The 115343-nt window shown below is 69.6% G+C and carries 84 protein-coding genes, 7 pseudogenes and 1 riboswitch; of the genes and pseudogenes, 38 read left to right on the top strand and 53 right to left on the bottom strand.

Annotation, left to right across the window (positions count from 1 at the left end):
* Positions 1-9: 9 nt before the first annotated feature.
* From AB0915_RS04300 to AB0915_RS04280, 5 genes are all read right to left on the bottom strand, one after another.
* Entirely contained in the window at positions 10-1125 is a 1116-nt protein-coding gene (locus tag AB0915_RS04300; protein WP_366689625.1) for an RNA polymerase sigma factor, read from the bottom strand.
* 196 nt (positions 1126-1321) lie between these two features.
* Entirely contained in the window at positions 1322-3226 is a 1905-nt protein-coding gene (gene dnaG / locus AB0915_RS04295) for a DNA primase (protein WP_366689624.1), read from the bottom strand.
* 114 nt (positions 3227-3340) lie between these two features.
* A complete protein-coding gene (locus tag AB0915_RS04290; RefSeq protein ID WP_366689623.1) occupies positions 3341-4600 on the bottom strand; it encodes an FAD-dependent oxidoreductase in 1260 nt (419 codons plus the stop codon).
* Between the two features lie 565 nt (positions 4601-5165).
* On the bottom strand, positions 5166-6491 hold the full coding sequence (locus tag AB0915_RS04285) for a deoxyguanosinetriphosphate triphosphohydrolase (protein WP_366689622.1): 1326 nt from the start codon (positions 6489-6491) through the stop codon (positions 5166-5168).
* 137 nt (positions 6492-6628) lie between these two features.
* Positions 6629-7450 (bottom strand): Cof-type HAD-IIB family hydrolase, encoded by an 822-nt coding sequence (locus AB0915_RS04280; RefSeq protein WP_366689640.1) that lies wholly within the window; start codon positions 7448-7450, stop codon positions 6629-6631.
* Between the two features lie 591 nt (positions 7451-8041).
* Between AB0915_RS04280 and AB0915_RS04275 the strand changes: the two genes are divergently transcribed.
* Complete coding sequence (locus tag AB0915_RS04275) at positions 8042-8746, top strand: ElyC/SanA/YdcF family protein (protein WP_366689621.1); 705 nt, start codon at positions 8042-8044, stop codon at positions 8744-8746.
* A 29-nt stretch (positions 8747-8775) separates the two neighbouring features.
* A pseudogene (locus AB0915_RS04270) lies at positions 8776-8964 on the top strand (molybdopterin dinucleotide binding domain-containing protein); the annotation flags it as partial.
* Here the strand turns inward: AB0915_RS04270 and AB0915_RS04265 are convergent.
* The gene (locus tag AB0915_RS04265; protein WP_366689620.1) at positions 8924-9391 is read right to left on the bottom strand and encodes a gamma-glutamylcyclotransferase family protein; all 468 of its coding nucleotides are present in this window, start codon (positions 9389-9391) and stop codon (positions 8924-8926) included. The pseudogene AB0915_RS04270 and the gene AB0915_RS04265 sit on opposite strands and share 41 nt — an antisense overlap.
* A 2-nt stretch (positions 9392-9393) precedes the next feature.
* Positions 9394-9732, bottom strand: coding sequence for a divalent-cation tolerance protein CutA (gene cutA, locus AB0915_RS04260; RefSeq protein ID WP_366134771.1), 339 nt, complete (start codon positions 9730-9732; stop codon positions 9394-9396).
* Positions 9733-9964: 232 nt separating this feature from the next.
* Between cutA and AB0915_RS04255 the strand changes: the two are divergent.
* Positions 9965-10269 (top strand): annotated as a pseudogene (locus AB0915_RS04255) (peptidase M4 family protein); the annotation flags it as partial.
* 68 nt (positions 10270-10337) lie between these two features.
* Here AB0915_RS04255 and AB0915_RS04250 read toward each other — a convergent pair.
* Positions 10338-10928 carry an NAD(P)H-dependent oxidoreductase gene (locus AB0915_RS04250; RefSeq protein ID WP_366689619.1) on the bottom strand — a complete coding sequence of 197 codons (591 nt, stop codon included), beginning with the start codon at positions 10926-10928 and terminating at the stop codon, positions 10338-10340.
* Positions 10929-11002: 74 nt separating this feature from the next.
* Here AB0915_RS04250 and AB0915_RS04245 point away from each other — a divergent pair, with 74 nt between their 5' ends.
* The 3 genes from AB0915_RS04245 (at position 11003) to AB0915_RS04235 (ending at position 13955) form a co-directional block, all read left to right on the top strand.
* Positions 11003-11794 (top strand): aminotransferase class IV family protein, encoded by a 792-nt coding sequence (locus AB0915_RS04245; protein WP_366689618.1) that lies wholly within the window; start codon positions 11003-11005, stop codon positions 11792-11794.
* A gap of 524 nt (positions 11795-12318) precedes the next feature.
* On the top strand, positions 12319-13203 hold the full coding sequence (locus AB0915_RS04240) for a hypothetical protein (protein ID WP_366689643.1): 885 nt from the start codon (positions 12319-12321) through the stop codon (positions 13201-13203).
* Positions 13204-13331: 128 nt separating this feature from the next.
* Positions 13332-13955, top strand: a complete 624-nt coding sequence (locus AB0915_RS04235) for a class F sortase (protein ID WP_366689617.1) — start codon at positions 13332-13334, stop codon at positions 13953-13955.
* 39 nt (positions 13956-13994) lie between these two features.
* On the opposite strand, the gene AB0915_RS04230 is transcribed toward AB0915_RS04235, so the two are convergent.
* Positions 13995-14780 carry a TSUP family transporter gene (locus AB0915_RS04230; RefSeq protein WP_366689616.1) on the bottom strand — a complete coding sequence of 262 codons (786 nt, stop codon included), beginning with the start codon at positions 14778-14780 and terminating at the stop codon, positions 13995-13997.
* A gap of 211 nt (positions 14781-14991) precedes the next feature.
* Between AB0915_RS04230 and AB0915_RS04225 the strand changes: the two are divergent.
* Together AB0915_RS04225 and AB0915_RS04220 are read left to right on the top strand one after the other, a co-directional pair.
* Positions 14992-15093 (top strand): annotated as a pseudogene (locus AB0915_RS04225) (nitrite reductase (NAD(P)H) small subunit); the annotation flags it as partial.
* Between the two features lie 116 nt (positions 15094-15209).
* Positions 15210-15530: pseudogene (locus AB0915_RS04220) on the top strand (SDR family NAD(P)-dependent oxidoreductase); the annotation flags it as partial.
* Positions 15531-15671: 141 nt separating this feature from the next.
* Here the strand turns inward: AB0915_RS04220 and AB0915_RS04215 are convergent.
* From AB0915_RS04215 to AB0915_RS04200, 4 genes and pseudogenes are all read right to left on the bottom strand, one after another.
* Positions 15672-16082: a VOC family protein gene (locus tag AB0915_RS04215; protein WP_366689615.1), complete on the bottom strand. Its 411-nt coding sequence runs from the start codon at positions 16080-16082 to the stop codon at positions 15672-15674.
* A gap of 359 nt (positions 16083-16441) precedes the next feature.
* The gene (ppdK, locus tag AB0915_RS04210) at positions 16442-19273 is read right to left on the bottom strand and encodes a pyruvate, phosphate dikinase (RefSeq protein ID WP_366689614.1); all 2832 of its coding nucleotides are present in this window, start codon (positions 19271-19273) and stop codon (positions 16442-16444) included.
* 462 nt (positions 19274-19735) lie between these two features.
* Entirely contained in the window at positions 19736-20884 is a 1149-nt protein-coding gene (gene dusB, locus AB0915_RS04205) for a tRNA dihydrouridine synthase DusB (protein ID WP_366689639.1), read from the bottom strand.
* Positions 20885-21085: 201 nt separating this feature from the next.
* A pseudogene (locus tag AB0915_RS04200) lies at positions 21086-21283 on the bottom strand (XRE family transcriptional regulator); the annotation flags it as partial.
* Between AB0915_RS04200 and AB0915_RS04195 the strand changes: the two are divergent.
* Positions 21258-21419: pseudogene (locus tag AB0915_RS04195) on the top strand (MFS transporter); the annotation flags it as partial. The pseudogenes AB0915_RS04200 and AB0915_RS04195 sit on opposite strands and share 26 nt — an antisense overlap.
* 91 nt (positions 21420-21510) lie before the next feature.
* Here AB0915_RS04195 and AB0915_RS04190 read toward each other — a convergent pair.
* The 3 genes from AB0915_RS04190 to AB0915_RS04180 form a co-directional block, all read right to left on the bottom strand.
* Positions 21511-21759, bottom strand: a complete 249-nt coding sequence (locus AB0915_RS04190; protein WP_366689613.1) for a DUF6243 family protein — start codon at positions 21757-21759, stop codon at positions 21511-21513.
* A gap of 246 nt (positions 21760-22005) precedes the next feature.
* Entirely contained in the window at positions 22006-22209 is a 204-nt protein-coding gene (locus AB0915_RS04185) for a hypothetical protein (protein ID WP_366689612.1), read from the bottom strand.
* 101 nt (positions 22210-22310) lie between these two features.
* Positions 22311-23693 (bottom strand): glycine--tRNA ligase, encoded by a 1383-nt coding sequence (locus tag AB0915_RS04180; protein ID WP_366689611.1) that lies wholly within the window; start codon positions 23691-23693, stop codon positions 22311-22313.
* Positions 23694-23901: 208 nt separating this feature from the next.
* Between AB0915_RS04180 and AB0915_RS04175 the strand changes: the two genes are divergently transcribed.
* The 4 genes from AB0915_RS04175 (at position 23902) to AB0915_RS04160 (ending at position 27090) form a co-directional block, all read left to right on the top strand.
* Entirely contained in the window at positions 23902-24855 is a 954-nt protein-coding gene (locus AB0915_RS04175) for a metal ABC transporter substrate-binding protein (protein ID WP_366689610.1), read from the top strand.
* Positions 24856-24893: 38 nt separating this feature from the next.
* Positions 24894-25676 carry a metal ABC transporter ATP-binding protein gene (locus tag AB0915_RS04170; protein ID WP_366689609.1) on the top strand — a complete coding sequence of 261 codons (783 nt, stop codon included), beginning with the start codon at positions 24894-24896 and terminating at the stop codon, positions 25674-25676.
* 2 nt (positions 25677-25678) lie between these two features.
* Entirely contained in the window at positions 25679-26587 is a 909-nt protein-coding gene (locus AB0915_RS04165) for a metal ABC transporter permease (RefSeq protein WP_366689608.1), read from the top strand.
* Positions 26588-26652: 65 nt separating this feature from the next.
* Positions 26653-27090 carry a transcriptional repressor gene (locus AB0915_RS04160; RefSeq protein ID WP_366689607.1) on the top strand — a complete coding sequence of 146 codons (438 nt, stop codon included), beginning with the start codon at positions 26653-26655 and terminating at the stop codon, positions 27088-27090.
* Between the two features lie 107 nt (positions 27091-27197).
* Here AB0915_RS04160 and AB0915_RS04155 read toward each other — a convergent pair whose 3' ends face one another.
* The 4 genes from AB0915_RS04155 to AB0915_RS04140 all read right to left on the bottom strand — a co-directional run bounded on the left by AB0915_RS04155 (position 27198) and on the right by AB0915_RS04140 (position 33111).
* On the bottom strand, positions 27198-28466 hold the full coding sequence (locus AB0915_RS04155) for a beta-ketoacyl-[acyl-carrier-protein] synthase family protein (RefSeq protein ID WP_366689606.1): 1269 nt from the start codon (positions 28464-28466) through the stop codon (positions 27198-27200).
* A 95-nt stretch (positions 28467-28561) separates the two neighbouring features.
* Positions 28562-29521, bottom strand: a complete 960-nt coding sequence (locus tag AB0915_RS04150) for an IclR family transcriptional regulator (protein WP_366689605.1) — start codon at positions 29519-29521, stop codon at positions 28562-28564.
* Between the two features lie 294 nt (positions 29522-29815).
* The gene (locus AB0915_RS04145) at positions 29816-30826 is read right to left on the bottom strand and encodes a hypothetical protein (RefSeq protein WP_366689604.1); all 1011 of its coding nucleotides are present in this window, start codon (positions 30824-30826) and stop codon (positions 29816-29818) included.
* Complete coding sequence (locus tag AB0915_RS04140) at positions 30823-33111, bottom strand: MMPL family transporter (protein ID WP_366689603.1); 2289 nt, start codon at positions 33109-33111, stop codon at positions 30823-30825. Before AB0915_RS04140 ends, AB0915_RS04145 begins: the two co-directional genes overlap by 4 nt.
* A gap of 645 nt (positions 33112-33756) precedes the next feature.
* On the opposite strand from AB0915_RS04140, the gene AB0915_RS04135 reads away from it, so the two are divergent.
* Complete coding sequence (locus AB0915_RS04135; RefSeq protein ID WP_366689602.1) at positions 33757-38499, top strand: aminotransferase class I/II-fold pyridoxal phosphate-dependent enzyme; 4743 nt, start codon at positions 33757-33759, stop codon at positions 38497-38499.
* 172 nt (positions 38500-38671) lie between these two features.
* Here AB0915_RS04135 and AB0915_RS04130 read toward each other — a convergent pair whose 3' ends face one another.
* From AB0915_RS04130 to AB0915_RS04120, 3 genes are all read right to left on the bottom strand, one after another.
* Positions 38672-39526: an isoprenyl transferase gene (locus tag AB0915_RS04130; protein ID WP_366689601.1), complete on the bottom strand. Its 855-nt coding sequence runs from the start codon at positions 39524-39526 to the stop codon at positions 38672-38674.
* Between the two features lie 36 nt (positions 39527-39562).
* A complete protein-coding gene (gene recO, locus AB0915_RS04125; RefSeq protein ID WP_366689600.1) occupies positions 39563-40309 on the bottom strand; it encodes a DNA repair protein RecO in 747 nt (248 codons plus the stop codon).
* A gap of 277 nt (positions 40310-40586) precedes the next feature.
* Positions 40587-41216 carry a TetR/AcrR family transcriptional regulator gene (locus tag AB0915_RS04120; RefSeq protein ID WP_366689599.1) on the bottom strand — a complete coding sequence of 210 codons (630 nt, stop codon included), beginning with the start codon at positions 41214-41216 and terminating at the stop codon, positions 40587-40589.
* A 333-nt stretch (positions 41217-41549) separates the two neighbouring features.
* Here AB0915_RS04120 and AB0915_RS04115 point away from each other — a divergent pair, with 333 nt between their 5' ends.
* The 4 genes from AB0915_RS04115 to AB0915_RS04100 all read left to right on the top strand — a co-directional run bounded on the left by AB0915_RS04115 (position 41550) and on the right by AB0915_RS04100 (position 45735).
* Positions 41550-42515: a tetratricopeptide repeat protein gene (locus AB0915_RS04115; protein WP_366689638.1), complete on the top strand. Its 966-nt coding sequence runs from the start codon at positions 41550-41552 to the stop codon at positions 42513-42515.
* A 599-nt stretch (positions 42516-43114) separates the two neighbouring features.
* Positions 43115-43768 (top strand): DUF6230 family protein, encoded by a 654-nt coding sequence (locus AB0915_RS04110; protein ID WP_366689598.1) that lies wholly within the window; start codon positions 43115-43117, stop codon positions 43766-43768.
* A gap of 97 nt (positions 43769-43865) precedes the next feature.
* Positions 43866-44444: a DUF6114 domain-containing protein gene (locus AB0915_RS04105; RefSeq protein ID WP_366689597.1), complete on the top strand. Its 579-nt coding sequence runs from the start codon at positions 43866-43868 to the stop codon at positions 44442-44444.
* Positions 44434-45735 carry a hypothetical protein gene (locus AB0915_RS04100; protein WP_366689596.1) on the top strand — a complete coding sequence of 434 codons (1302 nt, stop codon included), beginning with the start codon at positions 44434-44436 and terminating at the stop codon, positions 45733-45735. Before AB0915_RS04105 ends, AB0915_RS04100 begins: the two co-directional genes overlap by 11 nt.
* Positions 45736-45999: 264 nt before the next feature.
* Here AB0915_RS04100 and pyk read toward each other — a convergent pair whose 3' ends face one another.
* The 3 genes from pyk to pta all read right to left on the bottom strand — a co-directional run bounded on the left by pyk (position 46000) and on the right by pta (position 50866).
* Positions 46000-47430 carry a pyruvate kinase gene (pyk, locus tag AB0915_RS04095; protein ID WP_266981363.1) on the bottom strand — a complete coding sequence of 477 codons (1431 nt, stop codon included), beginning with the start codon at positions 47428-47430 and terminating at the stop codon, positions 46000-46002.
* Between the two features lie 74 nt (positions 47431-47504).
* Positions 47505-48788 (bottom strand): acetate kinase, encoded by a 1284-nt coding sequence (locus AB0915_RS04090; RefSeq protein WP_366689595.1) that lies wholly within the window; start codon positions 48786-48788, stop codon positions 47505-47507.
* A gap of 5 nt (positions 48789-48793) precedes the next feature.
* Entirely contained in the window at positions 48794-50866 is a 2073-nt protein-coding gene (pta, locus tag AB0915_RS04085; protein ID WP_366689594.1) for a phosphate acetyltransferase, read from the bottom strand.
* A 259-nt stretch (positions 50867-51125) separates the two neighbouring features.
* On the opposite strand from pta, the gene AB0915_RS04080 reads away from it, so the two are divergent.
* The gene (locus AB0915_RS04080) at positions 51126-52151 is read left to right on the top strand and encodes an ATP-dependent 6-phosphofructokinase (RefSeq protein WP_366689593.1); all 1026 of its coding nucleotides are present in this window, start codon (positions 51126-51128) and stop codon (positions 52149-52151) included.
* Between the two features lie 260 nt (positions 52152-52411).
* Here the strand turns inward: AB0915_RS04080 and AB0915_RS04075 are convergent, their stop codons facing one another.
* Together AB0915_RS04075 and AB0915_RS04070 are read right to left on the bottom strand one after the other, a co-directional pair.
* Positions 52412-53086 carry a response regulator gene (locus AB0915_RS04075; protein WP_366689592.1) on the bottom strand — a complete coding sequence of 225 codons (675 nt, stop codon included), beginning with the start codon at positions 53084-53086 and terminating at the stop codon, positions 52412-52414.
* Entirely contained in the window at positions 53083-54777 is a 1695-nt protein-coding gene (locus AB0915_RS04070) for a sensor histidine kinase (RefSeq protein WP_366689591.1), read from the bottom strand. Before AB0915_RS04070 ends, AB0915_RS04075 begins: the two co-directional genes overlap by 4 nt.
* Positions 54778-54907: 130 nt before the next feature.
* On the opposite strand from AB0915_RS04070, the gene AB0915_RS04065 reads away from it, so the two are divergent.
* From AB0915_RS04065 to trxA, 3 genes are all read left to right on the top strand, one after another.
* Positions 54908-56260, top strand: a complete 1353-nt coding sequence (locus AB0915_RS04065) for a cation:dicarboxylase symporter family transporter (protein ID WP_366689590.1) — start codon at positions 54908-54910, stop codon at positions 56258-56260.
* Between the two features lie 239 nt (positions 56261-56499).
* Positions 56500-56904, top strand: a complete 405-nt coding sequence (locus AB0915_RS04060; protein WP_366689589.1) for a MerR family transcriptional regulator — start codon at positions 56500-56502, stop codon at positions 56902-56904.
* Positions 56905-56907: 3 nt separating this feature from the next.
* Positions 56908-57249 carry a thioredoxin gene (gene trxA / locus AB0915_RS04055; protein WP_366689588.1) on the top strand — a complete coding sequence of 114 codons (342 nt, stop codon included), beginning with the start codon at positions 56908-56910 and terminating at the stop codon, positions 57247-57249.
* Positions 57250-57419: 170 nt separating this feature from the next.
* Here trxA and AB0915_RS04050 read toward each other — a convergent pair whose 3' ends face one another.
* The 4 genes from AB0915_RS04050 to AB0915_RS04035 form a co-directional block, all read right to left on the bottom strand.
* Complete coding sequence (locus AB0915_RS04050; RefSeq protein ID WP_366689587.1) at positions 57420-57803, bottom strand: VOC family protein; 384 nt, start codon at positions 57801-57803, stop codon at positions 57420-57422.
* Between the two features lie 76 nt (positions 57804-57879).
* The gene (locus tag AB0915_RS04045; protein WP_366689586.1) at positions 57880-58188 is read right to left on the bottom strand and encodes a hypothetical protein; all 309 of its coding nucleotides are present in this window, start codon (positions 58186-58188) and stop codon (positions 57880-57882) included.
* Positions 58189-58298: 110 nt separating this feature from the next.
* Positions 58299-59300 (bottom strand): MarR family transcriptional regulator, encoded by a 1002-nt coding sequence (locus tag AB0915_RS04040; RefSeq protein ID WP_366689585.1) that lies wholly within the window; start codon positions 59298-59300, stop codon positions 58299-58301.
* Positions 59301-59674: 374 nt separating this feature from the next.
* Positions 59675-60619, bottom strand: a complete 945-nt coding sequence (locus AB0915_RS04035) for a TIGR04222 domain-containing membrane protein (RefSeq protein WP_366689584.1) — start codon at positions 60617-60619, stop codon at positions 59675-59677.
* A gap of 436 nt (positions 60620-61055) precedes the next feature.
* Here AB0915_RS04035 and AB0915_RS04030 point away from each other — a divergent pair, with 436 nt between their 5' ends.
* Complete coding sequence (locus tag AB0915_RS04030) at positions 61056-63266, top strand: UvrD-helicase domain-containing protein (protein WP_366689637.1); 2211 nt, start codon at positions 61056-61058, stop codon at positions 63264-63266.
* Here AB0915_RS04030 and glgB read toward each other — a convergent pair.
* The 4 genes from glgB to AB0915_RS04010 form a co-directional block, all read right to left on the bottom strand.
* Positions 63223-65721: a 1,4-alpha-glucan branching enzyme gene (glgB, locus tag AB0915_RS04025; RefSeq protein WP_366689583.1), complete on the bottom strand. Its 2499-nt coding sequence runs from the start codon at positions 65719-65721 to the stop codon at positions 63223-63225. The genes AB0915_RS04030 and glgB overlap by 44 nt on opposite strands.
* 97 nt (positions 65722-65818) lie before the next feature.
* Positions 65819-67222, bottom strand: coding sequence for a maltokinase (locus AB0915_RS04020; RefSeq protein WP_366689582.1), 1404 nt, complete (start codon positions 67220-67222; stop codon positions 65819-65821).
* 292 nt (positions 67223-67514) lie between these two features.
* On the bottom strand, positions 67515-69221 hold the full coding sequence (gene treS, locus AB0915_RS04015) for a maltose alpha-D-glucosyltransferase (protein WP_366689581.1): 1707 nt from the start codon (positions 69219-69221) through the stop codon (positions 67515-67517).
* Positions 69218-71269, bottom strand: a complete 2052-nt coding sequence (locus tag AB0915_RS04010; RefSeq protein WP_366689580.1) for an alpha-1,4-glucan--maltose-1-phosphate maltosyltransferase — start codon at positions 71267-71269, stop codon at positions 69218-69220. Before AB0915_RS04010 ends, treS begins: the two co-directional genes overlap by 4 nt.
* An 896-nt stretch (positions 71270-72165) precedes the next feature.
* Here AB0915_RS04010 and glgP point away from each other — a divergent pair.
* Positions 72166-74769 (top strand): alpha-glucan family phosphorylase, encoded by a 2604-nt coding sequence (glgP, locus tag AB0915_RS04005; RefSeq protein WP_366689579.1) that lies wholly within the window; start codon positions 72166-72168, stop codon positions 74767-74769.
* Between the two features lie 300 nt (positions 74770-75069).
* Here glgP and AB0915_RS04000 read toward each other — a convergent pair whose 3' ends face one another.
* Positions 75070-76317 (bottom strand): serine hydrolase domain-containing protein, encoded by a 1248-nt coding sequence (locus AB0915_RS04000; RefSeq protein ID WP_366689578.1) that lies wholly within the window; start codon positions 76315-76317, stop codon positions 75070-75072.
* Positions 76318-76473: 156 nt separating this feature from the next.
* On the opposite strand from AB0915_RS04000, the gene AB0915_RS03995 reads away from it, so the two are divergent.
* Positions 76474-77628: a histidine kinase gene (locus AB0915_RS03995; RefSeq protein WP_366689577.1), complete on the top strand. Its 1155-nt coding sequence runs from the start codon at positions 76474-76476 to the stop codon at positions 77626-77628.
* Entirely contained in the window at positions 77619-78284 is a 666-nt protein-coding gene (locus AB0915_RS03990) for a response regulator transcription factor (protein ID WP_366689576.1), read from the top strand. Before AB0915_RS03995 ends, AB0915_RS03990 begins: the two co-directional genes overlap by 10 nt.
* Positions 78285-78702: 418 nt before the next feature.
* Here AB0915_RS03990 and AB0915_RS03985 read toward each other — a convergent pair whose 3' ends face one another.
* From AB0915_RS03985 to AB0915_RS03975, 3 genes are all read right to left on the bottom strand, one after another.
* Positions 78703-80730 (bottom strand): M4 family metallopeptidase, encoded by a 2028-nt coding sequence (locus AB0915_RS03985; protein WP_366689575.1) that lies wholly within the window; start codon positions 80728-80730, stop codon positions 78703-78705.
* A gap of 529 nt (positions 80731-81259) precedes the next feature.
* Positions 81260-83257, bottom strand: coding sequence for an ABC transporter ATP-binding protein (locus tag AB0915_RS03980; RefSeq protein ID WP_366689574.1), 1998 nt, complete (start codon positions 83255-83257; stop codon positions 81260-81262).
* Positions 83254-85098: an ABC transporter ATP-binding protein gene (locus AB0915_RS03975; RefSeq protein WP_366689573.1), complete on the bottom strand. Its 1845-nt coding sequence runs from the start codon at positions 85096-85098 to the stop codon at positions 83254-83256. The genes AB0915_RS03980 and AB0915_RS03975 overlap by 4 nt, the downstream gene beginning before the upstream one ends.
* 182 nt (positions 85099-85280) lie before the next feature.
* Here AB0915_RS03975 and AB0915_RS03970 point away from each other — a divergent pair, with 182 nt between their 5' ends.
* From AB0915_RS03970 to AB0915_RS03955, 4 genes are read left to right on the top strand one after another with little or no spacing between them, the layout of a single operon-like run.
* Positions 85281-86183, top strand: coding sequence for an ABC transporter ATP-binding protein (locus tag AB0915_RS03970; protein WP_366689572.1), 903 nt, complete (start codon positions 85281-85283; stop codon positions 86181-86183).
* Position 86184: 1 nt separating this feature from the next.
* Positions 86185-86961: an ABC transporter permease gene (locus AB0915_RS03965; RefSeq protein ID WP_366689571.1), complete on the top strand. Its 777-nt coding sequence runs from the start codon at positions 86185-86187 to the stop codon at positions 86959-86961.
* A gap of 24 nt (positions 86962-86985) precedes the next feature.
* Positions 86986-88272: a sensor histidine kinase gene (locus AB0915_RS03960; protein WP_366689570.1), complete on the top strand. Its 1287-nt coding sequence runs from the start codon at positions 86986-86988 to the stop codon at positions 88270-88272.
* A 19-nt stretch (positions 88273-88291) separates the two neighbouring features.
* Positions 88292-88942: a response regulator transcription factor gene (locus tag AB0915_RS03955; RefSeq protein WP_366689569.1), complete on the top strand. Its 651-nt coding sequence runs from the start codon at positions 88292-88294 to the stop codon at positions 88940-88942.
* Positions 88943-88967: 25 nt separating this feature from the next.
* On the opposite strand, the gene glgX is transcribed toward AB0915_RS03955, so the two are convergent.
* Positions 88968-91247: a glycogen debranching protein GlgX gene (gene glgX, locus AB0915_RS03950; protein ID WP_366689568.1), complete on the bottom strand. Its 2280-nt coding sequence runs from the start codon at positions 91245-91247 to the stop codon at positions 88968-88970.
* A gap of 639 nt (positions 91248-91886) precedes the next feature.
* Between glgX and AB0915_RS03945 the strand changes: the two genes are divergently transcribed.
* From AB0915_RS03945 to AB0915_RS03925, 5 genes are all read left to right on the top strand, one after another.
* Entirely contained in the window at positions 91887-93140 is a 1254-nt protein-coding gene (locus tag AB0915_RS03945; protein ID WP_366689567.1) for an Ig-like domain-containing protein, read from the top strand.
* Positions 93141-93227: 87 nt separating this feature from the next.
* Positions 93228-93995: an enoyl-CoA hydratase-related protein gene (locus AB0915_RS03940; RefSeq protein WP_366689566.1), complete on the top strand. Its 768-nt coding sequence runs from the start codon at positions 93228-93230 to the stop codon at positions 93993-93995.
* Positions 93996-94246: 251 nt separating this feature from the next.
* Positions 94247-94762, top strand: a complete 516-nt coding sequence (locus tag AB0915_RS03935; protein WP_366689565.1) for an ATP-binding protein — start codon at positions 94247-94249, stop codon at positions 94760-94762.
* Positions 94763-95186: 424 nt separating this feature from the next.
* The gene (locus tag AB0915_RS03930) at positions 95187-95999 is read left to right on the top strand and encodes a polysaccharide deacetylase family protein (RefSeq protein ID WP_366689564.1); all 813 of its coding nucleotides are present in this window, start codon (positions 95187-95189) and stop codon (positions 95997-95999) included.
* Positions 95999-97195 carry a YncE family protein gene (locus AB0915_RS03925; RefSeq protein ID WP_366689563.1) on the top strand — a complete coding sequence of 399 codons (1197 nt, stop codon included), beginning with the start codon at positions 95999-96001 and terminating at the stop codon, positions 97193-97195. Before AB0915_RS03930 ends, AB0915_RS03925 begins: the two co-directional genes overlap by 1 nt.
* A gap of 121 nt (positions 97196-97316) precedes the next feature.
* Here the strand turns inward: AB0915_RS03925 and AB0915_RS03920 are convergent, their stop codons facing one another.
* Positions 97317-97955, bottom strand: a complete 639-nt coding sequence (locus AB0915_RS03920; protein ID WP_366689562.1) for a GNAT family N-acetyltransferase — start codon at positions 97953-97955, stop codon at positions 97317-97319.
* Positions 97956-98098: 143 nt separating this feature from the next.
* On the opposite strand from AB0915_RS03920, the gene AB0915_RS03915 reads away from it, so the two are divergent.
* Positions 98099-98314, top strand: coding sequence for an EF-hand domain-containing protein (locus tag AB0915_RS03915; RefSeq protein WP_037690105.1), 216 nt, complete (start codon positions 98099-98101; stop codon positions 98312-98314).
* Between the two features lie 144 nt (positions 98315-98458).
* On the opposite strand, the gene AB0915_RS03910 is transcribed toward AB0915_RS03915, so the two are convergent.
* From AB0915_RS03910 to gcvT, 11 genes and pseudogenes are all read right to left on the bottom strand, one after another.
* A complete protein-coding gene (locus AB0915_RS03910; protein ID WP_366689636.1) occupies positions 98459-99439 on the bottom strand; it encodes a terpene synthase family protein in 981 nt (326 codons plus the stop codon).
* A 385-nt stretch (positions 99440-99824) separates the two neighbouring features.
* A pseudogene (locus AB0915_RS03905) lies at positions 99825-100286 on the bottom strand (DUF6445 family protein); the annotation flags it as partial.
* A gap of 783 nt (positions 100287-101069) precedes the next feature.
* Complete coding sequence (locus AB0915_RS03900) at positions 101070-101486, bottom strand: hypothetical protein (RefSeq protein ID WP_366689561.1); 417 nt, start codon at positions 101484-101486, stop codon at positions 101070-101072.
* Between the two features lie 391 nt (positions 101487-101877).
* Positions 101878-103449 (bottom strand): IS1380 family transposase, encoded by a 1572-nt coding sequence (locus AB0915_RS03895; RefSeq protein WP_366689560.1) that lies wholly within the window; start codon positions 103447-103449, stop codon positions 101878-101880.
* Positions 103424-106537 (bottom strand): tetratricopeptide repeat protein, encoded by a 3114-nt coding sequence (locus AB0915_RS03890; RefSeq protein WP_366689559.1) that lies wholly within the window; start codon positions 106535-106537, stop codon positions 103424-103426. The genes AB0915_RS03895 and AB0915_RS03890 overlap by 26 nt, the downstream gene beginning before the upstream one ends.
* Positions 106538-107098: 561 nt before the next feature.
* A complete protein-coding gene (locus AB0915_RS03885; protein ID WP_366689558.1) occupies positions 107099-107998 on the bottom strand; it encodes a nucleotidyl transferase AbiEii/AbiGii toxin family protein in 900 nt (299 codons plus the stop codon).
* On the bottom strand, positions 107998-108612 hold the full coding sequence (locus tag AB0915_RS03880) for a type IV toxin-antitoxin system AbiEi family antitoxin domain-containing protein (protein ID WP_030351863.1): 615 nt from the start codon (positions 108610-108612) through the stop codon (positions 107998-108000). Before AB0915_RS03880 ends, AB0915_RS03885 begins: the two co-directional genes overlap by 1 nt.
* A gap of 253 nt (positions 108613-108865) precedes the next feature.
* Positions 108866-110248: an L-serine ammonia-lyase gene (locus AB0915_RS03875; RefSeq protein ID WP_366689557.1), complete on the bottom strand. Its 1383-nt coding sequence runs from the start codon at positions 110246-110248 to the stop codon at positions 108866-108868.
* A gap of 156 nt (positions 110249-110404) precedes the next feature.
* Entirely contained in the window at positions 110405-111664 is a 1260-nt protein-coding gene (gene glyA / locus AB0915_RS03870) for a serine hydroxymethyltransferase (RefSeq protein WP_366689556.1), read from the bottom strand.
* A 20-nt stretch (positions 111665-111684) separates the two neighbouring features.
* Positions 111685-112062 carry a glycine cleavage system protein GcvH gene (gcvH, locus tag AB0915_RS03865; protein WP_037690095.1) on the bottom strand — a complete coding sequence of 126 codons (378 nt, stop codon included), beginning with the start codon at positions 112060-112062 and terminating at the stop codon, positions 111685-111687.
* Positions 112063-112131: 69 nt separating this feature from the next.
* Positions 112132-113247 carry a glycine cleavage system aminomethyltransferase GcvT gene (gene gcvT / locus AB0915_RS03860; RefSeq protein ID WP_366689555.1) on the bottom strand — a complete coding sequence of 372 codons (1116 nt, stop codon included), beginning with the start codon at positions 113245-113247 and terminating at the stop codon, positions 112132-112134.
* A 141-nt stretch (positions 113248-113388) separates the two neighbouring features.
* Positions 113389-113486, bottom strand: a riboswitch (glycine riboswitch).
* A gap of 159 nt (positions 113487-113645) precedes the next feature.
* Between gcvT and AB0915_RS03855 the strand changes: the two genes are divergently transcribed.
* Together AB0915_RS03855 and AB0915_RS03850 are read left to right on the top strand one after the other, a co-directional pair.
* Positions 113646-114338, top strand: coding sequence for an AAA family ATPase (locus AB0915_RS03855; protein ID WP_366689554.1), 693 nt, complete (start codon positions 113646-113648; stop codon positions 114336-114338).
* A 145-nt stretch (positions 114339-114483) separates the two neighbouring features.
* On the top strand, positions 114484-115254 hold the full coding sequence (locus tag AB0915_RS03850) for an enhanced serine sensitivity protein SseB (protein ID WP_366689553.1): 771 nt from the start codon (positions 114484-114486) through the stop codon (positions 115252-115254).
* Positions 115255-115343 lie beyond the last annotated feature (89 nt).

Here is a 115343-nt window from a genome sequence, read left to right as displayed (position 1 = left end):
AAACACGTCCTAGTCGAGGTAGCCGCGGAGCTGGTCGGCGAAGGCGTGGTCCCGCAGCTTGTTGAGGGTCTTGGATTCGATCTGGCGGATGCGCTCGCGCGTCACGCCGAAGATCCGGCCTATCTCCTCAAGCGTGCGGGGCCGGCCGTCGTCCAGCCCGTAGCGCAGCTGGACGACCTTCCGCTCCCGCTCGTTCAGGGTGGAGAGCACCGCTTCGAGGTGCTCTCGCAGCAGCAGGAACGCGGCGGACTCCACGGGGGACGCCGCGTCGCCGTCCTCGATCAGGTCGCCGAGCGCGACGTCGTCCTCCTCGCCGACCGGTGCGTGCAGCGAGACGGGTTCCTGGGCGAGCCGCAGCACTTCGCCGACCCGTTCCGGCGTCAGGTCGAGCTGGGCGGCGACCTCTTCGGGCGTCGGCTCGTAGCCGCGCTCCTGAAGCACCCGGCGCTGGACCCGTACGACGCGGTTGATCAGCTCGACGACATGGACGGGAACCCTTATGGTCCGCGCCTGGTCGGCGAGGGCACGGGACATGGCCTGCCGGATCCACCAGGTCGCGTACGTCGAGAACTTGTAGCCCCGGGCGTAGTCGAACTTCTCGACCGCCCTGATCAGTCCGAGGTTCCCCTCCTGGACCAGATCGAGCATCGTCAGCCCGCGGCCGATGTAGCGTTTGGCGACGGAGACGACGAGCCGCAGGTTCGCCTCGATCAGACGGCGCTTCGCCATCCGCCCCATGACCACCAACCGGTCCAGATCGACGGCGAGTTGGGAGTCCGGGTCCGGGGTGCCCGCCAGCCGCTCCTCGGCGAACAGACCGGCTTCGACGCGGCGGGCGAGTTCCACCTCGTCGGCGGCGGTGAGCAGCGGGATGCGTCCGATCTCCCGCAGATACTGACGGAAGAGGTCGGAGGACGGACCGCCGGGGTCGGGGCGCCCGCGCGGCTCCGGCGGTTCGGGCAGCTCCGCCTGCTCCTTTATGACGCCGGCTGCCACGGGTATGTCCGACAGCTCGGGCGGTTCGGGTGTCGGCGGGTCCACCGCGGCCTCCGGATGATGCATCGCCCGGTTCTGCGCGGGGACGGCCGAGACACGCTCGGTTGTGGTCACGGTCCGGGTCTGCACGGGGGCGACCTCCAGGTGATCGCTGCCGGATCGCGGGGGATGGGGCCCACCGTGCAGTGGGCGGACCGCGCTCCGATGACTCAGGCACCGCCATCCAGTGTGGAGGAAGACACATCACTGCCACGAGGGGCGTGCGCGGACTTTCTGAGTCCGGTCCGTAACCGGTCGGTTACCGGAGGGAGCCCTCGGCGGGCGGTCAGAGTGCGTCGGCGCCGTGATTGCGCAGGGACTGGGCGTACTGCTGCAGCACCCAGACCTCGTTCTGCGCGGCCGCCAGGTGATCCGGGGCGACATTGCTGCCCAGGCGGGTGAGGCTGCCCTGGACGTCGTTGATCCGGCGGTCCACGGCGCGCAGCCGGACCTTGACCAGATGCTCGCCCGCGTACGCCTCGTCGATGGACTTGCCGTGGAAGACCTCGACGGCAAGCTCGGTGACCAGCTTGCGCACGGTGTCGTTGGGGGCGGCGTCGAGGACGCCGACCAGATACTCGCGGTTGTCGGCGAGGCCCTGTTCGGCGCCGCCCGCCTCCGCGATGCACTGGCGCACCGCGGCGTACGGCGGGGCGGTGAACTCGTCGATCCCGTAGGCGTCGAAAGCCGGGGAGACCAGGGCGGGTTTCTGCAGGGCGAGCTTGAGAAGCTCCCGCTCGGTGCGGTGGGCGGGGCTGCGGAGGTTGAGCGCGGGGCCCGAGGGGCCGGCAGGGGCCTGGACCTGCTGGTGCGGGGTGCCGCCGCGAGAGGGTGCGGGTGCGGGACCCCGGTCGCCGCGGTCGCGGGCCCAGCGGGCGAGCTGGGCGACGCGCTTGACGACGAACTGGGTGTCGAGAATGCCGAGCATCCCGGCCAGCTGGACGGCGACCTCGTGCTGGGAGGAGCTGTTCTTGATCCGGGCGACGACGGGCGCGGCCTCGTCCAGCGCGGCGCCGCGGCCCGCCGGGGTCTCCAGGTCGTAGCGCCCGACGATCTGGCGGAGCGCGAATTCGAAGAGCGGGGTGCGGGGTTCGACCAGATCGCGGACGGCCTCGTCGCCCTTGACAAGGCGCAGATCGCACGGGTCCATGTTGTCCGGGGCGATCGCGATGTACGTCTCCGCGGCGAACTTCTGGTCGTCCTCGAAAGCGCGCAGGGCGGCCTTCTGACCCGCCGCGTCACCGTCGAACGTGAAGATCACGCGGGCGCTGCCGTTGTCCATCAGGAGCCGACGGAGGATCTTGATGTGGTCGCCGCCGAACGCCGTGCCGCAGGTGGCGATGGCGGTGGTGATCCCTGCGAGGTGGCAGGCCATGACGTCGGTGTAGCCCTCGACGACGACGGCCCGGCTGGACTTCGCGATGTCCTTCTTCGCGAGGTCGATCCCGTACAGCACCTGCGACTTCTTGTAGATCGCGGTCTCGGGGGTGTTGAGGTACTTGGGGCCGTTGTCGTCGTCGCGGAGCTTGCGGGCACCGAAGCCGACGACCTCGCCCGACGTGTCGCTGATCGGCCACATCAGCCGGCCGCGGAAACGGTCGATGGGGCCGCGGCGGCCGTCCTGGGAGAGGCCGGAGGTGATCAGCTCCCGGTCGCTGAACCCCTTGCCGCGGAGGTAGCGCGTGAGGTGGTCCCAGCCGGCCGGGCTGTAGCCGACGCCGAAATGGGCGGCGGCCGCCTGGTCGAAGCCGCGCTCGGCGAGGAACTTCCGGCCGATCTCCGCCTCGGGACCATCCAGCTGCTCGACGTAGAACTGGGCGGCGATCTTGTGCGCCTCGACCAGCCGGATGCGCTCGCCACGCTGGTGGGAGGGGTTGTAGCCGCCCTCCTCGTACCGCAGGGTGATGCCCGCCTTGGCGGCGAGGCGCTCGACCGTCTCGGAGAAGGAAAGATGGTCGATCTTCATCACGAAGGCGATCGTGTCGCCGCCCTCCTGGCAGCCGAAGCAGTGGAAGAGACCCTTGCTCGGGCTGACCTGGAAGGAGGGGGACTTCTCGTCGTGGAACGGGCAGAGCCCCTTGAGGTTGCCTCCGCCCGCGTTCCTCAGCTGCAGGTACTCGGAAACGACGGCGTCGATCGGGACCGCGTCCCGGACCGCCTTCACATCGTCGTCATTGATCCTGCCTGCCACGGGTGAAGTCTACGGGTGGGCTCGGACAGGACGGGTCCGTGATCGGTGTCGCGGGCGCCGGGTGGGACCGTGAGCACACCCGCCCGGCACGGAACAGCAGCTTCCGCACAGGGCTCAGACCAGGGATTCCAGCGGTACCGACGGGTCCGCGAGCGCGTCCGTGTCGACCGGCCGGCCGGCCTTGATCAGCTCCTGCACGGTCTCGGTGACGTCCCACACATTGACGTTCATCCCGGCCAGCACCCTGCGGTCCTTCAGCCAGAACGCGATGAACTCCCGCTTGCCCGCGTCCCCGCGGATCACGACCTGGTCGTACGAGCCCGGCGGCGCCCAGCCCGAGTATTCGAGCCCGAGGTCGTACTGGTCGGAGAAGAAATACGGCACCCGGTCGTAGCTGACGTCCTGGCCGAGCATGGCGCGGGCCGCGGCAGGGCCGCTGTTCAGCGCGTTCGCCCAGTGGTCCACGCGCAGCCGGGTGCCGAGCAGCGGGTGCAGCGCGTTGGCGACGTCCCCGGCCGCGTAGATGTGCGGGTCGGAGGTGCGCAGCGAGGCGTCGACGGCGATGCCGCCGCCGTCGCTGCGGGCCGCGATGTCGAGACCGGCGGCCTCGGCGAGGGCGGTGCGCGGGGCGGCGCCGATCGCGGCGAGCACGTCGTGGGCGGGGTGTTCCTCACCGTCGTCGGTGCGGGCGGCGAGAACCATCCCGTCCTGGCCGATGATCTCGGTGAGCTTGCGGCCGAAGTGGAAGCGGACGCCGTGGTCGCTGTGGAGCTCGGTGAAGATCTGGCCGAGCTCCGGGCCGATGACCCGGAACAGCGGGGTGGCCTCCGATTGGACGATGGTGACCTCCGCGCCGTATCCGCGGGCCGCCGCCGCGACCTCCAGGCCGATCCAGCCGGCTCCGGCGATCACCAGATGGCCGTTGTCGCGGCCGAGCGCGGACAGCACGTTCTTCAGCCGGTCGGCGTGCGCGAGGCGGCGCAGATGGTGGACGCCCGCCAGGTCCGTACCGGGAATGTCGAGGCGGCGCGGTTCGGCGCCGGTGGCGAGCAGCAGCTTGTCGTAGTGGATGACCGTGCCGTCCCCGAGCTCCACGGAGCAGGCGTCGCGGTCGAGGGCGACGACGGGCGTGCCGAGGTGCAGCTCCACATCGGCACCCGCGTACCAGGCGGTCTCGTGGACGAATACGCTCTCGCGTGCCTCCTTGCCGGCCAGATAGCCCTTGGAGAGGGGAGGCCGTTCGTACGGATGGTCACGCTCATCGCCGACCAGGATCACCCGGCCGCTGAACCCCTCCGACCGGAGTGTCTCTGCCGCCTTCGCTCCTGCCAGTCCTCCGCCGACGATGACGAACGTGCGATGTGCGTCGACCACTTGATGCCTCCTCGGTGCTTGCTGCGCGGCGCCGCCAACTGCGAGCGTCCCGCACACAGCGTGATGGCGAAAGAGGGTGTACCCCGATCAGGTCACACCCAGTGGTCACAGGCCAGTCTGCCAACCGGGACCGGCACCACGCGGAGCAGGGTCCCCCGGACGGAGCCGGCGACACCTGGTACACGGGGCCGGAGTGGGCCGGTGGCGTGGGGTGTGCTGTGCGACAGCTGCTCTCACGGCGGCCCGGCTCCCTCGCGCAGTGCGGTATGTGCTCCCAGCACATCACCTGCGGCATCGCTGTGCGTCGTCGCCGCGCCCCACTGCCGCAGGACATGCCCGAGGGAGCCGGCTGCGAGGGCGCCGGGTGCGTGCCGGCGAAGACGCCCGCTGCGGACGGCCCCGCCTCCCGCCCCCGTGGGACACGCGGGGACCGCCGCCCGCCGCGGAGTCCCCCGGACGGCGGCCCGCGGAACGGGCCCGCCCGCGGTGTCACAGCTGATCGGTCACTCCCGCGCGGCCGTGGGGCGGGCGCGCTCCCGGGACCGGGAACCGGCAGGGCGGGCTCTCAGCCCTCCCGCGACCACCGCCCCCGCGGGGTGAGCGAGGTGTTCAGGGAACGGGCCGACGCATCGGTGAGGGCGGCGATCTGGTCGACCAGGACCCGCTTGCTCGCGCGATCGTCGGGCGCGTGCTCGTACAGCGCGCGGAACTGCGGTTCCAGGCCCTCCGGGGCGCGCGCGGTCAGCGCCGCCGCCAGTTCGGCGATGATGATCCGCTGGTCGGCACGGATCGCCTCCTGTTCGGAGCGCTGCATCACATAGCGGTCGGCCACCGCCTTCAGGACCGCGCATTCGCTGCGCGCCTCGCGGGGGACGACGAGTTCGGCGGCGTACCGTCCGAGGCGGCCGTGCCCGTAAGCCTGCCGGGTGGCGGTCTCGGCCGCGAGGCAGAACCTGCCGATCAGCTGGCTCGTCGCGTCCTTCAGGCGGGCCTGGGCGACGGCCGATCCGTCGTAGCCGTGCGGCCACCACTCCTGGGCCATGAGCCGGTCGAGGGCGTCGGCCAGCTCCTGCGGGTCGGTGTCGGCCGGGACGTACCGTCCGATCGCGACGTCCCAGATCTCGCGGCGCTCCGGCTCGGCGAAGAGGCAGTTGGGGTCGATGTGACCGGCGTGCAGTCCGTCCTCGAAGTCGTGCACGGAGTACGCGACGTCGTCGGACCAGTCCATCACCTGGGCCTCGAAGCACTTGCGGTGCCGCGGGGCGCCCTCGCGGGCCCAGCGGAAGACCGGCAGGTCGTCCTCGTAGACCCCGAATTTCGGCGAGCCGGGGTCGGTGGGGTGGGCGCCGCGCGGCCACGGGTACTTGGTGGCGGCGTCGAGCGCGGCCCGGGTCAGATTGAGCCCGACACTGACCAGCTCGCCGGTCCGCACATCGCGCACGAACCGCTTCGGTTCGAGGCGGGTCAGCAGCCGCAGCGACTGGGCGTTGCCCTCGAAGCCCCCGCAGTCCGAGGCGAAGTCGTTGAGCGCCTGCTCGCCGTTGTGCCCGAACGGCGGGTGCCCCAGGTCGTGCGCCAGGCACGCCGTCTCGACCAGGTCGGGGTCGCAGCCGAGTGCGGCCCCGAGCTCCCGGCCGACCTGGGCGCACTCCAGGGAGTGGGTGAGTCTGGTCCGGGGGCTGGCGTCCCAGGCGAGGCTGCGGGTGCCGGGCGTGACGACCTGGGTCTTCCCGGCGAGTCTGCGCAGCGCGGCGGAGTGCAGCACGCGGGCGCGGTCCCGCTGGAAGGCGGTGCGACCGGGCCGTTTGTCGGGCTCGGTGTCCCAGCGCTCGGCGTCGGCAGCACCATAGGGCGCGGTGCCGTGGTCCTGTGTGCCCTGCGTACCGTCCATGGTTCCGACAGTAATCGGCCGGACCGACAAGACGGCTCAGGCGGACGTCGGAAGAGGCCCGTTCGCTGCGGATTCATGCGCCTCACGTGTGCCGGAACGTGCCCGGCCGGCCGGCGCCCGGTCGTACCGGTGCAGGATCAGCCGCGCCATCGCGCGGGCGGCGGCCCGAAGAGGCCCTCCAGAATGTGCGCGACCCCGTCCTCCTCGTTGGACACCGTGTGCGTGGGTACGGCGGCGAGCACGGCCGGGTGGGCGTTGCCCATGGCGTAGCCGATGCCCGCCCAGTCGAGGACGGTCAGGTCGTTGGGCATGTCACCGAAGGCGATGACCTCCGTGGCGTCGATACCGCGCCCGGCGCAGAGTTCGGCGAGGGTACCCGCCTTGGTGACTCCGGACGCGCTGATCTCCAGGAGTCCGCGTCCACCGGAGTGGGTGAACTGCACCTCGCGGCCCGCCGCGCCCGCCCCTTCGCGCGCGGCGGCCAGCAGGGTGTCCGCGTCGAGCCGGGCGGACCAGGCGAGGAGTTTGGTGACAGGCACGTCGGTGAGCCACAGGTCGGCGAGGGACGGTACGGGCAGTTCGGCGTCGATGTCCTCGGAGAGCCGCAGCCGGTACGCCGGTTCGTACAGCACCCGGCTGCCGGTCTCCAGGGCGAATCCCACCTCCGGCACGGCGGCGGCGACCGCCGTGGCCACGCGCCGGGCGACGGCGACGGACAGGGCGCGGGAGGAGACGACCGTACGCGTCCCCATGTCGTAGACGAGCGCGCCGTTGCTGCACACCGCCGTCCCCGCCAGCCCGGTCGCGTCGGCGAGCCGGTCGACGAACCTGGGCGGTCTGGCGGTGACGAGGACGACCTCCGCACCGGCGCTCTCGGCCGTGCGCAGGGCCCGGAGGGTGCGGGGCGAGAGGGTCCCGTCGCCCCGCAGGAGAGTGCCGTCGAGGTCGGAGGCGATCATCCGGGGAAGCAGCATCGCACGATGCTACTGCCGTGACCGGCAATGTTTGCCGCGACGGGGCAAAGCTTGCCGGGAGGGGCACTACGGGGCGGAATCCGGGCGGGGCGGGCGTACGGCACGCTCCGCCGCCGCATGCCACCAGCGCGGCGGCGAGGGCAAGTTGGGCCGCGACCAGGGCTGATGCGGGTGAAGGCCGAGTGGGAGAAGGGCTGTTGCGCGGATGCGGACGGTAAGCCAGCCATGCCAGTGCCCGTCGGGGCCGGGACCGCAGGCCAGGTCGCACCGCACGTCGTCGAGCGGGAACGGCATCCAGTCGATGCCTCGGTCACGCAGTCAGGCGCGGACGGCGGCCGCCGGGTGCGGGCGGCCCTTCACGTTCTCGTACGCGGCGATGGTCACCCAGTCGTCGGAGTGTGTGCGGGCGCTCGGGAGGTTCATGGCCGCCATGATGCCCGGCGTGTCGACGGCTCGTCAGTGGTTCACCGGGAGCGCGTCGACGGCTCGTCGGCGAAGAAGTCCGCGGGGTGGAGAACCCTTGTGTCCTGATACTCGTCCGACCAGGTGACACACCGACACTGACAAGGGGCTCCGATGCGAGGGAAGCGGCCGCAATGGCTGGGGCGGCTGTGGCCGCGCACGCGGCGTGGGCAGCGCCGGGCCGTGCAAGGGGCCATGATCGCCTGTGTGCTGGGGCTGGCACCCTCCACGTGGATGTACTCCGTGGCCGACGCCCGTGTCCGGACGACCGCGGACGCGCCCGCGCAGCAGGTCGCCGTGGTGTTCGGGGCCGGGCTGTGGGACGGGAAGCCGTCGCCGTATCTCGCGAACCGGCTGCGGGCCGCCGCCGAGCTGTACCGCGACGGCAAGGTGAAGGTGGTGCTCGTCACCGGGGACAACAGCCGGAAGGAGTACGACGAGCCGGACGCTATGCGGACGTTTCTCGTCGCGCACGGGGTGCCGGACCAGCAGATCGTCAGCGACTTCGCCGGGTTCGACACCTGGGACTCCTGCGTGCGGGCCAAGAAGATCTTCGGTGTCGACCGGGCCGTGCTGGTGAGTCAGGGGTTCCATATCCGGCGGGCGATCGCGCTGTGCCGCGTCGCCGGGATCGATGCGTACGGCGTCGGGGTCGACGCCAAGCACGATGCGACCTGGTACTACGGCGGGACGCGGGAGGTGTTCGCGGCGGGGAAGGCGGCGCTGGACGCGCTGTTCAAGCCGGACCCGCGCTTTCTGGGGCCGAAGGAGCCCGGGGTCGGGGAGGCTCTGACGGCCAGGACACCCCCTCAGGGGTAACGGCCGACCTCACGGTCCTGGTGGAGGCCTCGCGGCGCGGGCGGGCGGTGGCGCCTGCCCTGATCACCGGGGCCATCCGGCAGGACACCGTCTTCATGCCGTTCCACTGGGCGGGTGAGGGCCGGGCCGACACGCTGACGAACCCGGCGCTGGACCCGGTGTCGCGGATGCCGGAGTTCAAGGTGTCCGCGGTGCGTGGGGAGGCTGCCGGCGGGTGAGCCAGCTGCCTCCGGGGATGAGGGTGCCGTTGGAGCGGAGGGAGCGGGCGACGGGAGCGGCGGCGAGGTAGACCCAGGCGCGGGCGGTTCCGGTGCCGAGTGGCTTCCCGGCCGGGAGGCGGACTTCTCGGGCGACCCTCTCGTACAGGTTGCCCGGGTGTCCGGGACCGACGTACTCCTCCAGCCGGTCGAGCTGGACGAGCAGCTCGGCGTAGCTCGCGGGCGCGGCGGTCACCATCGTGCCGTGCACGGTGCCGTGGCCCTCGATCGCGTACGGGTAGCCGGGGCCGTCGTAGAGGAGGGCGCCCGGCAGCAGGGCGGGCTGTTCCGCGATCGCCCGGCCGCGGAGGAACAGGTCGTGGTTGGGTTCGCCGGGGAGCAGCGTTCCGTAGACGAAGAAGGGCAGTTCGGGGGCGGTCTGCGGCATGGTCAGAGGGCCGTGACCGGGCCGGTCTGGGATGTCAGCCAGTTGAGGTAGCCGGCGCTTCCGCGTACCACCGGCACGGCGATGATCTCCGGGGTCTCGTAGTCGTGCGCCGCCCGGAGGTGCTCCTCCAGTTCGTCGTAGCGCTCGGCCGTCGTCTTGAACAGAACCTGCCATTCCTCGGTGGTCTCGATGGCGTTCTGCCACCGGTAGACGGAGGTGACGGGCGCGGAGATCTGCGCGCACGCGGCGAGCCGTGCCTCCACCGCACCCTGGGCCAGGGCGTGGGCCTTCTCCTCGCTGTCCGTGGTGGTCAGTACGGTCAGCCATGCCGGTGATGTCACCGTCGGTCTCCTCGGTTCTTCTCGGTTCTTCTGCCTGTCGGGCTTCCTTCTTCGTCGATTGTCCGGGTGCTCCGGCCCGCTGTCCTCCCCTCGGTCCTCCGAGACGGTATGGACACGACATGTCATGAACCCTTAAATCTGATGCCAGCTCAGATCCATCGTCATCGCCCCGCGCACACCGAGGAGTCCGATGAGAACGATCCGGCACGCATCGCACCTCACCCCGGTCGCCATGGCCGCGGCCGCCGTGACCCTGCTGGCCTCCACCCTCACCGCCACCGCGGGCGCAGCCGCGGCCGACCACCCCACCCCGAGCCGCGCCACAGCCGTCCGCCACGCCGAGGCAGCCCTCATCGGGCACGCCGCCGGGCCGGTCTCACCGGCGCCCAGGACGCGATCGTGCGCGACGTGATCGTCGACAACGACGGCAGTCAGCATGTGCGCTACGACCGCACCTACCACCAACTTCCTGTACTGGGTGGCGACTTCATCGTCCACCTGGCACCCGACGGCACCTACCGGAGCGCCGACCGGGCCGTACGCGGCGATCAGGGAGCAGGTCCCGGAAGCACTCGCTCCGGGACCTGCGTCCAGCCGAGAAAGGCTCAGCCTCCGTACGCACGGACCGCCTTGGCGTCCCGCAGCGCACTCCCCCACCAGGTCAGCTGGTCGAGCAGAGTCTTCGCCGCCGCGTCGACGGCCACGGGGTCCTTGTGCCGGCCCTCGTCGTCGAAGAGAGCGCCCGCGTTGTGGAACGACACGGTGTCGCGGAGGGAGACGGCGTGCAGCTCGGCGAAGACCTGGCGAAGATGTTCGACGGCCCGCAGACCGCCGGACACTCCCCCGTACGAGACGAAGGCGACGGGCTTGGCCTGCCATTCGGCGTGATGCCAGTCGATGAGGTTCTTCAGCGGGGCGGGGTACGAGTGGTTGTACTCGGGCGTGACCACGACGAAGGCATCGGCGGCGGCCAACCTGGCTGACACTCTCGCCAGTCGGGCCTGCACGTCCGGCCCCGGGCGGTAGGTGAGCGCGAACGGGAGGTCGAGTTCGGCGACATCGATCAGGTCGGTCTCGATGCCCGGGTGACCGGCGGTACGGGAGAGGAACCAGTCGGCGACGACCGGGGCGAAGCGGCCCTCGCGGTTACTGGCAAGGATGACCGCGACCTTCAGAGGTGATGTGGTGAGTTCCATGCGGCGAGACTCGTATGTCAACCATGGTTGAGGTCAAGCGCCGCCGCTCACCGCCCTGGCGTACGGTGAAACACATGACGACCGCCGCGCCCCTGTACGTCGAGTTCAACGGACACGCAGCAACGGAGGCGGATCTCCGGATCCCCGCCTTCTCCAACTACGGTCACTTCACCGCCATGCAGATCAGGGATGGGAAGGTACGCGGCCTCGCGCTCCACCTGGCCCGGCTGGACGCCGCCAACCGGGAACTCTTCGGCCACGGGCTCGACGGCGGCCGGGTGCGCGAGCTGATCCGGCACGCGCTGGACGGCGCCGGGGTACGGGACGCCTCGACTCGGGTGCACGCCTTCCTGCCGCCGGGCGACACCGGGACGACCGTCATGGTCACCGTCCGCGGACCGGCGCGGAAGTCCACCGAACCGCACTGCCTGATGTCCGTTCCCTATGTCCGCACCGTCCCGCACATCAAGCGCCCCGGCGAGTTCGGTCAGACCTATTACGGGCAGCTCGCCGAACGCTCCGGCTTCGACGAGGCGCTGCTGATCGCACCGGACGGGACGGTGACGGAAGGGGCGATCACCAACGTCGCCTTCTGGGACGGCACTTCGGTCGTCTGGCCCGACGCGCCCGCACTGCTCGGCATCACCATGGCCCTGCTGGAGCAGGAACTGCCGGGCGCCGGGCTGGAGTCCGTGCGGCGCCCGGTGATGCTGGACGGGATCGGCGTCTACCGGTCGGCATTCCTCACCAACTCGCAGGGCATCGCTCCGATCCGGCGGATCGACGACACGGAGTTCGTGGTCGACGAGGAACTCATGAAGCGGGTGGAGTCGGCGTACGAGGCTGCGCCCTGGGACACCGTCTGAGAGGGGAGCCTGGGGACCCTGCAGACCCACATCGAGGGATCGGACCTCCCAGGCCGCACCTGCGAGCCCGGCAGCGACTTCCCCGGCACCGAGGGTGCAGTCTCTCCGCGCCCGTGTCCAGCCCCCGGCTGCCACCTGGACCGCCCTCGCCCCCGAGTGACGGGACGGGACCGCCCCCATCGGGCCCAGGGGGGGTGGGTCCGATGAGGGCGGCGGCCTGGGGCGGCAAGGGAAAGGCCGGCCCGTGGGGGGTGTCCTGCGTGTGCCCGAGGCCGGCGAGCTCATGCGTGTGACGTACACCACTCATTCCTCGTAGCTCGTCACCCGATCGGCACGGTGTGTCGCGGGGCCGGCCACCTGCCCTCCCATCCCCGCTGTGACCTGCACACTTACCTCGCAGCAAGGAGCCCGGCCCGGACCGGTCGAGTGAAAGCTGACCTGGTGTCAGCATGCATGGGTGGCGCGCCGCCCGTTAGCTCAGCACCAGGAGATACTCGCCAGCGCCTCTGCTCGGAGGAACCCCCATGCGCAGTCCTGCCCGCCTCGTGACCGGCACCGCCGCCGCAGCACTCACCGCTGCCACGCTCGGCCTGTCCACCGCCGCGCCGTCCGCGTATGCAGGAGATGTCGGTCAGCTGGAGATTTCCCCGGCGGAAGCGGCTCCGGGCACCACGGTCACGTTGAGCACCACCGCTTGCGGGAACGACACGAAGGCCGCCGGGAATGCGAACCCCCTGAAAGCGGGCGACGTCACGCTGGCGTCCACCACCCGCGAGGAGGAGGTGGTCGGCACGTTCACAGTACCGAAGGAGGCCCATGCCGGTCCGTACCGCATCGAGGTGACCTGCAAGAACGGCAAAATGGCCACGGGCACGCTGCGGGTGAAGGCGGCGAACAGCGCGAAGTACGTCGCCGCGGGTTCCCCCGCCGGCGCCGTGGAAGACAACGGCTACGGCAACAACACGGGCAGCGGCAACTCGGTGCCTTCCCTCAACGGCCTGGCAGCCAGGGGCGAGAGCCTGCTCGGGAACCAGAACCCCTTCGGCATCGGCAACTCCACCGGGAACGGGACCGGGCGCGACAACGGGAACGGGACCGGGCGCAACACCGGTCGTGACACCGGAAACGGCCAAGGCCGCGACAACGGCAACGGCAACGGGACCGGGACCGGGACCGGGACCGGCCGCACCACCGGAAACACCCAAGGCGGTGACACCGGGAACGACTACGGCCGCGACAGCTCCACCGTGCCCATCTCTCCCACCGGGCACGTCAAAACTGGTGTAGGCGGCAGCGTCCGCCCGGACACCTCCCAGATCGCGGCGGGTGTCGGCGTTCTCGCCGTGTCCGCCGTCGGCGGAGCCTGGCTCCTGCGTCGTCGGGCGAGCGGCACGCAGGCGGACAGCTGACGGGGACGTACCCACGTCCCCGTACCGCCACGATTCCGTCCCGGTGGCCTCGCGTCACCGGGACGGGACCCCCACTTCCTTCCTCACGTCCTTCCCTGTCCCGGAGGACGACACCCCGGAGGACGACCGTGTTCCAGAAGGCCAAGGGCTTGCTGGTCGCCGTCGCAGCGCTGGTCGGCGTCTGGCTGATCCAGAACGGCGCCGGCACCGTACTGGTACCGCCGCAGCCGACCACCGCCCAGGCCTTCGCCGCCGGTCCCGGAGTGCAGCCCGGCTCGCCCGTCGCCGCCCCGTTGCGGCCCTCGACGCCCGTCCGTCTCCGTATCCCCAGCATCAAGGTGGACGCCCCGATGATCCGGCTCGGGCTCGGGTCCGACGGCAGCCTCGACGTGCCGCCGGCCGAGAACCGCAACGTCGTCGGCTGGTACAAGGACGGCACCCCGCCCGGCGCCAAGGGCACCGCGCTCGTCGCCGGCCATGTCGACAACGCAAAGGGACGGTCCGTCTTCTACGACCTGGGGACCCTCACCAAGGGCAGCACCGTCGAGGTGGTCCGGCAGGACGGGAGCACCGCCGTCTTCTCGCTCGACGCCATCGAGGTGTACAAGAACAAGAACTTCCCCGACCGGCGGGTGTACGGCGCCTCGCCGTTCGCCGCGCTGCGGCTGATCACCTGCGGCGGCGGCTTCTCACGGGACACCGGCTACCAGGGCAACGTGGTCGCGTACGCGCACCTCACCGGAGTGCGCTGACCCCGGTCGCCGATCCGCTCGCTGTCGTGGGGGAGGCCGTCAGGCCCACTGGTCGAACGCCAGCTTCGCGACGAGTGAGAACACCACGACCAGCAGCACACCACGGACGAACTCGCTGCCCTTGCGCAGCGCCATCCGCGCACCGAGGAGCCCACCCGCCAGGTTGAACACCGCCATCAGCGCGGCCAGTTGCCACAGCACGCTGCCCTGGTAGGCGAACATCATGAGGGCGCCGGCGTTGGTGCAGACGTTGACGATCTTGGCAGTCGCGGATGCCGTCACCAGGTCGAGGTGGAGCACGGCGGTCAGCGCGAGCACCAGGAACGTGCCGGTGCCGGGCCCGAACAGCCCGTCGTAGAGGCCGATGCCGCCGCCGACCAGCACGATCGCGGTGACGGTACGGGCCCGGGTGACCTTCCGGTCCGTGCCCTCGCCCGCCTCCTTGCCGAACTGCGGCCGCAGCATCACGAACGCCGCCACCGCCAGCAGCACCACCATGATCACCGGACGGAGCACGTCACTGCTGATCCCGGCGGCGAAGAAGGCACCGGTCATCGATCCGGCCAGCGCCATCAGCCCGATCCGCACCGCCGTCCCGACCTTCACCGGCGCCTTGCGCACGTACGTCACGGCGGCGCCCGAGGTACCGACGATGGCCACCGCCTTGTTGGTGCCGAGGACATGCGCGGCCGGGACGTGCGGCAGACCGAGCAGCAGCGCGGGCAGCAGGAGCAGCCCGCCGCCGCCCACCACGGCGTCGATCCAGCCCGCGGCAGCAGCGGCGAGGCACAGGACAACGAGGGTGGTCAGGGTGATGTCGGGCATGCTCGCGACCCTATGGACGCAATGCATGTCCCGTCCAACTGCTTCTGCGGGATTGCCGGAAAGTTGAGCCAACTCTGAGCTTTCGGGTCTCCGCAGCCCTCACAGACCCTCTTCGGAGGTGCTGAGCGCAAGGTTCCTCCCGGGCGGGGATCCGGTCGGGCAACACCCGCCGCGCACGCTTCTCACCATGAGGACACAGACGGAGAACGCGGGGCGGCTGTTCGTCGCCTCGCCACCGCTGAAGCAGCGCTTCGACCTGGCGACGGGTGCCTGCCTGGACGACGACGAGGTGTCGGTCCCGGTCCACGCGGTACACGCCGCCCGACGGCGAACGATGGGGTCGCCGCTGCTCCGACGGCATCACGTGCGAGGTGAAGGGGCCGTTCCGCAGCTGATTCCGGCCGTGGGCTCCGGTCGTACGCTTGATCCATGACCCAGGGCTGGAACGCGAGCGACATCCCCGACCAGAGCGGCCGCACGGCCGTGGTCACCGGAGCCAACAGCGGTATCGGTCTCGTCACGGCACGCGAACTGGCGCGCAGCGGTGCGCGGGTGCTGCTCGCGTGCCGTGACGAGACCCGTGGCAAGGAGGCCGAGTCACGCCTCCGGGCGGCCGTGCCGGGCGCGGAGGTGGAGTTCGCACCGCTGGATCCGGCCGATCTCTCCTCCGTACGGGAGTTCGCCGCTTCGTACCGGTCCGACCGGCTGGATCTGCTGATCAACAACGCCGGTGTGATGGCCCTGCCGTGGCGGGGTGCGCCCGCCCCGTCCTGGCGGACGGGCTGGACGCGCAACGATGTGGCGAGCGAACGCCTGTGGGTGGCGTCCGAGCAGCTCACCGGGGTGACCTGGCCGGGCCTCACCCCCTGAGGCCCGGGGCGTTCCGATGCGTCAGCCCTGCCCCTGGACGGCGGCCGGGTCCATCCACATGACCTCCCAGATGTGGTGGTCCGGGTCCTGGAAGGACCGGCCGTACATGAACCCGTGGTCGATGGGCTCGTTGGCGGGCGAACCGCCGGAGGCGAGCGCCGTGTCGACCAGCTCGTCGACCTTCTCGCGGCTCTCGGCGCTCAGCGCGATGATCACCTCGGTGGACTTCGACGCGTCCGCGACGTCCTTCTTGGTGAACTCCTTGAAGCGGGGCTCGGTGAGGAGCATGGCGAAGATCGTGTCACTGATGACGAGACACGCGGTGTTCTCGTCAGTGAACTGCGGGTTGCAGGAGAAGCCGAGCTTGGCGAAGAAGCCCTTCGCCGTCTCAAGGTCCTTGACCGGCAGGTTCACGAAGATCATCTGGTTCATGTCCACTCTTCTTTGCTCATCGGCGGCGCTCCCTTCGAGCGCTTCGAAGGGGTAGACGTCCGGCCGCCGCCGAACTCATCGCCGACGGCGAAGAAATCTTCCGGAGTTCCTGTCGTCGGAGCCACGAAGGTATCGAAGGACGGAGCGGGCAGTGGATCGACCGGCCGACGGGCCACCGAGAAGCTGTCGGCCGACGCGCTCCGGGAACAGACCGGCCGGGACCGGGATGACTGGTTCTCCGTACTCGATGCCGAAAGCGCTTGCGCGCTCCTTTTGTCTCCGCCCGGGATCCGGACATGACGAAGCGGCGGCACCCCCGCACAGGGTGCCGCCGCTTCAGGGTTGTCCGGGTGATCAGGTCAGCGGCTGTCGCTGCCCTTCGCCTCTGCCGCTGCCCGGCCCGCCTCCAGGCGCGCGACCGGGATCCGGAACGGCGAGCAGGAGACGTAGTCGAGGCCCACCTCGTGGAAGAAGTGCACCGACTCCGGGTCGCCGCCGTGCTCGCCGCAGACACCGAGCTTCAGGTCCGGGCGGGTGGCCCGGCCGGCCGCGACGGCGCTGCGGACCAGCGAGCCGACGCCGTCCTTGTCGATCGTCTCGAACGGCGACACCCCGAAGATGCCCTTCTCCAGGTACGCGGTGAAGAACGAGGCCTCCACGTCGTCACGGGAGAAGCCCCACACCGTCTGGGTCAGGTCGTTCGTGCCGAAGGAGAAGAACTGCGCGGCCTCGGCGATCTGACCTGCGGTCAGCGCGGCGCGCGGCAGCTCGATCATCGTGCCGATCGTCAGCTTCAGCTCGGTGCCGGTGGCCGCCTCGACCTCGGCGATGACCTGGTCGGCCTCCTCGCGGACGATCTCCAGCTCCTGGACCGTGCCGACGAGCGGAATCATGATCTCGGCGCGCGGGTCGCCCTTGGCGTTCTTGCGGTGGGCGGCCGCCTCGGCGATCGCCCGCACCTGCATCGCGAACAGACCGGGGATGACCAGACCGAGCCGGACGCCACGCAGACCGAGCATCGGGTTCTGCTCGTGCAGCTTGTGCACGGCCTGGAGCAGCCGCAGGTCGTTCTCGTTCGCGTCCTTGCGGGACTCGGCGAGCGCGACCCGTACCGACAGCTCGGTGATGTCGGGCAGGAACTCGTGCAGCGGCGGGTCGAGCAGCCGCACGGTGACGGGCAACCCGTCCATCGACTCGAACAGCTCGATGAAGTCGGCCTTCTGGAGCGGCAGCAGCGCGGCAAGCGCGGCCTCGCGCTCCTCGTCGGTGTCCGCGAGGATCAGCTTCTCGACCATCTCGCGGCGCTCGCCGAGGAACATGTGCTCGGTGCGGCACAGGCCGATGCCCTGGGCGCCGAAGCGCCGCGCCCGCAGCGCGTCCTCGGCGTTGTCCGCGTTGGCCCGCACCCGCAGCCGGCGCACCCGGTCCGCGTACGCCATGATCCGGTGCACGGCGGCGACCAGCTCGTCGGCGTCGTCGGCGCCCGCGTGCATCCGGCCCTCGAAGTACTCGACGACCGGGGACGGCACGACGGGGACCTCACCGAGGTACACCTTGCCGGTGGAGCCGTCGACCGAGACGATGTCGCCCTCCTCGACGACGGTCCCGCCGACGGTCAGCCGACGCCGCTTGGTGTCGACCTCGATCTCCTCGGCGCCGCAGACACAGGTCTTGCCCATGCCACGGGCGACGACGGCGGCGTGCGAGGTCTTGCCGCCGCGCGAGGTCAGGATGCCCTCGGCGGCGATCATGCCGTCGAGGTCGTCGGGGTTGGTCTCGCGGCGGATCAGGATGACCTTTTCGCCCGACCGGGACCACTTGACCGCGGTGTACGAGTCGAAGACCGCCTTGCCGACCGCGGCGCCCGGCGACGCGGCGATGCCACGGCCGAGCAGCACCGTCTTCGCGTCCTCGTCGAAGCGCGGGAACATCAGCTGCGCCAGCTGTGCCCCGTTGACGCGCTGGAGCGCCTCCGCCTCGTCGATGAGCCCCTGGTCGACGAGCTGCGTCGCGATCCGGAACGCGGCACCGGCGGTGCGCTTGCCGACCCGGGTCTGGAGCATCCACAGCTGGCCGCGCTCGATGGTGAACTCGATGTCGCACAGGTCCTTGTAGTGCGTTTCGAGGGTCTCCATGATCTGCATGAGCTGGTCGTACGACTTCTTGTCGATCGACTCCAGATCGGCGAGCGGCACGGTGTTGCGGATACCCGAGACGACGTCCTCGCCCTGCGCGTTCTGCAGGTAGTCGCCGTACACGCCCGCGTGGCCGCTGGCCGGGTCGCGGGTGAAGGCGACGCCCGTACCGGAGTCGGGACCGAGGTTGCCGAAGACCATCGAACAGATGTTGACGGCCGTGCCGAGGTCGCCGGGGATGCGCTCCTGGCGGCGGTAGAGCTTGGCGCGGTCGGTGTTCCACGAGTCGAAGACGGCCTTTATGGCCAGGTCCATCTGCTCGCGCGGGTCCTGCGGGAAGTCACGCCCGGCGTCGCGCGTGACGATCTTCTTGAACTGCTTGACCAGCTTCTTCAGGTCGGCCGCGTCGAGATCCACGTCGACGGTGACGCCCTTGGCCTCCTTCGCGGCCTCCAGCGCCTCCTCGAAGAGATCGCCGTCGACCCCGAGGACGGTCTTGCCGAACATCTGGATCAGGCGGCGGTACGAGTCCCACGCGAACCGCTCGTCGCCGGCCTGGGCGGCGAGACCGACGACGGACTCGTCGGAGAGGCCGATGTTGAGAACCGTGTCCATCATGCCGGGCATCGAGAACTTCGCGCCGGAGCGGACGGAGACCAGCAACGGGTCGTCGGCCTGGCCGAGCTTCTTGCCCATCTGCTTCTCCAGGGCGTCGAGGTGCGCACTCACCTCGTCGCGGAGCGCCGTCGGCTCCTCGCCACTCTCGAGGTAGACCTTGCACGCCTCGGTGGTGATCGTGAAGCCCGGAGGGACGGGCAACCCGAGGTTCGTCATCTCGGCGAGGTTGGCACCCTTGCCGCCGAGAAGGTCCTTCAGATCCTTGTTGCCCTCGGTGAAGTCATAAACGAACTTCTGACCCTGGAGCTCCGGGGTGGATACGTGGAGATCTTTGTTTTCCGACACGGGTCTCGACTCCTCGAGGACGCGGGTGGCTGCCCTGACGGCGAGGAACATACCCAGATCGAAGGTGTCTGGGTACGTCCACTTGCGCGTCATGCGGCCTTAACCACTCGTCCGCCAGCAGATCGAAAGTTTCTTTCCAGACACACGCATCAGTTCATTCATTCACTTCTTGAATGCACCACTACCCAAAGTCCCCATCAAGGGAGAATTGCACACACTGTGTAGCTGATGCGTTGATTGATCAAAGCGAAGCCCAGGTGGCACCGAGTGCCATCATTTGAGAAGTGCAGTTCGCGAAATCCCGCTCATCTGAGCAATGCGCCCCTCAAGGGTGGCGAGAATCACGCCCCGGCAGGCGCTCAGATGTCACTATCCGGACGCCCTCGAGGCCACGCACGGTCATGCGCCGACCGCAAAGCGCGAAAGAAATGCGGATGGGGCACCCCCCTCGCACGCCACGGCGCCCCACACCATCCGGTCCATCCTCGATTCACTCTCGATTCGCTCCGGATTTATGCTCAGATGAGCGGGAGTGAATCAAGGGCACCCGGTGCCTCAGCCGCCCGAGGTGTCGAGCTCGGCTTCCGCACTCACGCCCGAGCAGTCGTAGGGGTCCTTCAGCCAGCCGTCCGGCAGCACCACACGGTTGTTGCCGGAGGTACGCCCGCGCGGCCCGTCCGCCCCGTCCGGCCAGGCCTGGTCCAGGTCGAGCTCGTGCAGCTGCGCACCCAGCTCGTCCAGCGACGAGGTGATCGCCAGCTTCTTGCGCATCTCCGAGCCGACCGAGAAGCCCTTGAGATACCAGGCCACATGCTTACGGAAGTCGATCACGCCACGGGTCTCGTCGCCGATCCACTCCCCCAGCAGCGTCGCGTGCCGCAGCATCACCGTCGCGACCTCCCGGAGCGTCGGCGCCTGCCTGGCCTCCGTACCCTCGAAGGCACTCACCAGGTCTCCGAAGAGCCACGGGCGCCCCAGGCAGCCGCGGCCCACGACCACGCCGTCGCAGCCGGTCTCGCCCATCATCCGGCGGGCGTCGTCCGCACACCAGATGTCGCCGTTGCCGAGGACCGGAATCTCCGGGACGTGCTCCTTGAGGCGGGCGATCGCGTCCCAGTCGGCGGTGCCGCCGTAGTGCTGGGCGGCGGTCCTGCCGTGCAGGGCGACAGCCGTGACGCCCTCCTCCACCGCGATCCGGCCCGCGTCGAGGTAGGTGAGATGGTCGTCGTTGATGCCCTTGCGCATCTTGATGGTGACCGGCAGGTCGCCCGCGTTGGATACGGCCTCGTTGAGGATCGCGCGCAGCAGCGGCCGCTTGAACGGGAGCGCGGAGCCGCCGCCCTTGCGGGTCACCTTGGGGACCGGGCAGCCGAAGTTCAGGTCGATGTGGTCGGCGAGGTTCTCGTCGACGATCATGCGGACGGCCTTGCCGACGGTGACCGGGTCCACTCCGTACAGCTGGATCGAGCGCGGGGTCTCGCTCGCGTCGAAGTGGATGAGCTGCATGGTCTTCTCGTTGCGCTCGACCAGCGCCCGCGTCGTGATCATCTCGCTGACGAACAGCCCCTTGCCGCCGGAGAACTCCCGGCACAGGGTGCGGAACGGAGCGTTGGTGATACCGGCCATGGGCGCGAGCACCACCGGCGGCTGCACCGCGTGCGGGCCGATCCGGAGCTGCGGGAGCGAGGGGGCGAGCGTGGTCATTGCTCCATTGTCGCGTACGGCGGAAACTGCTTCGGCGGGCCCAGGGGCGAGAAGCGGGCAACTGCACGGGCGAAGGTCGTTAGTTAACCGTACTATCCATGTATGCCCGAGCTCAGCCACCGCCGACGGCAACTCGTACTGCTGCAGCCGCTTCCTGGTCTCGTCGTCGGCGGGGGTGTACGTCACCATGCGCGGCCCGGACGACGGGCCGAGCCACAGGTCGGTGTGGTCGAGGCGGAGCAGCCCGACACGGGCGTTGCGGAAGAGTTTGGTCCGGCCGCCGGGGCCGAGCACCTCGTGCCGCGCCCAGACCTCCCGGAACTCCGGCGAGGGCGCCTCAAGCCGCCCGAGGAGTGCCTTCCAGGCGGGCTCGGCCGCGTTGGCGCTGGGCGTGGCCACGCTCGGAACGCTGTTCCTCTCCCTAGTCCCGGGCTCGGGGATGCGGAACGCGCTGGCCGTGACGCTACTGGTGCAGCTGGCCGCGGTGGCGCTGACGACGCTGCTGAGTCTGCGGCTGCCCCGCAGGGTGGCGTGAGCACGGGGCGGCAACGGGGCACCGACAAGGGCGTGGGCCCGGATCACTCGAGGTGATCCGGGCCCACGGTCGTACGGGTGGTGAGGAGGTGTCAGCTCTGTGCCGACGTGTCCTGCTCGGGAGCGCCCGGCTGCGAGGAGTCGTCCGACGACGGCTCGGTCTGCGCGGCGGCCGGTCCCGTCTGCGCACGCTCACGCATCTTGCGGAGCAGCTCCTGCTTCTGGTCGGCCGCCGCCTTGCGGTCGGCATTGCGCGCGGGGCCCGCGTCTTGCTGATCGGCGCGGGACAGCTTCTTGCGCTGTCCGCCGACACCGAGAAGGTTGTTGCGGCTCTTGGCCACGGGGTTCTCCCATTCGTGGTGAGACGTCCTGAGACATGAGGTCGTGAGCGACCTGGAATCGATCCGGTGGGCGGCGGGCGATCGAACCCGCCGCGCTCTCACTCGTAGATCTGGAAGAACGAAGACATGCGGGAACCGTACCCCGGCCGGACCGGGCGCAGCACCCGAATTTCGGTCGGTGCCGTTTTCGGCCGGTGTCGTTTTCAGCCGATGCCGTTTTTTGCCCCGCCGCCCGCACCGAAGGCCTCAGGCCGTCGGGTCGATCGTCGCCTGGTGGGCCCGCGTCAGGTGTTCCTCGGCCTTGAGCCAGGGCAGGAACTGCACGCCCTTGCGCCAGTCGCACGTGTCGCAGCTCGGTTGCCGCTGTATCCCCGACTTCCGTACATGGACGACATGTTCGCGGCCGTGCTGATCCCATCGGCTGACCTTGCTCGTGGTCATGGACGGCATCCGAGCCTCCCGTTGACGCATGGTCGCGTGGTGCCCAGTGTGCAACGAAGCCCCCGGTTCCGTACGGGGAACCGGGGGCTTCGCGGTGGAACCGTGATGCGTCAGCAGCCGAGCAGACGGGCGCCGAGGTACGCCTGGATCTGGTCCAGCGAGACGCGCTCCTGCTTCATGGTGTCGCGCTCGCGCACCGTGACCGCGTTGTCGTCGAGGGTGTCGAAGTCGACGGTGACGCAGAACGGCGTACCGATCTCGTCCTGGCGGCGGTAGCGGCGGCCGATGGCGCCCGCGTCGTCGAACTCGATGTTCCAGTTCTTCCGCAGGTCGGTGGCGAGGCCCTTGGCCTTCGGCGACAGCTGCGGGTTGCGGGAGAGCGGCAGCACCGCGACCTTGACCGGCGCGAGGCGCGGGTCGAGGCGCATCACGGTGCGCTTCTCCATGACGCCCTTGGCGTTGGGCGCCTCGTCCTCGATGTAGGCGTCGAGGAGGAAGGCGAGCATCGAACGGCCGACACCGGCCGCGGGCTCGATGACGTACGGAGTCCAGCGCTCGCCGGCCTCCTGGTCGAAGAACGACAGGTCCGTGCCGGAAGCGGCGGAGTGGGCCTTGAGGTCGTAGTCCGTGCGGTTGGCGACGCCCTCCAGCTCGCCCCACTCGCTGCCGCCGAAGCGGAAGCGGTACTCGATGTCAGCGGTGCGCTTGGAGTAGTGGGAGAGCTTCTCCCTCGGGTGCTCGAACCACCGCATGTTCTCCTCGCGCAGGCCCAGGTCCGTGTACCAGTTCCAGCGCTGCTCCATCCAGTACTCGTGCCACTGCTCGTCCTCGCCCGGCTTGACGAAGAACTCCATCTCCATCTGCTCGAACTCGCGGGTGCGGAAGATGAAGTTGCCCGGAGTGATCTCGTTCCGGAAGGACTTGCCCATCTGCGCGATGCCGAACGGTGGCTTCTTGCGCGAGGTCTGCTGTACCTGGCCGAAGTTGGTGAAGATGCCCTGCGCGGTCTCGGGGCGCAGGTAGGCGACCGAGCCGGAGTCCTGGGTCGGGCCGAGGTGCGTGGAGAGCAGGCCCGAGAACTGCTTGGGCTCGGTGAAGGTGCCCTTGTTGCCGCAGTTCGGGCAGTTGAGATCGGCGAGCCCGTTGACCGGCGGCTTGCCGTGCTTCTCCTCGTACGCCTCCTCCAGGTGGTCCGCGCGGAAGCGCTTGTGACAGGAGGTGCACTCGGTCAGCGGGTCGGTGAACGTGGCGACGTGGCCGGAGGCGCTCCAGACCTCGGGGGCGAGGATGACCGACGAGTCGAGACCGACCACGTCCTCGCGCGAAGTGACCATGTAGCGCCACCACTGGCGCTTGAGGTTCTCCTTCAGCTCGACGCCCAGCGGCCCGTAGTCCCAGGCGGCGCGCTGGCCACCGTAGATCTCACTGCAGGGATAGACGAAGCCACGGCGCTTGCTCAGGCTGACGATGGAGTCGATCTTGTCGGCGGCCACGGTGCTCTCTTCATTACGACGACGAAATTGGACAGGGGTGGCGCGAAGCGCCTCGGTGGGGGGTGGTGGTCGGGAGACGGGCGGGCGAATGCTTCAGATTACCGGCGGGCACGCCCTCCGGATCAAATCGATGCGCGGACGGCTCACCCGGTGGGCGTCCCACCTGGCTTGTTGACAATCGTTTCCAGTTTTGTTGAAAATGACTGTCATGAACATACGCCGCCTCATACCTACCGCTGCCGTCGCCGGAGCAGTCGTCCTCGGGCTCACGGCCCTCTCCGCCTGCTCCCCGTCGGACGCCGCCGACCGCAAGGCCGGCGACAAGCTGAATGTGGTGGCGTCGTTCTATCCCATGCAGTTCCTTGCCGAGGAGATCGGCGGGACCCACGTCTCGGTCAGCACGCTGACCAAGCCGGGCGTCGAGCCGCATGACCTGGAGCTCAGTCCGCGGCAGATCGGCGGACTCGGCGACGCCGACTACGTCCTCTACCTCAAGGGTATCCAGCCCGCCGTCGATGACGCGATCAAGTTGTCCGGGTCGACCCACAGCGTCGACGCGGCGAAGCTGACCACGCTGGAGGACCACGGCACCGAGACCGGCGGCGACGAGCACGGCCACGACCACAAGGGCGAGGGCGCCGGGGCCGACCCGCACATCTGGCTGGACCCGGTGAAGTACGCCGAGGTCGCCAAGGGCGTCGGCGCATCCCTGGAGAAGACCGACCCCGGCCACGCAGCGGACTACCGCAAGAACACGGACGCCCTGGTCAAGAGGCTCGACGCGCTGAACACGGCGTACGAGACGGGCTTGAAGAACACCGCCACCAAGACGTTCATCACCACGCACTCGGCCTTCGGCTACCTCGCCGAGCGCTACGGCCTGGTCCAGGAGGGCATCGCCGGCATCGACCCCGAGGCCGAGCCCAGCCCCGCCCGGATCCAGGAGATCCACACCATCGCGAAGAAGACCAAGGCCACCACGGTCTTCTTCGAGACCCTCGCCAGCGACAAGACCGCGAAGACCGTCGCGGCGGACACCGGCCTGAGGACCGACGTCCTCGACCCGCTCGAGGGAATCACGGACAAGTCCAAGGGCGCTGACTACTTCGAGGTCATGCAGTCCAACCTCGCCGCCCTCCAGAAGGCGCTCGGCGCGAAGTGACCCTCGTAACACCCGCCACAGCAGCATCGGAGGCGCTCATGCCCGAGCCCGAGAGCACCCAGCCCGACCCCGTGATAGCCCTGCGCGGAGCCACCGCGACCCTCGGCGCGCGCCCAGTGCTGCGTGGCATCGACCTCACCCTGCACCGCGGTGAGGTCGCCGCGCTGCTCGGCGCCAACGGCTCCGGCAAGTCCACGGCCGTCCGGTCCGTCATCGGCCAGGTCCCGCTCACCGGCGGCTCGGTCGAGCTGTTCGGCACCCCCCTGCGCCGCTTCCGCAGCTGGGCGCGGATCGGCTACGTACCGCAGCGCACCACGGCGGCCAGCGGGGTTCCCGCCACCATCCGTGAGGTCGTCTCCGCCGGGCGGCTGTCCCGTACGAAGCTGGGGCTGCTCCGCAAGGCGGACCGGGCCGCCGTCGACCGCGCCATCGCGCTCGTCGGCCTGGCCGACCGGGCCGGGGACTCGGTGAGCGCGCTCTCCGGCGGTCAGCACCAGCGGGTGCTGATCGCGCGGGCACTCGCCGCCGAGCCCGAGCTGCTGATCATGGACGAGCCCATGGCCGGCGTCGACCTGGCCAGCCAGGAGATCCTCGCCGAGACGCTGCGCGAGCAGGTGGCGGCCGGCACCACCGTGCTGCTCGTCCTGCACGAGCTGGGCCCGCTGGAACCCCTCATCGACCGCGCGATCGTCCTCCGCGACGGCTGTGTGATGCATGACGGGCCGCCCCCGAAGGCCGTCGGCCAGCACGCGCTGCCCGGCCACGACCATGTACACCCCCATGCGGCTTCCGAGCCCGTCCGGACGGGACTGCTGACCTGATCATGGAATTTCTCCAGCCCCCCTTCATGCAGCGGGCCCTGCTCGCCGCCGTACTGGTCGGCGTCATCGCCCCCGCCGTCGGCATCTACCTCGTGCAGCGCCGCCAGGCCCTGATGGGCGACGGCATCGGCCACATCGCGATGACCGGTGTCGGTCTCGGCTTCCTGCTCTCCACCAGCCCGGTCTGGATGGCCACGGCCGTCGCCGTCGTCGGCTCGATCATCATGGAACTGGTCCGCTGGTACGGACGCACGCGCGGCGACATCGCGCTGGCCATGCTCTTCTACGGCGGTATGGCGGGCGGTGTGCTGCTGATCAATCTCTCCGACACCGGCTCCAACGCCAACCTCACCTCGTACCTCTTCGGCTCCCTCTCCACGGTCTCGTCCGAGGACATCACCGCGATCTGCCTGCTCGCCGCCTTCGTACTGCTGGTGACGCTGGGCCTGCGGCGACAGCTGTTCGCGGTCAGTCAGGACGAGGAGTTCGCGCGGGTCACCGGACTGCCGGTGCGCGCACTCAATCTGCTGATCGCGGTCACGGCGGCGGTAACCGTCACCGTGGCGATGCGGGTCGTCGGTCTGCTGCTGGTCAGCGCGCTGATGGTGGTCCCGGTCGCCGCGGCGCAGCAGATCTCGAAGTCCTTCAAGGTGACGTTCGTGCTGTCCGTCGTCATCGGTACGACGGTGACCCTGGCCGGCACCGTGACCTCCTACTACCAGGACGTACCGCCCGGCGCGACCATCGTGCTGCTGGCCATCGGCGTCTTCGTCGCACTGACCCTGCTCGCCACGCCGCTGGCCAGAAGGCGCGCCCGCAGCAGCGACGCAGTCTCGGCGGAGTGCACCCTGGAAGGGGAGACTCCGGAAGTACCGGCTGCCCGCCCGGCCACGAACGGCGTCCGGGTCTGACCCCGGCACACGGGCGGGCTGGCACAATGGCCCGACACATGTACGGGCGACATGAGGAGGCACCTGTGGCGACGGCGCCGATCAGTGGAACGAACGCAGCCCCGGTACGCGGCCGGTCGACCCGGCAGCGGGCCGCGGTGGCGGCGGCGCTCGACGAGGTGGACGAGTTCCGCAGCGCCCAGGAGCTGCACGATGTACTCAAGCACCGCGGTGACTCGGTCGGACTGACCACCGTCTACCGCACCCTGCAGTCCCTCGCCGACGCGGGCGAGGTGGACGTCCTGCGCACGACGGACGGTGAGTCCGTCTACCGGCGCTGCTCGACCGGCGAGCACCACCACCATCTGGTGTGCCGGGTCTGCGGCAAGGCGGTCGAGGTCGAGGGTCCCGCGGTGGAACAGTGGGCGGAGACGATCGCTTCGCAGCACGGGTATGTGAACGTGGCCCACACGGTGGAAATCTTCGGGACGTGCGCGGAGTGCGCGGCACCGCCGGAGAGCTGAGCGGGGCCGGCGGTACGCGGGACCGGCGGGCGGTGCTCGAAGGAGCGCCGCCCGCCGGTGCGTCCTGGTGACGGGCGCCGGTGCGTCAGGCGGTGGCCGCCGGTGCGTCACACGGTACGGAACGCCAGCACCACGTTGTGGCCGCCGAAGCCGAAGGAGTTGTTGAGCGCCGCGATCCGTCCGTCGGGCAGGGGGCGGGGCTCGTCACGGACGATGTCGGCGTCCGCGGCGATCGCCGGGTCGGGGTCGTCGACGTTGATGGTCGGCGGGGCGAGCCTGTGGTGCAGGGCGAGCACGGTGGCGATCGTCTCCACGCCGCCCGCACCGCCGATCAGGTGTCCGGTCATGGACTTGGTGGCCGATATCGCGAAGTGGTCGGTGTGGTCGCCGAAGACCTGGCGCAGCGCCCTGATCTCGGCGACGTCGCCGAGCGGGGTCGAGGTGGCGTGCGCGTTGATGTGCGCGATCTCGGCGGGTTCGAGGCCGGTGGAGTCCGTCAGGGACCGCAGCGCGGCGGATATGCCGCGGCCCGTCGGCTCCGGCTGGGTGATGTGGTGGCCGTCGAAGGAGACGCCTTCGCCGAGGGCCTCGGCGTAGACCCTGGCACCGCGCCGGGCGGCGTGGTCGGCGGACTCCAGGACGACGAGGCCCGCGCCCTCGCCCAGGACGAAACCGTCGCGCCCGGTGTCGAAGGGGCGCGAGGCTCCGGTCGGATCACCGTTGTTCTTGGACATCGCCATCATGTTGCCGAACGCGGCGAAGTTCAGCGGGTGCACCGCCGCCTCGGTGCCGCCGGCGACAACGACATCGGCGCGGCCGCTGCGGATCATGGTGATGGCGTAGCCGATGGCCTCGGCACCGGAGGCGCAGGCGCTCGCGAAGGTGTGGACCCCGGCGCGGGCACCGACTTCGAGGCTGATGTGGGCCGACGCGGTGTTGGGCATCATCATCGGGATCGTGTGCGGGGAGACCTTGCGGGCTCCCCGCGTCTTGAGGATGTCGTACTGCTGGAGCGTGGACGTCACCCCGCCCACCGCGGTGGCGACCACGACGCCGAGGCGGTCGGGGTCGACCGGCTCGTCGTCTCCCGCCCGGCCCTTGAAACCGGCGTCCTCCCACGCCTCGCGGGCCGCGACGAGGGCGAACTGGGCGGCGCGGTCGAGCCTGCGCGCCTGCGCGGGCGGGAAGTTCCCCGCGGGCTCCACCGCGATCTCGGCGGCAATGCGCACCGGGAGTTCCTCGGCCCATGCGTGCGGGAGCCGTCGGACGCCGGAGCGCCCGGCGAGCAGGGCGTCCCAGGTCGCGGTGGTGTCGCCACCGAGCGGCGTGGTCGCGCCCATGCCGGTGACCACTACAGTGCGGTTCTTCTTATCCACAGAAATCTGTCTCCAACGTCTGAACTGGAATTGCGCGGCCTCGGGTCCGCTCCGGCTCGCTCTGTTTCTCACTGCGTCCTGGGGCGATCGAACCGTCAGGGATGGCGGATGAGCGTGGTTTCCATATCCCCTTCCACGACTGCTCCGACGGCAGATACCACGGCGCTTTCCACGGCCGATTCAACGGTCGATTCCATGGCTGATTCCGTGGCCGATTCCGTGGCTCTGAACGTGTGGAGCGGAAGGGGACGTCCCGCCTGGGGGTGTGCCCGTTGGTGCGGAATTCCGCCGTCCCGGTCCTGGGCGGTGGCGATTTTCCGGGATATGCGTACGGCCGTCGCCAGCAAGTGGCTGACGCATTGCGGTCCGCCGGCCCCGGCGAGATCCGTCACCAGGGACAGGGACGCGACGACGGCTCCGGCGCGGTCCCGCAGCGGCGCGGCGGCCGCGAAGGTGCACCGCTCCGTCCGGAAGTCGCCCGCGGCGTAACCCGACCGCCTGACCTGGCTGACGATCCTGCGCAGGACCAGGGGGTCGGGCACTGTCCCTGCCGGGTGCCGGGTCAGCGTGCGGGCCAGGATGTCCTCCTGCGCGTCGGGGCTCGCGTAGGCGAGCAGGACATTTCCCGGGGCCGTGGTGTGCAGGGGGAACCGGTCGCCGACGGTCATCGGTGCCACACGCACCGGACCGCCCCAGCCGAGACTCTCCAGCCAGATCCCCTCGGCGCCGTCGCGGACCGAGAGATTCACCGTTGCTTTCGTCTTCTCGTGGAGTCGCAGCATGTGCGGCAGCGCCGCGGCGCGCAGCGCGCGGTGCCGCGGCGCGTGCGCGGCCAGTTCCCACAGCCTCAGCCCGATGGTGTATTTACCCCCTTCCCCCCGCTCCAGCACCCCCAGGGAGACGAGCTTGGTCGCCATGCGGTGTGCCGTCGCCACGGGAAGGCCGGACAGGCGGCTGATATCGCTCACCGACAGCGAGTGGTCCCGACCGCTGAAGACGCCGAGAACACTGAAGGCGCGCTCCACAACCGAGCGGTTTTCCGTGGTGTTGCGCATTTCCATCCGTAGGCCTCGCTTTCGCCTGGTGCATCTTTGTGCACTGCGATCCCCCGATGAGACGGGCAAGATCCTCACAGGTATGGAGCAATGGTGAAGGTCGCTTCGATGACACAGAGGAAGCCAGTGCCCTAACAAGCACGTCACCCGCCCGTCGGCGGCGACGGCATGAGCGCCGTCGCGCGACGGGCGGGTGATCGCCAGGGGCCGGCCGTCTCCGGACCGGCCGTCACCCCGGTTGCCGCACGGGCCGCGTGACGGGGCGTCGGAGCCCGGCCACACGGCCGTGCCAGGTCACTGCGGCGGCAGGTCGCGGCGCGGGTGCCGGGGGCGCAGGGACGGGTCGACCGCGGGGATGCCCACTCTGAAGAAGACCAGCGGGCGTTCGCCGTCCTCGGCCCCGCACAGGGCGGCCAGGTCCCCGACCGTGTGCGGGCAGTCGATGACGTGGCTCTGGGGGTGGACGTAGATCCCCTGCCGGAAGAGGTCCAGCCAGAGGCGGGTGACCAGGCGTCCGGCCGTCACCTCCTGAGCCGGGTCCTCGCCCTTGCCCAGGATCACCAGGACGACGCCGTCACCGGCGGTCGCGCCGGAGGAGAGCGGGGTGAGGAGGCGCGGCAGCCCCAGCGGGCGCAGCGCCCGGTAGACGGCCGGGAAGAAGAGCAGTCCCATGAGGAAGCGCTCCACCCGGTTCAGTACCAGCATGACGTCGTTCAGACCGTCGCGGTGGTATTTGGGGTGACGGGGGCTCAGCCGGGTCCATGCCATGAGTTCGGCGGCGATTCCGGGGTCGCCGAAGAACCAGTGGTAGGCGCGGACGAGCAGCGGTCTGGCCGCGGCCGTGCTGATCGCGGCCACCCGGAAGCCAGCCGTGCGGGCGGTTTCCCGCGCGGCCTCGATCGCCTCCGGGTCGATCTGCTGCGGGGTCCAGGCGCCGCGCCAGACCCGGCGCCCGGCGATGTCGGACGCCCGGAAGCCGGTGTCGTAGGGGCGCTCGGCCGGCCGCAGCCGGCCCACGCGCCGGGCCGTGATGTCGAGGTCGAGGTCGAAGCCGACGGCGATGCCCTTCTCGGCCGCGGCGATGAGCAGGCTCTCCACGTACGTGCCCAGCGACAGCCGCAGGTCGCGGTGGGCCGGGTCGCTCGGCCCCAGCGCGTCCTCGGCGCGCCAGCCGACCTCGATGTGGTCGGTGCCGTGGCGGAGTTCCCAGGGCTGGGTGTTGTGCGCGTTCGCTGCCCGGGAGGCCTCGGTGGCGACCTCGCTCAGCCGGTCCAGGAACGTGGTCGTCTTCTCGGGACTCGTCATGCTCTGGCTCCGTCCTTGTGACGCCGCTCCTCGGCCACGGCGGTGTACGCCCCGGTAGTCGGGCCGGCGGTCGGGCCGGTGATGGCCGGAGCCGTTTCCCCGGCCGACTCCCGGATACCGAACCGGCCGTGGACGCTCCGCAGCCAGGAAGGGGCCCACCAGCTGATGCGGCCGGTGGCCCGCAGCGATGCCGGTACGAGCGCGCCGCGCACCAGGACGGCGTCGATGAGGATCGCCAGGCCGGTAGCGGCGCCGTACAGCTTGATCAGGGACACGCCGGAGGTGAGCATCGCGAAGAAGGAGACCGCGAGGATGGCCGCGGCCGCGGTGATCACCGGCCCGCTCGCGCCGAGGCCGTCGCGGACGGCGGTGGCCAGGTCTCCGGTGCGCTCGTAGTGCTCCTTGATCCGGGAGATCAGGAAGACTTCGTAGTCCATCGACAGTCCGAAGGCGATGCAGAAGACCAGGACCGGCATGGAAACCGCCAGCGGCGAGGGGGTGAAGCCGAGGGCGTCGGAGAGGTTGCCGTCCTGGAAGATCCAGACCGTCACGCCGAGGATCGAGACCAGGCTGAGCAGGTTGAGCAGCAGTGCCCTGATCGGCTGGACCACGCTGCCGGTGAGCAGGAACAGGAACAGGAGGCTGAAAACCACGATCAGGACGAGGGCGATCGGCAGCTTGTCGGCGATGGACTGGTTGATGTCGGTGACCTGAGCCGCCTGACCGCCGACGAGCACGCGGTTGCCGGCCGGAGGGTCGATGTCCCGTACGTCGTGAGCGAGTTGGGATCCCTCGGAGGAGTACGGGGCCACGTCCGTCTGGACCTGGAGCCAGGTCGCGGTGCCGTTGTCGTAACGGGCCGCCTGGGCCGCCGGCATGGGAGCGGCCTTGGCGCCCTTCTCGAAGACGCCCGCGGCGCTGACGACCTTGGTCACCTCGTCCGTCCGGGACAGGGCGGTGGCGTACGTCGCGAGGTCCGCGTCGGTGCCCTTCCAGTTCCGGGCGACCACATTGAGCGCGTGCTCGTCGCCGGTACCGAAGTCCTTGCGCAGCGCCTCGGCCACGACCCGGCTCTCGCTGCTCTTCGGCAGCACCCGCTCGTCGGGGACGCCGAACTGCGAGTGGCCGAAGGGCAGTGCGATGCCGATCAGCAGGATGACGACGGGCGTGGCGAGCAGCAGCGGCCGGCGGAACGCGAGACCGGCGATGCGGCCCCAGGTGGTGTTCGCGGCGGGGCGGGGCGCGGTCCGCCGGGCCCAGCCCAGGGCGTCGATCCTGTCGCCGAGCAGGATGAGGGCCGGGGGCAGCAGCAGGAGGGCGCCACCGACGGACAGCAGGACCACCGAGATACCGGCAAAGGCGAAGGAGCGCAGGAAGTACTGGTCGAAGACCAGCAGCGTGGCGAGGGCGGCACCAACGACGCCGCCGCTGACGAACACGGTGCGGCCCGCGGTCGCACGGGTGACGCGGAGGGCGTCGGCGTTGCTGCGGCCGGCGGCGCGTTCCTCGCGGTAGCGGGTGACGATCAGCAGGCTGTAGTCGACCGCGAGCCCGAGGCCGAGCGCGGTGACGAGGTTCACCCCGAAGACCGAGACGTCGGTGAACCGGGAGAGGACGTTGAGAATGCCTATGGAGCCGACCACGGTGAGCAGCGCGAGCAGCAGCGGGAGCAGCGCCGCGATCACGCCGCGGAACACGAGAACGAGCAGCAGCAGCGTCAGCGGGATCGCGATGGTCTCCGCGGCGACGATGTCCTTCTCGATCTGTGTGTTCATGTCGTTGTTGACGGCGTTGATGCCGCCGAAGGACACCGCCACGTCGCCGCCCGGGTCGGACAGGTCCTCGTGGAGCTTCTTGGTGGTCTGGAGGCTTTCGTTCTCGTCACCGTTGACCCGGACCAGGACCAGTCCCGCGTCGTCGGTGCGCAGCGACGGGTCGGGGGTGGCGAAGTACGAGGAGACGATCCGGGCTCCGGAGCTCTCGCCGATCGTCGTGGTGACCCGGTGGGCGGCGGCGCGCGCTTCGGCGCTGTCGACCCCGCCCTTGGCGTCCTTGATTATGACCACCAGGTTGGGCTGGCTCTCCGGGAAGGAGTGCTCCAGCGCCGAGGCGGCGGCCACGGAGTCGGAGTCGGGGTTGTCGAACCCGCCGGACTTGAGGTTTTCAAGTACTCCTGCGCCGGCCGCGCCGGTGATGATCAGGAACAGCAGCCCTGCGAGCAGTGTGAACCACGGGCCGCGTCGGCTCTGCCGACCGCTTTGGGGTGGCACCGAAGTGGTCACCATGGGAGGTCCTTTCGTTCTTCTCTGACGGTTCGTCCGATGCCTGTCCGGGCTCTGCCGGGCACTGTCGGGCCTCATCGGTACTGGGCGTTGCGTCGAGGAGCACGGCTCGTCCTCTGCAGGACACGCCTGTCGATGGACCGACCCGAGTCAGAATGATGCTCCCATTTGAGAGCACCGATCTGGATATGAATCAGTGTGGCCATTCAGTGAACACTGCTCCAAGAGCAATGATCTGATCGTGGACCAGCGATCCAATCAGTGACCACGAGGCAAACTTGAGGCCATGAGGGTGATCCGAGGAGCCTGAGAAAGGGCCCGCACCGAGGCCGGCAGGGGCGGCGGCGGGCCGGGTCGCCGGGCGGCGATACCGTACGGACATCCGCGGGACACGCGCGACGGCAGATCGATACCCGCCCTTGAAGTCATGTTCATTCCGCTGAGTGAAAAGGCGCGCCGCCGGCCCTCCCCCCTTGCATAACTCTGAGTGCGCGGCGCGAAGTTGACGCACAGCCAGGTCAGGACGCTCCATCACCACGACCTTCAGGGAACCTCGTTGCCCGAATGTCCTGGCACGACCTGTCATTTCGTCCACTTCTGACGCCGCGTCACGCAATCCGTCACTATCGGATCGGGGTATCAGCAGCTGTGACTGGTATAGCCATCGTCGGCATGTCGTGCCGCTTTCCCGGCGCCGGGAACCTCAACGAGTTCTGGCAGATGACCATCAACGCCGAGCCGCAGTTCGCAGGGGTGCCCGAATCGCGCTGGGATCACTCCAAGTACCACAGACCGGGCGATTTCCGGGAATCGCACAGTACGTACACCGACCGGGTGGCCTTCCTCCCCGCCATCGACCAGTTCGCCCCGTCCCACTACGGCGTGCCACCGCGCCGGGCGAGGGCCATGGACCCCCAGCAACGCCTCTTCGTCGACCTCGCCCGGGAGGCCCTGCAGGACGCCGGCTGGGAGCGGGGCTCCTTCGACCGCGCGACGACAGGCGTGTTCGCCGGGGTGTCCTCGATCGACTACCGCGACGCGACCTTCGCACGGACCAACGCCAGGCTCCTCGCGGATGGTTCGTTTCACCTCGGCGAGGACGACCCCGAGCTCCTGGCCGGCCTGGAAAAGGCCGCCGGGTCGGCGGTCATGCCCGTGGGGCCGTTCTCCATCGCCGGTGTCATCGGCAACATGGTGCCGGCCGCCGCGAGCGAGGTGTTCGACCTCGGCGGTCCCTCGTACGCCGTCGACGCGGCCTGCTCGTCGGCGCTGGTGGCACTGGACACGGCGGTACGGAGCCTGCGGTCGGGCGGGTGCTCGGCGGCTCTCGTCGGCGGGGTCTTCCTCAACCTCACGCCCAACGCGCTGATCGGCTTCTCCCGGGCCGGCGCGCTCTCCCGGGACGGCGTGTGCCGGCCGTTCGACGAGCGGGCGGACGGCTTCGTGCTCGGCGAGGGCGGCGGTGTGCTGGTGCTCCGTCCGCTGGCGGACGCCCTGGCGGCCGGCGACCGCGTCTACGCCGTCGTGAGCGGCGTCGGCACCGCCAACGACGGGCGCGGCGGCGGCCCGATGACGCCGCAGGCCCAGGGGCAGCTGGCCGCGCTGCGCGCCGCCTACCGGGACGCCGGAGTGGCCCCGGGGGCGATCGGCCTGCTGGAGGCCCACGGCACCGGCACGCCGGTCGGCGACCGCACCGAGATGGAGGCGATGCGCCTGCTGCGCGAAGAGGCGGGCCAGACCCGGCCCTGCTACGTCTCCTCGTCCAAGGCCCTCATCGGCCACACCCTCTCCGCGGCGGGCGCGGCGGGCCTCGTACGGGCCGCCCTGGCCCTGCACCACGGTGTCGTACCGCCGCAGCCCGCCGAGCACCGCGCCGGCCCCGAGCTGCGGCTCGACGAGTCGGGGCTGCGCCTGGCCACCGCGCCGCAGGAGTGGCCGCGGGACGAGCCGCGCAGGGCCGGGGTCAGCTCGTTCGGCTTCGGCGGCACGAACGTCCACGCCGTCCTCGAAGGCGCGCCGCTCCCGGAGTCCGGGGCCGATCCCGCCCCGGAGCGGCCCGAACGGGAGGACGAGCCGTGGCTGTTCCTCCTGTCCGCCGGCTCGATACCTCAACTGGCCCGGCACGCCCGGAAGATCCGGGACGCCGTCACCACGTCCGCCGCGCAGCCCGCCGCGGTGGCCCGCACCCTGGCCGGCCGCGAGCTGCTCACCGCCCGCCTGTCGTTCGCCGCCGCCACGCGCCAGGAGCTCCTCGACCGGCTCGACCTGGCCGCCCGGCGCCTGGACGAGGGCGCCATCGGCGAGCTGGCCCCCGGCGTCCACGCCGCGGCCAAGCCGCTGCCCGAGGCGGAGCGGAAGATCGCCTTCGCCTTCCCCGGGCAGGGGGCGCAGCAGCCGGGGATGCTCGCCGACCTGGTCCGGCGCTTCCCGGCGTCGGCCCGGCGCGCCGAGGAACTGACCGCCCTGACCGCCGAGGAGTCGGCAGAGCTCCCCGCGCGACTGCCCGACCTGCTCTGGGCGCAGCACGGGCCCGACGACGCCGAGGCGATGGCGGCCCTCACGCTCACCGACCTGTGCCAGCCCGCGCTCGGCATCACCGCAGTCGCCACCACCGAGCTGCTGGCCGCCTGCGGCGTCGTCCCCTCCCTCACCGTCGGGCACAGCGTCGGCGAGTTCCCGGCGGCGGCCGCGGCCGGCGCGATCGCGGCGGACGAGACGGTCCGGTTCATGGCCCGGCGGGGCGCAGCACTCGCCGCCGCCGTACCGGCCGGAACCGGCGTGATGCTCGCCGTCCAGGCGACGCACGAGAAGGCGGAGAAGCTCGCCGCCGACGTGGACGGGGTCTGGCCCGCCTGCTACAACCACGAGCACCAGCTGGTGTTCAGTGGCGGCGAGGCGGCCGTGGAGCGGCTGCGAGAGCGCTGCGCGGAGCGCGGCGTGGCCGCGGTGCGGCTGCGGGTGTCGCACGCCTTCCACTCGCCGCTGGTGGCCGCGGCCGACGAGGCGGTGACCCATCGCATCGCGGCCCTGCCGCTCGTGGCGCCCGCCCGTACCTTCGTCTCCGGCGTCGGCGGCCGGGTGTGCGACCGGCCGCAGGAGATCCGGGACCTGTGGAGCCGGCACAACAGCGTCCCCGTGCGCTTCAGTGAGGCCGTCACGTCGGTGGCGGACGCCGGGGCCCGTTTCCTGGTGCAGATCCACGGCGGCGACTCGCTGCTTCGGATGGCTCGGCGCACCCCTGGTGCCAAGATGCTGGACGTCGTACCGCTCACCACGAGCCGGCCGGACGGCGCGCGGGCCTTCCTGACGGCGCTGGGCAGGCTCGCGGTGGCGGGTGTGCCGGTGGATCCCGCCCCGCTCTTCCCGGCCGACGCCCCGCCGCTGCTGTCGCTTCCGGCGTCACCCCTGGAGACCTCGTCCTTCACGGTCCTCAAGGGAACGGGCCGGAAGCGGACCACCGACGCCCCGCGCCCCGACACTCCCGCCCCTGCCGCCCTGGCCTCCGCTGTCGCCCCTGCCGCCTCAGTGGCCTCTGCGGCCGTCGTCACGGCCCCGGCTCCGGTCGTCGTCGCGCCCACGGCCGCCGTGCCGTACCGCTCCACGACCGACCACACGTCCGCCGTCTCCACCCACTCGAACGGTGAATCGAGCATGAGCAGCCTTATTTCGTTCCTCCACGCCCAGGTCGATCTGCTGCAGTCGGTCGGCGCCGTCGCGGTCGACGGCCCGGTACCGAACGGTGCGCCGGCGAGCGTGACCGCAGCTGCGCGTCCGGTCCCCGTCCCGGTGCCCCCTGCCGACGTCCTCACGACCCACACCCCGGCGGTCGGGACCGCTGACCCGGCGGACGTGGTGACGTCCCGTGTGCTCTCCGCGACAGCCAAGGTCAGCGCGTACTCCGAGGACTTCCTGCAGCCGGAGCACGTGTTCGCCACCGACCTCGGCTTCGACTCGATCATGCTCGCCGAGCTCGCCGCGGGCCTGCGCAGGCAGTGGCCGGACATCGAGGTACGGGCCTCGGACATGGTGAGGATCAGCACCGTCGGCGAGCTGATCACGACGGTCCAGGAGCTCCTCGGTACCGCCCCCACCACCACCCCCGCCTCGGTGCCGGTACCCACCGAGGTCCCCGCCGTACCCTCCGTGCCCGCGCCCCGCACCGAGGCTGTCCCCGCGCCGGACCGCACCGCGACCGGTGATGTCAGGGCCCTGCCCGAAGTCGTCGCCACGCTCGAACGCACACGCATGTACGAGCGCTTCGGCGTCCGCAACCCCTACTACCTTCCGCACGAGGGCACGATCCGGGACGTCACCCGGGTCGAGGGCACCGAGCTGATCTCGTTCTCCAGCTACAACTACCTGGGCCTGTCCGGCCACCCGACCGTCGTCAAGGCCGTGACCAAGGCGGTCAAGCAGTACGGCAGCTCGGTCTCGGCCGCCCGCATCCTGTCCGGCAACCGTCCGCTGCACGAGGAACTCGACCGGGGCCTCGCCCGCCTCGTCGGCGCCCAGGACGCGGTCACGCTGGTCAGCGGCCATGCCACCAACGTCACGGTCATCGGCCACCTGGTGGGCCCCGAGGACCTGATCCTGCACGACGCGCTCGCGCACGACAGCATCATCCAGGGCTGCCGTCTGTCGGGGGCGAGCCGCCAGCCGTTCCCGCACAACGACATCGCCGCCCTGGACCGGATCCTGCACCAGGTGCGCGACCGCTACCGCCGGGTGCTGATCGTGGTCGAGGGCGTGTACAGCATGGACGGCGACATCGCCGACCTGCCCGCCCTGATCGCCGTCAAGCAGCGGCACGCGGCGCTGTTGATGGTGGACGAAGCCCACAGCATCGGCGTGCTGGGCAAGACCGGCGGCGGCATCGGTCAGCACTGGGGCGTCGACGCCGACGACGTCGACGTGTGGATGGGCACCCTGTCCAAGTCACTGGCGAGCTGCGGCGGTTACGTGGCCGGCCGGCACGAGTTGATCGAGCACTTCCGCTACACCCTCCCCGGCTTCATCTACAGCGCCGGCCTCACCCCGCCGAACACCGCCGCCTCCCTGGCCGCGCTGCGGGTGATCCAGGAGGAGCCCGAGCGGCTCGACCGGCTCCACCAGCGCTCGGCCCTGTTCCTGCGGCTCTCCGCGGCGGCCGGGATCGACGTCGGTACCAGCGAGGGCACGCCGGTCGTGCCGTGCATCACCGGCGACTCGGAGATGGCCCTCAAGCTCGCCGACCGGCTCTACCGGCGTGGCATCAGCGCCAACCCGATCCTGCACCCGGCGGTCGAGGAGCGGCTGGCCCGGCTCCGGTTCTTCATCACCTCCGAACACACCGAGGAGCAGATCGAGTACACGGTGAAGGTCATGGCCGAGGAGCTGGCGAAGCCGGCCTGACCCGTCGGCGTCCCGAACCGCCGGCGTCCTCGTCGGCGCACGGAGCGGGTGGACCGAGGCACCCGGGTGCCTCGGGCGTGTTTCGAAAGTCCCGCCTGCCAGGCGGCGTCCGGCCCGCCCTACGGGCGGACGACGCTACTTTCGAAACACGCCCTCGGTCCGCCTCCCCGGATCAGACCGCCGTGTCGGGGCCCGTGTCCGTGCCCCGCACGGCGAGGCCTTCCTCGTTCGGGACGGCACCACCGAAGCGGCGGTCCCGCTGGGCGTACTCCAGGCAGGCCCGCCACAGGTCACGGCGGTCGAAGTCCGGCCACAACACATCCTGGAAGACCATCTCGGCGTACGCGCTCTGCCAGATCAGGTAGTTGGAGGTGCGCTGCTCGCCGCTGGGGCGCAGGAAGAGGTCCACGTCCGGCATGTCCGGGTAGTAGATGTACTTCGCGAAGGTCTTCTCGTTGACCTTCGCGGGGTCCAGCTTTCCGGCCGCGACGTCCTCCGCGATGCGCTGCGCGGCGTCGGCGATCTCGGCCCGGCCGCCGTAGTTGACGCAGAAGTACAGCGTCATCCTGTCGTTGTCCTTGGTCTGCTCCTGGGCGACCTGGAGCTCCTGGACGACGGACTTCCACAGCTTCGGCATCCGGCCCACCCAGCGGATGCGGATGCCCAGTTCGTCCATCTCGTCGCGGCGGCGGCGGATGACGTCCCGGTTGAAGTTCATCAGGAACTTCACTTCTTCCGGGGAGCGCTTCCAGTTCTCGGTGGAGAAGGCGTACAGGGAGAGGTTCTTGACGCCCATCTCGATGCAGCCCTTGAGGACGTCCATGACGACACCCTCGCCGACCTTGTGGCCCTCGGTGCGCGGGAGACCCCGTTCCTTGGCCCAGCGGCCGTTCCCGTCCATGACGACGGCGACGTGCTTGGGCACCAGCTCGCCGGGAATCTTCGGGGGCGTGGCCCCGGAGGGGTGCGGCTCGGGGGTCTTGTATGTACGCCTGTTACGGCCACCGAGGATCCCGCGTACTGCCATGAGCTGTCTCGTCTCCCTGTGCCTGCTGTGCCTGTGTTACTTCTCTACGTATCGCAGCGAGCGCAGTCCGCGCTCCAGATGCCAGTGCAGATAGGCGGACACCAGTCCGCTCCCCTCCCTGACATGCCGCGCCTCGCACGCGTCGGCCGTCTCCCAGTCACCGGTGAGCAGCGCGCTCAGCAGGGCGACGGCCTCAGCTGAGGGTACGACGCTGCCGGGCACCCGGCAGTCGCCGCATATGACGCCGCCCGCCGCGACGGAGAAAAACCGGTTCGGACCGGGCATTCCGCACCTCGCGCAGTCCTCGAAGCTGGGTGCGTAGCCGTTGACCGCGAGGGAACGCAGCAGGAAGGCGTCGAGGATCAGGTTCGGGGCGTGCTCCCCGCGGGCGAGGGTGCGGAGCCCTCCGATGAGCAGCAGGTACTGCTGGACCGCGGGCTCGCCCTCGTGGTCGGTGAAGCGCTCGGCGGTCTCCAGCATCGCGGTGCCCGCGGTGTACCGGGCGTAGTCGGTGACGATGCCGCCCCCGTACGGTGCGATGGTCTCGCTCTGGGTGCAGAGCGGCAGTCCGCGGCCGATCAGCTCGCTGCCGCGGGCGAAGAACTGCACGTCCACATGGGAGAACGGTTCGAGGCGGGCGCCGAACTTGGACTTCGTACGCCGCACCCCGCGCGCGACGGCCCGCACCCGGCCGTGGCCGCGGGTCAGGATCGTGATGATCCGGTCGGCCTCGCCCAGTTTCTGCGTGCGCAGCACCACGCCGTCGTCCCGGAACAAGCTCATGCGCCCATTGTCCTGTACCGGGCCGGCAGAGCGGGCCCGCCCCGGAAGACCGCCCGCGGCGGGCGCCCCGGTTCAGACCGACCGCCGCATGGGAGGCGGCGTCGCGGGGCTGGGCACGCACATCTGCGGCGTTGTCGTCAGTCAACAACGCTCCGCGTTGCCTCCCTCCTCCGCCTTGCAGCTGCACGCACCCAGCCCCGCTCCTTCTTCCACCTCCCATTTGCCGGTCGGTCTTACGGCCTCCCCCGCGACAGGGGAGGCCGTTGGGGGCCGCCCGCTACGTGGCGGCTGCCGCGCCCAGCCCCGCAAGCAGCAGAACGGTGAAGCGCCGGGCCCAGTCCTCGTCGACGGGCTCGGCGCTCACCAGCGTCCGGTGCACGACCGCACCGGCGATCACATCGAAGATCAGGTCGGCGGTCGAGGCCGCCGACGCCTCGTCCGGTTCGACGGGCAGCTCGCCGCGCTGCTGCGCCCGTTGCCGTCCCAGCAGCACGAGCCGCTTCTGCCGGTCCACGATCGAATCGCGGATCCGGGCCCGCAGCGCGTCGTCACGGGTCGACTCGGCGACCACGGCCATCAGCGCCGTCCTGGTCTCCGGGCGGTCCAGCAGCGCCGCGAACTGCAGCACCACGTTCTGCACATCGGCCGACAGGCTGCCCAGGTCCGGCAGTTCCAGCTCGTCGAAGAGGGCCGCGACGGCGTCCACGACCAGTTCGTTCTTGCCCGCCCAGCGCCGGTAGAGCGTCGTCTTGGCGACCCCGGCCCGTGTCGCCACATCGCCCATCGTCAGCTTCGACCAGCCGAGGTCGACCAGGGACGCGCGGCAGGCCTCCAGGATCGCCTCATCGGCCGCGGCGCTGCGCGGTCGTCCCGTTCGCCCAGGTTTGGGGTGGCCGTGGCTCAGCATGCCGTGACCATACCCGCCAGTAAGGAGGGTCGGCCGGTCGCGTTCGCCGTGAGACAGATCACTGGACACACCTGCGCGCGAGGGGTGCGGGACAGTTACGCTACGGGTCGTAGCGTAAGGACGACGGCCAGGCCGTTGTCACGCCACGAGCGAACGACAGCCACATGTGCCGGGTGGGGACCCGGCGCCGAGAACAGGCCCTTCGAGGGTCACGGGACCGCGGAGGTCCGCGCGTCCCGCACACCGGCGGGTACATCGGACGGATGCGGTTCCCGGATCGCTTTCCGGAACAGTGTGCCGAGGGGGGAGGATGTACGTATGCAGCCTAGGAACATGTCCATGAGCGGCGTCGTCGACCTCGCCGCGGTGAAGGCGGCCGGCGAGGCCAAGGTGAAGGCGGAGCAGGCCCGTGCCGAGGCCGCCCGGCAGGGTGGCGGCGGCGCCGTCCCCCCGTCCTCCCTGGTGATCGATGTCGATGAGGCGGGCTTCGAGAGCGATGTCCTCCAGCGCTCCGTCGAGGTCCCCGTCGTCATCGACTTCTGGGCCGAGTGGTGCGAGCCGTGCAAGCAGCTGGGCCCCCTTCTGGAGCGCCTGGCCCACGAGTACAACGGCCGCTTCGTGCTGGCCAAGGTCGATGTCGACGCCAACCAGATGCTGATGCAGCAGTTCGGTATCCAGGGCATCCCGGCGGTCTTCGCCGTTGTTGCCGGGCAGGCCCTCCCGCTCTTCCAGGGTGCGGCCCCCGAGACCCAGATCCGGCAGACGCTGGACCAGCTGATCCAGGTCGGCGAGGAGCGGTTCGGGCTCACCGGGATCGCGGTCGACCAGGAGGCCGCCGGCCCGGAGGGTGCCGGACAGGCTCCGGCCGAGGTGCCCGCGGGACCGTACGACGCACTGCTCGAAGCGGCCGTGCGAGCGCTGGACGCCAATGACTTCGGTGGCGCCGTCCAGGCGTACAAGAACGTGCTCGCCGACGACCCGGCCAACACCGAGGCCAAGCTCGGCCTCGCCCAGGCCGAACTGCTCGCCCGGGTGCGGGACATGGACCCGCAGCAGGTCCGCAACGACGCCGCCGAGAAGCCGACCGATGTGGCGGCGCAGATCGCCGCCGCCGACCTGGATCTGGTCGGCGGCCATGTCGAGGATGCCTTCGGCCGCCTCGTCGAGACCGTCCGCCGGAATTTCGGTGAGGACCGGGACGTGGCGCGGCTGCGGCTGCTGGAGCTTTTCGAGGTCATCGGCCCCGACGATCCACGTGTCGTCGCGGCCCGCACGGCGCTGGCGCGCGTCTTGTTCTGATGTGACAACGCGGCCGTGGCGTCCCTGGGGCGTCACGGCCGTTTTCGTGATCTGGCGACCAGAGCCGCCCTCGCTTTACCAAATCTTGATAAAAGCACGGACTGTTACTGCCAGTAAATCGTGCGTGGGATTCTGTCCGCTTAAGAACCCCAATTCTCCCTTTCCTCCTTGCGAGAGATGCCACCCTGTGTGGCCGGGCGGCGCCGCCCTGTCGCGCCTTGGTTATCGGGCCGTTACTAGCGAGTAACGAACCCCCTTGTGCCGCGGGCGCTAATGCACCACGATCGGCCACGCTCGGTCCGACGACGCCAGCCCGACCGCCAGTCGGCGCGGCGACCGATTCGGGTCCCTACCGAGTGGGTCGGCGGCAGTCGCGCCGACCGCGGACAGGGGGGTTCCTGCCGTCCGGCAGGGCCTGTCCGAACAGGTTGCGCGAACGCGTGGCCAGTGGTTGTCGCTCGGGGGTGATCGCCAGTGATTCGGACGCGGTTCCTGCCTCCGTGCGCGGGCGCTCTCCTTCCCGAGGACGTAGCACTTCTCCCATCCCAGTACGGGCCCAGGCCCGGACCGGAGATGTACGTCCGAGAAGGAGGAAAATAATGAGTTCCCAGGTTCGTGGCGGCACCAGATGGAAGCGCTTCGCTCTGGTCATGGTGCCGAGCGTCGCCGCGACCGCCGCGGTGGGCATCGGTCTCGCCCAGGGCGCCCTCGCGGCGTCGTTCAGCGTGTCCGGCCAGAGCTTCAAGGTGACCGCGGACAGTCTCGTCGGCCACAACTTCGTGCAGTACGGCAGCGTGGCCACCGGCATGGACCCCCAGGGCGAGAACGGGGCACACGCCGTGGCCGTGTCCGGCTTCAGCGATGCCACGATCACCAAAATGTGCCAGTCGGTGGTCACTCCGAACCTTCCGTTCGGTCTCGGCACCGTCACGCTGCGGCTGACGGCGGGTACGAACCCGGACAAGCCGGTCGAGGCGACCAATCTGTACCTGGACATCGCCGAGCTCAACGCGGACGCCGAGTTCGAGCACATCGACATCGGTGTCGCGGCGGGTTCCCTCAAGAACCCGAACGACCCTAAGTCGATAGGCATCCAGCCTCGCACCCAGGCGAACCCGAACGGCTTCGCACAGCGCGCCGAAACGGCCAAGCTGACCAACGTGCAGCAGACGGCGTGGGCGACCACCGCCGGCACCTTCAAGCTCAGCAACCTGAGCCTGCGGCTGAAGTCCGGCAACAAGCCCTGCTACTAGGGCACTTGCCCAGGGTGGCCGGGGCGCCCGCCACGGACCTCCGGCCGCCCGCCCCTTCTCTTCTCACGGCAGTACCGGTTCCAGGGAGCTGTTTTCCATGAGCCCCGAGTCCACAGGGCAGAACGAGCACTACCTCCGCGCCTTCCGGCGGGGATTCCGCACCTGGCGGGGTAACCGGCCGTTCTGGGCGGGCCTGTTCACCATGGTGGGTGGTCTACCCATCGCGTACTTCCCGTACGCCAACATGCATCTCGGCAACGTCACGCTGGCGATGTCCACGACCGCCGGTGCGGGATCGCTGATCATTGGGATCCTGCTGATCACGCTGGGCCTCACCATGTGGTTCCACCACATCGTGAGAGTGTTCGCCGGAGTCGCCGCGATCCTGCTGGCGCTGATCTCCATACCGGTCGCCAACATCGGCGGATTCCTGATCGGATTCCTGTTCGCCCTGCTCGGTGGAGCGCTCTCCATCTCCTGGGCGCCGGGCGAGCCGAAGCCGGCCGCCGCACATGGCGGTGCTCAGGGCGAGGCGTTCAAGGACGCCGGGTCCGGTACGCAGGAGCCCGAGCCCGAGTTCCAGAGCGCGGCATCGGTGCCCCAGCAGCAGCAGCAGCAGCCGCAGCAGTACGACACGACAGTCGAGGTCGAGGGCGGGAGGCATCGTGGGGAGTGACGAGACGCAGCTGAACTCGGCCGGTGAGGACCTCCCGACGAGAAGCGGTCCGCGTCACGCGGCCCCCAGGAAGTCTCTGCTGACGAAGCTTCACATACCCGCGGGCAAGGCGTTCGCTCTCGCCGCGATGCCGACGGCCGTCTTCGTCGGGATGGGGCTCACCCCCAAGCTTGCGCTCGCCGACGACGCGACGGACATCCCCTTCGCGCCGGGCCCCTGCGTGACCCGCTCCGACGAGCCGAGCCATTCGCCGGAGCCCTCGGCGTCCGCGTCGGAGACAAAGACGCCGTCCCCGTCCGCCAGTGCGTCCACCGGTGCCGGCCGCAGCGGTGCGGACCAGAACCCCGAGACGACGCCGAAGCCGTCGGCGACCCCGTCGGCGAACGGAGCGGCGAACGGAGCGGCGGACCAGCAGAGCGTGGCGTCCGCCGCGACGCCGAGCGCCTCGCCGTCGCCCAGCGCGACGAACAACCCGCTCGATCCGCTGGGCGTCGGCGACGCGCTGGGGGAACTCCTCGGCGGACCGGACCAGGAGACGGCGAGCGCGTCCCCGAGCGCCACCACCGCGTCCCCGAAGCCGTCGGCCTCCGCGACGAGCGAGCCCACCGAGAAGCTCGTGGTCACCGAGAAGCCCGTGGTCAAGGTGACGGACGCGGCGAAGGGCACGGCCAGCAAGACCGCCGACGCCATCCGCGACGCGGCCGACAAGGCGGGCGCATCGGTCAAGGAGCTCGACGAGAGCGCCAAGGGACTCGACCCCAAGAAGGACGACGACATCCCGGACGGCGCCAAGCAGCCGTTCCCGTGCCCCACGGCCGACCCCGAGGCGCTGGCCGCGGCGGACCTGGAGCAGGGCATCCCCAGGCTTCCGAACCAGCCGTGGATCCTGGAGAGTTCGCTGCTCACCCTGAACGGGCTCGACTACAAGGGCATCGTCGAGGTGGAGAAGGGCGACGGCACCACGAAGAAGGTGCTGAAGTTCACCGCGTCGTCCATCGACATCAAGGACCTGCACCAGCTGACCGAGGGTCCGATCGGCACCACCGCCCACGTCCAGGCCCGGAAGGGCTCGACGTCCACCATCCGCAACGGCACGGTGACGATGTACACGGAGGAGCTGAAGGGCAACCTCTTCGGCCTCATCCCGATCACGTTCAGCCCCGAGACACCGCCCCCGCTGAACGTGCCGTTCGCGTTCTTCACCAAGGTCAAGGTGACCCAGGCCGGCCAGTTCGGCGGCTCGCTCACGGTGCCCGGACTGCACAACTACTTCACCGGCGGCACCAGCTGACGAAGTGACTTAGAGTGCCCGGCAGTAGGCAGCGCGGGTGAAGGAGCGGGGCTGGGGTGCGTGCTTCGCAAGGCGGAGGATTGAGCCAACGCGGAGCGTTGGCGATTGACGACAACGCCGCGAGGTGCGTGCCCCAGCCCCGCGACGCCGCGAAGCCTACTGCCGGGCACTCTTAAGGACCCGTCAGGGAGCCGCACAAGGCTGTGGCCCGCACCCCCGTCGAAGGGGGTGCGGGCCACAGCCGTATGTCGGCGCGCCGGCTCGTCAGCCGCGGTCGCTGCCGCCCACGTGGTGCACCCGGACCATGTTGGTCGTGCCCGGGACGCCGGGGGGCGAACCGGCCGTGATGACCATCGTGTCGCCCGCGTTGTAGCGGCTCAGCTTCAGCAGCTCCGCGTCGACCAGGTCCACCATGGCGTCGGTGTTGTCCACGTGCGGCACGACGTGGGCCTCGACGCCCCAGCTCAGCGCGAGCTGGTTACGGGTGGACTCGTCGGTGGTGAAGGCCAGGATGGGCTGCGCGGCGCGGTAGCGGGAGAGCCGGCGGGCCGTGTCACCGGACTTGGTGAAGGCGACCAGCGCCTTGCCGTTCAGGAAGTCCGCGATCTCGCAGGCCGCGCGGGCCACCGAACCACCCTGGGTACGGGGCTTCTTGCCCGGGACCAGCGGCTGCAGGCCCTTGGAGAGCAGTTCCTCCTCGGCGGCGACGACGATCTTCGACATCGTCTTGACCGTCTCGATCGGGTACGCGCCCACGCTGGACTCGGCCGACAGCATGACCGCGTCCGCACCGTCCAGGATCGCGTTGGCGACGTCGGACGCCTCAGCGCGGGTCGGCCGCGAGTTGGTGATCATCGACTCCATCATCTGGGTCGCCACGATCACCGGCTTGGCGTTTCGCCGGCAGAGCTCCACGAGGCGCTTCTGCACCATCGGGACCTTCTCCAGGGGGTACTCGACGGCCAGGTCGCCACGGGCGACCATCACACCGTCGAACGCCATGACGACGCCCTCCATGTGCTCGACGGCCTGCGGCTTCTCGACCTTGGCGATGACGGGGACCCGGCGGCCCTCCTCGTCCATGATCTTGTGGACGTCCTTGACGTCGTCAGCGTCGCGCACGAAGGAGAGGGCGACCAGGTCGCAGCCCATCCGCAGGGCGAAGCGGAGGTCCTCGACGTCCTTCTCGGACAGGGCCGGGACGTTGACCGCCGCACCCGGCAGGTTGATCCCCTTGTGGTCGGAGATCACCCCGCCCTCGATGACGATGGTCTTGACCCGGGAACCCTCGACCTCGACGACCTTCAGCTCGACGTTGCCGTCGTTGATCAGGATCGGGTCGCCCTTGTCGACGTCGCCCGGCAGTCCCTTGTAGGTCGTACCGCAGATCGACTTGTCACCGGGGACGTCCTCGGTGGTGATCGTGAACTCGTCCCCGCGGACCAGTTCGACGGGGCCCTCGGCAAACTTCGCCAGGCGGATCTTCGGGCCCTGGAGGTCGGCCAGCACACCGACCGCCCGGCCGGTCTCGGCGGCGGCCCGGCGGACGCGGTCGTAACGGCCCTGGTGTTCCTCGTGGGAGCCGTGGCTGAAGTTGAATCGGGCCACGCTCATGCCGGCCTCGATCAGAGCGACGAGCTGCTCGTGCGAGTCGACGGCGGGACCGAGGGTGCAGACGATTTTGGAACGGCGCATGAGGCGGATCCTATCGGTTTGTTTCGCTGCGGAATATTCCGGCTGGTGGAAGATACAAAGGGGCGCGGGGGTGCTCACTTGTTGATCTGTCCGAGCGGTTCGGCCTGCCCGGGCACGGTCCGTCCGAGCCGTTCGACCAGCGCAAAGGTCTGGCCGGCGATCTCCAGCTCCTCGTCCGTCGGCACCACGGCGACCGCGACCCGCGCGTAGTCCGGCGAGATCAGCCTCGGTTCACCGGACCGCACGGCGTTGAGACCGGCGTCCACCGCGAGGCCGAACCCTTCGAGACCGGCGATCGCAGCCTCCCGTACGGGCGCCGAGTTCTCCCCGACCCCCGCCGTGAACACCACGGCATCCACCCGCCCGAGGACCGCCGAATAGGCGCCGATGTACTTCTTCAGCCGGTGCACATAGATGTCGAACGCCAGCGCCGCCCGCTCGTCGCCCTCGTCGATCCGCCGCCGGATCTCCCGCATGTCGTTGTCCCCGCAGAGCCCGACCAGGCCGCTCCTCTTGTTGAGCAGGACATCGATCTCGTCGACCGACATCCCCGCCACCCGCTTCAGATGGAAGGTGACCGCCGGGTCGATGTCCCCGGACCGGGTCCCCATCACCAGCCCCTCCAGCGGGGTCAGGCCCATCGACGTCTCCACGCACCGGCCGCCCGCCACCGCTGATGCCGAGGCGCCGTTGCCCAGGTGCAGCACGATGACATTGACCTCCTCGGGGGTACGTCCCAGCAGCTCGGCGGCCTTGCGGGAGACGTACGCGTGCGAGGTGCCGTGGAAGCCGTAGCGGCGGATGCGGTGGGCGTCCGCTGTCCCCACGTCGATCGCGTAGCGCGCGGCGTATTCCGGCATCGTCGTGTGGAACGCGGTGTCGAAGACGGCGACCTGGGGCAGGTCGGGGCGGAGCGCCTGAGCGGTGCGGATCCCGATGATGTTCGCCGGGTTGTGCAGCGGCGCCACCGGGACGAGCCGCTCGATCTCCGCCAGCACCTCGTCGGTGATCACGGTCGGCTCGGTGAAACGCAGGCCGCCGTGCACCACCCGGTGGCCGATCGCCGCCAGCTCGGGCGAGTCCAGCCCCAGCCCGTCCGCGGCCAGCTCCTCGGCCGCCGCCTTCAGCGCCGCCTCGTGGTCCGCGATCCTGCCCGTGCGCTCGCGTGTCCCGCCGCCGCCGGTCAGCGGGGTGTGCAGCAGACGGGAGGTGCCCTCGCCGATCCGCTCGACCAGGCCGATCGCGAGCCGGGAGCGGTCGTCCATGTCGAGGAGCTGGTACTTCACCGATGAGGAGCCGGAGTTGAGGACGAGGACGCGACGGGCCTGCACGGCGGCGAAACCTTTCTTCGTGGTCATGCGGATCACTCCTCGCCCTGCGCCTGGATCGCCGTGATCGCCACGGTATTGACGATGTCCTGGACGAGCGCACCGCGGGAGAGGTCGTTGACGGGCTTGCGCAGCCCCTGGAGCACCGGGCCGACGGCGACCGCGCCGGCCGAGCGCTGCACGGCCTTGTACGTGTTGTTGCCGGTGTTCAGGTCCGGGAAGATCAGCACGGTGGCCTGCCCCGCCACCTCCGACCCGGGCAGCTTGGTCGCGGCGACGCTCGGCTCGACCGCCGCGTCGTACTGGATCGGACCCTCGATCCGGAGATCCGGCCGGCTCGCGCGCACCCGGTCCGTCGCCTGCCGCACCTTGTCGACATCGGCGCCCGTGCCCGAGGTGCCGGTCGAGTACGAGAGCATCGCGATCCGCGGCTCGACACCGAAGCGGGCGGCGGTGGCGGCGGACTGGACGGCGATGTCGGCGAGCTGCTCGGCGTCCGGGTCCGGGTTGACCGCGCAGTCCCCGTACACCAGCACCTTGTCGGAGAGGCACATGAAGAAGACCGAGGAGACGATCGACGCGTCCGCCCGCGTCTTGATGATCTCGAAGGCCGGGCGGATCGTCGCCGCGGTGGAGTGCACGGCCCCGGAGACCATGCCGTCGGCCAGGCCCTCCTGGACCATCAGCGTGCCGAAGTAGTTCGCGTCCGAGACGACGTCGTACGCCAGCTCCACCGTGACCCCGCGGTGCGCGCGCAGCTGTGCGTACCGCTCCGCGAACGCCTGGCGCAGCTCGGAGGTCTGCGGGTCGATCAGCTGCGTATCGGCGAGGTCGATGCCGAGGTCGGCGGCCTTCTTGCGGATGGTGTCGAGGTCGCCGAGCAGGGTGAGCTCGCAGACGTCGCGGCGCAGCAGCACATCGGCGGCGCGCAGCACCCGCTCCTCCGTGCCCTCCGGCAGCACCACGCGGCGCCGGTCCGAGCGGGCCTGTTCCAGCAGCTCGTGCTCGAACATCATCGGCGTGACGCGGCCGCTGCGGGCCACCGAGATCCGCTCCAGCAGGGCCGCGGTGTCGACATGGCGCTCGAAGAGGCCGAGTGCGGTCTCCGCCTTGCGGGGCGTCGCCGCGTTCAACTTTCCCTCCAGCGCGAAGAGTTCGCCTGCGGTGGGGAAGGATCCGCCGGCCACCGACACGACCGGGGTGCCCGGTGCGAGGCGTGCGGCCAACTTGAGTATCTCCTCGCCGGGGCGCTCGTTCAGGGTCAGCAGCACGCCGGCGATCGGCGGGGTCCCGGCGCTGTGCGCCGCCAGTGAGCCGACCACCAGGTCCGCCCGGTCCCCGGGTGTGACGACGAGGCAGCCCGGTGTCAGCGCGTTCAGCAGATTCGGCAGCATCGCTCCGCCGAAGACGAAGTCCAGCGCGTCCCTGGCCAGCCCCGCGTCGTCGCCGAGCAGGACCGTTCCGCCGAGCGCCGTGGTGATCTGCGCGACCGTCGGCGCGGAGAGCGCCGCGTCGTCCGGCAGCACCGAACAGGGGACGGGCAGCCGCGCCGCCAGCCGCTCGGCGATGACCTCGCGGTCCTCGGCCGCCACCCGGTTCACCACCATCGCGAGGACGTCGCAGCCCAGCCCGGCGTAGGCCCGGTAGGCATTGCGCGTCTCGGCCCGTACGGACTCCGCGTCCTGCCCCTTCCCGCCGACCACCGCGATCACGGAGGCGCCGAACTCATTGGCCAGCCGGGCGTTGAGCGCCAGCTCGTCGGGGAGCTGGGTGTCCGCGAAGTCCGTGCCGAGGACCAGCACCACCTCGTACGAGCGGGCCACCTGATGGAAGCGGTCGACGAGCCGCGAGACCAGTTCGTCGGTGCCCTTCTCCGCCTGCAGCGCGGACGCCTCCGGGTAGTCCAGGCCGTAGACCGTCGACGGGTCCTGGGAGAGCCGGTAGCGGGCCCGCAGCAGCTCGAACAGCCGGTCGGGGCCGTCGTGGACCAGCGGCCGGAACACCCCGACCCGGCCCACCTGACGCGTCAGGAGCTCCATGACTCCCAGATCGACGACTTGGCGGCCGTCTCCCCGGTCGATTCCTGTCACGTACACGCTGCGCGTCACGCGTGCTCTCCCGTCGTTCTGTCCGGTTGGAGCGATATCGCCCTGTTGACGATACCTGCGGGGGCGGATATGCCGCCCGCCGGGTGAAAGGCCCTGATCAGGTGCGGGAAGGCCGGCTCTCCGTCCGGTGCGGTGCCGGTGGAAGAGTCGGTAGCGCGAGGTCCAGACCTGACGTGGGACAATCGTTGTGGCTCACGGTACGGGGATTCTGCAGTCGCCCCCGGAATGCACGGCACTAGCGAGCAGGAGATACGGCACGATGCGCATCGGAGTTCTCACCGCAGGTGGCGATTGCCCGGGCCTGAACGCAGTGATCCGGTCGGTCGTGCACCGCGCCGTGGTGGGTCATGGCGATGAAGTCATCGGCTTCGAGGACGGGTTCAAGGGACTCCTCGACGGTCACTTCCGCCCCCTCGACCTCAACGCGGTCAGCGGCATCCTCGCCCGCGGCGGCACCATCCTCGGCTCGGCCCGGCTGGAGCGTGACCGGCTCCGCGAAGCGGCCGAGAACTGTGAGGAGCTGAGCCGCCGTTACGGCATCGACGTGCTGATCCCGATCGGCGGCGAGGGTACCCTCACCGCCGCCCGGATGCTGTCGGACGCCGGAATGCCCGTCGTCGGCGTCCCGAAGACCATCGACAACGACATCTCGGCCACCGACCGCACGTTCGGCTTCGACACGGCGGTGGGCGTCGCCACCGAAGCCATAGACCGTCTCAAGACCACGGCCGAATCGCACCAGCGGGTCATGGTCGTCGAGGTGATGGGCCGGCACGCGGGCTGGATCGCGCTGGAGTCCGGCATGGCGGGCGGTGCGCACGGCATCTGTCTGCCCGAGCGGCCGTTCGAGGTCGCGGACCTGGTCAAGATGGTCGAGGAACGCTTCGCGCGCGGCAAGAAGTTCGCGGTCATCTGCGTGGCCGAGGGCGCGCACCCGGCCGAGGGATCGATGCCGTACGCCAAGGGCGAGATCGACCAGTACGGCCACGAGCGCTTCCAGGGCATCGGCAACCGGCTCGCGATCGAGCTGGAGACCAGGCTCGGCAAGGAAGCCAGGCCGGTCATCCTCGGCCACGTCCAGCGCGGCGGCACGCCGACCGCGTACGACCGGGTGCTCGCCACCCGCTTCGGCTGGCACGCGGTCGAGGCGGCGCACCGGGGCGACTTCGGCCGGATGACGGCGCTGCGCGGCAACAGCATCACGATGGTCCCGCTCGCGGACGCGATCACGCAGCTGAAGAGGGTACCGAAGGACCGGATGGACGAGGCCGAGTCGGTGTTCTGACCGGTTCCGGGCACCGGACGGGCCCGTCACGCCCGGCCCGTCCGCCGTTCGAGGGCGCGGAGGCTGCCCCCTGGGGGCAGCCTCCTTCCGGATCGGGCCGGATCAGGGTGCGTGCCGGACCCCGCGAGCCCGGCAGGACCCGAGAGGCAGGCCACCGAGGACACCGTCGCCGCCTGGGAGCGCGGGCTCGCGCTGCCCAGCGAGTGCCGTGACCGGCAATGTCTGCCCCGTGAGGGGCACGCGTACGGACTCAGGAACCCTCAGCGAGTCTCGGCCACCCACCGGTAGTGCAGCTCCGGCCGTCCGATCTGCCCGTACTGGGGGCTGCGAGCGGCGCGCCCCGTCGACACCAGATGTTCCAGATAGCGGCGGGCGGTGATCCGCGAGATGCCCAGCTCCACCCCGGCGGCCGCTGCCGTCACGCCGTCCGGGGAGGCCCGCAGCGCACGCGTCACCGCCTCCAGCGTCGGGCCGCTCAGTCCCTTGGGAAGCCGGACCGGCTGCGGCGCCCGCAGCGCGCCGAGCGCCCGGTCCACCTCGTCCTGCCCGCTCGCCTCGCCGGCCGCCGCACGGAACTCGGCGTAGCGGACGAGGCGGTCGCGCAGGGTGGCGAAGGTGAACGGCTTCAGTACGTACTGGACGACACCGAGCGACACCCCCTCCCGGACCACCGCCAGATCACGCGCCGACGTCACGGCGATGACATCTGCCGCGTGCCCGGCGGCGCGCAGCGAACGCAGCAGCTGCAGACCGTGCCCGTCGGGCAGATACAGGTCAAGGAGCAGCAGATCGATGGGGGTACGGTCGAGTGCCCGTACCGCCTCCGCACGCGAATGAGCGACCGCGGCCACGGTGAAGCCGGGGACCCGGCCCACGTACAGCTGATGGGCGTCGGCGGCCACGGGATCGTCCTCGACGACCAGCACCTGGATCATGGGGTGGGCTCCTTGGCGGCGTGTGTGGGCGCGGACGGCGTGGGCGCGGGCGACAGCGGCAGTCGTACGGTGAACTCCGCACCGCCGTCCGGGCCCCCGCTCAGGGTGACCGTCCCCCCGCCCCGGTGCACGGCCTGCTGCACGAGCGCCAGACCGAGCCCGCGACCGGCGCCGTGTGTCGACCAGCCGCGGCGGAACACCTGGGCGGCGTCACCGGGATCGACCCCGGAGCCGGTGTCGGCGACCCGTAGCAGCAGCTCGCCGTCATCGGCGAGCGCGGTCACGGTGACCCGAGCACGGACCGGGCGGCCCGCCGCGGGACCCCGCTGACCGGGAACGCCCCCGGAGGGGGCCGGGCCCGTCGCCGCCTCGGACGCCGCATCCACCGCGTTGTCGATCAGATTGCCGAGGATCGTCACCAGATCGCGCGGCGACAACGTCTCGGGAAGGGCCCCGTCGTCGATCAGGCTGTCGTCCGCGAGCACCAGCTCCACCCCCCGCTCGTTCGCCTGCGCCGCCTTGCCCAGCAGCAGGGCTGCCAGCACCGGCTCGGCGACGGCGTCGACGACCCGGTCGGTGAGGGCCTGGGCCAGCTCCAGCTCCGCCGTGGCGAAGCCGACCGCTTCCTCCGCCCGGCCCAGCTCGATCAGCGAGACGACCGTGTGCAACCGGTTCGCCGCCTCGTGCGCCTGCGAGCGCAGCGCCTGGGTGAAGCCCCGCTCCGAGTCCAACTCGCCGGACAGCGCCTGAAGTTCCGTGTGGTCGCGCAGGGTCACGACCGTGCCGCGTTGCTCGCCGCCCACCACCGGACGGGTGTTGACCACGATCACCCGGTCCGCCGTCAGATGCAGCTCGTCGACCCGCTCCTCGGAGGCGAGCAGCGCCCCGGTCAGCGGCGGCGGGAGCTCCAGATCGGCGACCCGGCGCCCGACGGCACCCGGCGGCAGCCCGAGCAGCTCCCGGCCCGCGTCGTTGATCAGCGCGATCCTGCGCTGCCCGTCGAGCATCAGCAGCCCCTCGCGCACCGCGTGCAGCGTGGCCTGGTGGTAGTCGTGCATCCGGCTCAGCTCGGCGGCGTTCATGCCGTGCGTGTGGCGCCGCAGCCGGGCGTTGATCACATACGTTCCGGCGCCGCCGAGCGCGAGCGCCCCGCCCGCCGCCAGCCCCAGCGCGCCGAGCTGAGCCCGTACCTGCGAGGAGACCCGCTCGACCGTGATGCCCGCGCTGACCAGACCGGTGATCCTGCCGCCGTCCCGGATCGGGGCGACCACCCGGATCGACGGACCGAGCGTGCCGGTGTACGTCTCCGTGAACGTCTCGCCGCGCAGCGCCTGCGCGGTGTGCCCGAGGAACTTCTCGCCGATCCGGTCGGTGTCGGGGTGCGTCCAGCGGACCCGGCCCGGACTCATGATCGTGACGAAGGCGATCCCGGTGTCCCTGCGGACCTTCTCCGCGTACGGCTGCAGCACGGCGGACGGGTCCGGGGTGCGGATCGCCTCCCGTACGGACGGAGAATCGGCCACCGCCAGCGCCACCGCCCGGACCTGCCGGGCCGCGGTCCTTTCCGCCTGTGCGCTGCCGGAGACGTACGTGAAGAAGGCGCATCCGGCCACCACGGCCGCCACGAGCACCACCTGCATGGCGAAGAGCTGACCGGCCAGGCTGCGCGGACGGGTACGGGGGAGACGCATGGCCACAGTGTGCCTGGCCGAAAACATATGAACGAAATGTACGTAAGGGTGACCGCCCTCACAGGGAGCGGGATATTCGCCGAGACCCCCAGGGACGGGGGACCGACAGGGACGAGCCGAGGAGAACCCCGTGGGAGTGCCAGCCGCCAGGCGGGACCGTACGCACTATCTGTATCTCGCCGTGATCGGCGCTGTGGCGCTCGGCATCCTGGTGGGCTTCGTGGCCCCCGGGGTCGCTGTGGAGCTCAAGCCGATCGGTACCGGCTTCGTGAACCTCATCAAGATGATGATCTCGCCGATCATCTTCTGCACGATCGTGCTGGGCGTCGGCTCGGTCCGCAAGGCCGCCAAGATCGGCAAGGTGGGCGGTCTCGCGCTCGGCTACTTCATGATCATGTCGGTGGTCGCGCTGGCGATCGGCCTGGTCGTCGGCAATGTGCTGCACCCCGGCGACGGCATGCACCTCACGCAGTCGGTGAAGGATGTCGGCCACACGGCGGCGAGCGGCGCCGCGGAAGGGCCGGTCGACTTCCTGCTCGGCATCATCCCGACCACCTTCGTGTCGGCCTTCACCGGTGGCTCGGTGCTCCAGACCCTGCTGGTCGCGCTGCTCGTCGGCTTCGCGCTGCAGGCCATGGGCGCGTCCGGTGAGCCCGTGCTGCGCGGGATCGAGCACATCCAGAAGCTGGTCTTCCGCGTCCTGTCCATGATCATGTGGGCGGCCCCGGTGGGCGCGTTCGGCGCGATGGCCGCCGTCGTCGGCGAGACCGGCGTGGACGCGCTCAAGGCGCTCGCCACGATCATGCTGGGCTTCTACATCACCTGCATCCTGTTCGTGGTCCTGGTGCTCGGCACCCTGCTGCGCCTGGTGACCGGGGTGAACGTCTTCCAGCTCTTCAAGTACCTGGGCCGCGAGTTCCTGCTGATCCTCTCCACGTCCTCCTCCGAGTCGGCGCTGCCGCGCCTCATCGCGAAGATGGAACACCTGGGTGTCAGCCGCCCGGTCGTCGGCATCACCGTGCCCACCGGGTACTCGTTCAACCTCGACGGCACGATGATCTACCTGACCATGGCGTCGCTGTTCATCGCCGACTCGATGGGCCAGCCGCTGGCGCTGGGCCAGCAGATCTCGCTCCTCCTCTTCATGATGATCGCCTCCAAGGGCGCGGCCGGTGTCTCCGGTTCCGGCATCGCCGTGCTGGCGAGCGGGCTCCAGTCGCACAAGCCCGCCCTGGTCGACGGCGTCGGCCTGATCATCGGCATCGACCGCTTCATGAGCGAGGCCCGCGCCCTCACCAACTTCGCGGGCAACGCCGTCGCCACGCTGCTCATCGGCACCTGGACCAAGGAGATCGACCGGGAACGGGTCGACCAGGTGCTGGCCGGCTCGATCCCGTTCGACGAGATGACGCTCACCCAGAACGATCCGCACGGCGCGACGGATGTTCCCGAGCCCAGGGACGGCGTGACGGCGAAGGTCTAGCGCCGTGACCGGCGATGCTTGCCGGGAGGGGCATTAGTCACGCGCGCGCGTGACGCGGGGCCGGTACGGGAACGTCCGTACCGGCCCCGCCCGTGTACTGCTCCCGCGTTGTCGACGGCACGGCGCAGCCCGCGGCGAGCAGGACGAGCGCGGCGGTGAGCCCCGTCCGTCACCTGCCCAGCGAAGACAGGAAGTTCCGGGCTTGCCTTGACGTCCGCGTCAAGGATTACCGTCGGCACATGCGAATCGGGGAGCTGGCCGAGCGGGCCGGGACGACGACGCGGACTCTGCGTTACTACGAGTCACGCGGGCTGCTGCCTGCGCGGCGGGCCGTGAACGGGTACCGCACGTACGACGAGGACGATCTGCGGCTGCTGCAGCAGATCCGGACCCTGCAGGACTTCGGGTTCGACCTGGAGGAGACCCGGCCGTTCGTCGAGTGCCTGCGTGCCGGCCATCCGGCCGGTGACGCCTGCCCCGCCTCGCTCGCCGTCTACCGGCGCAAGCTCGGCGAGCTCGACTCGCTCATCGAGCAGCTCCAGTCCGTCCGCGCCCAGGTGGGCGCGCAGCTCGCGAGGGCCGAGCTAGAGGCCGGTGCCGAGCTTCCTGGCGGCCCGGAACCACTTTGTGAACTGGGAGGATGACAGATGATTCATGCAGAGGGCGTGGCCGAGGTCACCGACACCACCTTCGACGGGGAGGTGCTGGGGGCCGAGCTCCCCGTCCTGGTCGAGTTCACCGCCGACTGGTGCGGGCCGTGCCGCCAGCTCGCCCCCGTGCTCAGCGCCATCGCCGCCGAGGAGGCGGACCGCATCAAGATCGTCCAGATCGACGTCGACCACAACCCCGGGATCACGAGCCGGTACGGGGTGCTGTCGATGCCGACGTTGATGGTGTTCCGGTCCGGCGAACCGGTGAAGTCGATGGTGGGTTCCCGGCCCAAGCGCAAACTCCTCCAGGAGCTGGAGGACGTGTTCGAGAAGGTGTGAGCGGGAGGCCGGGCCCGTTGAACGGCGTCCGGCCTTCGCTTTCCGTCCCGCGCCTACGGGCGCTCTTCGGTGAGTAATTGTCAAGAGTTGCGGATCGCACGACGCGTGATCATGGACCAGATGTCCCCACTCCCCACCTTCCGGTTCTGATCCGGGTCAGTCCCAGCCGGTCATGCCTCGTCGAAGCACAGGCAGAAGGGGTGACCGGCGGGGTCGAACAGCACCCGGACGTTCTCCTGCGGCTGGAACTCCGCCATGGTCGCGCCCAAGGCGACTGCTTCGGCGACCGCCAAGTCCAGATCGCCGACCTGGAAGTCGAAGTGCATCATCGGGCGCTGTTCCCCGTCGACCGGAGGCCACACCGGAGCCCGATAGCCGTCCGCCTGCTGGAACACGAAGTACGGACCTTGCGGGGAGGCGGCGACGATGGCCGTTCCCGGCTCCTCGTGTCCAATGTGCCAACCAAGGAGTTCGGCGTAGAACTTCGCCAAGCCGCTGGGGTCCGGCGCCTCGATCGCCGTTCCCCACCACATGCCACCGGTTCGAGATCTCATTCGGGCAGCCTGCCTCATGATCACGTGCTTGTCGTGCGCTCAACTGGCTCATTGCCGAGACTCGCGTGTCCTGTGATCAGGCTGCGGCGGCTTTCTCGCGCTCGACGAGGACGCCGTTCTCGAAGCTGGAGCCCGCGCGGACCAGGGGTGCCAGGTGGGCCCCAGCGATCGGCCGCCAGCGAGCCTGAGCGGACTCGACGAGTTTGAACATCATCGCGAGGGCTGCGGCTGGGCTGCCGACGCCGCGAGTGACCAACTCGGCTATGTACTGGTTGACTTCGGCCTCCAGTGCGGCGGCGAGCCCCCGGCGGGCGCCCTCCCGTGCGATCTCGTCGATCAGGGAGCCGGACTCGGTGGAACCGTCCTGGGTGACTACGCTGAGCACGGGCGCGGCTTCCCGACCCACGCCGCGAAAGCGCGCCTACTCGGTGACCATCAACTGAGCTGGCTCGTACGCGGTTCTCCGTACGAGCCGTCCGTGTGGCTCCGACCGCGTCACGGATGTCTGAGCATGTCCCGCAGTCCGGCGACGAGAGCGTGGACATCGCGGTCGGTGACTGCGATGGCCTGCTCGATCGCCGGTTGCGGCGTCCCACTGCGGCAGGTGCGGCACAGTCCGTCGGGGAGCGCCTCAGGGCGGCCGGGCGTGCCGCATTCGGTGCATTCCATCATCACGCCGTGGGGTGTCGACGTGGTGGTTGTGGCGGGGGCGGTGGATGTCAGGGGAGGAATCTTGTCGTTGAGCCGACGGAGGACGAAGCCCCGGGGCGAGTTGATCTCTTCGGGGAGTCCGGCGGTCAGGGCCTGGAGGAGGTGGGCCGGGGTCGCGCCCCGGGTCAGCCATTCGGTGGCCCGTTCCTCCAAGGCCGCACAGTCGGCTGCTGAAAGGGCCAGACGGGGCTCCGAGTGCCCGAGTCGGGCCAGTGCCAGATAGGCGGGCGAGGGGTACCCGGGGGTGTGCGGCGCTGATGGCTCGGGCGTTTGGGCTGCGTCCCGCTGCTGCTGTGGGGGAACGGGGGTATGGGCGGGCTGGACCGGCCCGGGCGAGGCAGGGGGCGTCGGAGGCGCAGGGGTGGGAGTGGCCCCCGCGGCGGTCCCCTCGGCTGTCAGGTAGTTCGCCCACCATTCATTGTCGTGCGCGGTGCGTGACCAGTAGGTGCAGAAGACCCAGCGGACCTGGTCGTTCGCAACCACCGGGCGGCGGACGCGGCGCAGATGGCCGGCCACGGACAGGGCGGTCAGGGCCGTGCTGACGGCCTGCTGGCCGTAGAGCGGGAGTTGTTTCGCCAGCGTCTTCACGCTCATTGCCGCGCCTTCGGGCAGCCGGTCGATGAATGCGGCGATGTAGCGCTCCCGCTCGGGGAGCAGTGCGAAAACGTCTGCCGCGGCCTGGAGTTGGCCGGATGCGGAGCGCTTGCCGTAGCCGGGCTTGGCCATCGGGTGCGCGTGTGGAGATGCGTGCGCGGGCAGGGCGGCGCTAAGGTTTGTTGCAGCCACGGGATCGCTCTCGATTCGATCTTGGGGTGAGACCCCGGCTCGGTGCTGTGAACACCGCGTCGGGGTCGATTCGTTTTCGGAACCGTAAGCAGCCGCGACGCTGTGCCGCAAGTCGGTTGCAATTAGTCACACTTGATCGCCGTTACGGGGGTGGGAGGGTGGGGGGTAACCCCTTCCAACCGCTGGTTAAAGAAGGCGCTCGAATCCCGGCGCTCGTATCTCGGCGCTTGGGTCCCGAGCCCCGAGCTCCGGCCGGGACCGCTCGCCGGTTCGCCTGGAAGGATGAATCCGGCGGCTCTGTAACTCGGTCCCGGGCCCCGGGCTTCGGGATGCAGTATTCGAGCACAGGGGTGATACCTGGTGAGCCGCAACGCTCAGTAGTTGCCACCACCGCAGCTGCTGCCACCGCCGCAGCTGTGGTGGTGCCCTCCTCCGTCGTACGAGGAGCCGTGCGAGCCGTACGAGTCATGGGAGCCGCCGGACCCGTAGGAGCCGTGGCCGCTGTCGCTCCCGTAACTGACCGGATCCTGGTCGGAGTCCGAATCCAGTGCCTTTCCGTACTTGATCAGCATCCGTCCCACCGACGGCAGTCGCCCCCCGGCCCCGTCCCACCGCTGAGAGCGCCGGCGCTCGCCCGGCAGCCCTCCCCGCCCGTCGAACACCACGGCCCCGAGTGCCGCCGCGGCCCATGGCTCGCTCGCGCGGAGCGTTGCGAGGCGACGGCGTCCCGTCGGAGTCAGTGGGCCGCGCGCGGGACACAGCACGCGCACGGCCAGACAGGAGAGGCCCACCACGAGGTAAGGAGCCGTCTGCCGCAGCCCGTGAGGGACGGCGAAGGCGGCCAGGACCGCCGTGCCGCACACCACGGCGACCAGGGCCCGCGCGGCGAACAGCCGGGCCCGGGCGCGGGGCGGGGTCATGAGGAGACCGTACGAGACGAGCCGGTCGCCGATCTCGCGTACGGCCCCGGCCCGCACCGCCCGTACCCGCAGCAGCGTCGGCGTCGTGGAGCCCGCGGTCCGCCATTTCTCGACCACGGCCCGCTCCACCGGATGCTCGGGTTCCGTCCAGGGCTCGGGCAACCGAAGCCGCCCACCCGATCCGATCACCACGTTGTTGTCACTGCCCCACAGGGTATGGAGCGCCGCCTCCACCACCCGCTCGGGCCCGCCCGCCAGGAAAGCCGCATCGTACGGACCCAGCTCAGAAGCGTGCTTCCGGCGCCGCCACGGCAGCAGTCGCCGACCGGAGAGGGTCAGGCAGGCAGTGGCGGCGAACAGTGCGGTCGCGGCGTCGATGAGCGTGAGTGTGGTCCACATGGCGGCCCCCGATCCGGACGTGCTCCGGATGAATGTGCGTATGCGAGGGGTATCTCCGTGTGAAGCGCGGCCAATCCGAACAAGCCTGATTTCAGAGCTTTTTCTGAGCTGCTTGCTCGCCCCGTGCTCGCGGTGCGGGCCGTCGATCGCATCCTCGCGCGCCCGACTCCGAGCTCGCGGCTCTCTGGGGCGACTCCGGTGACGCCGACTTGTGGCGGGGCATCCTCGTACGGCTGCGCGCCGTGCTCGATGCGACGGGCGCGCAGGCCCTCTGCCAAGTGTCTCCTGGACGCAAACAAAAACCCCGGTCCGAATTGACGGCCGGGGCATTTCTTCGCCTATATTGAATAGTTCCGTGTGCGCATGCGGCGCATTATGTGGACCACTTCAATAAACATACTCTATCGCGCCAGGAGCTGAATTGTCAACCGAAGAAATGCGGCAGGAACAGCAATTCGTCTCCCTCGCCCACGAGCGGCTCGACCAGCTCCGGGTAGCGGCCGAAGCCGGCATGCGCGCCACGATCGCGCAGCTCAGCACCGGTCGACAGGCGCGGGTGGAGCGCGATATCGGCGTCGCCGAGCACTCCGCCTCGCTCGCCGCGCTGAATGCCGCCGACACGGGACTCTGTTTCGGACGGATCGACAGGCGCGACGGAGTCACCTACCACATCGGGCGCATCGGAATCCGGCGGGACGACACCGAGCGGACCCCGTTGCTGATCGACTGGCGGGCTCCCGTGGCGCGGCCGTTCTATCTCGCGACCGGGTATGAACCGATGGGGCTGCGCCGCAGGAGGCACATCACCACGCAGGGGCGCACGGTCACCGGTTTGCACGACGAGATCATGGATCTCGCCGACCCCACCCGCACGGGATACGAGTCGCACGACGCCGACGAGGTGCTGCTCGCCGCGCTGAACAGCGCCCGCACGGGCCGGATGGGCGACATCGTCTCGACCATCCAGGCCGAGCAGGACCACATCATCCGCGCCCCGCAGCGCGGGGTGCTCGTCGTCGAGGGAGGGCCGGGCACCGGGAAGACCGCGGTCGCGCTGCACCGGGCCGCGTATCTGCTGTACGCGCACCGGGAACAGCTCGCCAAGCGGGCCGTACTGATCGTCGGGCCCAACCCGGCCTTCCTCGGCTACATCGGCGACGTGCTGCCCTCGCTCGGTGAGACCGGCGTGCTGCTGTCGACGGTCGGCGAACTGTTCCCCGGCGTGCACGCCACCGGCACCGACAGTCCCGCGGCCGCCGCCGTCAAGGGCCGGGCGGACATGGCCGGCGTACTGGCCGAGGCCGTACGGGACCGGCAGCAGGTGCCCGAGAAGGGCGAGCCGATCGTCATCGCGCACGACGACGGGGAGCTGATCCTCGACTGGGGCATGGCAGTCGAAGCGCGGCACAAGGCCCGCGAGACCGGGCTGCCGCACAATCTCGCCCTGCCCACCTTCGCCTTCCGGATCATCGACGATCTCACCACGCAGCTCGCCGACCGCATCGGCGCCGACCCCTACGGCGGCCCGAACTTCCTCGGCCCCGACGACATCGCCCAGCTCGGCAAGGGGATTGCCGCCAGCGCGGACGTGCACGCCGCCATCACCTCCCTGTGGCCCTCGCTCACCCCGCAGGAGTTCCTCGCCGGCTATCTGGCGGAGCCGACGCATCTGGCCGAGGACGACGCGGAGCTGCTCCGGCGCGCGAAGAAGGCCGCCTGGACACCTGCCGACGTGCCCCTCCTCGACGAGGCCGCCGAGCTGCTCGGTGCGGACGACTCCGCCGCCCGGGCCGCCGCCGAGTCCGAGCGGGCCCGCCAGATCGCCTACGCGCAGGGCGTCCTCGACGTCTCGTACGCCTCCCGTACCTACGAGTTCGAGGACAAGGAGGACCTCGACGAGGACGCCTCCGAGGTCCTCGCGGCGCACGACATCATCGACGCCGAACGGTTCGCCGAGCGTCAGGAGGAGGCCGACCACCGCAGCGCCGCCGAGCGCGCCGCCGCCGACCGGACCTGGGCGTTCGGGCACATCATCGTCGACGAGGCGCAGGAGCTGTCGGCCATGGCCTGGCGGCTGTTGATGCGTCGCAGCCCGACCCGCTCGATGACCCTGGTCGGCGACCCGGCCCAGACCGGCGACCTGGCAGGCTGCGATTCCTGGCAGGAGATCCTCGCGCCGCACGTCCAGGACCGCTGGCAGCTGGCCCGGCTCGGGGTCAATTACCGTACGCCCGCCGAGATCATGAAGTACGCGGCCGAGCGGCGCCGGGCCACCGATCCCGCCTTCGAACCCCCGCGCTCCATCCGCTCCACCGGTGCACGGCCGTGGGAGCGCACCCTGCCGCTCGCCGACGTGGCCGGGCTCGCCGAGGCCGAGACCCCGGCGGAGGGCAAGCTCGCCGTCATCGCCCCGCGCGAGCTCCACGCGGAACTCACAGGGCTCGACGACGGGCCGCTGGATCTGCACCGGCCCGTCGTCCTGCTCGACCCGCGCCAGGCCAAGGGCCTGGAGTTCGACACGGTTCTCGTCGTCGCGCCCGCGCTGATGACCCCCAACGATCTCTATGTGGCGCTGACCCGGGCCACCCAGCGGCTCGGGGTCATCACACCGGCTTCAGCCACACCGTCGCCAGCGGAGGCAGAGTGAGCTGGACGCTCGTGCGGTGACCGTGGGCGGCGACGGACTCCGGCTTCAGCGGATCCGGGTTGAGGACGTCACCGCCGCCGTACCGTGCCGCGTCCGTGTTGAGCACCTCAGCCCAGGCGGACACGGACGGCGGCACACCCAGCCGGTACTCATGGCGGACCACCGGCGAGAAGTTCGACACCGCGAGCAGCGGCGCACCGTCCGCGTCGAAACGCAAAAAGGCGAAGACATTGTCCTCGGCGGCTCCGCCGTCGACCCAGGCGAAGCCCTCGGGGACGGTGTCCCGCTGCCACAGCGCCGGTGTCGCCCCGTACACCGCGTTCAGCTCACGCACCAGGTCCCGTACGCCCCGATGGTCCGCCTCCGCCGCGTACGACGGGTCGAGCAGCCACCAGTCGGGACCGTGCCCCTCGGACCATTCCGCGCCCTGGGCGAACTCCTGCCCCATGAAGAGGAGTTGCTTGCCCGGATGGGCCCACATGAAGCCGAGGTACGCGCGGTGATTGGCGCGCTGCTGCCACCAGTCGCCGGGCATCTTGCTGACCAGAGCTTGCTTGCCGTGCACGACCTCGTCGTGCGAGATCGGCAGCACGTAGTTCTCGCTGTACGCGTACACCATCGAGAACGTCATCTCGTTGTGGTGGTACTTGCGGTGAACCGGCTCCTTCGCCATGTACTCCAGGGAGTCGTGCATCCAGCCCATGTTCCACTTCAGCCCGAAACCGAGTCCGCCGAAACCGCCGGGGCCGACATGATGCGTGGCGCGCGTGACGCCGTCCCAGGCCGTGGACTCCTCGGCGATGGTGACGACGCCCGGATTGCGCCGGTAGACCGTGGCGTTCATCTCCTGGAGGAAGGAGACGGCATCCAGGTTCTCCCGGCCGCCGTGCTCGTTCGGGGCCCAGTCCCCGTTCTCGCGCGAGTAGTCCAGGTAGAGCATCGAGGCGACGGCATCGACCCGCAGCCCGTCGACGTGGAACTCCTCGCACCAGTACGTGGCGTTGGCGACCAGGAAGTTGCGCACCTCCGTGCGACCGTAGTCGAATTCGAGCGTGCCCCAGTCGGGGTGCGCGGCCCGGGACGGGTCCGAGTGCTCGTACAGCGGACGGCCGTCGAACTCGGCGAGCGCCCAGTCGTCCCGCGGGAAGTGCGCGGGCACCCAGTCGATGATGACGCCGATACCGGCCCGGTGCAGCGCGTCGACGAGATACCGGAAGTCGTCCGGCGATCCCATCCGCGAGGTCGGGGCGAAGAAACCGGTGACCTGATAGCCCCAGGAGCCGCCGAACGGATGCTCGGAGACCGGCATCAGCTCCACGTGTGTGAACCCCAGATCCCTTACGTATGAAGGGAGTTGCTCGGCGAGCCTGCGGTAGGTGAGACCGGGGCGCCAGGACGGAAGATGCACCTCGTACACCGAGAACGGCGCCTCGTGCACGGGTACGTCCCCGCGGTGCGCCATCCACTCCTGATCCCGCCACTCGTGGCGCGAGGCCGTCACGATCGAGGCAGTGGCGGGCGGGACCTCGGCATGGCGGGCCATCGGGTCGGCGCGCACCGTGTGGGAACCGTCCGGCCGGCAGATGTCGAACTTGTAGAGCGCGCCCTCCCCGATCGCGGGAAGGAACAACTCCCAGACCCCGGTCGAACCGAGCGAGCGCATCGGGAAGCCCGTGCCGTCCCAGTAGTTGAAGTCCCCGACGACCCGGACCCCACGGGCATTGGGTGCCCAGACGGTGAACCGTGTTCCCCTGACCCCCTGGTGTTCCATGGGCTGTGCGCCGAGGGCCGTCCACAGCTCCTCGTGCCGCCCCTCACCGATCAGATGCAGATCGAGATCGCCGAGCGTGGGCAGGAATCGGTACGGATCCTGGACCTCGATCTCGTTGTCCTCGTAGCCGACCAGGAGCTGGTACTCGGGGACGGCGGGCATCGGCAGCAGCCCGGAGAACAGCCCGTCGCCGTCGTCGTGAAGCTCCGTCCGCAGCCCCTTGGCGAGCACGGTCACGGAACGCGCGTACGGACGCAGGACCCGGAGCGCCACACCGCCGCGGACCATGTGCGCGCCGAGCAGATCGTGCGGTGCGTGGTGCTCACCGGCGAGCAGCCGCCCGCGGTCGCCGTCGTCGAGGGCACGCACCGGCCGGACCCCGCGGCCACCGCCGCCGGTGCGTCGGGGACGGGGCGGTTCGGCAGCGGTCCGCTTCTCCGCCCCCTTCTTCCGCTTGGCGGGGGAAGCCGTTGAGGCCGAAGGGCCCGCAGGTGCTGACGGTGCCGCGGGGGCCGGAGTCGCTTCTTGCGTTGCTGGGGTCGCGGCGGCCGCGGCGGCGACCGGAGTCGCGGCGGTTGCGGGTGTCGCGGCGGGCTCCGGGGCGGTGGGCTCGACGGGCGTCGGCGGGGGCGAAGCGGCCACGGTGGGATCGGGCGCGTTGCTGGACGGCTTGCGGGCGGTCACAGGGACTGCCTCCTCGGGGGTGTGGGTGAATCGGGGCGGGCGGGGCGTGACGGGCGGGGAACGCCGCCGTGGCCGAAACCGGGCAGTGTGCGGCGCATCAGTCGACGGCGGCGGCCAGACGTTGGATGGCGGCCATCGGCACCGGCAGCCAGTCGGGCCGGTGCCGGGCCTCGTACACCACCTCGTACACCGCCTTGTCCGTCTCATGGGCCCGCAACAACTCCGGTTCGCTGCGCGGATCGACGCCCGCGGCCTGCGCGTACCCGTCGCAGTAGGCAGTCCGGCAGCGTGCCGCCCACTCGGCGTTCCAGGGCCGGTGGGAGCGGGCCGCGTAGTCGAAGGAACGGAGCATGCCTGCGATGTCGCGCACCGGAGGCTGCGGACGGCGGCGTTCCAGAAGGGGCCGCGCCGGTTCGCCCTCGAAGTCGATCAGTGACCAGAAGCCGTCGGCCGCGCGCAGGGTCTGGCCGAGGTGCAGATCGCCGTGCACGCGCTGCGTGGCCCAGCTCCGGCCCCGGTGGCCCAGAGCGGCAACGGCGTCGAACGCGGTACGCAGCCCGGGAACATACGGCACCAGCGCCGGTACCGCGTGGGCAGCCGCCTCCAGCCGCTCCATCATCCCGGCGGCGAGATGCTCGGTCTGGGAGCGGCGCAGCACGGGCGTCGGCAGCGCGGTGGCGAGTGCTGTGTGCACCTCGGCGGTGGCGCGTCCGAGTGCGCGGGCCTCACGGGTGAAGTCATGGCCCGTGGCCAGTGCCCGTAGCGCAAGCTGCCAGCCGTCCTTCGCGCCCCGCAGGAAGGGCTGGAGAACGCCGAGGGTGAGCGGCTCCGATGCTGTCGCCTCGAACCAGGCGACGGGTTCCGGCACCCGACCGCAGCCCTCCCGGGAGAGGGCGAGCGGCAGTTCCAGATCGGGATTGGTCCCCGGGAAGACCCTGCGGAAGATCTTCAGGATGTAGGCGTTGCCGTAGACGAGCGAGGAGTTGGACTGCTCCGTGTCGAGCACCCGCGGGGCGAGCCCGGCGGGGATGGGGGCGGCGCCCCGGTCGAAACGGAGGGGGCCGAGGGTGCCGGGGGTGCGCAACCGTTCCAGCAGAAGTTCGGCGAGCCGCGGATCGTGCAGCCCCTCGTAGACCGCCAGACCGGCGAGTGGGCCTCCCTTCACATGGCCGATGAGGGCGGGGGCGAGCCACGGTGGCAGCGTGGCCCGGACTCCGAGCAGCATCTGGTAGCAGTCGTCGGGTGAGGTCGGCAGGGACGGCTGATGTACCCGGACCAGCAGATGGAGCAGCCCGGGTCCGTTCTCGGCGCCGCTCCCTGCGGACTCGGCATCCACCGGCAGTATTTCGGTCGCCGAGACGAGGGAGAAGGCCGTGACCGGCTGTCCCTTGCCTGCGAACCACCGCTGCCGAGGCAGCCACTCATGCAGCAGTGGGGCGAGCGACGGGAGTAGTGCTGTGCTGTTGGCGAGGGCGACCCGAGTGGATGCAGCCTTCGACATGGCATCGCGTCCTTTCCCCGGGCACACCACAGGATGCGAAGAGTGTCCCGGATTGCGGCAATAGCTGTCCGGCTGTGCGGGACGTGTCGAGTCAGGATGGTCCGTACGGACTCGACGTGAAGGGCTCCAAGGGCCTTGGAAGGCCCCCGGCGGACTCGGGCGACTCCGTCGAACTCCGATGCGATTTGGCGAATTCGGGGAGAAAGACCCTGAAGAGCTCGATATGGGGGAGATTGCCCAATGCGGGGCGGCGGAAACCGCCCCGCTGGGCATGCGCGAAAGTCGCGCCGCATCAGATCTGCGGCGCGTCCTTCCGCAACCTGAACCAGTAGAACCCGTGCCCGGCGAGAGTCAGCAGGTAAGGCCACTGACCGATGGCGGGGAAGCGCACCCCGCCGATCAGCTCCACCGGATGACGCCCGTTGAACGTCCGCAGATCGAGCTCCGTCGGCTGCGCGAACCGCGAGAAGTTGTGCACGCACAGCACGAGATCGTCTTTGTACTCACGGGTGAAGGCGAGCACCGCGGGGTTCGAGGACGGCAGTTCGTTGTACGACCCGAGACCGAAGGCCCGATTCTGCTTACGGATCTCGATCATCCGCCGTGTCCAGTGCAGCAGCGACGACGGCGAGGCCATCGCCGCCTCGACGTTGGTCACCTGGTAGCCGTAGACCGGGTCCATGATCGTGGGGAGGTAGAGCCGCCCCGGATCGCTGGAGGAGAATCCCGCGTTCCGGTCGGGCGTCCACTGCATCGGGGTGCGTACGGCATCCCGGTCGCCCAGCCAGATGTTGTCGCCCATCCCGATCTCGTCCCCGTAGTACAGAATCGGGGAACCCGGCAGCGACAGGAGCAGGGCTGTGAACAGCTCGATCTGGTTGCGGTCGTTGTCCAGGAGAGATGCGAGCCGCCGCCGGATGCCGATGTTGGCCCGCATCCGTGGATCCTTGGCGTACTCCGCGTACATGTAGTCGCGCTCTTCGTCCGTGACCATCTCGAGCGTGAGCTCGTCGTGGTTGCGCAGGAAGATGCCCCACTGGCAACCGGAGGGAATCGCCGGGGTCTTCGCCAGGACTTCCGAGACCGGATAGCGGCTCTCGCGGCGCACGGCCATGAAGATGCGCGGCATCACCGGGAAATGGAACGCCATATGGCACTCGTCGCCGCCGGCCGGGAAGTCGCCGAAGTAGTCGACGACGTCTTCCGGCCACTGATTGGCCTCGGCGAGCAGCACGGTGTCCGGGTAGTTCGCGTCGATCTCCTTGCGCACCCGCTTGAGGAACTCGTGGGTCTCCGGCAGGTTCTCGCAGTTGGTGCCCTCCCGCTGGTACAGATACGGCACGGCGTCGAGTCGGAAGCCGTCGATACCGAGATCCAGCCAGAACCGGAGGGCGGAGATGATCTCCTCCTGCACCGCGGGGTTCTCGTAGTTGAGATCCGGCTGGTGGGAGAAGAACCGGTGCCAGTAGTACTGCTTGCGCACCGGGTCGAAGGTCCAGTTGGACGTCTCCGTGTCGACGAAGATGATCCGCGCGTCCGGGAACTGCTTGTCGTCGTCGGCCCAGACGTAGTAGTCGCCGTACGGCCCGTCGGGATCGCTGCGCGACTGCTGGAACCAGTCGTGCTGATCGCTCGTGTGGTTCATGACGAAGTCGATGATCACGCGCATCCCGCGATGGTGCGCGGCATCGACGAACTCCACGAAGTCGGCGAGATCGCCGAACTCCGGCAGCACGGCGGTGTAGTCGGAGACGTCGTACCCGCCGTCGCGCAAAGGCGACTTGAAGAACGGCGGCAGCCAGAGGCAGTCGACGCCGAGCCACTGCAGGTAGTCCAACTTGGCGGTGAGGCCTTTGAGATCGCCGATGCCGTCGCCGTTGGAGTCCTGGAAGGACCGGACGAGGACCTCGTAGAAGACGGCGCGCTTGAACCAGTCGGGATCGCGGTCCTTGGCCGGGGTGTCCTCGAACGTGTCGTGGACAGGCTCATTGACAATCATGGTGTGGGTGACCCTCCGGTCGGCGGGGACGGTCGCAGGACGACGATGTGCGCGGGCGTGACGCCCGGCTCCAGACGCACATAGCAGGTCCTGCCCCAGTGATAGGTGTGGCCGGTGAGCTCGTCGCGCACCGGCACGGTCTCGTGCCAGTCGAGGCCGAGGTGTGGCATGTCCAACGAGACCGTGGCCTCCTGGGTGTGGTGAGGGTCGAGGTTGACGACCACCAGAACGATGTTCGAACCCGAACGCTTGCTGTAAACGATCAGCGCGTCGTTGTCGGCGGCGTGGAAGTGCACGTCGCGCAGTTGCTGAAGTGCGGGATGACGGCGCCTGATCCGGTTGAGCGAGGTGATGAGGGGAGCCAGGGAGCGGCCCTCGCGCTCCGCCGACTCCCAGTCCCGGGGCCGGATTTCGTACTTCTCCGAGTCCAGGTACTCCTCGCTGCCGGCCCGTACCGGGGTGTTCTCGCACAGCTCGTACCCCGCGTACACGCCCCAGGACGGCGAGAGTGTCGCGGCGAGCACGGCCCGCGCCTCGAAGGCCGGGCGTCCGCCGTCCTGGAGATAGCCCGGCAGGATGTCCGGGGTGTTCACGAAGAAGTTGGGCCGCATGGAGGAGGCCGAATCACCGGCCAGCTCGGTGACGTACTCAGTGAGCTCCTGCCTGGTATTGCGCCAGGTGAAGTACGTGTACGACTGCTGGAAACCGACCGTGGCGAGCACATGCATCATCGCGGGGCGGGTGAATGCCTCGGCCAGGAAGATCACATCGGGGTCGGTGCGGTTGATGTCGGCGATCACCTTCTCCCAGAAGATCACCGGCTTGGTGTGCGGATTGTCGACGCGGAAGATCCGTACCCCGTGGTCCATCCAGAACCGCAGGATGCGGACGCTCTCCGCGACCAGCCCCGGCAGATCCTTGTCGAAGGCGATCGGATAGATGTCCTGGTACTTCTTGGGCGGGTTCTCCGCGTGGGCGATGGTGCCGTCCGGGCGGTGGTGGAACCACTCGGGATGTTCCTCCACCCACGGATGGTCGGGAGAGCACTGCAGCGCGAAGTCCAGCGCGATCTCCATGCGGAGGGTGCGGGCGGTTTCGACGAAGTGGTCGAAGTCGTCGAGCGTGCCGAGTTCGGGGTGGACGACATCGTGACCGCCCTCGGCCGAACCGATCGCCCACGGCACCCCCACGTCGTGGGTACCGGCTGACAACGAGTTGTTCGGGCCCTTGCGATGGGTGGTCCCGATGGGGTGGATGGGCGGCAGATAGACGACGTCGAACCCCATGGCGGCGACCGCGGGAAGCCGCTCGGCAGCAGTACGGAACGTGCCGCTGACCACCCTTCCCCGGTGCCCCTGCAGATGGTCCGCAGCCTTCCCCGTCCTGCCCTTGCTCGTCTTCGCCGGCTCGGCCGGCTCGAACCTGGCACCCTCCGACCGCGGGAACAGTTCGTACCAGGAACCGAACAGGGCCCGTCGGCGCTCGACGACGAGGGGGAGCGGCCGGGCCGCGGTCACCAGTTCGCGCAGAGGATGGCGGGCGAGCGAGGCGGTGGCCTCGGGGGCGAGCGCGGCGGCCAGCCGTGCGGCGGCCGGCCGTGACGCGTCGCGCAACGCATCGGCCGCGGCCAGCACTGCCTCACGCCCGTCCTGTTTCGGTACACCCCCGGCGGCCCGCTCGTACAGCTCGGCGCCCTCCGCCAGGACGAGCGCGGTGTCGATCCCCGCAGGGATCTTGATCTGTGCATGCTGGCGCCAGGTGGTCACGGGATCGCTCCAGGCCTCCACCGTGTACGTCCAGTGCCCTTCGGAGTCCGGCGTGACGTCGGCGCCCCAGCGGTCGGTGCCGGGAGCGAGCTCCCGCATCGGCGTCCACGGACCCGGGCGGCCGCTCGGATCCCGCAGCACGGCGTTGGCCGCGACCGCCTCATGCCCCTCACGGAAGACGGTGGCCGTGACCTGGAAGGTCTCACCGGCAACGGCCTTGGCGGGCCTTCTGCCGCAATCGACGAGAGGACGGACGTCGAGGACGGGAATGCGACCGATCATGGAATCACCTGGGGACTGGAGCTCGGGCTGCACGGGACGCGGTGCGGGCGTGGAGAGACGAGTGCGTACGCCGCGACTGTGGGGGTCCGTCCTTTCTAGCTGCTCCGTTGACGGCTGATGGGGTGTGAGCATGGCCGCTCCTGTCCGCATTCACTCGAATGGCACTCGAATGGCTGGGGCGCGGGTGTGGCGCGCGGGTGAGCACCGGATGCGCACCGGACGCGTACGGACTGCATACGAACCGCTGCCGGATCGCAGATGAACCGCATTCGGGCTGTATTCGGGCTGTGTACCGCAGAAGCCTTCCCGCGGTCGTCGGGGGGCCAATCCGGTGGTTTGTTAACTACTCGTGCGTAGCGGTGAAGGTCTGAACATGCCGGGCTCCGCCCGGTGTGCGGAGGCTCGCGGAGACGGTCCTCAGCCGCCGCCGAGGCAGCGCCAGGGGGCTCGGCCACGCCTGTCCGCATCGTCCTGTGCCGGTCGTGGGTGTCGCCGTGTCAGTCCCATGAACCGAAACCTCCTCCTCGACGTGGTGCGCGTCGCACGGAGTCGCGTCGAGGGCCGGCCGGTCCGCCTCGACCCGACCCCCGTACACGCCACTGGGCAGCCTTCCCTGTGCCGTGAAGGGCCACAAGGCTGCCCGAGGGGGTGGAATCGGCCATAACGCCTGGGGCGGACGAGATTTAGGGGGCCGCTGATCCGACGCCGGGACTGCGGTGGGCGCCGGGGCCGGGGGCGGATCCGGCGGCGGGCGGCTCGCCCGGTGCCGTTCGTTGTGAGCCGGTCGCGCGCCGTGGTTGCGGAGTACGGCGCACCGTTACCGTCGAGGGTGACGGAGCGGCGCACACCGTGGTGCGTCCCCTCGGATTCGTACGTCCCCTGTAAAGGTGGAATACGTGAAGGCCATTCGTCGATTCACCGTGCGTCCTGTCCTCCCCGATTCCCTTCAACCGCTCAGCGACCTCGCCCGCAACCTGCGCTGGTCCTGGCACACCGAGACACGTGAGCTCTTCCAGGCCGTCGATCCGGAGGGCAGGCACGCGGCGGACACCGATCCCGTACGTCTGCTCGGCGCCGCCTCTGCCGGGCGCCTTGCCGAGCTGGCCCAGGACCAGCGGTTTCTGCACCGGCTGACCGAGGCGTCCGCCGCCCTCCAGGAGTATCTCAACGGCCCGCGGTGGTACCAGGAGCAGCTGGCGCAGGGTGCGGAACTGCCCGCCGCCGTGGCGTACTTCTCGCCCGAATTCGGCGTGACAGCAGCCCTTCCGCAGTACTCCGGCGGACTCGGCATCCTCGCCGGGGACCATCTGAAGGCCGCCAGCGACCTGGGTGTGCCCCTCGTCGGGGTCGGCCTGCTCTACCGGCGCGGCTACTTCCGGCAGAGCCTGTCGCGCGACGGCTGGCAGCAGGAGCACTATCCGCTCCTCGATCCGAACGAACTGCCGCTCACCCTGGTGCGCGAGGCCGACGGAACACCGAGCCGCGTGGTACTGGCCCTTCCGGGTGGCCGCTCGCTCCACGCCTACATCTGGCAGGCTCAGGTCGGCCGCGTCCCTCTGCTCCTGCTCGACTCCGACGTGGAGGAGAACGCACCCGGCGAGCGCGAGGTCACCGACCGATTGTACGGCGGTGGCAGCGAACACCGGCTGCTGCAGGAGATGCTGCTCGGCATCGGCGGCGTGCGAGCCGTGCGGACCTACTGCCGGCTCACCGGGCACGCGGCCCCGGAGGTCTTCCACACCAACGAGGGGCACGCCGGTTTCCTCGGTCTTGAACGCATCCGTGAACTCTCCGGAACCGGGATGGACTTCGACTCCTCGGTCGAGGCGGTGCGGGCCGGCACGGTGTTCACCACCCACACCCCGGTGCCTGCCGGAATCGATCGCTTCGACCGGGAGCTCATCGCCCGTCACTTCGGCGACGACGGCGAACTGCCGGGTGTCGGGGTCGAGCGGATCCTGCAGCTCGGTATGGAGACGTACCCCGGTGGCGAGCCCACCCTCTTCAACATGGCGGTCATGGGCCTGCGGCTCGCTCAGCGGGCCAACGGCGTCTCCACCCTGCACGGGGCGGTCAGCCGGCAGATGTTCGCCGGGCTGTGGCCGGGCTTCGACGCCGCGGAGGTGCCGATCACCTCGGTGACCAACGGCGTTCACGCGCCCACCTGGGTCGCCCCCGAGATCTTCGGGCTGCGAGCCCGGTACGGTGGCACGCCGGGACGCTGGGACGCGGCGGCCGGAATCCCGGACCGCGAAATCTGGGACCTGCGGCGGACGCTGCGCGAACAGCTGGTGACCGAGGTCCGCACGAGGCTTGCCGCCTCCTGGCGCACGCGTGGTGCGGAGCCGGCCGAACTGGGCTGGATCGACGGCGTGCTGGACCCGGATGTGCTGACGATCGGCTTCGCCCGCCGCGTGCCCTCCTACAAGCGGCTGACCCTGATGCTCCGTGACCGCGACCGGCTGACGGAGCTGCTCCTCCACCCGACGCGGCCGATTCAGATCGTTGTCGCGGGCAAGGCGCACCCCGCCGACGACAGCGGAAAACGGCTGGTCCGGGAATTGGTCAGGTTCTCCGACGACCCCAGGGTCCGCCACCGCATCGTGTTCCTGCCCGACTACGGGATGGCCATGGCGCAGAAGCTCTACCCCGGCTGCGACGTCTGGCTCAACAACCCGCTGCGGCCCCTGGAGGCCTGCGGCACGAGCGGTATGAAGGCCGCGCTCAACGGCTGTCTCAACCTGTCCGTGCTCGACGGCTGGTGGGACGAGTGGTTCGAACCCGACTTCGGCTGGGCGATCCCGACCGCCGACGGGTCCGCGATGGACGAGGACCGGCGCGACGAGCTGGAGGCGAATGCCCTCTACGAGTTGATCGAAAAGCGGGTGGCACCGCGCTTCTACGACACGGGCGACGACGGGCTTCCCGAGCGCTGGGTCGAGATGGTCCGCCGCACCGTGGGCACGCTCGGTCCCAAGGTCCTCGCCGGACGCATGGTGCGCGAGTACGTCGAGCGGCTGTACGCCCCCGCCGCGCTCGCCCACCGCTCCCTGGACGCTGCCACGGCGCGGGAGCTCGCGGACTGGAAGGCCCGGGCCCGTGCTGCCTGGCCGCGGGTCGCGGTCGACCATGTGGAGGCCGTGGCGCCCAGCACGGTCGGCGGTTCGGCCGAGCTGGGGGCGACGCTGGCGCTGCGTGTCCGGATCGCTCTCGGAGCACTGGAGCCGGACGATGTGGAGGTGCAGGCAGTGGCCGGGCGGGTCGACTCCGCCGACTCGATCTCGGACGCCCAGTTCTTCCCGCTGAAGCCGACCGGAGGCCAGGACCTGGAGGGTCGCTGGCTGTACGAGGGCCCGCTCGCCCTCGACCGCACCGGCCCCTACGGCTACACGGTGCGAGTGCTTCCCGCTCACCCGTTGCTGGCAACCAGCGCGGAACTCGGCCTGGTCGCACTGCCGACGGAGGCGACGGGCGACGGTGCGGGCCTGCTGATGCGCTGACCACCCGTCCTCCCCGGGGCCGGCACCTGTGAGGTGCTGGCCCCCTTCGTCTTCCGAGCGCAGTGGCCCTGGCACCGGCGGCCCGCGACAGCCGGCCCGTACCAAGATGTGCGATCACCCGTTGAGCCACTTCGGGGGAGAGGAATGCCGCGTGCGGCAAGCGTGCCTGCACCCCGCACTGCGGAAGCCGGGAGGCGAGCTGAGAGCCGCACGGGCTCTTGAACAACCGCCCGTGCCGGCCGGTGTCGCTGCAGGGAGCAGCATGTGGTGGCCCGGAGCCGGCACGAACGCCCCGGGCGGTCACTTTCCCTGTCTGTTGCTGGAGGTGTCGCACAGCGCGCGGTCGACGAGGTCGCTGGCGGCCTTTTGTTGCCGGAGCGTTTTATCGAGGTTGTTGAAGCTGGTGGACATGGAGACGGTGACGGTGCGGCTGCCGTCGTCGGTGGCGCCGTTCAGGGTGATGTAGCCGGCTTCGCCTCCTTCGTGGCTCCAGTAGCTGCCGCCGCAGGTCAGGGGGCGGTTGACCAAGCCGAGGCCGTAGCGTCCGCCGGGCCAGAATGCCTCGAACTGCTTGGCGACCGGGACGGTGTCCTGCATCTCGGCCATGCGCGCCCTGGACAGCAGCTTGCCGCCCAGCAGTCCCCGGAAGAAACGGTTGACGTCCGCCGTGGTGGAGACATAGCCGCCGAGGTCGGGGACGATCTGTTCGGTGACGTCGGTCCGTTCGCCGGGGGCGAAGACCTGGTAGCCGTCGGCGTGCGGGCGGCGAAGGGTGGGAGTGGCGCCCGACAGGTAGGTGTGGTTCATGCCGAGCGGGTTCAGGATCCGGCTCTCGACCTCCTCCTGCCATGGGCGGCCGGCGGCCTTTTCGACGATCATGCCGAGGACGACGTAGCCGGTGTTGGAGTAGTTCCAGCCGGCGCCGGGCCGGAAGTCCGGGTGGTGCTTCATCGCCCGGGCGACGATCTGTTCGGGGGTGTAGGTGTCGTAGCGGTGCCGGTAGTACTCCTGCGGGGTGTCGAAGCCGGGAAGGTCGTCGTGGAGGCCGCTGGTGTTCTGCAGGAGCTGGCGCACGGTGATTTTCCGTCCGTCGTTGCCCTTGCCGTCGATCACACCGGGTAGCCAGCGGTCTACCGTGTCGTCCAGTGACAGCTTGCCCTCGTCGACCAACTGCAGGATCACAGTGGCCATGAGTGCCTTGCCGGTGCTGGCGATCCGGAAATAGCCGTCGCGGGGCACCGGGCGGTTCGTGCCCGCCACGGCGACGCCGGTGGTGGCGACCAGATCCCGGCCGGAGGCGGTGGTCACCCGCGCCTGGACGCCGGTGATCCCCAGCGCCTGGATGGCATCGGTGTCCAGGCGCAGGTCGTCTTGCCGGTAGCCGGGCGCGGACGTCGCGGCTGCACCGTCCGAGGGCTGGACAGCTATGGCCACACCCGCTGTGCCGAGTGCGGCCGCCGCGACGGCCAGCCACCCTCGGCCGATCCGGCGGTGACGCTGCTGGGACGGGCGGTGCTGCGGCGCGGAGGCCGGGGTTGTGGATTTCATGAATCCCACGCTAGGTAAGCCTCGAGTTGCGTGTCGCTACCACAGGCGCCCGATGGAAACCTACAGGTGGCTGTAGTGCCGCAGGGGCGCCCGGCACTTACAGTGGCGCGTCTGAGGGCCGCTCCCGGTCCCGTACGACAGACGAAGGCGAATCCAGTGCACGGCGTGATCGGCGAGGCCCGCGCATGGTTGGTCCAGACCGGGCGCAGCGGACGCTACCTACTCGGCACCCTGATGACCGCGATGGTGACGCTCGTGGCGGCGCCACTGCTGTGCGTACCGTCGCTGGCAGGTCCCTGGGCGGAGCGCCACCGCCGGCGCGCAGGGGCGCTGCTGGGCCGACCGGTGGAGCCGCGCCCGCGCGCCCTCCGCCGCGACCTTGCGTGGCTCGTGACTCAGGTGGCCACCGGCCTGCCCGCGGGCACACTCGCCCTGCTGTGCCTGGGTAACCTGCTTCTCAGCCTTGTCGTCACCGTGGGGTGGTGGGCCTTTCCCACGTCGGATCCGCCACGGCTGCTGCTCGGTGTCCGTATCAACAGCTGGGCCCCCGCGCTGACGATCAGCCTGGCGCAATTCCTGCTCCTTGCGGCGCTGGCGATCATCGCCCTGCCACCGCTCGCCCGGGTGCACGCGCGGTGCTGCCTGGCAGTCCTGGCACCGTCTCCCGCGGAACAACTGGCCGCGCGCGTTGCCGAGCTCACCCAGACGCGCGCAGACGTCCTGCAGGCGCACGGCGCGGAACTCCGCCGGATCGAACGCGACCTGCACGACGGCACCCAGGCCCGGCTGGTGGCCATCGCCATGCGGCTTGCCGTGGCCGGGGAGAGCTTTCCCCAGGACCCCGACGCGGCCGCTGCGCTCGTACGGCAGGCCCAAACCGAGACCGAGGAGGCCATGACCGAGCTGCGCTCCGTCATCCGCACCATCTACCCTCCGGTCCTGGCCGACCAGGGCCTCGTCGGCGCGCTCAGCACCCTGGCCACCAGGGCCGGCGTGCCGACCCGCATCGACATCGGCGAGCTCGGCGAGGTCCCTGCCGCGGTCGAAGTGGTCGCCTACTTCGCCGTCACCGAGGCGCTGGCGAACATCGCCCGGCACAGCCGAGCCACCAAGGGCGCCGTCCGCGTCACCCGCAACGGTGCGATGCTGTCCGCAGAGATCACCGACGACGGGACCGGCGGGGCCGACGCATCTCGGGGCAGCGGCCTGGACGGAATTCGCCGCCGAGCCGCCGCCCTGGACGGCACCATGAAGATCAGCAGCCCGCCGGGCGGGCCGACCACCCTCACCGTGGAGCTGCCGTGCGTGTAGTCATCGCCGAGGACAATGTCCTGCTGTCCTCCGGACTCGAACTCCTGCTGGGCTCCCAGGGCTTCGAGGTCGCCGCGATCACGGACGACGCCCCCGGCTTCCTCGCTGCTGTCGAGACCCACCGCCCGGACGTCACCATCGTCGACGTGCGGCTGCCCCCGACCTTCCGCGACGAGGGTATCCGCGCGGCCCTCCGGGCCCGCCGCGACCGTCCAGGACTTCCCGTCCTGGTCCTGTCTCAGTACGTCGAGCAGGAATACGCCGGCCGCCTCCTCTCCGACACCCGCGGCGGCATCGGCTATCTACTCAAAGACCGGGTGAGTCGTATCGCGGAGTTCACCGACGCACTGCGCCGCGTGGCCGCCGGCGGCACGGCCATGGACCCCGAGGTCATCGCCCAACTCCTCGCCGTCCGCAGCGATCCCGTCGACGCCCTCACCCCCCGCGAACGCGAGGTCCTGGCTCTGATGGCCGAAGGGCACGACAACGCCACCATCGCCCAGCGGCTTTTCATCACCGACAACGCCATCCACAAACACATCGGCAGCGTCTTCCTCAAACTCGGCCTGTCGGCCGGCGACAGCGGCCACCGCCGGGTCCGCGCCGTCCTGGCCTACCTCCGCCGTCACGGCGGCACCGAACCCAGCCCCTGTTGAGTGATCGGCCGATTGATGAGCAAGATCGGCACGTGCGAGTTCGTGGCCGATTCGTCACGCCCGCGACCTGCTCACCCGCCCGGAGAACACCGTCACCTCGATCGCCAAGTCCCTCGGCGTCTCCCGCGACACGATCTACACGTACGTGCCCGAGCTGAAGGGCGGCCGTCTCGCGCTCGCCGAGGCGCCGGCCGCGCCCGAACTGACCCGCCCTACGCAGTCAGCGGACTGACGTAGGGCCGGTTGCCGCTGGTGAAACGGTTCTGACCGGCAGCCCGACACCCGCGCGGACCGTGCGTTCGTCGTCGGCAAGCAGCACCCTGATCATGCGGCTCACCCGACGGCGAATCGCCCGGGAGGAATGAGAGCTCCTCCCGGGCGGTTCGCCGCATCACGTTCTCGGAATGCGGTGCTGGGTTCAGAAGGTCAGCTTGAAGCTGTTGATCTTGCCGGTGTCACCCGAGTAGACGTCCTGGACCTTCAGCTTCCAGGTGCCGTTCGCCGCCACGGACGACGCGTTGACCGTGTACGTCGTCTGGACGTTGGGCGCCGAGTCGCTGATCGAGGAGTTCTTCAGCCGGTAGGTCGTACCGTTCGGGGCGACGAGGTCGATGACCAGGTCACCGCGCCAGGTGTGGGTGATGTCCACGCCGACCTTGAGGGTGCTGGGCGCGTTGCCCGTGATGCCGGTGACGTTGACCGAGCTGGTGACGGCCGCGCCGCGGTCCGGGATGGTGACGGGGGTGGTGTTCTCGAAGACCGTGCCGCCGGGGTCGCCGCCGCCGCCGGGACGCGAACCGACGTTGATGGCGGCCCAGGCGTCGGCGACCGCGTTGTACTCGGCGCTGGTCGTGCCGTACAGCTCACCGGCCGCGGCGAGGGTACCGGTGCGAGCCGCCGCGTAGTTCGTCGTGGAGGTGAACTTGGTGGTGAGCGCCTTGAACCAGATCAGGGCGGCCTTGTCGCGACCGATGCCGGTCACGGGCAGACCGTCGGAGGTCGGCGAGTCGTAGTTGACGCCGTTGATGGTCTTCGCGCCGCTGCCCTCGGAGAGCAGGTAGAAGAAGTGGTTCGCCGGGCCCGAGGAGTAGTGGACGTCGACGTTGCCGATGCCCGAGTACCACGAGTCCTTGGACGCGCCGTCCTTGCTGGGCTTGTCCTGGTAGCGCAGCGGGGTGCCGTTGCCGTTGATGTCGATCTTCTCACCGATGAGGTAGTCGCCCTTGTCGGTGGCGTTGTTGGCGTAGAACTCGACCGCCGTGGCGAAGATGTCGCTGGTCGCCTCGTTGAGGCCACCGGACTCGCCGCTGTAGACCAGGTTGGCGGTGGCGGCGGTGACACCGTGCGTCATCTCGTGCGCGGCCACGTCGAGGGAGGTCAGCGGTGCGGCGTTGCCGCTGCCGTCTCCGTAGGTCATGCAGAAGCAGCTGTCGCTCCAGAACGCGTTGACGTAGTTGTTGCCGTAGTGGACGCGGGAGTACGCGCCGACGCCGTCGCCCCGGATACCGGTGCGGCCCTGCACGTTCTTGTAGTAGTCCCAGGTCTCGGCCGCGCCGTAGTGGGCGTCCGCGGCGGCGGTCTCGGCGTTCTGCGGGGTGCCGTTGCCCCACACGTCGGTGGAGTTGGAGAACAGCGCCCCGGTGCCGGAGGTGCCGTGGTTCAGGTTGTACGTCTTGTGGTTGCCGCGGCCCGTGTCGGTCAGCGTGTACGAGGGCGCGGTACCGAGGGTGACCTGGCCGCTGTACTCGGTGTTGCCGATCCCGTTCTCGATGGCCTGCCACTCGTACAGCTTCGCGCCGCTGGCCGCGTCGGTGATGACGTGCAACTCGTTCGGGGTGCCGTCCTCCTGGAGTCCGCCGACGACGGTCTCGTAGGCGAGCTGCGGCTTGCCCTGCGCCATCCAGACCACCTTGCGGGGGGCCCGGTCGGCCGTGGTCCTCTTGGAGCCGTCGGCCTTGGCGAGTCCGAGTGCCTGCTTCTCGGCCACGGCGGGCGCGACATCGGCCGTCGTGTCCACGGCCTTCAGCTGACCGCTGCTGACCTTGGACGCCTTGGTGACGCTCTTGGTCGCCCCGGCCTTGGTCTCCTGGACGACCAGGTCGCCGCCGAGCACCGGAAGCCCGGCGAAGGTGCGCTCGTAACGGGTGTGCGTGGTGCCGTCGTTGTCCTGGATGACATCCCGGACGACGAGCTTCTCCTGAGAGCCGAGACCGAGCTCCTTGGCCGTGGCCGCCTTGCTCGCGTTGGCCTCGCGGATCAGCTCGGCGCGCTTGGACGGGGTGAGCTGTTTGGCCAGTGCGCCGTGTCTGGCGCCGACGGTCGCGGCCGCGGTGGCGCTGCCTGGAGTGGCTGTGGCCGTACCGGCCTGGACTCCGACGGCGAGGAGGGCTGCTGCGGCTATCAGGGCGCCGGTCGCGGTGGCACGACGGCTGGGCGTGGATCTCACGCGGACTCCTTCTGCGAGGGGGGTACCGGCGGCTGGGTGAGCCGGCCGGGCAGAGCAGGCGGTGCGCGGAACGTGGGAAGAGTGTCAGCAGATGGAGGCCCCTGTCAGGGCCGCGTCAAAAAGTTGGCCAGAATTCGTCCGTTGCCAGAAAGGCCATGTTCGTTAAGCGGACGTTTCACCGATCGTTACCGAGAGGGCGTCCACGGTCCGGAGCGGCCGATTTCGAAGAGCGGGTCCCGGTTGAGCTCGAACACATCGTGTGCGAATGGCGCGTTCGGCGCGGCGTCGTGGCCACCGGCCGAAAGTGTCTTGAATTGTGGCTTGTTCTGAACGGGTCAGTCCTTGTCGTGCAGCAAAGGCCAGGTAAAGCGCCGGGCGACGAGGTTGGCCGTGGTGGCTTCCGTTCGGTTCGCCGGGACAAGGCAACGGCAGCCGCCCCGCCGCTGCCGAGCCGGTGCGCGGCACCGTCGCACCGGCCGTCCGCCCGGTGTGGTCGCGCCGACGCCGGTGGTTGTTGCCGGGCAGCGCGTCAGGCCAGGCTTTCCCGCCAGGCGCGGTGGAGACCGGCGAACCGGCCGGTACCGCCGATGAGTTCGGACGGGGAGCCGTCCTCCACGACCCGGCCGTGCTCCATGACCAGTACCCGGTCCGCGATCTCCACGGTCGACAGCCGGTGGGCGATCACGACCGCGGTGCGGCCGTGCAACACCGTGTCCATGGCCCGTTGCACGGCGCGTTCGCCGGGGATGTCGAGGGAGCTCGTCGCTTCGTCGAGGATCAGGACCGCTGGGTCCGCGAGCAGGGCGCGGGCGAAGGCGACCAGTTGGCGCTGGCCCGCCGAGATCCGCCCGCCCCTCTTGCGTACATCCGTGTCGTACCCGTCGGGCAGTCCGCTGATGAAGTCGTGCGCGCCGATCGCCTTCGCGGCCCGCTCGATCTCCTCGCGCGAGGCCTCCGGGCGGCCGATGGCAATGTTCTCGGCGACCGTCCCCGAGAAGAGAAACGCCTCCTGGGTCACCATCACGACGCCGCGCCGCAGTTCGGGCGTGGCCAGATCGCGGAGATCGGTGCCGTCCAGCAGCACCCGGCCGTCCGTCGGGTCATAGAACCGGGCCAGCAGCTTGGCGAGCGTCGACTTTCCGGCACCTGTCGAGCCGACCACGGCCACGGTCTGCCCGGCCGGAATCGTCAGATCGAAGCGGGGCAGCACTTCGCCGCCCGTGCGGTAGGCGAATCTCACCGAGTCGAAGGCGACGTCACGCCCTGGGTGCTCACCTGCGCGGGCAGGCAGCTCCCGCGGGTTCGTCGCCTCGGGGACGGAGGGGGTCTGGGCCAGCAGTCCCGCGATCTTCTCCAGCGAAGCAGCGGCCGACTGATAGGAGTTGAGGAACATGCCGAGCCGGTCAATCGGGTCGTACAGCCGCCGCAGGTAGAGCACGGCCGCGGCCAGCACGCCGAGCGCGAGCGTCCCGGAGGCGACTCGGTACGCACCCCACAGCACGATGCCGGCGACCGCCGTGTTGGCGACCAGCCGGGAGCCGACCACGTAGCGCGCCATCTCCAGCAGCGCGTCGCCGTTCGTCCGGCAGTGCTGCTGGTTGAGCCGCTCGAATTCTGTGTCGTTGATGCGCTCGCGACGGAACGCCTGGACGGGACGGATCCCGTTGATCGTCTCAGCGAACTTCACGATGACCGATGCGATTGCTGTCGACCGGGCGGAGTAGATCACCCCGGCGCGCCGTTGGTAGAGCCGCACCAGCAGATACAGCGGCACGAACGAGAGGACGGCGACCGCTCCGAGACCGATGTCCAGCCACAGCAGCAGCAGCGAGATGGAGATGAAGGAGAGCACGACGACGATCAGTTCCTGCAGCCCCTCGCTGAGCAGCTCCCGCAGCGACTCCACATCCGTGGTGGACCGGGAGATCAGCCGGCCGGAGGTGTAGCGCTCATGGAAATCCACGCTCAGTGCCTGCGCATGACGGAAGATCCGCCCCCGGAGATCGAGCAGCACGTCCTGGTTGATCCGGGCGGAGGCCTGGATGAACGCGTACTGCATGCTCCCCGCGCCGGCCGAACACAGCGCGTACCCGATGGCCACGGCGATCAGTGGTCCGTAGTCCTTGTCGCGGAACGCGGGTACGCCGCTGTCGATGGCGTACGCGACGAGCAGCGGTCCCGTCTGGACCGCGGCCTGCTGGATCAACAGGAACAGCGCGGCCACCACCACCCTGCCCCGGTGCGGGCCGAGCAGGGACAGCAGCAGGGCGCGGGTCGCGCCGCGCGGAGTGGGCAGGTCGTCCTGGTCGAAGGGGTCCTGGGCGCCGGAGGGTGAGCCGGGTTCGGGAGCGGCCCCGGGCGTCTTCCGTGTGGTGTCGTCCGGTCGGGCTGCCGGCCGGTCACGGGTCAGGGTGTCCGTGCCCCTGGCCGCGTCCGCAGTGCCGGTGGTCGCGTCGGTGCCGCTGAGGGGCTCGTTCTCGTCGCTGCCACCCGCTCCCGCGGGGCGTCCGGTCGTCGCATTGGTCATCGGGTGCTGTCCTTCTCGGCAGGGACGTCCATGGCAGGCAGGCCGTCGGTGGACAGGAATTCGGGCGCGTCCCCGGCGCCGGACATAAGCCAGGCGTACTCGGCGTTGCTGCGCAGCAGTTCCTGGTGGGTGCCAACGGCGCTGATCCGGCCCTCGGACAGCAGCGCCACCCGGTCCGCGAGCATCACGGTGGACGGCCGGTGGGCGACCACGATGGCCGTGGTCGATTCGAGCACGCGCCGCAGGGCGGCCTCCACCAGCGCCTCCGTATGTACGTCCAGGGCGGAGAGCGGGTCGTCGAGCACCAGGAAGCGCGGCTGCCCGACGACGGCGCGGGCCAGTGCGAGGCGCTGCCGCTGGCCGCCGGAGAGACTGAGCCCCTGCTCGCCGACCTGGGTGTGGATGCCCTCCGGCAGGTCGTACACGAAGTCGGCCTGGGCGATCGAGAGCGCCCGCCGCAGCTCGTCCTCGCCGGCGCCGTCGGCGCCCATGAGGACGTTCTCCCCGACGGTCGCCGAGAAGAGCGTCGGCTCCTCGAACGCCACGGACACCAGCTCACGCAGCTGTTCGCGCCGCAGGGTGGTGATGTCGGTGCCGTCCAGCGTGATCCGCCCGGCGGTGGCGTCGTGCAGCCTCGGTACGAGGGCGGTGAGCGTCGTCTTCCCCGATCCCGTGGCCCCGACCAGAGCCATCGTCTCGCCGGGGTGGATCCGCAGATCGATCCGGGTCAGTACGGGTACGGAGTCCGGCTCCGCGTCGGGGTAGCGGAACTCGACGCCTTCGAAGACCATTCCGCCGTCCGCGTGCTGCTGCGAGGACGCCGGGGAAGACTCCGCGGCGGTCTCGCGCTCCTCCGCCACATCCATCACCTCGAAGAACCGCTCGGTCGCCGTCGCCGACTCCTGGCTCATCGCCAGAAGGAAACCGATCGACTCGACCGGCCACCGCAGCGCGAGCGCCGTCGACAGGAACGCCACCAGCGTGCCCGCCGAGAGATCTCCGTCGGCGACCTGGATCGTGCCGAGAACCAGCGCCCCGCCGATCGCCAGCTCCGGGATCGTGGTGATGAAGGCCCAGATGCCGGCCAGCAGCCGCGCCTTGTCGAGTTCGGTGCCGCGCAGTCGCTGCGAGAGGCCGCGGAAGGCCAGGGCCTGGCTTCGATTCCGCCCGAAGCCCTTGATGATCCGGATGCCGAGGACGCTCTCCTCGACGACCGTCGTCAGATCGCCGACCTGGTCCTGGGCCTGGCGCGCCACCACCGCGAACTTCGTCTCGAAGACGGAGCAGAGAATCACCAGCGGCACCACCGGTACGAGCAGCGCCAGGCCCAGCGTCCATTGCTGCACCAGCAAAATAATGAAACCGACCAGGATGGTGGTGGCGTTGACCAGGAGAAACGTCAGCGGGAATGCCAGGAACATGCGCAGCAGCATCAGGTCCGTGGTTCCGCGCGACAGCAGCTGCCCGGACGGCCAGCGGTCGTGGAAGGCCACCGGAAGCCGTTGCAGATGCCGGTACAGGTCGGCCCGCATCGATGCCTCGACGCCCGCCAGCGGCCGCGCCACCAGCCATCGCCGCAGCCCGAAGAGCAGTGCCTCGGCGATGCCCAGCAACAACAGGTACAGCGCACCGAGCCAGACTCCGCCCGGATCACGGTGCGCGACCGGTCCGTCCACAATCCATTTCAGTACGAGGGGGATCACCAGGCTGAGGCAGGAGGCGACGATCGCCACGGCCGCCGCCGCGGACAGGCGGATACGTACAGGCTTCACGTAAGGCCACAGCCGCAGCAGGGAGCGCGCGGCGGACCGGTCCTTGGGCTCTACATGTGTTTCGGGCATCAGGGGCGAGCCTACGGTTCACCACTGACATCGCTCATCCGGTTTTCGTCGCTCTGTCGACGTCCCGTCCCCCAATGGCCCGTGACCGCCCGGTCGTACCCCGGAGTCAACCGATCGGCTGATGTCGTTTCGAGCGTGATGGCCGATGCCGCGCGGCCCCGCCCGACGGGACCCTCGTATCCATGGCAATCATCGAAGTGAACGCGGTGCACAAGGCTTACGCCGGGCGCACCGCGGTGGACGGAGTGACGTTCGCCGTCGACGAGGGGGAGATCTTCGGGATTCTCGGCCCCAACGGCGCGGGCAAGACCACGACCGTCGAATGCGTCGAGGGTCTGCGGATCCCCGACTCCGGTACGGTCCGGGTCGCCGGACTCGACCCCGTCGCCGACCACGGACGAGTGACGCAACTGCTGGGCGCCCAGCTCCAGGAGAGCGAGCTGCAGGCGAAGCTCACGGTCCGCGAGGCGCTGGAGCTGTACAGCGCCTTCTATCCGAACCCCGCCGACTGGCGGACCCTGACCGAACGGCTCGGTCTGCACACCAAGCTCACCACGCGCTTCGCCAAGCTGTCGGGCGGTCAGAAGCAGCGGCTTTCCATTGCCCTCGCCCTGGTCGGCAACCCACGGGTCGTGGTGCTCGACGAGCTGACCACCGGACTGGATCCGCGGGCCCGCCGTGACACCTGGCAGCTGATCGAAGAGGTACGGGACAGTGGTGTGACCGTCCTTCTCGTCACCCATTTCATGGAGGAGGCCCAGCGGCTCTGCGACCGGATCGCCGTGATCGACCAGGGGAAGGTCGTCGCCCTCGACACCCCAGCCGGCCTGATCAGCAAGGCAGGCAGCTCCACGGTCATCTCCTTCATGCCGTCACAGCCGCTCGACGACACCGAGCTGGGCCTGCTGCCCGGGGCGGTCTCCGTCGAGCAGAAGGACGGCCGGATCGTCATCAACGGCACCGACGAGACGGTCAACGCGGTGATCTCGCTGCTGGCCCGCCACCGCGTCACGGCACACCAACTCCGCGTCTCCGAGGCCACTCTGGACGACGCCTTCCTCGACCTCACAGAACAGGCGGCCTGAGATGACCACGGCGAACCCGGCCAAGCCGCGGGCCGCGACCACCCCCTGGGCGGCGGTGCTCAGGACCGAGACGCGGCTCTTCCTCCGCGAACCCGGCAGCCTGTTCTGGATCCTCGTCTTTCCGACCGCGCTGCTGACGATCCTCGGCCTGATCCCGTCCTTCCGGGACCCCGACGACGCGCTCGGTGGTCGCCGCGTCATCGATCTGTACGTACCGGTGGCGGTGCTGCTCGCCATGATCATGGCTGGGATCGGGGCCATGCCGCCCGTCCTGACGGGCTACCGCGAGCGCGGGATCCTGCGCCGGATGTCGACCACTCCGGTGCCGCCGTCCGCCCTGCTCACCGCGCAGATCGCCCTGCACGGCGCCGCGGCCCTCGGCTCCACCGCACTGGTGATGGCCGTCGGCCGGATCGCCTTCGGCGTCGCACTGCCCGGACAGCCCTTCGGCTACGTCCTGGCGCTGCTCCTGTCGACGGCGAGCGTCCTCGTCCTCGGCGCACTGCTCTGCGCGCTCTCCCGCACCACCAAGGCATCTTCCGCGATCAGCTCGGTCGTCAACCTCGTGATGATGTTCAGCGCCGGCGTCTGGATCCCGGTGCAGTCCATGCCCGACACGCTCCGGCGCATCGTCGAGGTCACCCCGTTCGGCGCGGCCTCCCAGGCCCTGGACCGGGCGGCGTCCGGCGGCTGGCCCGGTTGGGTACAGCTGGGCGTGATGGCGCTGTGGGCGGCCCTGGTGACCGGGCTGGCGACCCGTCTGTTCCGGTGGGAGTGACCGGTTCCGGGGGAGACTTCATCCATGAACGCGGGGGACACGGCAGAGGCGACCACAACCGGACCGACGGCCGCGCAGCTGGGGGATCGGTTCTTCCGGTACGGGCCGTACGGTCTGCTCGGCCTGGGCACCGCGGTCTCGGCCGTGTCCGGCGACCTCATCATGTCCCGCGCGGACGTGTACGCCGTCGCGGTGCTGGCTCCGGTGGCGCTCGTCCTCCAGCTCTGGTGGGGGCGGGTTCGGCCGGGTGTTCCTCCGAAGTCGCAGGCGGCGCAGTTCTACTTCGTCGCCCGCACCCTGCTCGCCTTCGGACTGACCTGGTGCAACCCGTTCTTCTCCATGTTCGCGGTGCTCGGCTACTTCGATGCCGGCCGACTGCTTCCGCAACGGGCCGTGCGGGCAGGGCTGCTGGTCACGGCCGTCATCATGGCGGGCTCGCAGTGCGGCAGTGGCCTCCCGCCGGACACTCTCCTGAACTGGGTCGCCTTCGGCATCCTCCTTGCCCTGCATGGGACTCTCACCATGGTGTTCGCCCAGATCGGCGACCGGGAGGCCGAGCACGCCCGCAACCAGGTCGACACCATCACCGAGCTGGAGTCCGCCAACGCCCGTCTCGAACAGGCCCTCGCGGAGAACGCGGGCCTGCACGCCCAGCTTCTCGTCCAGGCGCGCGAGGCGGGCGTCGCCGACGAGCGGCGCCGGCTCGCCGCCGAGATCCACGACACGCTCGCCCAGGGCCTGACCGGCATCATCGCCCAGCTCCAGGTGGTGACCTCGGTCGCCGACACCGATCCCGCTCTGGCCAGACAGCACCTCGACCGTGCCGCCGCACTGGCCCGGCACAGCCTGGGCGAGGCGCGTCGCTCGGTGCACGATCTGGTCCCCGCCGCACTGGAGCACGACGACCTTCCGGGCGCGCTGAAGAAGACGGTCACCGGCTGGGCCGAACGCCACGGGGTCCGGGCCGAGTTCACCGTCACCGGTACCGCCGAGCCGGTCCACGACGAGATAGCCGCCACCTTGCTCCGTATCGCCGAGGAAGCCCTGGCCAACGCCTGCCGCCATGCCCGGGCCGCACGGGTCGGCATCACCCTGTCCTTCATGGGCGACGAACTGACCCTGGACGTACGGGACGACGGCTGCGGCTTCGACCCGGCCGCCCTGCCGCCGTACAGCGGCGCGGGCGGTTTCGGGCTCCGCGGCATGCGGGCCCGCGCCGAACGCATCGCGGGCACCGTCGAGGTGGAAACGGAGCCGGGCCGCGGCACGGCGGTCTGCGCCCGGGTGCCGCTGGTTCAGCACAGTCGATGACCAGTACGGTTGGCCTGCCATGGCTGAGGATTCCGCACGCGTCATCACGCTCGTCGTCGTCGACGACCATCCCGTCGTACGGGACGGTCTGCGCGGCATGTTCGAATCGGCCCCCGGCTTCCGGGTCCTCGGGGAGGCGTCGGACGGGGTGGAGGGCGTCGACCTCGTGTCCCGGCTCGACCCCGATGTCGTTCTGATGGATCTGCGGATGCCGGGCGGCGGCGGAGTCGCCGCCATCGCCGAACTGACCGGGCGCGGCGCCCGGTCCAAGGTGCTCGTCCTCACCACGTACGACACCGACTCCGACACGCTGCCCGCGATCGAGGCGGGCGCGACCGGCTATCTGCTCAAGGACGCACCCCGCGAAGAGTTGTTCACCGCCGTGCGTGCCGCAGCCGACGGACGTACCGTGCTGTCGCCCGCGGTCGCCTCCCGGCTCGTCTCGCGGGTACGTGCCCCCGGGACCGCCGGCCACGAGGCGCTGTCCGCTCGCGAGCGCGAGGTGCTCGAACTGGTCGCCAAAGGCACCTCGAACCGGGAGATCGCCGCCGAACTGTTCATCAGCGAGGCAACGGTGAAGACCCATCTCACGCACATCTTCGCGAAACTGGGCGCCAAGGACCGTGCCGCGGCCGTCGCGACCGCCTACGAGCGCGGCATCCTCGGCTGACCCCGGTCGTCCGCCCCCTTCCACATCACTCCCTGACGCGCAGCAGCACCACCGTTCTCGCCGGCACCGCCAGCATCTCGGAGCCGCGGTGCACGGTTCCCGGAGCGGTGGACTGGTCCTCCCGCGAGGTGTCCAGCACCAGTTCGTACGCCCGCGCCCACGGCGGACCGGGAAGCCGGAAGCTGCTCGGACGGCCGGCGGCGTGCAGGATCGCCAGGAAACTGTCGTCCGTGACCTGTTCGCCGCGCGCGTCCCGGCCCGGGATGTCACGCCCGGAGAGATAGAGCCCGACGGTCGCGGCCGGTGCGTACCAGTCCTCCTCCGTCATCTCCGTCCCCTGCCGGGTGAACCACGCGAGGTCCCGCAGCCCGTCCGCGGTCTGCGGCCGGCCGGAGAAGAAGGCGCGGCGGCGCAGCACCGGATGGGTGTGGCGCAGTGCGAGCAAGCGCGCCGTCAGTTCGGTCAGTTCCCGCCACTGCGGCTGGTCGAGCAGCGACCAGTCCAGCCAGCCGATCTCGTTGTCCTGGCAGTACGCGTTGTTGTTGCCGCCCTGCGTCCGGCCCATCTCGTCGCCCGCGACCAGCATCGGCACCCCGGTCGACAGCAGCAGGGTGGTGAGCAGATTGCGCAGCTGGCGGCGGCGCAGCGCGTTGATCCCGGGGTCGTCGGTCTCGCCCTCGGTGCCGCAGTTCCAGGCCCGGTTGTCCGAGGTGCCGTCCCGGTTGCCCTCGCCGTTCGCCTCGTTGTGCTTCTGCTCGTAACTGACCAGATCACGCAGCGTGAAGCCGTCGTGCGCGGTGATGAAGTTGACCGATGCGTACGGGCGGCGGCCGCCCCACGCGTACAGATCGCTGGATCCGGTCAGCCGGTAACCGAGATCCCGTACGTCGGGCAGGGCGCCGCGCCAGAAGTCCCGTACAGCATCGCGGTAGCGGTCGTTCCACTCCGTCCACAGCGGCGGGAAGGCGCCGACCTGGTAGCCGCCGTTGCCGACGTCCCATGGCTCCGCGATGAGCTTCACCCGGCGCAGCACCGGGTCCTGGGCGATCACTGCGAGGAACGGGGACAGCATGTCGACGTCGTGCATCGAGCGGGCCAGCGCCGCCGCCAGATCGAAGCGGAAGCCGTCGACGCCCATCTCGGTGACCCAGTACCGCAGCGAGTCCGTGATCAGCCGCAGCACATGCGGCTGCACCACATGCAGGGTGTTTCCGCAGCCGGTGTAGTCGGTGTATCTGCGGGCGTCGGACTGGAGCCGGTAGTAGCCGCGGTTGTCGATGCCGCGCAGTGACAGCATCGGACCCAGCTCACTCGCCTCCGCCGTGTGGTTGTAGACCACGTCGAGGATGACCTCGATCCCGGCGTCGTGCAGCGCCCGCACCATCCGCTTGAACTCGCCGACCTGCTGACCGCCCGTACCGCTCGCCGAGTAGTCCGCGTGCGGGGCGAAGTACCCGATGGAGTTGTATCCCCAGTAGTTGTGCAGTCCGCGCCTCAGCAGGTGGTCCTCGTGGGCGAACTGATGCACCGGCAGCAGCTCCACCGCCGTCACGCCGAGCCGGGTCAGATGGCCGACGGCCGCCGGGTGGGCGAGTCCGGCGTACGTGCCCCGGAGTTCCTCCGGGATCTCCGGGTGCCGCTTGGTGAAGCCACGCACATGCAGTTCGTAGATGACGGAGTCGGCCCACGGGGTCTTGGGGCGCCGGTCCTCCGCCCAGTCGTCGTCATCGTGGACGACGACACCCTTCGGTACGTACGGAGCGGAGTCCCGTTCGTCCCGGACGGTGTCGGCGACCTGTTGCTGCGGCCAGTCCCTCACATGGCCGTAGACCTCGGCCGGCAGGGTGAACGGGCCGTCCACCGCACGTGCGTACGGATCCAGCAGCAGTTTCGCCGGGTTCCAGCGGGCACCCGTCCACGGGTCCCAGCGGCCGTGCACCCGGTAGCCGTACCGCTGACCCGGCCGTACGCCCGGCACGAAACCGTGCCAGATCTCATGGGTCAGCTCGGTCAGCGGGAGGCGTGTCTCGTCCCCCTCCTCGTCGAAGAGACAGAGCTCGACCGCCTCGGCCCCGCCTGCCCAGAGCGCGAAGTTGGTGCCCGCCACCCCGTCCGGGCCCACCCGGAATCGGGCTCCGAGCGGCATCGGCGCACCGGGCCACACGGCCGGCGGCCGCTGCCCGCTGTCGAGCAGCCGCTCTTCCACCGGGCCGGTCCCCGCCTCGGCCCCTGCCTCCTCCGACGTCCGTTCCAGAACCTTCCCGACCGGCTCCCGCACTGTCTCCTGCTCGGCTGCGCTCGACACCTCTCAGCCTCCCGCGGCTCATCGGACCCGGCGCCGAAGAGGAGCGCACGGCGTCCCGGCCGCGGCTCCCCGAATGTGGTCCTCCCTTCTGTTCTTCCCACGGCGGGGCCCGCACTCACGTTTCCCCCGACCGGCCCTGGTCGTTGGGGGACGTGAACCACCATGCGAAGAAGGCGGGGGCGAGCACGGTCACCGCGCTGACATGGGCATGGGCGGCAGCGGGGACACGCCGGCCGGCTGGTTCTTCGACCGGACGCTCACCGGGGACGTCGTCGAGGTCGTCGACTCCCAGGACAGGACGTGGCGCCGGACAGCGGCACGGCGGCCGGAACCTGAACCGGACCCAGCGGAAGGCGGGCTCCGCGCTCCGTTGAAGCGTGTCCGCGCCGAAGCTCCGTGGTGCCTCCCGAGGGTGTCCTGGACCGGGACGGGCCGGCCGGGCACCCTCGCGCCCCCACCAGGCGTCACCCGGCGGTGTCCTGGGACAACTTGGGACTGAACGGTGACATCCATGGAGGGATCTCTCAAAGGTCTGTGTGGTTATCTTTCGCTAGCGCGCATGTGCAGCGCGCGGGGGTAGGAGCCTGCAGGCTCCGAGGGCCATGGCGGGGCCAGGCCGTGCGAGGGGAGACGACCACATTGAACGGGCAGCCGATATCGGGGACATCGGTCGGGGCGGACAACGGGCGGCGTGGCCGGGGGACCGCCGGACTGCTGGCTCTGATACTGGGTGCGCTGCTGTTGCTGGTGACGGCGTGCGGCGGGGGAGACACCGACGCCGGTGACAAGGGCGGGAAGAGCGGCGGGGGCAAGAGTGCGGACACGACCGCCTCGCAGGCGGTGGTGACCGTCACGCCCAAGGACGGTGCCGACTCGGTCGCCACCAGCGGGGCGCTGAAGATCTCCGCCGAGCAGGGCAAGCTGACCACGGTCAAGGTCGCGGACCCCAAGGGCGTCGAGGTCGAGGGCAAGATCGCGGCGGACGGCGCGAGCTGGGAGCCCGAGCAGCACCTGGCCGCGGCGACGAAGTACGCGGTCCACGCGATCGCCAAGGACGCCAAGGGCCGCGAGTCGGCCAAGGACACCACGTTCACCACGCTGGTCCCGGAGAACACCTTCATCGGGCAGTACACGCCGGAGGACGGTTCCACGGTCGGCGTCGGCATGCCGGTCTCGATCCACTTCACCCGCGGTATCACCGACCCCGAAGCGGTCGAGAGGGCCATCAAGGTGACGGCGGAGCCGGCGGTACAGGTCGAGGGCCACTGGTTCGGCAACGACCGCCTGGACTTCCGCCCGGAGAAGTACTGGGCCGCGGGCACCAAGGTGACCGTGAAGCTCAACCTCGACGGCGTCGAGGGACGCCCGGGGGTCTACGGCAAGCAGGCCAAGACGGTCTCGTTCACCATCGGCCGCAGCCAGGTCAGCCATGTCGACGCGAGCACGCACCGGATGAAGGTCGTCCGTGACGGCAAGCAGATCAAGAACATCCCGATCTCCGCGGGCGCCCCTGCGACCACCACGTACAACGGTCAGATGGTCATCAGCGAGAAGCTCAAGGTGACCCGGATGAACGGCGACACCGTCGGCTTCGGCGGCGAGTACGACATCAAGGACGTGCCGCACGCGATGCGTCTGTCCACATCGGGCACATTCATCCACGGCAACTACTGGGGCGCGCCCTATGTCTTCGGTTCGACCAACACCAGCCACGGCTGCGTCGGTCTGCAGGACGTGCGCGGCGCCTGGAGCAAGAAGACCCCGGCTGCCTGGTTCTTCGACAACTCGCTCATCGGCGACGTCGTGATCGTGAAGAACTCCCGCGACAAGACCATTCAGCCGGACAACGGCTTCAACGGCTGGAACATGACCTGGGCGGAGTGGACCAAGTAGTTCGCGGAACACGCCATGACGGCGGGCCCGGTGCTGTGACCAACAGCACCGGGCCCGCCGTCGTTAGTGACGGTTAACCTGCCTCTCATGACCGTAACCCTTGAAGCAAGCGACGGCGTCGGCACGATCCGGCTGGACCGTCCGCCCATGAACGCCCTGGACGTCGCCACCCAGGACCGGCTGCGTGAACTCGCCGAGGAGGCGACCCGGCGCGACGATGTGCGCACCGTCGTCCTCTACGGCGGTGAGAAGGTGTTCGCGGCGGGCGCGGACATCAAGGAGATGCAGGCGATGGACCACGCGGCGATGGTCGTACGGTCCAAGGCGTTGCAGGACTCCTTCACCGCGGTGGCCCGCATCCCCAAGCCTGTCGTCGCCGCCGTCACCGGTTATGCGCTCGGCGGCGGCTGCGAGCTGGCGCTCTGTGCCGACTTCCGGATCGCCGCCGACAACGCCAAGCTGGGCCAGCCCGAGATCCTGCTCGGCCTGATTCCCGGCGCGGGCGGCACCCAGCGGCTGGCCCGGCTGGTCGGCCCGTCCAAGGCCAAGGACCTGATTTTCACCGGCCGTCACGTGAAGGCCGAAGAGGCGCTGGCGATCGGCCTGGTGGACCGCGTGGTGCCTGCGGCCGAGGTGTACGAGCAGGCATACGCCTGGGCGGCCCGGCTGGCCAAGGGGCCGGCTCTCGCGCTGCGCGCGGCGAAGGAGTCGGTCGACGCCGGGCTGGAGACGGACATCGACACCGGTCTCACGATCGAGCGGAATTGGTTCGCCGGCCTGTTCGCCACCGAGGACCGTGAGCGCGGTATGCGCAGCTTTGTCGAAGAGGGACCGGGGAAGGCCAAGTTCCTCTGACCGAACACCAGTTGGGCACAGAATGCCGCAGATTCATCCGTGCGAGCGGATTGGCTGAGCCTTGAGAGAGCCTTGGGGTTCAGTGCTCCAGTGCCCGGGGCAACCTCGCTCGGACGGGGCATACGCGCAGGCCAGCGGCGGTATCGAGCGCCACATTCTGCCGCTGGCATATGCCTATCGACCACTACGGAATGCTTTATTCCGGGGCAGGGATTCCCTCGGAGCGGCCCCGGAACGCCCGCAGTGCGGCCATGATGGTGGGCATGGCGGGCCTGGAGGGTGTGGAACAGCCGCGGCAGCGCAGCGGCGCGACCGCGGCACGCTGGATGTCGACCGGCGAGGGCGAACAGGCGTTCGAGGTGCTGGAGTTGTTCGGAAATCCGGCGGAGGACGAAGTCCGGCTGCCCTCCCGTCCGGAGTCCGCGGCCACCGCCCGGCGGCTCACCTCCTGCGTGGTGCTGCGCCAGTGGGCGCTTTCCCCGCAGACCGCCGAGCATGCCGTGCTGCTCGTCTCGGAACTCGTCGGCAATGCGGTACGGCACACAGGCGCGCGCGTTTTCGGGCTGCGGATCCTGCGCCGCCGCGGCTGGATCCGGATCGAGGTGCGCGACCCCTCGCGCGGGCTGCCGTGCCTCATGCCGGTCCAGGAGATGGACATCAGCGGCCGCGGACTCTTTCTCGTCGACAAGCTCTCCGACCGCTGGGGGGTGGATCTGCTGCCGCGCGGCAAGACCACCTGGTTCGAGATGCGGATCTCCGACCGCTGAGCCGGCCCGGCCCCCGCCTCTGTGCCCTCTGTGACGACACCCGGCACGACGCACAGAAGCCCCCGGTCGGCCGTGGTGCGGCGCTGCGGGGGCTTCTGCGTGGGGCCGTGAAATGGGGGGTGTGTTCACGGCCGCTGGAGACGACCTGGCCCGGGTCAATGGGGGTCGTGGAACCGACTATGGCAGATGGGTGACGCGGGGTCCAAAGGGACTAATCGGATAAATCTGGTCACTTCGTGACTCTTCGGCGCCGAATCGCAGGTGTGATGGGTCACTGGCCTGGCAATGCATGAATGATTATGTCGTTCGGCGGGTGAATCATCGATTAGTTGAGCCATTGGCGGCACTTCCTTCGCGTCCCGAGCAGGGGCGTAAAGGCGGGCGATTGCCACCTTTCCGACCATTCGCACCTACTGTTCTGCCCATGAAAGCCTCCGAGACGCCGGTGCACCGCCGCAGCACACTGCGCGCGGGCGCAGGAGCAGCCCTGACCGGCGTCCTTGCGGCGGGATGTGCGGACGAACGTGGCGTCGTCACCACCTCGGCGAAGACCCCGGCCACCACCCCCGCGACGACCCCCGGGGGTGCGAAGCCCCCGGCCCCGCGCCCCGCACCCGCCCCGCACCGCTTCCCCGGGCAGCCGGTCCTGATCGACCATGGTCCTCGTCACCGCGCCCGCGTCGCCCTCACCTTCCACGGCCAGGGCGACCCCGCCATCGCCCGGACCGTGCTCGCCGAGGTGGAACGGGCCCACGCCCGGATCACCGTCCTCGCCGTCGGGAGCTGGCTCGACGAGCACCCCGACATGGCCCGCCGGATTCTCGACGGCGGCCATGACCTCGGCAACCACACCCAGCACCATGCCGACATCTCGGCGATGGGCGAGGCCGAGGCATACGCGGAGATCACCGGCTGCGCCCAACGGCTGCGCCGGCTCACCGGCTCCATCGGCACCTGGTTCCGGCCCTCGCGCACCCAGTACGCCACCCCGCTCGTCCAGCGCCTCGCCCAACGGGCGGGCTACCCGCACGTCCTCTCGTACGACGTGGACTCCCTCGACTTCACCTCTCCCGGCGCCGCGGCCGTCACCCGCAAGGTCGCCGGGGAGATCCGCAACGGATCGGTGGTGAGCCTGCATTTCGGCTACGCGGACACGGTCGCCGCACTGCCGGTCCTCCTCACCGAAATCGACCGCCGCGGACTGCGCGCGGTGACGACCACGGAGCTGCTGACCTGATGCTCACCACCACGCGCACCGCGGCCCTGCTCGGCGGCATCCTCATCGCCGCCCTCACGGGCTGTGGCACCTCCGCCGAGAAGGGGCCGACCGACGCCGCCACGCCCCGGTCGGCCCAGGGGAACGCCACCCCGGAGCAAGCCGCCCCCGGACGCGCTACGTCGCCCGGACTCGCCGGGATGCCGCCGGTGCTCGATCCCAAGGACGTGTACGCCGCCGACCGGCCCGGAAAGATGTCGCCGGCCGTCAAGGACTTCCCGGCCCGGGTCTACGTACCCAACACCAACTCCAACACGGTGTCGGTGATCGACCCGAAGACGTACAAGGTCATCAAGACCATCCCGGTCGGACACCAGCCGCAGCACGTCGTCCCGTCCTGGGACCTGAAGACGCTCTGGGTCAACAACGACCTCGGCGACAGTCTCACGCCCATCGACCCGGCCACCGGGAAGCCCGGCAAGACGATTCCCGTCTCCGACCCGTACAACCTGTACTTCACACCGGACGGCAAGTACGCCATCGTGATGGCCTCGATGGACCGTGAGCTGGTCTTCCGCGACGCCCACACCATGAAGACGGCCAAGACCGTGCCGGTCGACTGCGCAGGCGTCAATCACGCCGACTTCTCCATGGACGGCCGGTACTTCATCGTCTCCTGCGAGTTCTCCGGCGAACTCCTCAAGGTCGACACGGCGAAGATGAAGATCGTCGGCCAGCAGAAGCTGCCGTTCAAGGGCGCCATGCCACAGGACGTGAAGCTGTCGCCGGACGGCAGCAGGTTCTACATCGCGGACATGATCGCGAACGGCATGTGGGTGCTGGACGGGAAGAAGTTCACCACCCCGAAGCTGCTCTCCACCGGCAAGGGGGCCCACGGGCTGTACGTCAGCCGGGACTCCAAGGTGATGTACATCTCCAACCGCGGCGAAGGAACCATCTCCATCTTCGACTTCGCACGGAACAAGCTGACGAAGAAGTGGCACCTGCCGAACGGCGGCAGCCCGGACATGGGCGGTGTCTCGCCGGACGGCAAGGTCCTCTGGCTGTCGGGGCGTTACAACGCCGAGGTGTACGCGATCGACACGTCCACCGGAAAGCAGCTCGCCCGGATCCCGGTGGGCAGCGGACCGCACGGACTCGCCGTCTATCCGCAGCCGGGCCGCTACTCGCTCGGCCACACCGGCGTTTTCCGCTGACCCGCCGCAGAGTCCGTGACTCAGAGGAGCTCACACAATGGGCGCCCGGCTCGCGGCGTCCGGCACGCACGCTCGCACCAGACGCCGCGAGCTGATCGGACTCCCATGGTGTGAGCTTCTCTCAGCCAGCGACCAGCAGCGCCTCCGCGCCCACCGGCCGGTAGCCCGCCGCCTGGAACGTCCGCACACTGCGGGCGTTCCCCGGCGACTGCTGCGCCCACACCACCTCGTCCGGCACCAGGTGCCGGGCCGCCCGCGCCAGGCGCTCCCCGAGCCGGCGGCCGCGCGCCTCCTCCGCCACCTCGATCGCCGTCTCCCAGCGCCCGGCGACCCCTCGGCCGAGGATCAGCACCCCGCCGTCGGCGGCCCAGACCCGGACCTCGTCGCGGAACTTCATCGCGCGCGCCACCCGCGGGTGTTCCGGGTCCTCGATCTCGCGGAGCCCGATCTCCGGCTCGCCCGGCAGCGCGCCCGCGACCGTCAGCAGATCGATGGTGTTCATCTGGCGTCCGGTACGGGCCAGCAGCGCGCCCAGGAAGTGCGGACTCATCGTCGCGGCGAGCGCATCGCCGGGGGTGCCGGCCAGCGTGGCCCGTACCCAGTCCGGATCCTCGTCGGTGAACACCACCGAGTGCGCGGTGAATGCCAGCACCCCGGCGTCCCGTGCGTTCGGCTGTGCCACCACGGTCGTGGACCCGTCCGGCGGCGGGAACCGCTCGTCTGCGGCTGCCGTCAGGATCCGCGCCAGTGCGTCGGTCATGAAGTGTTCCCCTCCTGGGTTCCCGGTCCGGTCCGCCGTCCGCGGACACCTCACCCATGATCGACGACCGGCCGCCGCAATCGGTTTCCCTCGCGCCCGTTAATCTGACCCCTATCAGTTAGGTATGACGAAGGGGCTGAACAGTGGCGGACATCGAGTCGGCGCGCAAGGCGTTCGAGCGGTACGACCTCAACGGCGACGGTCTGATTTCGGCCGCCGAGTACAAGAGCGTGATGGCTCAGCTGGGTGACCCCTACGTCACCGAGCCGGTGGCCCAGGCCGTCATCAACTCCCACGACACGAACGGTGACGGTCTCCTCACCTTCGACGAGTTCTGGGCTGCCCAGAACAAGGGCTGATCGCCGGAGGGACCCCCGGCCTGCCCGGCCGGGGTCCGCCGGACCACCGGGCACTGATGGGGCGCAGGTGACGAGCCGGCGCCCCTGGACGACTGCTTCGGCTGAACCACGACTGGCTGGATCCAGCCCTCCGGGCCCGTGCGGTCAGGCGGCGAAGTTCCGGGACAGGGCGTGCTGTTCGTCGATTTCCGTCAGGTCGGGGCGGGTGTACCGCTCCGCCCGTGCGTGGTAGTCGAAGTCCCCGCGGACGAGCCCCCGGTAGTCCTGGATGCAGCGCTCCAGCGCGGCGCGCGCAGGGCCGTCGATATGAGCCGCCTCTATCTCCTCGACGAGCTCCTTCTCCGATCGCTGCACCCGGTCGGCGATCCCCGCCAGCCATGTCCCGGCCTCATCGACGGCCTCCTGGACCGAGCAGCAGCGGTCCCGCTGAATGAGTCTGACCATATTGTGCTCGTATCCGAGGACGGCTTCCTTCTCGAACGAGCAGATGTCGTTGCAGAGTCCCGAGTGATCGGTCACCGAATTGCGCAGCGCGATATAAGCGGGAAGGGATCGGGCGGATTCCGGGAGATCTATTCCGGCAGTGATCTCGTGCAGATCGAGGAACGGCTGCATGGCCACCGAATCGCGGCGGTGCTTCACGAAGTCGGCCATGCTCGGCACATGCCCCGCAGCCCGGTCGACGGCCTCCGCGTAGTACGTCCAGAGCCAGGCGACCGTGTCCCGGCGGAACTGCCGGACCCAGCGCGGCGACCGCCCCTCGCAGGTCCGCAGCCTGAGGCCGTCGAGCGCGTGCTCCATGGGACCGTTCGGCGCACCGGTGCCGTCGAGCACGTCCACCAGCCGTGCGATCGCCTCCTCGCACAGGTGCGGATCGCGGCCGGCGGGCCCGTCGTCGAACTCGTCGTCGACCAGGAACGCCCAGAACAGCCACTGGCAGAAGAGGTCGAGGTGTTCCTGCGACGCGGCCGGGAATATGAGCGATATCCAGAGTTCGGGGCGCGTCCGGACCATTTTCTTCTGAGCAACCGGTGACAGGATCAGGTCGTTGTCGTCCGCCCACTCCCAGGCGGCCTGTTTGGTCTTCTGAATGCCTGGGTTGCAACCCGTGCTCTCGAACGGCATATGGAACTCTGGAAGCGCAATTTTGCTCACGGTGCCCCTCGTCTGAACGTTACGAACAGGGAATGGGAATGAGTCGTATTCGCGAATCAACGCAGGCGGCGGGTGATCGATTCTCGGGGAGCTCCTCGCTGTCCTCTTTCCTCCGCCGGGGCCGGGCATCCGAGCCGGGCCGTGGGCCCTCGGCGGCGGACCGCGCCGTTATGGCGATCGCGTCACCACTCGTCACGTCCAGTGAACCGTAGAGCGCGGCCGAGGGAAGCCGTTTGTGAGCGAATGCGCATGATCGCAATGAATGCCTGTTCGCTGATGGGTAGTTGGTGAAAGGTGGATCGAGTGGCACAGGGGAGGTCCGACAGCGCGGGGCGGGTCAGGCGTGGCGGCGGGGTCAGCCGGCCATCCAGAAGAAGACCGCCGTCATCCGCTTCTCTTCGAGAGTCCGGCCCCAGTAGCCGGTGGCGCTGTGAATCATGTTGGCGGCGTAGAGGAGCAACCGGTTTGCGCGGTACGGGACCCTGATGTCCTCGGTGAAGGAATCCGGCGCCACGAAACGGGTGCCCCGCGCGTCGACGAGGTTGTTGTGCGGCGCGATCACCTGGTTCCCGCCCAGCCAGCCGCCGGGCAGACTCTGGCGGTAGAAGCTGGTCCCGCAGCCCTTGGGCACCTTCGGGTTGAGATAGAGCACCGCGGCGTAACGGCAGAGCGTGCGCGAATCGGTGTGGGGGCGCGACTCGCACTCGCCCTCGCCGACGACCTGGACGCAGTGGTGATTGAACGTGCCGCCGCCGGAGGGCCGTTCGGCCCAGATCGGTAAAGAGCGCCCCGTTCAGACCGGCAGCAGGCGGGTGAGCCCCCTTGGGGGTCATCCACCTCCGTTTCGGTCAGGGACCTTCCGCCATGCTGCCAGGGAAGGCCCTGATCATCGCCGAAGGATCCGAAGGCGCTGATCAGGGCCTATACGCTCAGCACTCGATGATGTTCACCGCGAGCCCGCCGCGGGCGGTCTCCTTGTACTTCACGGACATGTGGACGGCTGTTGATCATGGGACTGACCTGCAGTTTTGGCGTGCCCAGGCTTGTCTTGAATCACGTCAGGGACTTTGTGGGGACTTTTTGTCGAGAGCTGATTACAACGTATCGCGTGTTGCGTGAAAGCTTGCGGGATTGGGCAGTTGACGATCGGGCGCCACGCGATGGTTTCGGCGAGCCCGCTCTCGTTATGCGGTGCTCATGCACGAGCGCCCTCCCGGGTAGTGGAAGGGTGCTCAACGATGATCGACGTCGACACCGCCGACAGTTCAGCAGCAGGTCAAGACTTTGATCGAAGAGACGAGGCCACGGCCGCCGTTGACGAGTTGTGGCTGTGCAGCAGTCGGATCAAAGAGCCAAGGTTCGGTACTCGGAGAACAGGGAGGTCAGCCGATCCACGAGATGCTACGCGAGGCGGAAATGAAAGAGCGCGCTGCGAGGGTGTGAGGAGTCTGAGGGAAGTTGGGAGGCGCATCAGGTTCCGGCTGGCGTCGGTCGGTTCAGCGACCGACATTTCCTGGTGTGCGGGGTGGATCAGACCAGGGTCGACGGTATCGCGCACAGTTCGAAGACTGGTGGCAAGAACCCCACAGCCGAGGCGGGGTCACGGACGGATCGTGGTGTTGTCTCCGGTGATGGCCGTGCCGATCGTCTGTGCGGCGATAGACCGTTCACCGGACGCGGTGATCGTCACTGCGCCGGCCGCGGGAAGTTGGGCGGCCAGTTCGGCAAGCAATTGTGGATTCTCCCTTAGAGTCCGCTTGATCTGCTGACGCAGCGCGGCTGCAGCATCGGTGTCCTCCGGCTCCTCGGCCGCCTCACGCACCGCCGCCTCCAGCTCCTGGCGTCCGGCCGGGCTCCGGCGCCGCCAGACCGCGTGCAAAATACTGCGCCCTGCGTTCGCCGTGGCTCCCACCGCAGCGTCCTCAGCCCGGGCCAGTACCCCCGCACCATAGGCACCCAGGGCTGCGCTTAGATACGGCCCTGCCTGCTCCAAGAACTGCACGATCTCCGCTCCCACAACCCACCCCTGAATTCCTGTCATTGACTGAGGCCAGGGCATCAGACTAAGCCGCCCAGCCAGCGCGCACACGGCAATTCTGCATTCACAGATCGTCGACCGGCCTCACTCCACACGAGCTCAGCGAACACCTTCCTGCCCTGGCGCGGCCTGGCTACGCTCCTGACTGCCAGGCCGCTGACCAGGGAAGCGGAGAACTTCAATGGAGTACTAACCTCGATTCGTCAGTGGTCGTGAGTGCCTGACCGGGTTGCTGGTTCGCCCCGTTTGTTCCGCGTGAGAGCGGGCGGGGCCTTCGCGTGTCGCTGCGGCTGCGCCGGGGTTCCACGGCACCCGGAGGTCGTGCGGGGTTGCTCCTTCCCTTATCTCGTCGGGGCTGGTGGTCTGGTCGTCAGCTGAGGGCGGGCAGGGCGGTCAGCCGGTGCCAGCAGGTGGTGAACGCCTTCGCCCAGGGCCAGGTCCGTTCGATGCGCAGGAAGCGTCGGCGGGCGTGGTCGGTGAGGCGGGCGGGCAGATGGTAGAGACGGAAGCGCATGGTGTCCGGCTCGGCGTGTTCAAGCTCGTCCTGATCGTGCAGGGTGAGCAGCCGCAGCCAGGCGTTGAGATCGGCTGCGAGGTTGCAGGCGAGCATCCATCCGGCGTTGATCTGCCATGACTTGGACGGGAGGTTGTGCAGTCCCATCGCTTTGCCGGTGCGGATGCGGTCCTCCACCTCGGCGTGGTCGCGGTGCAGGACATCGAGGAACTGGACTTGATGGGAACCGGGGATGCCCCACATGTGCCGGATGTTCGTGGCGGTGATCGAGTAGCGCCAGCCGGTCTTCTTCTCGAAGTCGGTCAGCTTCTTCATCTGCCGCCGCGAGGGGCTGACCCGGCGGACGATCAGCCGCATCCCCTCGGGCCAGCCGTCGCGGGTGTTCACCCCAGTCAACTCGGCGACCTGGTAGCCCTCCTGGACGTTGCCGTCTTGGTGCAGGGAGGTCTCCCATGCACTTTCGGGGAGCTTCGCGATCGCCGCCTCGTCCTCGGGCGTGATCTTCCAGCCGACGGTGTAGCGGACCGTGCGCCGCTTCGTGTTCAGGGCCTCCAAGTGCTCCAGCAGGCCGTGCGTGGCCCTGGCGCCGTCGACGCGGATGAGCAGCTTGGCTTGCGAGGAGCCGGGGACCTGCTCCAGGCAGGCAGCCAGCACGCGCAGGTGGTCCTCGACGGTGTTCGCCCCGGCATTCCCGCAGCGCAGCTCCATCGCCAGGCTCTCACCGGTGTTCGCGCACCAGCCGGCCAGCGGGTGGAAGCCGAACGTACCCTTGAACGTCGCTGCCGCCCCTTCCTTCTTCGAAGCAGCGGTGATGACCGTGGCATCGAGGTCCACGACGATCCAGCCCTTCAAGTGCCGTCCGGCGACCGTGAGATACGGGAAGCCGCCGGGCCGCAGATACAGCAGGCCCCACACGTGACGGCGTACCCGCCGCCGCACCTTCGCGATCTTTCGCAGCGTGTGTTCGTCGAGTCCGGCCAGCACCCGGCGCATCGTCGAGTCAGACACCGCCGGTCCGAAGAGTCCCTGGTGATGCAGGTGGAGCTGCTCGGCCTCCAGCAGACTCCGCGCGCCGAGCACGATCGCCACCGCCAGCTGGAACAGCACCCCGCCCCGCTCCCGCCACCCGGCCGCCGTACTCGACGGCAGCACCCGGGCCAGTCCACCCGTCAGCCCCAAGCGGTCGGCAAGTTTCCGCAGTAGCACTGCCCCCGCATGCCCCACCAGTCTCTTCCCGTCAGCCGCCACGGACAGCCGCCGGTCCCACCCTGTACTCTCGACCACCAGAAAGGTGCCTTGCTCTCTGCAGCGGATACGACGTAGACACTCGCATCCTCGCAGGCCAACGGCACCTTTCTGCTGCCAGGGCGTCAGCTCCACCAATTTCGCTGAATAGCCAGGGCTAACGGTCGGACCGCGAAGTGGCATGCTCGGCTGCGTCGATCCTTGCGCGGACCTGAGTGACGAGCGGGTTCTCCGGGCCCAGGGTGGGCTCGATCCGGTCGAGGGCAACGCGATAGACGGCGATCGCTTTTTGGTGTGCGCCGGCTTCCTGGTGGGTGTCCGCCAGGGTGAGTTGGGCGTTCAGGACATTGGGATGGTCGCCGAGGGTCTGCTGCCAATGGGCGAGGTTGGCTTCGTACAGCGGCACAGCCAAGTCGGGTTGGTCGTTGGCCCGGTAGATCTCAGCCAGGTACTGCCGTTGCTTGACTGTGTCCGCGTGGGTGACGCCGAGTTCCTTCTCGGCGAGCGCAACGCTGTGTTCCAGCAGTTCGGTCGCCGGGAGGAGGCCGCCGGACCCGCCAAGCGCACGGGCCAGCATGGCGGTGGAGTGAAGCGTTTGCGGGTGCGCGCGGCCGAGTTCGGCCTCCAACTGGGCGCGGACGTCCTCCAGGACGGTGACGGCCTGTGCCGCGTTGTCGGACTCCATGTGAGCGGCGGCCAGGTTTATCCGGCTGGTGACCGTGTGCGGGTGTGTGTCGCCGAAGATGAGGCTGGCGTTGCACACGGCGGCTTCGAGGAGCTGGACGGCGCGCGGAGCGTCGCCAACTGCGAGATGCGCGAGGGCCAGGTTGCTCCGACACACCACGGTGTGCGGGTGGTCCTCGCCGAGCGAACGGACGCACCGCTCCAGCGTTGACTCAGAGAGAGGGACGGCCTGTGCCGGATTGTCCGTCTGGCGTAGTGCGTCGGCCAGGCCGATGTAGTTGGACAGGGTGTCCGGGTGGGACTCGCCGAAGACCTGCTCGCACTGGGTGACGACGGTTTCGAACAGCGGGACGGCGCGATCAGGGTCGCCCGCCGCGAGGTGTGCATTCGCGAGGCCGCTTCGGGTGGCGAGGGTATGGGGGTGGGTCTCGCCGAGCAGCGCGGCACGGTGCTTGAGGATGGTGTCGTACTGGGCGATCGCCTGTCCATCGTGGCCGGCGGCCCGGTATGCCTGCGCTAGCCCGTTCCTGGTGGTCAAGGTCTGAGGATGGCCCTCGCCGAGGAGGTGGGCGCTCTGCGCGGCCGCAGTCTCCAGCAATGGAAGCGAACGGGTAAAGTCTCCGGCGTCTCGGTAGGCGCAGCCGAGATTCGCACGGATGGCAATGGTCTCTGGGTACGCCTCGCCGTACACCTCCTCGCATCGGGCCAGGGCCGTCTCGAGGTGCTGCGCTGCCTGGTCAGGGCGTCCGGCGATCAGATAGGCGTAGGCAAGGTTGTTCCGGCTGGTGATGGTTTCGGATTCGCTGTCGCCGAACGCCTGCTGCCACTGTGTGAAGACGGCGGTGTACATCGGAATGGCGCGGGACAGGTCGCCTGAAGCGAGGTAGACCGCCGCTAGACCGTGCTGGCTGCTCAGCGTGGCAGGGTGAGTAGGTCCTAGGGATCGCTGGTGATGCGTGAGTGTGGCCTCATACAGAGAGACAGCCCGACCCAAGTCGCCGGACGCATGGTAGGTGCGGGCCAGTTCCTCGCAGCTGACGAGAGTGTCGGGGTGATCGTTGCCAAGTGCGTGCCTACGCCGGGCCAACGTCTCCTCGTGGAGTGTGATGGCACGGGCCAGATCGCCGGAGTCACGGTACGAGTTGGCAAGGTTGGCGGCGACCGTGAGCGTCCCTAGATGCGAGTCGCCGAGTACCTGCGCGCACTGGGCGACCAACGGTTCGAGGATGGCGATGGACCGTTCGAAGTCCCCGGCTCCGTGGTAGGCGTCGCCCAGGTTCGAACGGACCTTCATGGTGATTTCGTGCTCGGCGCCAGCGAGCGCTTCGCAGCGGGCGAGGGCCGCCGTGAGTAGCGGAACGGCGCGGCCGTCAAGGCCGAGGCCCTGGAGGTAGAGTGCAGCGCTCGCGTACCGGCCGGCGGGAAAGGTGTCAGCGTGTCCGTCAGGAGTGGTGGCCGCGAGCGCGACGAGGTGCGGAAGCAGCCGATCCCAGGTGGGGGACCGGCCAGAGTCGGGTGGTTCTCCCAGGGGGGCGACCGCAGCGCTCAGCAGCCGTTCGGCCTCCAACCTGCCGGTTAGCGCGCTGTCACCGATGGGCGACTGGTTCCGGAGTGTGGTCTGGACGAGGCGGTGGATGCTCACCGAGTCCGGAGTGAGGGAGACCATGCAGTAGACAGCAAGCACCCCTAGGGCTTCGTGAAGGTCGTCGCTGTCGTCGGCAATAGGGGTCAGCAGTCCAACTGGGATGTCATCGGGGGCTAGCCACGCCAGTGTGGACAGGACGCGGACCGCCAGGGGGTTACGCTCCGTGAGGGTGCTAATCGTCTGGCGCCAGATCCGGGCGACCGTGCGCTCTGGGTCTACACCTTCGGGAGCCTTGTCCAACGCGCCTATCAGCCGTCGGCGGTAACGTTCAATGCTGATCGTCGGGTTCTGCGCGAGGTAGGCGCCGGCCTGCATCAGGGCGAGGGGAAGCTGCCCCAGATCGGCTGAGAGGGCCCGGGTCTCCTGTATCTGACGATGGGTCGGCGAAGTCGCGCCGAGCACCTGCCTACAGAGGAGATCACTCGCTGCAGCCAGGTCGAGTACGTCGAGGGCCAGCGTTGCGATGGAGGTCGGCCAGCTAGCTGACCGTCGGCTCGTGGCGATGACGTGACCGTTAGGCGCGCTGACGTAGGGCTGCAGATCGGGCGGATCCTCAACGTTGTCGAAGACCAGCAGCCACCCCGGATGCCACTGCAGCCACAACATCGCCCAGGCGGCGCGCTCTTCGGTAGTCGCGCTGCCGGCCCACACAGGGATCAACCGCAGAGCGAGGTCGGCCAGCGATTGCGCGATGTGGTCGGGTGATGCAGCGGCAATCCACCACATCACGGTGTAGTCGCGACGGTGTCTGTGGGCGTACGCAAGGGCGAGGGTGCTTTTGCCGACTCCGCCGAGGCCTTGGACGACGGCAGTCCCGGCGGCCGGCTGCCCGAGCGTGCCGCGCAGCCAGTCCAGCTCGTTCGCGCGGCCGAAACACAGCGGGAGCGGCGGCAGGTTGGTGAGCCCGGCAGGTGCCTGAACATCGCGCGCCGAGCTCAGCAACTCGGCCGTCAGAACGTTGACCGGGCCGGTGACCGCTGTCCCGATGTGATGGGCGGCGACGGATCCGGCCCCTATTGCCTGGAAAGTGGATTCCGTCACCGCTGGACCCGCCGACTCCCGTGGCGAACGGTGACCGTCGACCTTTCTTTGCCCGACGGCCTACTGCGTGCCCTCATCTCAGTCCCCTCTGCGGGCCGACTGGGTGTCTCGCTCCCCAGCACGGCGCGCACGCGTTTCCCATGTTGGGTCAGTATCGGCTGAGAGGCGGCAAGAGTTGCATGGAATCGGGGCTTCGTCGCTGACACGATCGTTGATGTTGAGGTCGGCCACGCGCCCCCCAGGAGCCAGTGGTCTCAAGACTCCTCAGTCTCAGTTGTGGTCTCAGGTGGTGGGAAATCTGGGGTGGTCCAACTTGGTCCATGGTCGTCCGACACCAGCACTGACCAGGTGTTTCGTTCTTGTGGTGGATGCCCATGGAAGCCGGTGGATCAAGATCGGACAATTCGTCATGCGTAGGTTCCGGGGTTGCCCCGAAGGCCTGGTCGGTCGGCCAGGCCTGGTTCATGACCACGTGAGGGTCGCCGCACTCCAAGTGAGGCTGACAGCCTCGCCGTTGAGGAGTGTGTCTGCGAAGGCGGTGACCTGCCGGACGACGTCCGTGAAGCGTCCGGGGTAGCTCGTTGCGGCGGTGCCTTGCCGGCGGCGCCAGGCGGTGTAGGAGGTCTGGCGGCGCTCGCCGAGGTCAGTGATGGTGGTGCTGAGGGGTTTCAGAGTGATGCCGCGGTGTGTGGCGGTGGCGGTCAGCGCTGTGGTGAGTTCTTGGCCGTCCAGGTCGTTGAGGGTGAGCAGGCGGTAGAGGTCGCCGTAGTCGCGGTCGCGGGTGTTGAGGTCGCCGAGTGAGATGGCGGTGGAGAGTTTTTCGGCGATGACGGTGGCGAGTGGGTAGCCGAGGATCTGGAAGCTGTCCGTCGTGAGTTGCTGCGGATAGTCGATGATCCGGGGGCCGGGGATGACGGGGTCGCCGAAGCTGATATCCAGTTGGAGCTTGAGTCGCGCTCGGGCGATGGAGGCGGCCATCGACAGGCGTAGACCGTGGTATTCGTCCTCCTCACGAATGGGGACGGTCTTGAGTGTCGTGGGATCGAATACGACGCCGTCGTCGCTCTCGGTGGCGGCGATGGCCGCGATTCTGTGGATGATCTCTGTTTCTGTGCCTGGGAAAGATCGACCGAGGATGTCGATGTCCCGGGTCATTCGACGTGCGCCGAACTGGGCGAGCAGCAGGCCACCTTTGAGGACGAAGTGCTCCCGGCCCAGGGACGATGAGGCCAGGCGGTAGAGGAACCGTTCGAGGATGTACTCGACCATGACCTCGTCCGTGGACCGGCTGTTGCGGCGCGCCAGGTTGCGCAGGTCGTTGTAGACGCGGCCGGCGGTGGTGTCGCGGGTGGGGTTGGCCATCAGGCGAGCACCGCCTCTACGGCGGGGCGGACGACGGAGAGGGCGTCCAACTCGCGTGCGATGTGCTGGAGTTCGCCAACCCCGCCGCGCCCGCTTCGACGCAGGTAGCGGCCGAGCGCGGACAGGGCGAGGGTTTCGCCGAGGCGGCTGCGATGGCGCATTGCGTCGACGACGCTGCGAGCTGCGTTGTACATGGGGATGGTTTCTCCCGGGGCTGCTTCGAACCGTTCGATACCGAGGTCGAAGGTCTTTGCGGCGTACTGCGCCACCACGGTCGGCGGGTAGGAAATCGTCGGGCGGCGTGAACCGCGCGGCACGGCGATGTGTACTGCTGCGGGGATGTCGTCGATCAGTTCATGCAGGGCCAGGGCGGATTCACCGCACACGACGGCGCGATGGGCCCGTGCGCACACGGCCAGCAAATCCGCGTGCGCCGTTTCCGGGGCGTCTGCCCGCCGGTACACCCCACGGGACAGTTCGTCTATCTCCCCCTCTGTGACCAAGTGCGCCAGATCGCGAGGGGAGAGCAGGGCCTGTCGCGCCTGCGCCGTCGTGAATGTGGGGGAGAGGCCGGCCAGCCGCTGCTCCAAGCGCGGGTTTTCCGCAGCGTTCATGTATCGAATGATACCCCTTGGGTGGGGGTGGGGGATCGATTTGATACATCAGCTGGTGGGTGAGCGGCACATCCGGCGTTGATCACGTGCCGCGAACCCGCAGGTCAAAAGCCCCTTCCAGGGGGATATCCCAGGGACTTTTCAGGGACTTTCACGTCTGCCCCAGGGCGTTTTCAGGGACTTTCCGCCGCGTAAGCAGGGAAGGCCCTGACAGTGCTGAAAGATACAAACGCACTGGTCAGGGCCAATCTGACTAGCACTCGATGATGTTCACCGCGAGCCCGCCGCGCGCGGTCTCCTTGTACTTCACGCTCATGTCCGCGCCCGTCTCCTTCATGGTCTTGATGACCTTGTCGAGAGAGACCTTGTGGGTGCCGTCGCCGCGCAGCGCCATCTTCGCAGCCGTGACCGCCTTGACCGCCGCCATGCCGTTGCGCTCGATGCAGGGGATCTGGACGAGACCGCCGACCGGGTCGCAGGTCAGGCCCAGGTTGTGCTCCATGCCGATCTCGGCGGCGTTCTCGACCTGTTCGGCGGAGCCGCCGAGGACCTCGGCGAGCGCTCCCGCGGCCATCGAGCAGGCGGAGCCGACCTCGCCCTGGCAGCCGACCTCGGCGCCGGAGATGGAGGCGTTCTCCTTGAACAGCATGCCGATGGCACCGGCCGCGAGGAGGAAGCGGACGACGCTGTCCTCCTTCTCGGCCTCGGTGGCGCCGCCCGCCGCGAAGTTCATGTAGTAGTGCAGCACGGCCGGGATGATGCCGGCTGCGCCGTTGGTCGGGGCGGTGACGACGCGGCCACCCGCGGCGTTCTCCTCGTTGACCGCCATCGCGTAGAGGGTGATCCACTCCATCGCGTGGGCCTGCGGGTCGCCCTCGGCGCGCAGTTGCCGTGCGGTGTTCGCGGCGCGGCGGCGGACCTTCAGGCCACCGGGGAGGATGCCTTCGCGGGCCATGCCGCGCGATACGCATGCCTGCATGACCCGCCAGATGTCCAGCAGACCGGAGCGGATCTCCTCCTCCGTCCGCCAGGCCCGCTCGTTCTCCAGCATGAGGGAGGAGATCGACAGGCCGGTGTCGCGGGAGAGCCGCAGCAGTTCGTCGCCGGTGCGGAAGGGGTACTTCAGGACGGTGTCGTCGAGGACGATCCGGTCCTCGCCCACGGCGTCCTCGTCGACGACGAAGCCGCCGCCGACGGAGTAGTAGGTCTTTTCCAGCAGTGGGGCGCCGTCGCGGTCGAACGCGAAGATCGTCATGCCGTTGGCGTGGTAGGGGAGCGCCTTTCGGCGGTGCAGGACCAGCTGCTCGTCGGCGTCGAAGTCGATCTCGTGCATGCCCAGCAGGTTGATCCGGCCCGAGGAGCGGATCGCGTCCACCCGGTCGTCGGCGGACTCCACGTCGACGGTACGGGGGGACTCGCCCTCCAGGCCGAGCAGGACGGCCTTGGGCGTGCCGTGACCGTGGCCGGTGGCGCCGAGCGAGCCGAACAGCTCGGCGCGTATGGAAACGGTGTGGGCGAGCAGGCCCTCGTTCTTCAGGCGGCGCGCGAACATGCGGGCCGCGCGCATCGGGCCGACCGTATGGGAGCTGGACGGGCCGATGCCGATCGAGAACAGGTCGAAGACCGAGATGGCCACGGTGTGACTCCTAAGAGGTTGGTAGACGCCGTTGTCTGCCGGGCGGTGCGGTACGGACCGGTCGGTCCGAAGAGCGGCGGGACAAGGGTGGGGGCACCGCGCTCACTGTCCAGTGTGCGTGGTGCCCCGCCCCAAACGTGCAAAAAGTGACCCGGACTACTTCAGGCCGGGGTACAGCGGGAACTTCTCGGCCAGCGCGGTCACGCGGGCCTTGAGGTCGTCGGCGTCGTACGACGGCTTGAGTGCCGACGCGATGATCTCGGCGACCTCGGTGAAGTCCTCGGCCTGGAAGCCACGGGTGGCCAGGGCCGGCGTGCCGATCCGCAGACCCGAGGTGACCATCGGCGGCCGCGGGTCGTTCGGGATGGCGTTCCGGTTGACCGTGATGCCGAGCTCGTGGAGCCGGTCCTCGGCCTGCTGGCCGTCCAGCTCCGAGTTGCGCAGGTCGACGAGGACCAGGTGCACGTCCGTACCGCCGGAGAGGACGGAGACGCCGACCTCGGTGACGTCCGGCTGCACCAGACGCTCGGCGAGGATGCGGGCGCCGTCCAGGGTGCGCTGCTGGCGCTCCTTGAACTCGTCGGTCGCCGCGACCTTGAACGAGACCGCCTTGGCCGCGATCACGTGCTCCAGCGGACCACCCTGCTGACCCGGGAAGACGGCAGAGTTGATCTTCTTGGCGAGCTCCTGCGTCGACAGGATGACGCCACCGCGCGGACCGCCGAGGGTCTTGTGCGTGGTGGTCGTGACGACGTGGGCGTGCGGCACCGGGTTCGGGTGCAGACCCGCGGCCACCAGGCCGGCGAAGTGCGCCATGTCGACCATCAGGTACGCGCCGACCTCGTCCGCGATGCGGCGGAAGGCGGCGAAGTCCAGCTGACGGGGGTAGGCGGACCAGCCGGCGACGATGAGCTTCGGCTTGGACTCCTTGGCCAGGCGCTCGACCTCGGCCATGTCCACGACGCCGGTGTCGTCGACGTGGTACGGGACCACGTTGTAGAGCTTGCCGGAGAAGTTGATCTTCATGCCGTGGGTCAGGTGACCGCCGTGGGCCAGGTTCAGACCCATGATCGTGTCGCCCGGCTTCAGCAGCGCGAACATCGCGGCGGCGTTGGCCTGTGCACCCGAGTGGGGCTGGACGTTGGCGGCCTCGGCGCCGAACAGCGCCTTGATCCGGTCGATGGCGATCTGCTCGACCACGTCGACGTGCTCGCAGCCGCCGTAGTAGCGGCGGCCCGGGTAGCCCTCGGCGTACTTGTTGGTGAGGACGGAGCCCTGGGCCTCCATGACCGCGACCGGAGCGAAGTTCTCCGAGGCGATCATTTCGAGGGTGGACTGCTGACGGTGGAGCTCGGCGTCGACGGCGGCGGCGACGTCCGGGTCCAGCTCGTGGAGGGAGGAGTTGAGAAGCGACATCAGGTGGTCCCTTGGAGTCTTTAGTTGCCGGAGAACTCGGTGTACTCGTCGGCGGAGAGCAGGTCCTTCGGCTCCTCCGCGACGCGTACCTTGAACAGCCAGCCGCCCTCGAAGGGAGCGGAGTTCACCAGCGACGGGTCGTCCACGACGTCCTGGTTGGAGGCGGTGACCTCGCCGGTCACCGGCGAGTACAGGTCGCTGACGGACTTGGTCGACTCGAGCTCGCCGCAGGTCTCGCCCGCGGTCACCGTGTCACCGACCTCCGGGAGCTGGGCGTAGACGACGTCACCGAGCGCGTTGGCCGCGAACTCGGTGATGCCGACCGTGGCCACACCGTCCTCGAGGGCCGACAGCCACTCGTGCTCCTTGCTGTAACGCAGCTGCTGGGGGTTGCTCATGACCTGAATTCTCCTGTACGCGGGGGAGTGCTGATGAACGGTGGTCTTACGCTGTGAGACGCGACTGCGTCACTTCTGGCGCTTGTAGAACGGCAGGGCAACGACCTCGTACGGTTCGTGGCTGCCACGGATGTCCACTCCGACGCCCGTGGTCCCGGGCGCGGCGTGCGCGGCGTCCACGTACGCGATGGCGATCGGCTTGCCGAGCGTCGGCGACGGGGCGCCGGAGGTGACCTCGCCGACGACCTGGCCCTCGGCGACAACGGGGTAGCCGGCGCGCGGCACCCGGCGGCCCTCGGCGATCAGACCGACGAGCTTGCGCGGCGGGGCGGTCTCGGCGCGCTCGGCGGCGGCCTCCAGGGCCTTCCGGCCGACGAAGTCGCCCTCCTTCTCGAACTTCACGACCCGGCCGAGACCGGCGTCGAACGGGGTCAGCTCGGTGGTCAGCTCGTGCCCGTACAGCGGCATGCCCGCCTCCAGGCGCAGCGTGTCGCGGCAGGACAGACCGCACGGGATCAGGCCACGGGAGGCGCCCGCTGCCGTGAGGGCCTGCCAGAGCTGCTCTGCGTGCTCGGGGGCGACGAACAGCTCGAAGCCGTCCTCGCCGGTGTAACCGGTACGGGCGATGAGCGCGGGCACACCGGCGACGGTGCCGGGCAGGCCCGCGTAGTACTTCAGACCGTCCAGGTCGGCGTCGGTGACCGAGGCCAGGATGGCGGGGGACTCGGGGCCCTGGACGGCGAGCAGCGCGTACGCGTCGCGGTCGTCGCGCACCTCGGCGTCGAACCCGTCGGCGCGGGCAGTCAGCGCGTCCAGCACGATCTGGGCGTTCCCGGCGTTGGCGACGACCATGTACTCGGTCTCGCCCAGCCGGTAGACGATCAGGTCGTCCAGGATGCCGCCGTCCTCGGCACAGATCATCGTGTAGCGGGCGCGGCCGACGGCTACGGTGCCGATGTTGCCGACCAGCGCGAAGTTCAGGAACGCCGCGGCCTGCGGGCCGGTGACGGTGATCTCACCCATGTGCGACAGGTCGAAGAGACCCGCCTTCGTGCGCACCGCGTTGTGCTCGTCGCGCTCACTGGTGTAGCGCAGCGGCATGTCCCAGCCGGCGAAGTCGGTCATGGTCGCGCCCAGCGAGCGATGCAGGGCGTCGAGGGCGGTGAGGCGGGGGGCGTTGCTCATAGGTGTGGCTCCCAGGGCATGACGACGAGGACGATCCCCTCCCCATCTGTCATCGGAACCTGAGAGGTTCGCCGAGAGACCCCGGGGGGTTCGGCTTGCACCTTGGGTGGAGCCGCGGGGCGACTCGCTTTTCAGATCTGCCTCATCCACGCGGTACGGGGCCTGAGAGATTCAAGGGAGGATCTTGCTCCTTCGGCGCCCGGCACACACTGTGGCCGGAGCTCTCCCGCGCGGATTCAAGCGGCCTTTATGCAGTTGGCCGGGTCATCATCGCACGCATTCCGGAAGAGTGGGGCGTCGGTACCCGATGCACGGAACAAGTAGTGGGACGGTTGTCTCGCATTACCTTTTCTTTACACTTCTTGGGCAGACGTGGGTGACCCGACAGGGGGAGGGCGATGACGTTGCAGCGGTACGCGACGACCGCGGGGGTCGCGCACGGCGCGATGCCCGCGCAGCCGGGAGCACGCGCCCGGGAATTGCCCGGCACGCATGCACCCGTCGTGCGGGACCTGCGCGAGCGCGCCGGGCGCAGCCCGCGCGGGCTCCATTTCGCGACAGGCGATGTGGTGGTGGTCTCCGGGCTGCCCGGAGGCGGAAAGTCGACACTGATCCGGCGGGCTGTGGCCGTACGGGCCATCGACTCCCAGGACACCCGGGACCGCTGGGCGCAGCGGGTGCCCCGCTTACTCCCGTACGCCCTCTACCGCCCGCTGGTCCGCGTCGCCCATTACTGGGGACTCTGGCGGGCGCTGTGCTCCGGTGAGTCCGTCGTCGTCCACGACTGCGGGACCCAGGCATGGGTGCGGGGCTGGCTGGCCCGGCACGCCCGGCGCTGCGGCCGCACGCTGCATCTCGTGCTGCTCGACGTCACCTCCCAGGAGGCCAGGGAGGGCCAGCGCGAGCGTGGGCGCGGAGTCTCCGGATACGCCTTCGCCCGGCACCGCAGGGCCGTCGGCCGGCTGCTGCGGGACACCGAGGCGGGCGACCTGCCGCTCGGCTGCTCCTCGGCGGTGCTGCTGGACCGGGAGGCGGCCGGGATGCTGGCGTGCATCACGTTCGTCGACGCCCGAGGGGCGGGACTGCCCTGAGGGTCCTTCTTTTCGGATCAGGCCCCGCGCGCCCCGCATGATCCGCGCAGGAGAGGCGCCGGTAGCCGGTCGTCCGTCAGCGCGGAGGGGCGCGCCGGAGTTACTGTTCTGCGGCAAGGCTTGGGTGAGAAGGGGAAGCAGCGCAGTGGACATTCCGGCACCGGTCCAGAACCATCCGCAGAGCGGATGGCCGGCCAATGAGCTCGAAGAGGTGCTGGTTGCCTCGCTCGGCAGCCCGGAGGCGGGCGGCCGGCTCGTCGAAGTGCTCAGCCGCGGTCACCTCTGGGTGCCGCTTCCCAACGGCGGGGGCCCCGATGCCCCGTCGCTCGACCTGCCGACGGTGGAGATCGAGGGCGCTCCGTACGTCCCCGTCTTCAGCTCCGAACATCAGTTCCTGCAGTGCGTCGGCACCCATATGTCCTTCACCGTGGCGCCCGCCGTCGAATTCGCCCGCGGGCTGCCCCCGCAGCTCGGCATAGCGGTCAACCCGGGCGGCGCCGTCGGCATGCCGCTGCCGCCGCTCGCCGTCGCCGAGCTCTGCCGCGCCGGACGCACCTCGCTGGACGGGCCGGCCACCGGCGGCCGGGTCCGGCTGTACGAGCCGGACTGGCAGGAGGAGCCCGTCGATTTCCTCGCGGCCGCGGCCGGGGAATTCGAGGAGAGCGGCGTCGTGCGCACCGCCCGCCGGACGCTGGCCAGCATCGAGGGCGGCGATCCCGTTCTCTTCATAGGCGTCGAGTTCTCCACCTGGGACGGCGCGGGGCGCAACGCCCCGATGGACGCCCTGGGCCGCGCACTGGGCCGTGTCGAGGTGCCCTGGCCGGTCAATCTGGTCCTGCTCGACGTGGCGCAGGACCCGGTCGCCGACTGGATGCGGGCCAGGATCCGGCCGTTCTACCAGCGCGAGGGTTACTAGGGCGTGTTTCGAAAGTCCCGCCTGCCTGGCGACGCCTGGCACGCACGCGCGCTGCGTTGTCGGGCTCGCCCCGATACGCCCAGTATCGG

The sequence above is a fragment of the Streptomyces sp. NPDC048411 genome (assembly GCF_040704695.1).
Lineage (GTDB): Bacteria > Actinomycetota > Actinomycetes > Streptomycetales > Streptomycetaceae > Streptomyces.
This window is presented reverse-complemented; position numbering and strand designations above follow the sequence as displayed.

What these genes read in the sequence shown, in the direction of transcription:
- AB0915_RS04165 (WP_366689608.1), top strand. Translation starts at nt 25,679, where the DNA reads ATGGAATTTCTCCAGCCCCCCTTCATGCAGCGGGCCCTGCTCGCCGCC.
- AB0915_RS04245 (WP_366689618.1), top strand. Translation starts at nt 11,003, where the DNA reads ATGACGACCGCCGCGCCCCTGTACGTCGAGTTCAACGGACACGCAGCA.
- AB0915_RS04000 (WP_366689578.1), bottom strand. Translation starts at nt 76,317, where the DNA reads ATGAAATCCACAACCCCGGCCTCCGCGCCGCAGCACCGCCCGTCCCAG.
- AB0915_RS04250 (WP_366689619.1), bottom strand. Translation starts at nt 10,928, where the DNA reads ATGGAACTCACCACATCACCTCTGAAGGTCGCGGTCATCCTTGCCAGT.
- treS (WP_366689581.1), bottom strand. Translation starts at nt 69,221, where the DNA reads ATGATTGTCAATGAGCCTGTCCACGACACGTTCGAGGACACCCCGGCC.
- AB0915_RS04145 (WP_366689604.1), bottom strand. Translation starts at nt 30,826, where the DNA reads ATGACGAGTCCCGAGAAGACGACCACGTTCCTGGACCGGCTGAGCGAG.
- AB0915_RS03855 (WP_366689554.1), top strand. Translation starts at nt 113,646, where the DNA reads ATGACGTTGCAGCGGTACGCGACGACCGCGGGGGTCGCGCACGGCGCG.
- AB0915_RS03960 (WP_366689570.1), top strand. Translation starts at nt 86,986, where the DNA reads ATGAACGCGGGGGACACGGCAGAGGCGACCACAACCGGACCGACGGCC.
- AB0915_RS03930 (WP_366689564.1), top strand. Translation starts at nt 95,187, where the DNA reads ATGAAAGCCTCCGAGACGCCGGTGCACCGCCGCAGCACACTGCGCGCG.
- AB0915_RS04110 (WP_366689598.1), top strand. Translation starts at nt 43,115, where the DNA reads ATGAGTTCCCAGGTTCGTGGCGGCACCAGATGGAAGCGCTTCGCTCTG.
- AB0915_RS04105 (WP_366689597.1), top strand. Translation starts at nt 43,866, where the DNA reads ATGAGCCCCGAGTCCACAGGGCAGAACGAGCACTACCTCCGCGCCTTC.
- AB0915_RS04030 (WP_366689637.1), top strand. Translation starts at nt 61,056, where the DNA reads ATGCGGCAGGAACAGCAATTCGTCTCCCTCGCCCACGAGCGGCTCGAC.
- AB0915_RS04230 (WP_366689616.1), bottom strand. Translation starts at nt 14,780, where the DNA reads ATGCCCGACATCACCCTGACCACCCTCGTTGTCCTGTGCCTCGCCGCT.
- pyk (WP_266981363.1), bottom strand. Translation starts at nt 47,430, where the DNA reads ATGCGCCGTTCCAAAATCGTCTGCACCCTCGGTCCCGCCGTCGACTCG.
- recO (WP_366689600.1), bottom strand. Translation starts at nt 40,309, where the DNA reads ATGAGCTTGTTCCGGGACGACGGCGTGGTGCTGCGCACGCAGAAACTG.
- AB0915_RS04215 (WP_366689615.1), bottom strand. Translation starts at nt 16,082, where the DNA reads ATGAACCAGATGATCTTCGTGAACCTGCCGGTCAAGGACCTTGAGACG.
- AB0915_RS04120 (WP_366689599.1), bottom strand. Translation starts at nt 41,216, where the DNA reads ATGCTGAGCCACGGCCACCCCAAACCTGGGCGAACGGGACGACCGCGC.
- AB0915_RS03965 (WP_366689571.1), top strand. Translation starts at nt 86,185, where the DNA reads ATGACCACGGCGAACCCGGCCAAGCCGCGGGCCGCGACCACCCCCTGG.
- AB0915_RS04185 (WP_366689612.1), bottom strand. Translation starts at nt 22,209, where the DNA reads ATGCCGTCCATGACCACGAGCAAGGTCAGCCGATGGGATCAGCACGGC.
- AB0915_RS04090 (WP_366689595.1), bottom strand. Translation starts at nt 48,788, where the DNA reads ATGACCACGAAGAAAGGTTTCGCCGCCGTGCAGGCCCGTCGCGTCCTC.
- AB0915_RS04070 (WP_366689591.1), bottom strand. Translation starts at nt 54,777, where the DNA reads ATGCGTCTCCCCCGTACCCGTCCGCGCAGCCTGGCCGGTCAGCTCTTC.
- AB0915_RS03970 (WP_366689572.1), top strand. Translation starts at nt 85,281, where the DNA reads ATGGCAATCATCGAAGTGAACGCGGTGCACAAGGCTTACGCCGGGCGC.
- AB0915_RS03925 (WP_366689563.1), top strand. Translation starts at nt 95,999, where the DNA reads ATGCTCACCACCACGCGCACCGCGGCCCTGCTCGGCGGCATCCTCATC.
- AB0915_RS04265 (WP_366689620.1), bottom strand. Translation starts at nt 9,391, where the DNA reads ATGCCGCAGACCGCCCCCGAACTGCCCTTCTTCGTCTACGGAACGCTG.
- AB0915_RS04140 (WP_366689603.1), bottom strand. Translation starts at nt 33,111, where the DNA reads ATGGTGACCACTTCGGTGCCACCCCAAAGCGGTCGGCAGAGCCGACGC.
- AB0915_RS04285 (WP_366689622.1), bottom strand. Translation starts at nt 6,491, where the DNA reads ATGGACGGTACGCAGGGCACACAGGACCACGGCACCGCGCCCTATGGT.
- gcvT (WP_366689555.1), bottom strand. Translation starts at nt 113,247, where the DNA reads ATGAGCAACGCCCCCCGCCTCACCGCCCTCGACGCCCTGCATCGCTCG.
- AB0915_RS04175 (WP_366689610.1), top strand. Translation starts at nt 23,902, where the DNA reads ATGAACATACGCCGCCTCATACCTACCGCTGCCGTCGCCGGAGCAGTC.
- AB0915_RS03955 (WP_366689569.1), top strand. Translation starts at nt 88,292, where the DNA reads ATGGCTGAGGATTCCGCACGCGTCATCACGCTCGTCGTCGTCGACGAC.
- AB0915_RS03920 (WP_366689562.1), bottom strand. Translation starts at nt 97,955, where the DNA reads ATGACCGACGCACTGGCGCGGATCCTGACGGCAGCCGCAGACGAGCGG.
- ppdK (WP_366689614.1), bottom strand. Translation starts at nt 19,273, where the DNA reads ATGACGCGCAAGTGGACGTACCCAGACACCTTCGATCTGGGTATGTTC.
- AB0915_RS03940 (WP_366689566.1), top strand. Translation starts at nt 93,228, where the DNA reads ATGACCGTAACCCTTGAAGCAAGCGACGGCGTCGGCACGATCCGGCTG.
- AB0915_RS03980 (WP_366689574.1), bottom strand. Translation starts at nt 83,257, where the DNA reads ATGACCAATGCGACGACCGGACGCCCCGCGGGAGCGGGTGGCAGCGAC.
- AB0915_RS04010 (WP_366689580.1), bottom strand. Translation starts at nt 71,269, where the DNA reads ATGATCGGTCGCATTCCCGTCCTCGACGTCCGTCCTCTCGTCGATTGC.
- AB0915_RS03910 (WP_366689636.1), bottom strand. Translation starts at nt 99,439, where the DNA reads ATGCCGTTCGAGAGCACGGGTTGCAACCCAGGCATTCAGAAGACCAAA.
- AB0915_RS03880 (WP_030351863.1), bottom strand. Translation starts at nt 108,612, where the DNA reads ATGAACGCTGCGGAAAACCCGCGCTTGGAGCAGCGGCTGGCCGGCCTC.
- AB0915_RS04275 (WP_366689621.1), top strand. Translation starts at nt 8,042, where the DNA reads ATGCGAGGGAAGCGGCCGCAATGGCTGGGGCGGCTGTGGCCGCGCACG.
- AB0915_RS04080 (WP_366689593.1), top strand. Translation starts at nt 51,126, where the DNA reads ATGCGCATCGGAGTTCTCACCGCAGGTGGCGATTGCCCGGGCCTGAAC.
- glyA (WP_366689556.1), bottom strand. Translation starts at nt 111,664, where the DNA reads ATGTCGCTTCTCAACTCCTCCCTCCACGAGCTGGACCCGGACGTCGCC.
- AB0915_RS04170 (WP_366689609.1), top strand. Translation starts at nt 24,894, where the DNA reads ATGCCCGAGCCCGAGAGCACCCAGCCCGACCCCGTGATAGCCCTGCGC.
- AB0915_RS04240 (WP_366689643.1), top strand. Translation starts at nt 12,319, where the DNA reads ATGCGCAGTCCTGCCCGCCTCGTGACCGGCACCGCCGCCGCAGCACTC.
- AB0915_RS04075 (WP_366689592.1), bottom strand. Translation starts at nt 53,086, where the DNA reads ATGATCCAGGTGCTGGTCGTCGAGGACGATCCCGTGGCCGCCGACGCC.
- AB0915_RS04050 (WP_366689587.1), bottom strand. Translation starts at nt 57,803, where the DNA reads ATGAGATCTCGAACCGGTGGCATGTGGTGGGGAACGGCGATCGAGGCG.
- AB0915_RS03895 (WP_366689560.1), bottom strand. Translation starts at nt 103,449, where the DNA reads ATGCCACTTCGCGGTCCGACCGTTAGCCCTGGCTATTCAGCGAAATTG.
- AB0915_RS04020 (WP_366689582.1), bottom strand. Translation starts at nt 67,222, where the DNA reads ATGTCGAAGGCTGCATCCACTCGGGTCGCCCTCGCCAACAGCACAGCA.
- AB0915_RS03975 (WP_366689573.1), bottom strand. Translation starts at nt 85,098, where the DNA reads ATGCCCGAAACACATGTAGAGCCCAAGGACCGGTCCGCCGCGCGCTCC.
- AB0915_RS04060 (WP_366689589.1), top strand. Translation starts at nt 56,500, where the DNA reads ATGCGAATCGGGGAGCTGGCCGAGCGGGCCGGGACGACGACGCGGACT.
- AB0915_RS04280 (WP_366689640.1), bottom strand. Translation starts at nt 7,450, where the DNA reads ATGATCGCCTCCGACCTCGACGGCACTCTCCTGCGGGGCGACGGGACC.
- AB0915_RS04115 (WP_366689638.1), top strand. Translation starts at nt 41,550, where the DNA reads ATGTCCATGAGCGGCGTCGTCGACCTCGCCGCGGTGAAGGCGGCCGGC.
- AB0915_RS03885 (WP_366689558.1), bottom strand. Translation starts at nt 107,998, where the DNA reads ATGGCCAACCCCACCCGCGACACCACCGCCGGCCGCGTCTACAACGAC.
- gcvH (WP_037690095.1), bottom strand. Translation starts at nt 112,062, where the DNA reads ATGAGCAACCCCCAGCAGCTGCGTTACAGCAAGGAGCACGAGTGGCTG.
- AB0915_RS04130 (WP_366689601.1), bottom strand. Translation starts at nt 39,526, where the DNA reads ATGGCAGTACGCGGGATCCTCGGTGGCCGTAACAGGCGTACATACAAG.
- trxA (WP_366689588.1), top strand. Translation starts at nt 56,908, where the DNA reads ATGATTCATGCAGAGGGCGTGGCCGAGGTCACCGACACCACCTTCGAC.
- AB0915_RS04150 (WP_366689605.1), bottom strand. Translation starts at nt 29,521, where the DNA reads ATGCGCAACACCACGGAAAACCGCTCGGTTGTGGAGCGCGCCTTCAGT.
- AB0915_RS03935 (WP_366689565.1), top strand. Translation starts at nt 94,247, where the DNA reads ATGATGGTGGGCATGGCGGGCCTGGAGGGTGTGGAACAGCCGCGGCAG.
- AB0915_RS04035 (WP_366689584.1), bottom strand. Translation starts at nt 60,619, where the DNA reads ATGTGGACCACACTCACGCTCATCGACGCCGCGACCGCACTGTTCGCC.
- dusB (WP_366689639.1), bottom strand. Translation starts at nt 20,884, where the DNA reads ATGACCACGCTCGCCCCCTCGCTCCCGCAGCTCCGGATCGGCCCGCAC.